Below are 112,635 nucleotides of genomic sequence, written 5' to 3'. Positions count from 1 at the left end.
TCATCTTGGCCAGTACTGGCCAGAACAGCATGAACGTCAGGATGGGACCCACGAAGATACTGGCAAACGACCATCCCGAGGTCGCCGCTTCGCCCACGGCGCCATAGAAGGTCCACGAGGTGCAATAGATGGCCAGGGCCAGGCTGTAAATGACGGGGCGGCGCTGCGTGGCGCCATGGATACGCGCATGGCGGTCGCCGCGCCAGGCGATCCCGAACAGTACGGCGATGTAGACAAGTGAAACGGCGATCAGTAGCCAGCCTGGAAACATGCGTCTTTCTCCCTCGAGTCTGCGGCCATTCTAGGGCAAGCCGACCGTGAACACAGCCGGGCACCCGAGAGGAGTGGCTCTTGTCGAGCCGCTTGACTCAGTCGGCGGGGCAGACCGCCTGCACGAGGGGGGCCGACGGCTCGAGGCGACGCAATTGATCGACCTGCGGGCGGCGCGATTCGCCTGCCAGAGGCAAGAGTTCTCGTGCATTGCAGTTCAGCAGGTAGGCCTGGTGGTCGACGACATCGACGTACTCTTTCCTGAAGCGATAGAGCAGAAACTCGACCAGCGTCTCGTCGTCGGATTCGCGAACGAGGGTATTGTCACTGTCGATCACGCTGAAGCCGACGGTCATCGGGTACAGGTAGGTCCAGGGACGCCACAGCATGCTATCTCTCTCGGTGGAAACTACCTGGGCGGATTCGGGGAGTTGTTCCTGCTTGTAGCGGAACCAGGAGTACTCGTGATGGATCTGGTAGACGAGCATGCCCAATCCGCCGCATACCGGTATCACCCAGCGGGGCAGGCGATTTCCACTCAGGCTTCTCAACAAGAGCCCAATGCCCGCTGCGCCCAGGCCGGCGAACAACGCCGCAATCAGATGCCAAATCATGGTTTGCCCTTCTCAAAGAGATCGGGCTTCCCATGAGGGAAGCCCGATTCGGTTCGATCCCGCGGCCCGGGGTCCCGGGCCGGGGAGCATTATGGCTTAGTGGTCGACGGCCCCGCCAGCACCTTTGGGATAGCGAACGCTGTCCACCAGGTCCTGGATTTCCTGCGGGGGAGCTGCGGTGACGCTGGAGACACCGTAGGCCACGATGAAGTTGATGATGGCCCCGACTGCGCCAAAGGAGAGCGGGGAGATGCCGAAGATCCAGTTGTCCACGGTATTGGGCAGGGTATTGGTGCCCGGGATGAACAACCAGCCGAGGTAGGTGAAGATGTACAGCAGCGTACAGATCAAACCTGCCAGCATGCCGGCCACGGCCCCCACGTTATTGATGCGCTTGGAGAAGATACCCATCATCAGTGCCGGGAACAGCGAGGCGCCGGCGATACCGAAGGCCAGGGCAACGGTCTGTGCCGCGAAGCCCGGAGGATTCAGGCCCAGGTAGGTCGCGATCAGGATCGCCCCTGCCATGGAGATACGTGCTGCCAGCATCTCGCCCTTTTCGGTGATCCGCGGATTGATGGTGTTCTTGATCAGGTCATGACTGATGGCCGAGGAGATGGCCAGCAGCAGACCGGCTGCCGTGGAGAGGGCTGCGGCAATACCGCCCGCTGCGATCAGGCCGATGACCCAACTCGGTAGGTTGGCGATCTCGGGGTTGGCAAGTACCAGGATGTCATTGTTGACGGTCAGTTCGTTGCCTTCCCAGCCACGCTCGGAGAAGTCTTCGGCATCGTTGTAGAACTGGATGTTGCCATCGTTGTTCAGGTCTTCATAGGTGATCAGCCCGGTCTCTTCCCAGGTACGCACCCACTCAGGACGCTCTTCATAGGCGATCGGGTTGGTAGCGGCTTCTTCGTAGTTCTCGACCTGGCCCGCCATGTCCGGATAGATGGTGGTCATCAGGTTCAGGCGCGCCATGGAGCCGACGGCCGGGGCAGTCAGGTAGAGCAGGGCGATGAATACCAGAGCCCAGCCGGCCGACCAACGCGCATCCGCAACCTTGGGTACGGTGAAGAAGCGGATGATGACGTGCGGCAAGCCCGCGGTACCGACCATCAACGACAGGGTGAACAGGACCATGTTCAGCTTGTTGTCGACGTCAGCGGTGTAGTCACGGAAACCCAGCGCATTGACGACATCATCCAGCTTGGCCAGCAGCGGCACGCCGGATTCGGTGTGAGTGCTGAACATGCCGAACATCGGGATGGGGTTGTTGGTGAGCTGCAGCGAGATGAATACGGCAGGGATCGTGTAGGCGATGATCAGTACGATGTACTGGGCCACCTGGGTATAGGTGATGCCTTTCATGCCGCCGAATACGGCGTACAGGAACACGATGGCCGCGGCGATCCAGATACCGGCGGTGCTGGAGACTTCGAGGAAGCGCGAGAATGCCACACCTGCCCCGGTCATCTGTCCGATAACGTAGGTGACGGACGCCACGACCAGACACACGACTGCAACCAGGCGAGCGGTGCTGCTGTAGAAACGATCACCGATGAAGTCGGGAACCGTGAACTTGCCGAACTTGCGCAGGTACGGTGCCAGCAGCATGGCCAGGATGACGTAGCCGCCGGTCCAGCCCATCAGGAAGGTGGAGTTGGCATAACCGCCCGAAGCCAGCAGGCCGGCCATGGAAATGAAGGAGGCCGCGGACATCCAGTCGGCCGCTGTCGCCATGCCGTTGGTCACGGGGTGTACGCCACCGCCGGCCACATAGAAGTCTTTCGTCGACCCGGCGCGCGCCCAGATCGCGATCCCGATGTAGAGCGCAAACGACGCGCCTACGAATATCAGGTTAATGGCAAATTGACTCATGCTGGTTACTCCCCGAGTCCAAACTTCTTATCGAGCTGGTTCATTTTCCATGCATAAAAGAAAATGATGCCGATAAAGGTCAGAATTGAACCCTGCTGGGCGAACCAGAAGCCAAGGTCCGTACCGCCGACAGGAATCCCTGATAGCAAGGGGCGAAACAGGATGGCGCAGCCATAGGACACAAACGCCCATAGGATAAGGCAGCCGGTTATCAGGCGAACGTTAGCCTTCCAGTAAGCAGCGGCATTGGATTTATCTTCTGCCATGGTTTGCTCTCCGCTTGTTTTGAAGGGGAAATGTTAATGAAGGTAGTGGCTGTCTTCAGGGCAATCGCTCGTAAACAACCACCCTCGTTTTCATGTATCCAATCGTAAGCGATCAAGGTCAAGCTGACTGGAAACCCAGTAAGACTAAGGTCGTCCTTCGCCCGCCCTGGCCTTTTGAGGCCCATTATCGACGTGCGATTGCCCTGCATGACTCCTGGCCAATAGTGGTCAACAACCGCAAAAAATAAAATCCCATACTTTGGTATCATAAGGAAAAAGCGATTGAAGTTACAATGATATATTTCTTTTAATATCAACAGCTTAGGTTAATTTAATCAGGTCTTTTGAATACGAGGTAACGACGACATAGGACGATGGTCTAGCCAGTGAAACCCACAATAATTCGTGCAATGCCAAGCGGGCTAGAACGATAGTCTATCTTTTGTGGCGAAAGCAGGAGTTGCTATTCTAGCTTTACCGATGTCACACGCTTGAGTTGATGCCAGCTTCATCTCATTAGTCGGCTCTGATAATGCGTAAAAGGCCTGTCCCAGGAAGTAGGATCGCCTGGGAAACGACATAGAACTTTCGGCTAATTGCCTCCCTTATGCCTGTCTTGGTCGATGACGCCCTCGGGTAGCGACCATGATTGGATGGACCAAGGACGCCAGCGCATTCATTCAGGGAGCCGGTGCCTGCCACAGGGCATGGCCGGAGCGCTTTCCCAGCAACCGAGGGCAGTAGATGGTCGATGTCGATCTCACACAGCCTCCCTTTACGCTCCTTGATGAAGCCGGACGTGATCGGGTGCGCACCGGTATCGACCTGGCCTACTTCGATGAGGAAGAAATCATCCTCGATGCCGGTCAGCCTGGGGAGTACGTTTTCATCATTCACAAGGGCGAGGTCGCCGAACTGGATACCTCGGTCCCTACCGCCCAGGCGCGCATCGGTCATTACACTGCGGGCGACCTGTTCGGTGCCATCAGCATCCTCAACGGGAAGAGCCGCTACCGCTTCAAGGCCGAGCAGGAAAGCCTCTGCTATCTGATGCCCAAGGCGCTATTCAATCGCCTGTGCCAGGATTATCCCGCGTTCGCCGAGTTCTTTCGCCAAAGCCTGGCCCATAAGGCCCGGCTCCTGACGGAGCGGCGAGCGGAAGGCGGTGTGACGATGGCCGGCTTCATGCTGGCGCGTATCAGCGAATGCATGCGTGCGCCGCTGATCGTCGATGAGTCCACCAGCATCGCCTCGGCGGTGAGTACCCTCAACGACAGCCATTCGGATAGCTTGCTGGTAGGGCGGGACGGACGGTTCGGTATGGTGACCAAGACCGACCTGCTCAATGCCCTGGTCATGGAGGGGCTCGAGTCGTCGAGCCAGGTGATCGGCATTGCCCATTTCGACCTGGTCACTGCCACGCCGGATCAATACCTGTTCGAGGCCCTGGTTCGCATGACCCGGCACAAGGTCGCCAGGGTCGTGGTCATCGAACAGGGCGCGCCGGTGGGGGTCGTCGAGCTGACCGACGTGCTCAGCTATTTCTCGAGTCGCAGCTACGTGGTCAGTCTCCAGGTCGAACAAGCCGAGAGCCTCGACGAACTGGTGCGCGCCAGTGCTCGGACCCCCGAGCTGGTGCGCGCCCTGATGGCCCAAGGCGTCCGGCTGCGCTTTGCCATGGAGCTGCTGGCGGCACTCAATGGTCGCATCATTTCCAAGGCAGTCGGCTTTCTCGTCGATCCGGCGCGACTCGAACAGAGCTGCCTGATGGTGATGGGGAGTGAGGGGCGAGGAGAGCAGATCCTCAAGACCGATCAGGATAATGCCCTGATCCTGGCCGACGGTACCGATTGGCCCGACTGCCAGGCGCAGATGGCCCAGATCACCGACACCCTGATTCGGCTCGGGTATCCGCGTTGCCCGGGCAACATCATGGTCTCGAACCCGGCCTGGGTCGGCAGCGAGGCGGCATGGCGGGCGCGAGTGGCCCGCTGGGCTGCGAGTCGGGACGGCGACAGTCTGATGAATCTGGCGATCCTTCTCGATGCCCACGCCGTCGCCGGCAATCCCCGGCTACTCGACACGCTGCGGGATGAAATGTTCGAGCGCTGCTCACGGGACGAATTGCTGTTGTCGTACTTTGCCCGCTCGACGCTGCGTTTCTCGACGCCATTGACCTTGTTCGGCTCGTTGAAGCGTCCTCAACACGGCATCGATATCAAGAAAGGCGGCATCTTTCCCATCGTTCATGGGGTTCGCACGCTGGCACTCGAGCGCCGCATTCGGCCGACCTCGACCCTGGAACGGCTCGATGCGCTGGCAGCGGAGGGGCGGCTCGAAGACCGCTTTGCCGAGGACCTGGGGGAAGCCTTGTCGCTGTTCACCGAATTGCGGCTCAAGCAACAACTGGCACGTCTTGACGATCCCGATACCGGGCGCGACGCCAATCGCGTGGTGGTGCAGCACCTCTCCTCGCTGGAGCGTGATCTGATGCGCGAAGCGCTGCATATCGTCAAGGATTTCAAGCAGCGGTTATCACACCGCTTCCACCTCGAGTACTGAGCGACACGGAGTGTCGGATGACAGGCGAGACAGGAGCAGGATCATGTTGAGAACACTGCGGCGTGTTGCTGATCGTCGTCGCCAGGCCAGCGGCCAGTATGGATGGCTATTCAATCCCTATACTGGGAATGAAATGGTCGCCCTGGATTGCGAGACGACCGGGCTCGATCCGAAGACCGCCGAGCTGGTGTCGATCGCAGCGGTCAAGGTGCGCGGTGATCGCGTGATGACCAGCGATTCCCTGGACCTGCGTCTCCAGCGTCCCTCCAGCCTGACGGGAGACTCGATCTGTATCCATGGGCTACGAGGCGTCGATCTGGATGGCGGCGACTCGCTGCGCGAAGCGCTGGTGAAACTGCTGGACTTTGTAGGCAATCGCCCCTTGATCGGCTGGAGAATCGGCTTCGACCTGCTGGTGATCAACCGGCATCTGCGTCCGCTGCTGGGCTTCGACCTGCCCAATAGCCTCATTGACGTGGAGCAGCGCTTCGCTCGCAACCTGCGGCGTAGCCATCCCATGGTGGAGCCCGTGCTCAATTTCGAGAGTGTCGCCGACGCCTTGAATGTACCGGTCATGGGCCGTCATACCGCGCTGGGCGATGCCGTGACCACCGCCCTGATGTACGTCAGGCTGAGCAAGACGCAGCTGCCCCGGCTGGCGCATGACAGCATCGACAATGCCCGCGAAGGGTAGGTGCGCGCAGCGAGGAATATCGTCAGTTGGCAGGGCGAAGTGGTAAGATAGCGGCCCATTTGCCGTCCGTTTGCGTGTGATCATGTCCGACGTTTTCTCGTCCCCCGATGCCCTAGCGCCCTGGCTGACCGCCGGGAGCGCATCCAGCGACGCGCCTCTCTCCGAGAACGCACCTCTCCCGAAGGACGCGTCTTTCGCCAAGGAAAAGCGGGAATTCAACAAGCTGCATAAGCGACTGCGGCGCCAGGTCGGCAATGCGATCATCGACTACGGCATGATTCAGGAAGGCGACAAGGTGATGGTGTGTCTGTCCGGTGGCAAGGACTCCTACACCATGCTCGAAATCCTGCGTAATCTGCAGCGCAATGCGCCGGTGGATTTTTCGCTGGTCGCCGTCAATCTCGATCAGAAGCAACCCGGATTTCCCGAACATATCCTGCCTGAGTATCTCGAGTCGATCGGTGTCGATTACCACATCCTCGAGCGTGACACCTATTCGGTGGTCAAGGAGAAGACACCGGAAGGCAAGACCACCTGTGCGCTATGCTCACGGTTGCGGCGTGGTTCCCTGTATGGCTTTGCCGAGGAGATCGGTGCCACCAAGGTGGCGCTAGGCCATCACCGCGAAGACATTCTCGAGACGTTGTTTCTGAACATGTTCTTCGGGGGGAGCCTCAAGGCGATGCCACCGAAGTTACTCTCCGACGATGGCAAGAATATCGTCATTCGGCCCTTGGCTTACTGCAAGGAAGCGGACATCGCCGAGTTTTCCCGCCAGATGGGGTTCCCTATCATTCCCTGCAACCTGTGCGGCTCGCAGCCCAATCTGCAGCGTCAGGTCGTCAAGGAGATGCTCGCCGAGTGGGAAGCCAAGCACCCCGGGCGGCTGGAAACCATGTTCAAGGCGGTGACCAATGTCTCCCCCTCCCAGCTTGCCGACCGCGACCTGTTCGATTTTCAGGGGCTCGAGGCCAAGCAGGCGCATCTGAAAGAGACGCGTATCGATGCGCTCAACCTGGGGAGTGAGCCGCTCAGTCGTTGATCCCTTCGCCTTCCGCCAATCGCTCCAGGGATGCCAGGTCGAGAATGTTGACCTCACGGCCTGAAACGGTGACCAACCCCTGGTTCTGGAAGCGGCTGAGGATGCGGCTGACGGTTTCCACCGCCAGGCCCAGATAGTTGCCGATGTCGCCTCGCGACATGGATAGCCGGAAACTGTAGGCCGAATAGCCGCGTCGGCGGAAGCGGGCCGAGAGGCTGGTGAAGAAGCTCGCCAGACGCTCGTCGGCCGTCTTGCGAGACAACAGGCGCAGCATGCGCCGGTCTTCATGCATCTCCTTGCTCATGCTGCGATAGATCTGGCTACGCAGTTCGGGCAGTTTTTCCGAGAGCGCATCGAGGCGATCGAAGGGAATCTCACAGACGGTGGTGGTTTCCAGGGCGATCACCGAGCCGGGATAACGGCGCGCATCGATCCCGTCCAGGCCCACCATCTCGCTGGGCAGGTAGAAGTTGGTGAGTTGATCTTCCCCCCGTCCTTCACTGGTGACCTGCTTGAGGCTGCCCGAACGAACTGCGAAGACGCTGGTGAACACTGCGTCCTGACGGACCAGGGGTTCGCCTTTCTTGAGCGGTGCACGACGTCGAATAATCGCGTCGAACTGGTCCATGTCCTCGAGATCCAGTGCCAAAGGCAGGCAAAGCGATGCCAGGCTGCATGTCTGGCAGCGCGTCTCGTGCAGCCGTGCACGATGCTGGGCGAGTGCAGCGTCAGGCATGGTCCTTTCCTCGAAGTAGATACGTCCCGCTGATTATGGAGGATCGAGCCGGCATGGCAAAGGGGGCGCGTCACCTTGTCGTGAACTATCGAGACGCGACGCGGCGGAAACAGGCAGGCTGATCGGAATCAAGGCTGCGCCACGTCACGCCCAGCAACGGCGACAAGGCCTTGGATGGTAGCCAGCCTGTCGCTGTCGATGGCCATTACATAATCGGGGAGCAGGGTGGCATTTTGTGCATACAGACCGTCGACCTGGCTGATGGCCGATACCCCGAAACCCACATGGTCAGTGGGTGCCTGGCCCGAATACCCCAGCACCCCGTGCCGCAGCGTGCCCTGGTGCAGCGCAATGGCCAAGCTGTCGTCGGGCAGGGCGAAGTGCAGCCTCCCCAGGTGAACATAGCCCGCCATTACGAGCTGCTCGCGTGCTGCGTCGGCCATGGTACCCGACGCGTGGGCGTCGGGAAGCAGGGCCACATCGATGCTGCGCTGCGCGGCGTAGCGTTCCGGCCAATGCATATAGGGAGTCAGCGACACGCGGTCCGGCGCCAGGGCAATGACCTGTTCGAGTGTCTCGCTGAGGCTATCCTGCGTCTGCTGGGGAAGGCCGTAGACCAGTTCGAGCGAGAGCGTCTGGAAGCCTAGCCGCCTGGCTTCGTCGACTAGGTTTTCGGTCAGTACCCGCGGCTGGATCCGATTGATGGCCTGCTGAACCCTCAGGTCGAGATCCGCCACGCCCAGGCTCAGGCGATTGAAGCCCAGGGTTTGCAGATGGCGCAATGTGAAGACATTCGCCTCGCGTGGATCGATTTCGATGGCATAGTCGCGGTTGCGGTCGCCCGACAGGGTGAAATGGGCGTCGAGCATATCGATCAGGCGGCTCATCTGGCCGAGGGTCAGGAAGGTGGGTGTGCCGCCCCCCCAGACGAGCTGCGTGATCTTCCTGGCGCGGTCGAGGTGACTGGCGACGAGGACCATCTCGCGCTCCAGGCGTTGCAGGTAGGGATCGGCCTGTTGTGCCTCGCGCGCCGCGATCTTGTCACGCACGCAGTGATGACAGTGCTGGCGGCAGAACGGCAAGTGCACATACAAGGACAAGGGGTTGCCCGTCGCGTTGCTGGCAGACAGAGCCGCCGCGAATGCCGCCGCATCGATATCGGGGTGAAACGGAGCCGGAGAAAGGGGATCCGGCGTCTCATCCACAGCCTGGTGGGGCCGATATTGAGGTAGTGAAGGCATCCTTTGCACTCCGTTCGAGACGATGTGCCCATGCTATCCGGTTCGCGAAATCTCTGGCTTGAGCTGGGTCAAGCCACGCGGAGTTGCGAAATACCGGATGGATCAATGATGGCTGTGCCCAGCGGCGTCCTGGCCAAGCCCGCTAACGGCGGGCCAAACCTGCCATAGCTGCCACAGGGCGAAGCCGATGATCAGGCTGGCCGCGATACTGCGTGTGGCAGGGTGGCGAATCAGGTTTCCCAGACTACGCGCCGCCAGCCCCGTAGCCAGCAGGGCCGGAAGCGTTCCCAAGCCGAAGGCGCCCATGATGAGGGCGCCACGCAGCGGATCGGCTACTGCCAGGCTCCATGCCAGCATCGAATAGACCAGTCCGCAGGGGAGCCAGCCCCAGATCGCACCCAGTGCAACGGCCTGGGGGAGCTTGACCACCGGCATCAGGCGACGCCCGAAGGGCTCGATGTAGTGCCAGAGCCGGCGGCCCACGGCTTCGACCCTGAGCAGCCCTTTCCACCAGTTGGCGATGTACAGCGCCATCATGATCAGCATGACGGCCGCCACGATCTGCAGGGCCAGGCGAATCTCGCCGGCGAGCCCGCCAAGCAGCGTGCCGAGTCCTGCAGTCAGGGCACCGGCCAGCATGTAACTCGACAGGCGACCCAGGTTGTAGCCGAGCAGCAGGCCCGTCATGCGAGCGGGATGGCGCATACTGGGAGGCACCGCAAACGTCAGAGCGCTCATGATGCCGCCGCACATGCCGATGCAGTGTGCGCCGCCCAGCAGCCCGAAGACGAAGGCTGCCGCCAGCGGTGGCAGGTCGAGGCCGGTCGGATCCATCAGCGGCGTGGCTCGCGCTCGTCCGAGGCGGCCTCGTCTCGCTCAGTGACGGATTGCCGTGGCTGGCGTGCCCGGGCACGGCGCTGGCGTTCCTCGGGTGTCAGGTCGTTCTCGTCCTCGTCGAAGAGAATGCGATGGGCGGGCCCTTCGAGGTCATCGAACTGGTCGTTTTTCACGGCCCAGAAGAACGCCCAGACCGCCAGCGAGAGCAGGATCAGCGTCAGGGGAATCAGCAGGTAGAGAATGCTCATGCAGGCTCCACGTGAACGGGGCTCGGTGGGGCTTGGCGTGGGGAGGTGCGTAACCGACCCAGGCGCAGGGCGTTGCCCACGACCACCAGCGAACTGGCCGACATGCCCAGCGCCGCAACCCAGGGCGGCACGATGCCTAGCGCAGCCAACGGCAAGGCGGTGAAGTTGTAGCACAACGACCACGTCAGGTTCTGGCGAATGATGCGGCGTGTGGCGCGCGATATCTCGATCGCCTCGACGATACGTAAAAGCCGCGGGCTCAACAAGACGGCGTCGGCGCTGGTGCGCGCCAGGTCGGTGGCACCGTTCATGGCCACGGCGACGTCGGCGCCGCCGAGTACCGGGACGTCGTTGATGCCATCGCCGACCATGATCACCGTTTCGCCCGCCTCCTGCAGCGCCTTGAGTCTCGCCAGCTTGTCTTCGGGACTCGCACCGGCTTGCCAGGTCTCGATGCCCAGACGCTCGGCCAAGGCCTCGACTGCCGTCGAGGTATCCCCCGAGAGAAGCTCGACCGTGAGCCCCGACGCCTTGAGGGCCTGGACCGTGGCGTCAGCATCCTCGCGCACATGGTCACTGAGCGCGAACCAGGCCAGCGGCTGCGCATCGAGGGAGAGCAATAGCCATTGCCCTTCGCCGGGGGCGGCAGGGGTGTCGGTCGGCGCCGCGAAGGCGGGTGTCCCCAGCCGATAGGACCGCCCCTCGATGCACCCCTCAAGGCCGGCACCGGGACGGTTGATCACGTCACTGGCGCGCAGCGTGGCATCGCGGAAGGGGCGGAAGGCCCGCGCGATGGGGTGTTCGGAATGGGCTTCCAGGGCTGCCGCCAGGGCACGTACCTCATGTTCACTACGCTCACCCAGGCAACGGGTACCGGTCAAGTGCATGCGACCCGTGGTCAGCGTCCCTGTCTTGTCGAAGATCACCCGGGTCGCCTGGGACAGGGTTTCCAGGGCATTGGCACGGGTAATCAGCACGCCGCGCCGGCGTAGTTGACCATGCCCGGCGGTCAGCGCTGTGGGGGTGGCCAGCGCCAAGGCACAGGGGCAGGTGACGACAAGCACGGAGAGCGTGACCCAGAGTACGCGTGACGGATCGATGAACCACCAGGCGGCAGCCACGCCCACGGTCACGAACAGCAGGCGCAACACGAACAGGTGCGCCATACGCGAGGCCATCTGGGCGATCTTGGGGCGGCTGGCAAAGGCGCGATCGGTGAGATCGACGATACGGGTCACGCGGGCCTCGTTACCGGCATGAGTCACCCGAACCACCAATGGGCTCTCGACGTTCTGGCTGCCGCCGGTCACCCGGTCGCCGATGCGTCGCGTGACGGGGAGATATTCACCGGTGAGCATCGATTCGTCGAGACTCGATTCGCCATCCTCGATCACGCCGTCTGCGGGTACGCTGTGACCGGGCTTGACCAGTACCCGGTCGCCGGGCACGAGCTGGTTGGCGGGCAGGATGCGCTCCTCGTCGGTGTCGTTGAGGCGCACTGCCGACATGGGTAGCGCACCGGACATGGCATTGCCGGTATGGCCGCTACGGCGACGCGCGCGCATCTCGACGTAACGGCCGAATAGCAGAAAGAAGGTGAACATGGCCACCGAGTCGAAGTAGACCTCACCGGTATTGAAGATGACGGCATAACCGCTGGCCAGGTAGGCCCCACCGATGGCCAGCGAAACCGGGACGTCCATGCCCAATACGCCGGTGCGTACGTCACGTATGGCATTGCGGAAGAAGGGCAGGGCCGAGAAGAACACCACCGGGGTGGACAGGGCGAACGAAAGCCAATGGAAAAGGGCATGAAAATCGGCACTGATTTCGCCCGGGCCAGCGACATAGATCGGGATCGAGAACATCATCACCTGCATCATCCCCACGGCGGCGACGATGAGACGACGCACACTCATGCGCTCTTCGCGTTGCAGGCGTTGCTGGGCCTGGTCGGGCTCGTAGGGCTGGGCCGTGTAGCCGATGGCACTCATCTCGGCGAGGATGCGCGACAGGGCGATTCGCTCCGGGTCCCAGGCGACCCTGACTCGGTGATGGGTCAGGTTGACGGCGCTCGAGACGACACCGTCCAGGGCGTTGAGGTGGTGCTCGATCAGCCAGGCGCAGGCGGCACAGGTGATGCCGTCCACAGCCAACGTGGCGTGGACGTGGCCATCGTCGCCTTCGGCATGCACGAAGGCCCGCTGCAGCCCCGGATCGTCGAAGACCGCCCAGGTCTCGGCCTGGGCGGTAGGACGTTCGTTGGGGCGCTCGGGCATTTCGGTACGAAAGCGATAATAGCTCGCCAGGCCACCATCTACGATAGCGTGTGCCACGGCCTGACAGCCGGGGCAGCATAACGGATGGATCGTGTCGTCCAGCGTGATCTGCCACGGGGCGCCGGATGGCACCGGGTTACCGCAGTGATAGCAGCTCATCAGCCTTGGGTCGTGCCTCCCGGCGTCAGGGTTACGGCCGCGTCGAGCGGGAAGTGAGCTTCCCCCATCAGGCGCCATTCAGGATCCTGCTGGGTGGGTTGCACCTGTACATACCAGCGGTAGTGCTGACGCTCGGGAAGTTGACCAACATAGTGACCGTCGCGCATGTGCTCCAGCACATACTCCTGGTCGCGATCGTCCTGGGTGGGAAAGATCAGGTTCAGATAGAGTCGCTCGGGACGCGCCTCGCCAAGGAGATGCAAGCTGATGTCGCCAGTCAACTCATCGACGTTCAGCGTCGCCTCCAGCCCCATGGCCATCGCCAGCTTCTGCTTGGCGAACTCTTGGTTGATGGCGCGGCCCTGCTCATAGTAATCCTCCTGCACCATGCCGTCGAAGCTCTTGATCGACAGCACCAGGAAGGTGGTGCTGACAGCCACCGAGGAGAGCAGCAGGCCCAGCAAGAACCACGGCCAGAATTGCTTGTACCAGGGGGGAATGGTCTGGGGGTCTAGCGTATTCATCGCTTGATATCTCCAATAAAGCGCGCTTCGCGTTCCTCGCGAATGTCGGCATCGTCAACGGACTGCAGGCTGACCTGGATGGGCAGGCTGGGGCGATCCAGCGCATCGGCATCAAGATGCAGCTCGATGGCTTTGATGCGCGTGCTGCCGGCACCCACGGTTATCCGCCCGTCGCCCACCAGGTTCAGGCCCGGTAACCCGGACGCCTGGACTTCATAGGTATGCTCGCGGTCGTCCAGGTTGCGTACGTTGAGCGTGAAAATATTGCTGATACGGCCATCCTGGGTCATCTGATAAAGCTGGTTGCGGTCGCGCTCGATCTCGAATTCGAGCGGGGTACGCTCTCCCAGCGCCCAAACGAAAAGCCCCAGCATCACCAGCAGGCCGGCCAGATAACCGAGCAGTCGTGGGCGCAGAACCTGCGTCTTGCGCCCCTCCAGGGCATGCTCGGTGGTGTAGCGAACCAGGCCGCGCGGGTAGCCCATCTTGTCCATGACGCTGTCGCAGGCATCGATACAGGCCGCACAGGAGATGCACTCATACTGCAGGCCATCACGGATATCGATACCGGTGGGACAGACCTGCACGCACAGATCGCAATCGATGCAATCGCCGAGTCCCAGCGCCTTGGGGTCGGCCCCTCGCTTGCGCGCACCCCGCGGCTCGCCGCGTGCTTCGTCATAGGAGACGATGAGCGTGTCCTTGTCGAACATGACCGCCTGGAAGCGGGCATAGGGACACATGTACATGCACACCTGTTCGCGCAGCCAGCCGGCATTGAGATAGGTGAAGACGGTAAAGAACCCGACCCAGAACAGCGCCCAGCCCCCCACGTCGAGCGTGACGAAATCCATTACCAGCTCGCGAATGGGCGTGAAGTAGCCAACGAAGGTGGCGCCGGTCGCGAAGGCGATGAGCAGCCATACTGCGTGCTTGGCGCTTTTGCGCCATAGCTTGTCGAAGGTCATCGACTGCTTGTCGAGTTTGATGCGTCTGTTTCGCGGCCCCTCGATGCGATGCTCGGTCCAAATGAACAGGAAGGTCCAGACACTTTGGGGGCAGGTGTAGCCACACCACACCCGCCCTGCGAAGACCGTGACCAGGAACAGACCGAAGGCGCCGATGATCAGCAGCCAGCCCAGCAGATAAAACTCCTGGGGATAGAACGTGCCGCCAAGGATATGGAATTCCCGGTCGGGAAGGTTGAACCAGATTGCCGGTCGATCGCCCCACTGCAGCCAGGGCAGACCGAAGAACAGCGCCATCAAGGCCCAATTCGACGTGCGCCGAACCCGCTGGAACAGGCCCTTGATCTCGCGAACATACAAATGCTCGCGCTTGGCATACATCGTCTGGGTGACGGTCTGTTGAGGATCGTGACTTCCGACGGCAGGGTCGACGGTCACATCCTGAACGGGGATCTTGTCGGTCATGGCATTACCGGAGAGGCGCGGAGCGCGTGGAAGAGGGGCTATTCTAGCGCTTGCTCGACCCATAAAAGAGCGGGTGCGACCCCCGGCCGCACCCGCTCTGGTAACGCCTGGCGCTCGATCAGTCCCGGCGGCTCAACCCGTATACATAGGCTGCAACCAGGTGCACGCGATCCTCGCCGATATAGGCGGCCTGGGCAGGCATATGGCCGTTGCGGCCATTGCGCAGCGTTTGCCGAACGGAATCGGCGACGCTCTGTCCGGGGGCTTGATAGAGCCAGTAATCATCGGTCAGGTTGGGTGCGCCGAGGGCCTGGTTACCGGTGGCATCCGGGCCGTGGCAGGCTACGCAGGATGCCGAGAATATCGCCTGACCCTGGCTGGCCGCATCGGCATCGTGCTCGAGACCGGACAGCGACAGCACATGCTGGGTCAGGTTCTCGATATTGGTAGCGCCGAGTTGCTGCCAGGAAGGCATCAGGCCGTTACGTCCGTTGGTGATGGTGGTCACGATGTTCTCGGGCTCACCGCCATACATCCAGGCCTCATCGGTCAGGTTGGGGAAGCCGTAGCCGCCCTGGGCATTGGCCCCATGACACACCGCGCAGTTGTTCTGGAAGATACGCTCGGCCACGCGCATGGCTTCACTGTCCTGCGAAAGCTCGGGGATCGGTACTTCCTGGAACTGCGCAAAGATCGAGGCGTAGCGCTGTTCGGCCTGAGCGACCTCTTCCTCCCACTGGCCTTCCTGGGACCACCCCAGGATACCGCGGAAGTTGCCTAGGCCCGGGTACAGGGCCAGGTAGCCCAGCGAGAACACGATGGTGGCCACGAACAACATGAACCACCAGCGCGGCAGCGGGTTGTCGTACTCCTCGATGCCATCGGCCGCATGGCCAGTGGTGTCGACGTTGCCCTCGGCATCGGGCACCTTGTCGGTCTTGCGGTTGGCGAACAGGATCCAGCCACTGAAGGCGATCGTGCCCAGTGTGATGACGATGATCCAGGCGCTCCAGAAACTGGAGAGGGAGTCACCCCATAGATTGTTCATGTGTTCTTGTCTCCCTTGTCTTTGCGGGACGCATCATGGCGGGGCGCCTCTTTGTTGCTGGAAGGGCGCGCACCACGGTTCTGCAGTTCATCATCGTCATCGGCGAAGGGCAGGTTGGCCGCCTCTTCGAAGTCCGTCTTGCGGCGTTTGGAGTAGGCCCACCAGGCAATCCCTAGAAAGCCGATCAGCAGCAGCAGCGTCAGAATGCCGCGAAAGGTCCCCATGTCCATGCTCAGCGCCTACCCTCGATCACGGTGCCCAATTGCTGCAGGTAAGCGATCAACGCAGTGATCTCCTGCTGGCCGCGTACCTCGCGGGTGGCCCCGGCGATGTCTTCATCGGTGTAGGGCACGCCCAGCGTGCGCAGGGTCTGCATTTTTGTAGTGATATCGTCGCCGTCGAGCGTGTTCTCGAACAACCACGGGTAGGCCGGCATGATCGATTCCGGAACCACGTCGCGCGGGTTGTACATATGGGCGCGGTGCCAGTCGTCGCTGTAACGACCACCTACGCGCGCCAGGTCGGGACCGGTACGCTTTGAGCCCCACAGGAAGTTGTGCTCGTAGACCGATTCACCAGCCACGTTGTAGTGGCCGTAGCGCTCGGTTTCGGCCCGGAACGGGCGAATCATCTGCGAGTGGCAGCCCACGCAGCCTTCGCGGATATAGATATCGCGCCCTTCAAGCTGCAGGGCGGAGAGCGGCTTGAGGCCTTCTACGGGCTCGGTCGTGTCCTTCTGAAAGAACAGCGGCACGATCTCGGCCAGGCCGCCGAAACTGATCACCACCAGAATCAGCACGGCCATCAGCCCGACATTCTTTTCGACAATTTCGTGTTTCATCGCTATCAGGTTCCCTGGTGACTTCAGGCGGTCTGGGGAAGCGCTTGGCTGGCCGCTTCATGACGCTTGACCGTGCGGTAGGTGTTGTAGGCCATGAGCAGCATGCCGGTTACCCAGAACAGACCGCCGATCCAGCGCACGACATAGCCCGGACCACTGGCTTCCACCGACTCGATGAAGGTGTACATCAGGGTTCCGTCGGCATTCACGGCGCGCCACATAAGGCCCTGCATGATGCCGTTGACCCACATCGCGGCGATGTACAGCACGGTACCGATGGTGGCCAGCCAGAAGTGCACGGCGATCAGCTTGATGGAGTACATCTCTGTCTGCCCGTAAAGGCGTGGCAGCAGGTGATAGATCGAGCCGATGGTGATCATGGCGACCCAGCCGAGTGCCCCGGCATGTACGTGGCCGATGGTCCAGTCGGTGTAGTGGGACAGTGCATTGACGGTTTTCACCGCCATCATCGGGCCTTCGAAGGTCGACATGCCGTAGAACGACAGTGCCACGACCAGGAAACGCAGGGTCGGGTCGGTACGCAGCTTATGCCAGGCACCAGAGAGGGTCATCATGCCGTTGATCATGCCGCCCCAGGAGGGTGCGAGCAGGATGATGGACATGATCATGCCCAGCGACTGGGCCCAGTTGGGCAGTGCGGTATAGTGCAGGTGGTGCGGGCCGGCCCACATGTAGATGATGATCAGGGCCCAGAAGTGCACGATCGACAGGCGATAGGAGTAGATCGGACGCTCGGCCTGCTTGGGCACGAAATAGTACATCATGCCGAGGAAGCCCGCGGTCAGGAAGAAACCTACCGCATTATGGCCATACCACCACTGCACCATGGCATCCACGGCACCGGCATAGATGGAGTAGGATTTCATGGCGCTGACGGGGATGGCGGCGTTATTGACGACGTGCAGCACCGCCACGGTCAGGATGAAGGCCGCGAAGAACCAGTTGGCAACATAGATATGCGAGGTGTTGCGCTTCTTGATCGTGCCCAGGAACACGGCCGCATAGCTTACCCAGACCACGGTGATCAGGATATTGATCGGCCACTCCAGCTCTGCGTACTCCTTGGAGGTGGTGTAGCCGAGCGGCAGGGAGATGACCGCCGAGAGGATGACAGCCTGCCAGCCCCAGAAGGTGAACGCGGCCAGACGATCCGAAAACAGTCGGGTCTGGCAGGTGCGCTGCACCACGTAGTAGGAGGTGGCAAAGAGCGCCGACCCACCGAAAGCGAAGATAACGGCATTGGTATGCAGCGGCCGCAGGCGACCGAAGCTTGTCCAGGGGAGGCCGAGGTTCAGCTCGGGCCAGACCATTTGGGCAGCCAGGATGACACCGAGGCTCATGCCCACAATGCCCCATACCACCGTCATGATCGCGAACTGCCGAACTACCTTGTAATTGTAGGTCGGGTGCTCTAGTGCTGTGCTCATGTTATGTTCCCATCAAACGCGATGTGGGGGTGACTCCCGGGCGCTAGTGTGCCTGGGCGAGGCCTCCCGCATGATGACGTAGGTCAAGGTTTTACCGGGCGCCGATTCTAGCGCAGCCCGCCGGTAATCAAAACTGCGATTCGGAACGTTTGGGGGGCGCAAATTGTCGCATGGCGCGGTCATGAAAGAGGGTTCGTTGACGGCCGATGAGCTGGTGACTTGCCTGGACTCGGGCCTGTCGGGGCACGTTCGGGTCGCTGACGTTGGCCCCCTCGAGGTCTGCGGTGAGCCGCGTATCGGACGATGGCTGATGGCGCATGGCGCCGGTGCCGGTAGTGACTCCGCCTTTCTCGTGGCCCTGCGTGAACGCTTGGCGGAAGAAGGCGTGCAGACCCTGGCCATCGAATTCGAATACATGCAACGCATGCGCCGCGAGAACCGGCGGCGCCCCCCGCCTCGTGTCGACATGCTGGTCGACGAGCTGAGTCGTTGGTGTGACATCGTGTCGCGCACAGGAGCGCCGCCCGTATGGCTGGGGGGAAAGTCGATGGGCGGGCGGGTCGCCAGCCTGCTGGCAGCCCGCGATGGGGCGCCGGGGCTGATCCTGTGCGGCTATCCCTTCCATCCGCCGGGCAAGCCCGAGCGGACCCGGCTCGATCACTGGCCTGACCTGCGTTGCCCCACGCTGGTGTTGCAGGGCACCCGCGATCCGTTCGGCCGGCGTGACGAGGTCGAGCGCTATGCCTTGCCGACGGTAGCTCACATGCACTACCTGGAAGATGGTGAACATGATTGGAAGCCGCGCAAGGCCAGCGGACGCAGCCAGTCAGACCTGATCGACGAGGCGGCAGGGCGGATTGCGGCCTTCATGTCTGCAAGTCGATGAATGCCCGAAAGAAAAGCCTGACACCGAAATAACGACTCGTCAGGAAAAAGCGTTGACATTGCTCCTCGCCTCTGTAGAATGCAGCGCCACGTGACCACGGGTGGTTAGCTCAGTTGGAAGAGCACCAGCCTTACAAGCTGGGGGTCACTGGTTCGAGCCCAGTACCACCCACCATCGCCTAGCGATGCAGGTGTTCACGTGAAGGAAATCAGCGGACCGGTAGTTCAGTTGGTTAGAATGCCGGCCTGTCACGCCGGAGGTCGCGGGTTCGAGTCCCGTCCGGTCCGCCAATTTTCCTTGGCAATCGAGTGTTGCCCTACGGCAATTCACGCATTGTCAGATTCAGTGCCAGTACGTGCCGTCGACGAACGTGTCGCAGGCTCAATGGGGACCGGTAGTTCAGTCGGTTAGAATGCCGGCCTGTCACGCCGGAGGTCGCGGGTTCGAGTCCCGTCCGGTCCGCCAATTTTCCTTGGCAATCGAGTGTTGCCCTACGGCAATTCACGCATTGTCAGATTCAGTGCCAGTACGTGCCGTCGACGAACGTGTCGCAGGCTCGATGGGGACCGGTAGTTCAGTCGGTTAGAATGCCGGCCTGTCACGCCGGAGGTCGCGGGTTCGAGTCCCGTCCGGTCCGCCATCCTGTCCTGATTTCGGGTAGACCTACCCAGCATCCCTATCGATGGGTGATTAGCTCAGTTGGTTAGAGCACCAGCTTCACATGCTGGGGGTCACTGGTTCGAGTCCAGTATCACCCACCATGCGGACCGGTAGTTCAGTCGGTTAGAATGCCGGCCTGTCACGCCGGAGGTCGCGGGTTCGAGTCCCGTCCGGTCCGCCACATCGATACGAATCTTGACCCCGAGCCCATGGCTCGGGGTTTTTCGTTTGACCTATCGCGACGGGTTTTTCCTTCGCCAGGGCGAATGCTGTCTTGCAGCTGTGGCCAGACTGTCATACGGTTGTTTGAAACAACGCTTACGTTTTTCTACCGTGCAGCAGCGAGGCTCGCCGTGACCCCCTATCCCCATCTGTTCCGTCCCCTGGAACTGGGCAATATCACCCTACCCAACCGCATCCTGATGGGCTCCATGCATACCAACCTCGAAGAAGCGCCCGAGGGCTTCTCGCGCTTGGCGAGGTTTTATGCCGAGCGCGCCCGGGCGGGGGTGGGGTTGATCGTGACGGGGGGCATCGCCCCCAATCCCGAAGGCGCGGTATTCCAGGGAGCGGCTTCGTTGACGTCGGTTGAAGAGGCAGAGCGACATCGTCCGGTCGTCGACGCCGTGCATTCCGAAGGGGGGCGTATCTGCCTGCAGATCCTGCATGCCGGTCGCTACGCCTATTCCCCCGACCTGGTGGCGCCATCGCCATTGCAGGCACCGATCAACCCGTTCGTGCCCCGCGAACTCGCCACCGGCGAAGTGGAAGATCTGATAGACGACTTCGTGCGCTGTGCCGGGCTGGCACGCGATGCCGGGTACGATGGGGTCGAGGTGATGGGCTCGGAAGGCTACCTGATCAACCAGTTCCTGTGCGCACGTACCAACCAGCGTCAGGACGAATGGGGGGGGGACTTCGCGAGTCGCATGCGCTTCCCGGTAGCGATCGTGCGCCGCATTCGCGAAGCGCTGGGTGACGATTTCCTGATCATCTTCCGATTGTCTATGATCGACCTGGTCGAAGGCGGGAGTACCTGGCAGGAGGTGGTCGAGCTGGGCCGGGCCATCGAAGGGGCCGGCGCCGATCTGATCAATACCGGCATCGGCTGGCACGAAGCACGCGTCCCGACCATCGTCACCAGCGTGCCGCGGGCCGCCTTCAGCGAGGTGAGCCGGCGCATGAAGCAGGCCCTGACCATCCCCTTGATCACGACCAACCGCATCAATATGCCTGATGTCGCCGAGCGCGTACTGGCCGAGGGGCATGCCGACATGGTATCGATGGCGCGACCGTTTCTGGCCGACCCCGAGTGGGTGCGCAAGGCCCGCGATGGACGTGTCGATGAGATCAACACCTGTATCGCCTGCAACCAGGCGTGCCTCGATCATACCTTCCAGGGCAAGCTCACCTCCTGTCTGGTCAATCCGCGCGCCTGTCATGAAACCGAGCTTGAAATCGCTTCGGTCGAGACGCCGCGTGAGATCGCCGTGGTGGGTGGTGGGCCGGCCGGGCTCGCTGCCGCCGTAACTGCTGCCCAGCGTGGGCACCGCGTGGTGCTGTTCGAGAAATCCGATACCTTGGGTGGGCAGTTCAACTATGCCCGGCGCATTCCCGGCAAGGAGGAATTCGACGAAACCCTGCGCTACTTCAAGGTCATGCTCGACCAACACGGCGTCACGGTCCGGCTCAATACCGACGCGGATATTGAGAGCTTGCGCAGCTTCGATGCGGTCATCCTTGCCAGCGGCGTGCGGCCTCGCGAACTCGCGCTGCCGGGTATCGACCATCCGATGGTCATGCATTACCCCACGGCGATCCTGCATCCCGAGCGGGTGGGGCGCCGGGTTGCGGTCATCGGGGCGGGTGGGATTGGCTTCGATGTCGCCGAGCTGCTGACGCATGTCGGCCACCCGTCCCTGGACGTCGCGGCGTGGTGCGACGAGTGGGGTGTCGATCTGGCCGTCAACGAACGGGGTGGGCTCAAGCCGCAGCTGCGACCCGAGACGCCGCGTGAGGTCTATCTCCTTCAGCGCAAGACATCCAAGCCTGGCAAGGGCCTGGGCAAGACCACCGGCTGGGTGCATCGGGCCTCGCTCAAGCATCGTGGCGTCGAGACCTTGGCGGGCTGCGAGTATCTGGGGATCGACGACGAAGGGCTTCACCTGAGCGTCAATGGCGAATCACGCCGGCTCGAGGTGGATAGCGTGGTGATCTGTGCCGGCCAGGAGTCGGTGCGCGACCTGCTCGAGCCATTGCACGAGGCGAACGTTGAAGTGCATGTCATCGGTGGGGCCGATGAGGCGGCGGAACTCGACGCCAAGCGAGCTATCGAACAGGGCACACGCATTGCCGCTGCGTTGTGACGGGGGATCCGGGCATCGCCAACGGTTGGGAGAATGGTAGACTCAAGGTGACACGCGACCCGTGTCGCCAGTTGGCGTGCGATGGCACCTGTCGCGCGCCATTAACAATAATGCGTAAGGATACCCCTCCATGCTTCCCGACTGTACGCCGCGCTTCGTGGCCAGTGACAATACTTCCGGGATTTGCCCCGAAGCGCTGGAATACCTGCTCGAGGCCAATCGCTGCGATGACCTGGCCTATGGCAACGATATCTGGACCGACAAGGCCGCCGAGCGTTTCCGTGAAATGTTCGATTTCGATTGTGAGGTCTTCTTCGTCTTCAACGGCACCGCGGCCAATTCGCTGGCACTGGCCGCGATGGGGCGCAGCTACCATAGCGTAATCTGTCATGAACTAGCTCACATCGAGACCGATGAGTGCGGGGGGCCCGAGTTCTTTTCCAACGGTGCCAAGTTGCTTACCTCGAGCGGTGCGGAAGGCAAGCTCACTCCCGAGGGGATCGAGGCATTGGTGACGCGGCGCAGCGATATCCACTATCCCAAGCCGCGGGTGGTATCACTGACCCAGGCGACCGAGGTCGGTACGCTATATTCGCGCGAAGAATTGCTGGCGATCCGCACCATGGCCGACAAGCATGATCTGCGACTGCACATGGACGGCGCACGTTTCGCCAATGCATGCGTCGCCCTGGGAGCCACGCCTGCGGAGCTCACCTGGCAGGTCGGCGTCGATGCGCTGTGCTTTTCGGGTACCAAGAACGGTCTGGCCATGGGCGAGGCGATCCTGTTCTTCAACCGCGACCTGGCCGAAGACTTCGCCTGGCGCTGCAAGCAGGCTGGCCAGTTGGCCTCCAAAATGCGTTTCATCGCTGCGCCCTGGCTGGGCCTGCTCGAGAGCGGCGCCTGGCGAACCAATGCCGAGCACGCCAATGCCATGGCCCGCTATCTCGCCGATGGCCTGGCCGACATGCCCGGGGTTGAATCGATGTTCCCGACCCAGGCCAACAGCGTATTCGTCAGGTTGCCTCCGCATGCCATCGACCGTTTGCGTGGTCTGGGGTGGACGTTCTACACCTTTATCGGTGCCGGTGGTGCGCGTTTCGTGTGTGCCTGGAACACGACCACCGAACTCCTCGACACCCTGATGGCCGATATCCGCGAATCGCTGGTGGCCTGACGGGAACGACCGTGCCGGATCGCTCCATGCCGGGCTTTCTTGGGGTTTTATCCGATCTTTCCGGCACGCTATGTCGTTTTCCCGCTTGCGTTCAATCCTTGTACTGACAATCAACGCACCTTTGCGCCCCTAATGACTCTCAAGGTCAGGATGGGTGTTTGTGCGTTGCGTTGAATCCCTACATCAACCTGCACTCATCAAACCTGTCTACGCTGAAAGATACGCCACCTCGGCAGCCTTGATATCCGTGTTCCGGCCGGGGAGTTGCGCTTAAGGAGGCTTTTGATGAGCATCTTCGATCATGTGCAGAATCGCTACGAGCGGGTCCAGCAGGACGAAATGAGCCTGAAGGAGTACCTGGAGCTGTGTCGCAGCGAGCCGAAGGTATATGCGTCCGCCGCCGAACGCATGCTGGAGGCAATCGGTGAGCCTGAGGTGATCGATACTGCCAGGGACCCACGGCTGTCGAGGATATTTTCCAACAAGGTCATCCGCCGCTACCCCGCCTTTGCCGAGTTCTATGGCATGGAAGAGGCTATCGAGCAGATCGTTGCCTATTTTCGCCATGCGGCGCAGGGGCTCGAGGAGCGCAAGCAGATCCTCTATCTGCTGGGCCCGGTGGGGGGCGGCAAGTCGTCGCTGGCCGAGCGGCTCAAGCTGTTGATGGAACGCGTGCCGTTCTATGCCATCAAGGGCTCGCCGGTCTACGAATCGCCGCTGGGGTTGTTCTCGCCCGAAGAGGACGGTGAACTGCTCGAGAAGGAATACAACATTCCTCAACGCTACCTGAAAAGCGTGATGTCGCCCTGGGCAGCGAAGCGTTTGCAGGAGTATGGCGGCGATATCTCGCAGTTTCGTGTGGTGCGGCTCTATCCCTCGCGGCTCAACCAGATCGCCGTGGCCAAGACCGAGCCGGGGGATGAGAACAACCAGGACATCTCATCACTGGTCGGCAAGGTGGATATCCGACAACTCGAGCTGTATTCACAGGACGATCCGGACGCGTACAGCTTTTCCGGCGGGTTGTGCAAGGCCAACCAGGGCCTGCTCGAATTCATCGAGATGTTCAAGGCACCGATCAAGGTGCTGCACCCCCTGCTGACGGCCACCCAGGAAGGTAACTACAACCCCACCGAGGGCATGGGTGCGATTCCCTTCGATGGCGTGGTGCTTGCCCACTCCAACGAGAGCGAATGGCAGGCGTTCCGCAACAACCGCAACAACGAGGCCTTCCTCGACCGGGTCTATATCGTCAAGGTGCCGTACTGCCTGCGGGTGACCGAAGAGATCAATATCTACAAGAAGCTGCTCGAACACTCGTCGCTGTCCGACGCACCCTGCGCCCCGGATACGCTGCGCATGCTGGCGCAGTTCTCGGTGCTGTCTCGCCTCAAGGAGCCTGAGAACTCGAGCATCTATTCCAAGATGCGCGTATATGATGGCGAGAATCTCAAGGATACCGATCCCAAGGCCAAGTCGATCCAGGAGTACCGCGATGCGGCGGGGGTGGACGAAGGCATGGATGGGCTGTCCACACGCTTCGCCTTCAAGATCCTCTCCAAGGTCTTCAACTTCGACAATCACGAGATCGCCGCCAACCCGGTGCACTTGCTCTACGTACTGGAGCAACGACTGGAGCAGGAGCAACTGCCCAAGGAGACCTTCGAGCGTTACCTGCGCTTCATCAAGGAGTACCTGGCGCCGCGCTACGTCGACTTCATCGGCAAGGAGATCCAGACCGCCTATCTCGAATCCTACTCCGAGTACGGCCAGAACATCTTCGACCGCTATGTGACTTACGCCGACTTCTGGATACAGGACCAGGAATATCGCGATCCCGAGACGGGCGAGCTGTTCGATCGTCAGTCACTGAACGAGGAGTTGGAGAAGATCGAGAAGCCTGCAGGCATCTCCAATCCCAAGGATTTCCGTCACGAGGTGGTCAACTTCGTGCTGCGGGCCCGGGCGCAGAACAACGGCATGAACCCGAGCTGGCAATCCTACGAGAAGCTGCGCGGCGTGATCGAGCACAAGATGTTCGCCAATACCGAGGAGCTTCTGCCGGTGATCTCCTTCAATGCCAAGGCCTCGTCGTCGGATCAGAAGAAGCATGAGGACTTCGTGGCCAGGATGGTCGACCGCGGTTATACCGAAAAGCAGGTGCGTCTGCTTTCCGAATGGTACCTGCGCGTACGCAAGTCGCAGTGACGTCCCGGGTCATGGGCGCATGGCCTCTGGCCATGCGCCACGGAGGCAAGCATGAGCTATTTCATCGACCGACGCCCCAATGCCAAGCACAAGAGTGCGGTCAATCGACAGCGGTTCCTGGACCGCTATCGCACCCACATCAAGCGCTCCGTGGAAGAGGCGGTCAATCGTCGCTCCATCACCGATATGGAGCGCGGTGAAAAGGTTTCGATCCCGGCGCGGGACATTTCCGAACCGGTATTCCAGCATGGCCAGGGCGGCAAGCGCAGCATCGTCAGCCCCGGCAACAAGGAGTTCACCGAAGGCGATCGCTTGCGACGGCCTGGCGGGGGCGGCGGAGGAGGCGGCGGCAACGGTGAGGGTGCCTCGAACCAGGGTGAGGGTATGGATGAGTTCGCCTTCAGCCTGACTCGCGAGGAGTTCCTCGATTTCGTCTTCGATGGCCTGGAGCTGCCCCACCTGGAGCGCAAGCAGTTGAAGGACCTCGAGGAGGTGAGGCCAGTCCGGGCGGGGATTTCCCGCGATGGGGTGCCGTCGCGTATCAATATCGTGCGTTCCATGCGCGAGGCCCATGCCCGTCGGATCGCCATGCGCGCCCCGATCCGCCGTGCCCTGCGCGAGGCGCAGGAGGCGCTGGAAGCCGAAGAGCGCAAGGATCCGGTACTGCGTAATCCGTCCCGGATCGCCGAACTCAAGGCCGAGGTCGAGCGTCTCGAGAAGCGTCTCGAGGCGGTGCCGTTCATCGATACCTACGACTTGCGCTACAACAACCTCAGCAACCAGCCGCTGCCGTCGAACAAGGCGGTGATGTTCTGCATCATGGACGTCTCGGGGTCGATGACCCAGTCGCACAAGGATATCGCCAAGCGTTTCTTCCTGCTGCTGTACCTGTTTCTCGAGCGCAATTACGAGAAGGTCGAACTGGTCTTCGTCAGACACCATACGGCGGCCAAGGAGGTCGACGAAGAAGAGTTCTTCTACTCACGGGAGACCGGCGGCACCATCGTCTCCAGCGCCCTGACCCTGGTCGACGAGATCATTACCGATCGCTACCCGCCGGGGCAATGGAACCTGTATGTCGCCCAGGCCTCCGATGGCGATAACTGGGACGACGATTCGACGACCTGCCGCCAGCTTTTGATCGATTCGTTGATGCCGCGCCTGCAGTACTACACCTATGTCGAGATCACCCCGCATGCGCACCAGGCGCTATGGGAAGAATACGAGACGGTGGCGGATCGCTTCCCGTCGCGCTTTGCCATGCGCCAGATCGTCGAGGGGGGCGATATCTACCCGGTCTTTCGCGAGTTGTTTCGTCGTCGCGCCGAGGCCTGAGGGCTGTCGCCCGAGGAGGATGTATGACCCGACGCAAGCCAATTGCTACCGGTTCCGACTGGAATTTCGAGGTCCTGGCCGAGTACGAGCGAGAAATAGCCCGCCTGGCCGACGAGTATCGCCTCGATACCTACCCCAACCAGATCGAGCTGATCACTTCGGAACAGATGATGGATGCCTACGCCAGCGTGGGCATGCCGGTGGGCTATCATCACTGGTCGTTCGGCAAGCAGTTCCTGGCCGTCGAGCAGGCCTATCGGCGGGGACAGATGGGGCTGGCCTATGAACTGGTGATCAATTCCGACCCCTGCATTGCCTACCTGATGGAAGAGAACACCCTGATGATGCAGGTGCTGGTCATGGCGCATGCCTGTTATGGCCACAACTCGTTCTTCAAGGGTAACTATCTGTTCCAGGCCTGGACCGACGCGAGCTCGATTATCGATTATCTGGTGTTCGCCCGGAAATACATCGCCGAGTGTGAGGAGCGTCACGGTGTGACGGCAGTGGAGCAACTGCTTGATGCCTGTCATGCACTACAGAACTATGGGGTCGATCGCTACAAGCGTCCCTCGCCGATATCCGCCGAGGAGGAGGCGCAGCGGCAGTCTGAAAGGGAAGCCTACCTGCAGGCCCAGGTGAACACGCTGTGGAGTACGATCCCGCAGTTGAAGGAAGGGGAGCGGACCGCAGAAATCCTTGATGAGGACGATCCCCTGGGCCTGCATCGCTCGGGCCGTTATCCCCCCGAGCCCCAGGAGAACCTGCTCTACTTCATCGAGAAGAATGCGCCGCTATTGGCCCCCTGGCAACGGGAGGTGGTGCGTATCGTGCGCAAGCTGGCGCAGTACTTCTATCCCCAGCGGCAAACCCAGGTCATGAACGAGGGCTGGGCGACCTTCTGGCACTATACGCTCATGCATCGCCTCTATGACGAAGGCCTGGTCGATGAAGGCCTGATGCTCGAATTTCTTCAATCGCACACGGCGGTGGTCAACCAGCCGGGCTTCGATAGCCCCTACTTCAATGGCATCAACCCCTACGCGTTGGGGTTTGCCATGTTTACCGACATCAAGCGTATCTGTGAGGCGCCCACCGAGGAGGATCGCGCCTGGTTTCCCGAGATCGCAGGAAGCGACTGGCTCGATACGCTTCACTTTGCGATGCACAACTTCAAGGACGAATCGTTCATCCAGCAGTTCCTGTCCCCCAAGGTGATCCGCGACCTCAAGCTGTTCACCATTGTCGATGACGATCAGGACGAGATGCTGACGGTGAGCGCCATTCATGACGATCGGGGCTACCACCGCATACGTGAAGCGCTTTCCACGCAGTATGCCTTGTCCGTGCGTGAGCCCAATATCCAGGTGTATTCGGCCAATATTCGTGGCGACCGCTCACTCACGCTGCATCACGTTCAGGATCGCCGGCGGCCCTTGGCCAAGAGCGTCTACCCGGTGATCCGGCATTTGCATCAATTATGGGGCTTTCCTGTCAAAATGGAATCGATCGACAGCGGGGAGGTGGTCCGGCGTTACCAATGGCCCTTGCCCGACGATCAACGGCAAGGCACCTAGAAAGCACGCATGCGCCGCCGGGGTGCAGCGCATGCGTGTGCATCAGCTGCGAGCCGTCCAGGACTGGCACCAGCCTGCGGGCTCGACGCTCTTGCCCGGGAACAACTGGCATCCTTCATTCTCGGGTTGGAAGAACATGCAGTTATCGCAGCGTTCGCCTTCCTCAAATGCGGGGTGATCGCTGGCCTGGCTGGCATCCTCGACATAATTGAGCGCCTGGGCTTCGGGCGCCTGCGGGTCCAGTCTCGGCAGTTCCTGGGCGAACGCACGTGTCGACAAGATGCCGGCACCCAACGGCAGGGCGGCCAGGCCCATCAGGCTATGCCGAACAAAGTCACGACGACTCGAGTTGGCCATGGTTTCTCCTTAACGCTATGCAGAGTGGGTCGTATCGGCGCTACCCTGCCAAAGGTAGCGATACCCGGTCACGGTAATGTCATTTTCTTTTCTGTAAGCGCACGTGGATCAGTGGCGCGCCCAGTCTGCCTATCCTAGACGAAACGGTACATGAACCGCGATCTCGCGTGTTTGAATTGCGGCAATCGGTCGCGTAGTGCGTCCACTTAAGCATTTCCCCACCTGGCGGCTTCGGTCCGTATTGGCTAGGGTAGGGGCATCGCTCGGCTGCAAGGATGCTGTCATGCCATGGCTCAAACTGTTGCACATCGTCGCCTTGCTCTTCTGGTGTGCCACGCTGGTGTACATGCCCGCCCTGTTGCTGCAGGAGTGTGGTCGCCAGCGTAATGCTCCGTCGTTACAGGAGCGTGCGCCCCCGGCGCCGCGCATGCTGTTCACCTATCTGGCGACCCCATCGGCCTTGCTGGCCATCGTCTCGGGCACCTTGCTGTTTCTGGTCTATGCCCTGTTTGGAGGGTGGCTGGTCGTTAAGCTCATGGCCGTGATGGGGATGGTATTCGCCCATCTGGCCTGCGGTTGGTTGATCCTGCGCCTCGAGCAGGGCTACATGGCCTGGATGAATACCGTTGCGGCCGGGTTGGCCGTGTTCGCACCGCTGTGCATGTTGACGGTGCTCACCATGGTGCTGGCCAAGCCATTCGACTGAAGGAGCCGCTTCATGGAAGAACGGCATTACCGGCAAGCGGGGTCACTTATCCTCGACCTCGACCCCCACCGCATGCTCATAGACGAGTTGCCCGCCCAGGATGCCCGCCAGGGCAATCATGCCGGCCGTCACGACCGACAGGGTAAAGCCCCAGGGCAACAGGTCGGTGGGCGAGCCAAGCCGAAAGAACCAGTTGAGGGTGGCCATCGACAGCAACATGACGGCGACGATGGAATGGCACCATGCCGTGATCAGGTTGCGAATGCTGCGTACGCTCACCAGATCGAGCACCCCCGCCACACTGGCGAACCAGCCCCCCAGGGCACCGACACCGGCAAGCCACAAACTGGCGCGTGCCCAGAATTCATCGCCGCTGTAGAGATAGCCGGCATCGCTGGCCACCAGCCCCATCAGGGCCGCGACGGGAAAATGGATGAGCGTGGGATGCAGCGGATGCCCGCCGATCGCGATTCGACTATGGATATTGCGCTGCTTGCTTCGGGTCATGGTTCCTTCCTGGCGCTGGGTTCCTTGTCTGGCATTCAACGTCGCCTGCGGCGGTGGGTCAACCTCGGACGCTCCGTCATTGTTCCCGCTGCCGGACTGGGGATCGTCTCCCTGGGGCTGGCTGGTTGTGCCGGAGATCATTCCACGCTAGACCCGGCGGGGCCCGCGGCCAGGGAAGTCGCCTGGCTATGGTGGGCCATGTTCGGTGTGTCGACCGTGGTGCTTTTCGGGGTGGTGGCCTTGTGGCTGTTCACGTTCTGGCGCTCCGAGCCTGCCAAGCACGATGCCGCCCAGGAGCATCGAATTGCCCGGCGCTGGATCATCGGTGGCGGATTGCTGTTGCCATTGGTCAGCGTCGTTGCGTTGCTGATCTTTGGCGTGCCGGTGAGCAAGCGCATGCTGCCGATTCCCTTGCCGGGCGGAGAGCAGGCCATGGTCATCGAGGTGGAAGGGCATCAATGGTGGTGGGAAGTACGTTATCCCGGGGCCGAAGAGGGGATTGTGGTCACCGCCAATCAATTGATGCTTCCGGTGGGTGAGCCGATCGATTTTCACGTCACCAGCGACGATGTGATCCACAGCTTCTGGGTACCACGCTTGGGCGGCAAGATCGATATGGTGCCTGGGCGCACCAACCGCATTCGGCTCGAGGCCGATCGCACCGGTACGTTCGGTGCGCAATGCGCCGAGTTCTGCGGCCCTCAGCACGCCCACATGCGCCTGCATGTCGAGGCGCTGGAACGTGACGAATTCGATGCCTGGCTAGCGGCCCGGCAAGCGCCGCCCGAGCAGCGCGACGAGTACGAGGCGGCACGAGGGGCATTCCTAGAGCATTGTGCCGACTGCCACCGTGTCGCCGGGGTCTCCGAGGGTCAGGTCGGGCCCGACCTCACGGATCTTGGCTCGCGCGCGGCCCTGGGGGCGGGAACGATCCCCATGTATGACGGGGCGATAGCCGACTGGCTGAAGAACCATCAGCAACTCAAGCCTGGCAACCGCATGCCTGCACATGTCCATCTCGAGGCTGAAACGCTCGACTCGATCGCCGCCTGGCTGGAGACCCTGTCGCCATGAGTGAGACCGCTTCCTCCCAAACACACGATCCCCAGGCCCTGCATGAAGGCATGACCAAGGTGTGGGGCAACCCACGCGGTATCCGTGCGCTATCGGTCGTCAACCATTCCACCCTGGGCCTGCGCTTCATGGCCACCGGGCTGGCCTTCTTCCTGTTCGGCGGCCTGCTGGCGATGCTGATACGCGCCCAGTTGGCGCTTCCCGGGGAAGGGTTCATGGCCCCGGAAATCTATAACCAGGTCGTCACCATGCACGGCACGGTGATGATGTTCCTGTTCGCGATCCCGATACTGGAGGGGCTCGCGATCTACTTGCTGCCCAAGATGCTGGGCGCCCGCGACCTGGTCTGCCCGCGCCTGACCGCGCTCGGCTATTGGTGCTACCTGTTCGGTGGCCTGATCCTGGCCTCGAGCCTGGTGCTTGAGATGGCGCCGGCCAATGGCTGGTTCATGTATACCCCCCTGAGCAGCAGCCAATACTCCCCCGGGCTGGGTTCGGATTTCTGGCTGCTGGGCATTACCTTCGTGGAGATTTCCGCGCTCTCGGCGGGGGTCGAGCTGACAGTCTCTATACTGCGTACCCGAACGCGTGGCATGGCCTTGCACAAGATGCCGCTGTTCGCCTGGTATATCCTGGCGATGGCGATGATGATCGTAATCGGTTTTCCGCCCCTGATTCTCGGCAGCATCCTGCTTGAGCTCGAGCGTGCCGTGGGCATGCCCTTCTTCATCGTCGAGAGCGGTGGCGATCCGATCCTCTGGCAGCACCTGTTCTGGCTGTTCGGCCATCCCGAGGTCTACATCATCTTCCTGCCCGGGGCGGGGATCGTTTCCACGCTTTTGCCGGTCTTTGCAGGACGGCCCATCATCGGGTACGGCTGGGTAGTGGCGGCCGTTCTCACCACCGCCTTCATCAGCTTCGGGTTGTGGGTGCACCACATGTTCACGGTCGGCATCCCGCAACTCGCCGAGTTCTTCTTCTCGGCGGCCAGCATGGTGGTGGCTATTCCCACCGGGATCCAGTTCTTCGTCTGGTTGGCCACCCTATGGCTGGGCCGGCCGGTGCTCAAGCTGCCCATGCTGTGGATACTTGGCTTCCTGGTGATCTTCGTATGCGGTGGCCTGACCGGCGTTATGCTGGCGCTGGTGCCGTTCGACTGGCAGGTCCACGATACCCATTTCGTAGTTGCGCACATGCACTATGTACTGGTCGGCGGCATGTTCTTCCCGTTGGTGGCAGGAGCATACTACTGGCTGCCTCTGGTGTCGGGACGCATGTCCTCCGAGCGCCTGGGGCGCTGGGGATTCTGGTTGACCTTCATCGGCTTCAATCTGACCTTCCTGATCATGCATTGGACGGGGCTGGTCGGGATGCCTCGCCGGGTCTATGCCTACGACGGTGCCATGTGGGGGTTCTATAACGTCATCTCGTCGCTGGGTGGCTTCGTGCTGTCAGCAGGCATCGCCATGGTGCTGCTCGATCTGGTGCTGCATTTCCGCTTCGGCAAGCCGGCGCCTCATAATCCCTGGCAGGCCGATACGCTGGAATGGGCCGTGTCGATGCCGCCCAACCCCTATAACTTTGCCAGCCAGCCTCCTGTCGAGACCCGCCATCCGCTGTGGAACACGCCGGAGCTGCCACGAACCATTGCCGAGGGGCAGCATGACCTGGCGATGTACAGCCATGGACGCCGCGAAACGTTGGGGACCGATCCGCTGACCGGCAAGGCACGTGAGACCATCCACCTGCCGGGCAATTCGTTTCTGCCGTTATTCGCTGCCCTGGCCCTGGCGGTGGTCTGCCTGAGTCTGTTGGTCAAGTGGTATCCCCTGGCCGCTCTTGGCGCGGTGGTCGCGATCGGATTCCTGCTGCGTTGGTCATGGATAAACGGCGCTCACCCCAAGGCGGCGCCGGATGCCCGCGTACAGGCCGGGGCCCCCCCGTTGCATTCACGGACGATGGATGGCCCGGGCCTGTGGTGCATGGGGATCGCCATGCTGGCCAATGGGGCGTTGTTCCTGTCGTTGCTATTCGGCTGGTTCTATCTGTGGACGGTCTCGCCCGCCTGGCGGATGCCCGACACGTCACCGCTGCCCTGGGTGTGGCTACTGGTGGGCGGAGCTGCGTTGACCGTAGGCATGCTGTGGTTAGAGCGCATGGTGTCGCGCCTACGCAACGAAAAGGACGCGGGTCTGGCTTCGGGGCTGTTCATTATTTCGCTATTGGGCGCGGTTCAGGTGGCCGTGCTGATCGCGACCCTATGGCTGGCGCCGCTGTCACCGACCGAGACCGCGCATGATGCGGTACTCGTGGTGGCACTGCTGTATGTGTTGATTCATGGCAGCCTGGCGCCCGTATTGTCCCTCCTGCAGGGATTGCGGGTGCGTTATGGCTACGTGGGTGCCCACGCGCCCTACGAGCCGGCTATCGTGGCATGGTTCTGGCGCTATACCGTGGGTACTTACTGGCTGGTCTTCATTGCCGTGGTGCTCATGCCCGGACTGATGGGAGGTTCATCATGAGCGCATCCCGCTACGCCTTCATTCATCCCTATCACCCCCTCCATCTGGTCATCGGTTTGATCATATGGAGCAAATGGTTCGTGATCATGTACGGTGGACTCTCGGTCGCTTGTTCGGTGGCACCGCCCAGGCCCGACCAAGGAGCGCTGACACTGATCAACCTGGGGCTCGGTGTACTGACACTGATCTTTGCCGCCTTGCTCGCCTGGCTGGCCTGGGCGTGCGCTCAGTCCGCCAGGCAAGCCGAGGGCAGGCCGCGATTCTTTGCCCTGGTGGGCTCGGGACTCTACGTAGCTTCCATGGGAGCTACGTTGTTCGTCGGCGTGCCGGTGGTCGGGTTTCCGCCGTGCATCTAGTCCTTCGTTCTGTCCGGGCGAGGACGCTGTTATACTCCCGCCTCGTCCAGTCGAGACCGCGGGTTGTAAGCCATCCAGGAGGAACGACATGCAGAATGCAGTGATTCTGATCAATACCGAGAAAGGGCAGGTGAAGGGCGTTGCCGAGCGTCTGGCCGATGTCGAGGGAATCAGCGAAGTCTATTCCACCTGTGGCCGCTACGATCTGGTAGCCATCGCTCGGACCCAGGATTTCGAGAGCCTCGCCACCCTGGTTACGGAGCGCCTCAATGCCGTCGAGGGTATTCGCGATACCGAGACCCTCAATGCCATGCAGGTGCACTCGCGGCACGATCTGGAAACCATGTTCTCGGTGGGTTGGTAAGTACTCACTGGGGCATGTTCGGATGTGTCTGCCTTGCCTGATCGGGCAGCGCAGTGGTTGGATTCCCGGTAGGTAAGCGCTAACTCCATGAAACGCCGCTTTTCCCTGTGGCGCCGTCAGGCTCGCAACCTCGGCGTCAGTTTATTGTTTGTGACCGTGGCCACCGGCCTGTGGTATTCCCAGGAACGCGAGTATCGCGATAGCCTCAGTTGGATGGGCGTGACGACCTGGGAGACACCCTCGCCGACATCGCTGCATCGGGTGCTGCGCAATGACGGGTTCCTGGTGGGTTGGTCCGACCTGCGCGTCAATCCCTTGTGGGTGAGCTATACCCTGCAGGCGGTCGACGACAATACCCGCATCGGGCCACGTCCCGACTTCCAGAGCGACTGGCGCACGCTGTGGCCGATTGGCACCGACAGCTACTTCGGCAGTGGTTACGATCGGGGCCATATGGCGCCCAACTATGCCATTGCTGCCGTGCACGGCGCCGGGGCACAGCGGCAGACCTTCCAGATGAGCAATATCACGCCACAACGGCCCGATCTCAATCGCCGACTCTGGCAGCGTCTGGAAGAGGTGGTCATCGATCACTTCGCGGGTCGCTTCGGCACCGTGCACGTGATTACGGGGCCGGTCTTTCCCGAGCGTTTTTTCGAGAACGTATTCAACCGGGTGGGGCTGGTCGAGATCCCCGAGGCGTTCTACAAGATCGTCGTGGTACCCGCCGAGCAGCCCAGAGCCGTGGCGTTCCTGGTGCCGCAAGACGTCAGCGGCAACGAACCGCTCGACCGCTATCTGGTCAGTATCGATGAGATCGAGTTGCGCACGGGTCTGAATTTCTTTCCCAACCTGACGCCCGACATGGAAGCGCGGCTTGAAAGCGGGGTGCGCACCGAGGGGTGGGGAATCGACGAAATCGCTAGATTGCCGTCCAGGTTCTAGGCGATGAAGACAATAGTCTCTTTGAATGCCAGCGACGAGTGGCAGAACGAGAAAGTGGCAGAACAAGAAAGTGACAGCACGAGAAGTAGCGAAGGCAGAACGAGAAGAAGGTAAAACGAGAGGGATAGACTGGAGCATGACACGGAGGGCAATGGTGCCCAGGAGAGGACTTGAACCTCCACATCCGTAAGGATACTAGCACCTGAAGCTAGCGCGTCTACCAATTCCGCCACCTGGGCGTGTCATGCTTATCGTGTTCGCTTGGCCGGGCCAATGGTGCCCAGGAGAGGACTTGAACCTCCACGTCCGTAAGGACACTAGCACCTGAAGCTAGCGCGTCTACCAATTCCGCCACCTGGGCGAACACGTATTGCGAGGGGCTTGCACTCGACACCCTGTTGCGGGATATCGATGGTGCCCAGAAGAGGACTTGAACCTCCACGTCCGTAAGGACACTAGCACCTGAAGCTAGCGCGTCTACCAATTCCGCCATCTGGGCAAGTGGCGCGTATAATACCGATTCCAGCGTACAATGCAATACCCCGTGCCGCCTCCGTTCGGGCCTTTCTAAAGGCGTTTTAGGCGTGTCCATCAATCCGAGAACGGCTGACGGTTGGGTGATGCTCGTCACGGCGCTATACTGCGGCGATGATCATTAATCCATACAAAAGAAGCAGTCGCCCGCGTTGCCTCGCTTATACACATTCAAGGACGTCGATAGCATGAATCACTGGACATTAGGCGATGACCCGCACGCGGAGCGCGAAGCCCGCAAATACGACAAGCCCGTACCCAGTCGCGAGTTTCTGCTCGCTCGGCTGGAGGAATACGGCAAGCCCATCACCCACGAGAACATGAGCCGCATGCTGGGCCTCGATGACGAGGACCAGATGGAGGCCGTGCGCCGACGACTGGCCGCCATGGAGCGCGATGGACAGGTCCTGCGAGATCGGCGTAGTGCCTATGCGTTGATCGATAAGCTCGACCTGATCAAGGGGCGAGTGCTCGGCCATCGCGACGGCTTCGGTTTCCTGGTGCGTGATGACGGCAAGAAGCCCGACCTGGTGCTTCCGCCGCGCCAGATGCGACGTGTCTTCCATGGCGACCAGGTGCTGGTTCGCATCAGTGGTCGCGACCGGCGTGGGCGCGACGAGGCGACCATTTCGGAAGTCCTGGTGCGCAATACCCAGACCATTGTCGGGGTCTATCGGCAGAACAATGACGAGTTTGCCGTCCTGATTCCCGAGAATACGCGTATCACTCAGGAAGTCATCATTCCGCATAGCGCTACCGGCGGGGCCCAGGACGGCCAAGTGGTCTCGGCGCGCATCGTGCAGCAGCCCGATACCCGGGTGCAGCCGGTGGGCGAGGTGGTTGAAGTACTCGGCGAGCGCATGGACCCGGGGATGGAAATCGATATTGCCATCCGCAGCCATGACATTCCCGCGGAATTCCCCCCGGAGGTCGACGACCAGATCGCCGGCATGTCCGCTGAAGTGGCCGAGGCCGACAAGGCGCATCGAATCAACCTGCGCGACGTGCCGTTCGTCACCATCGATGGCGAGGATGCCAAGGACTTCGACGACGCCGTCTGTGCCTGGAAGACCAAGTCGGGCAGTTGGAAGCTGTTGGTGGCCATCGCCGACGTGTCGCACTACGTCCGCCCCGGCACACCGCTTGACGAAGAGGCGCATGTCCGCGGCAACTCGGTTTATTTCCCGGGGCAGGTCGTGCCGATGCTTCCCGAGCTGTTATCCAACGGACTGTGCTCGCTGAATCCGGCTGTCGATCGCCTGGCATTGGTCTGCGAGATGAATATTTCGCAAACGGGCGCAATCAGCCGCTATCGTTTCTATGAAGCGGTTTTCCAGTCGCATGCGCGCCTGACCTATACCAAGGTGGGCACGATGCTTCAGGAGCCCGATTCCGCCGAGGGGCGTGCGCTTCGCGAGGAATATGCCGAGCTGGTGCCCTCGCTCGAGAACCTGCATGCCCTGTACAAGCTGCTGCGCGGTGCGCGTAGCGAGCGCGGCGCCATCGATTTCGAGACCACCGAAACGGCCATCATCTTCAACGATGAGCGCAAGATCGAGACCATCGTGCCGCGTAGCCGCAACGATGCCCATAAGATCGTCGAGGAATGCATGCTTGCCGCCAACGTGGCCACGGCGCGCTTTCTCGACAAGCATGACCTGCCAGCGCTTTACCGTATCCACGAGCCGCCGCCCCCGGAGCGTCTCGATAAGCTGCGCCTGTTCCTCAATGAGCTGGGCCTGACGCTGGGAGGCGGCGATTCACCTACGCCGCAGGATTACCAGGCGCTGCGTGAGGTCATCAAGGATCGCCCCGATGCCGACATCATCCAGACGGTGATGCTGCGCTCGATGAACCAGGCGGTCTATTCACCGCATAACGAAGGGCACTTCGGTCTGGCTTACCAGGCCTATGCGCACTTTACGTCGCCGATCCGCCGTTATCCCGACCTGCTGGTGCACCGTGCCATTCGCTCGGTGATTCGCGGGCCGCGCCAGACCAATACCGTGCTGCGCGCCGAGGGTGCGCCGGTCGATCCGCCCAGCAAATGGTGTCCGTATACGTTCGAGCAAATGCTCGAGCTTGGCGAGCACTGTTCGATGACCGAGCGGCGTGCCGACGACGCCACACGCGATGTCGAGGATTGGCTCAAGTGCGAGTTCATGTCCGATAAGGTGGGCGAGGTCTTCGAAGGGACCATCGCCTCGGTGACCCAGTTCGGCATTTTTGTACGCCTGGATGAGGTATATGTCGAAGGGCTGGTTCACGTAACCTCGCTGCCCTCCGACTATTACCACTACGAGCCTGAGAAGCACCGCCTCAAGGGCGAGCGATCCGGCATGAGCTACCGGCTCGGCGATGGCGTCACCGTTCTGGTGGCACGTGTCGACCTGGATGAGCGCAAGATCGACTTCGATCTACGGGATGACAAGCCGCGTCCGCGCCGCAATCCCAAGCGTCGCAAGCCCGGTGTAGACGACAAGGCCGAGGCCAAGCAATCCGACGCCGGCAAGGAAGGTGGCAAGGGGCCGCGTCGTGGCCCCCGCAAGCGCAGCGGTAAGCGCTGATGGCGCCTCGCAAGCACAATGCCGGCCGCAAGGCGCCCGGTGCCGCCAAGGCACGCGGCCCCGCCGGGTTGGATAGTGTCTACGGCGTGCATGCGGTGCGTGCCTTGATCGAGCGTGGCGAGGCACCGCGTGAGTTGTGGGTTCAGGAAGGCGGGGCCATGTCGCGCCTGACTGACCTGACCGAACACGCCCGACGCATGGGTGCCCGGGTCGTGTCTCAGCCGCGCGAGACGCTCGATGAGCTTGCTCAGGGCGCTTCCCACCAGGGAGTAATTGCCTTTTGTGCACCGCTGGTGGCGGAGGGTGAGGAGTCGCTGTGGTTGAGGTTGGGTGCCTGGACGAAGCCCGAGCCGCCGCTCCTGCTCATTCTCGATGGCGTCACCGATGTGCACAATTTCGGCGCGTGCCTGCGCAGTGCCGACGCTGCCGGGGTGCATGGGGTCATCGTCCCCAAGGACAAGGCAGCGCCACTCAATGCCACGGTGCGCAAGGTGGCCTGCGGTGCTGCGGAAACGGTGCCGGTCTATCAAGTGACCAACCTGGCCCGGGCCATGGCACGCCTCAAGGAAAGCGGGGTGTGGATCATCGGGACCGCGGGTGAGGCCGAGACCAGCCTATTCAAGGGCGACTATACGGGGCCCACGGCCCTGGTGATGGGTGCCGAAGGCAAGGGCATGCGTCGCCTGACGCGCGAGGCGTGCGACAGCCTGGTCAAACTGCCGATGGCCGGCCAGGTCTCGAGTCTCAATGTCTCGGTCGCCACGGGGATCTGCCTTTTCGAGGCGGTGCGGCAACGTCAGCTTGCAACCGCCTGAGTCGATCACTACAATTACGCGGCCCATCCGAGTGCTCGGAAGGGCATTCTTTTCCGAAAAATCACTCCTTGCTTCCCTGGCGTCGCACTCGCGGCCCCGCCGGAAGCTGCCAAACCGTAAGGAGAACTCATGCGTCATTACGAGATCGTGTTCATGGTCCACCCGGACCAGAGCGAACAGGTTCCGGCGATGGTCGAGCGTTACACCAGCCTCGTCACCGAGAGTGGTGGTACCGTGCATCGTCTGGAAGATTGGGGCCGCCGTCATCTGGCCTACCCGATCAACAAGATCCACAAGGCTCACTACGTGCTGATGAACGTCGAATGTAGCGGCGAGACTCTCGACGAGATCGAGAACATCTTCCGTTTCAACGACGCGATCATTCGCAGCCTGGTCGTGCGTTGCAAGGAAGCCATCACCGAAGCCTCTCCGATGATGAAGCAGTCAGAAGAGAAGCGTCCGCGTCGCGAAGAGCGTCCGCGCGAGCGCTCCACTGAAACCGCTGAAGCCGAATAACGCACGTTCACAGGAGATTCGTTCATGGCACGCTTTTTCCGTCGCCGTAAGTTCTGCCGTTTCACCGCTGAAGGCGTGAAGCATATCGATTACAAGGATATCGATACGCTCAAGGCCTACATCACCGAAACCGGCAAAATCGTTCCGAGCCGGATCACCGGCACCCGGGCCCGTTATCAGCGTCAGCTGTCTTCCGCCATCAAGCGGGCACGTTACCTGGCGCTGTTGCCGTACACCGATAGCCACCAGTAAGCCTTACGCGTGATGCTTGCAATCGCCCGCTGGTTGATGCGCGGGACCCTCCAGGCAATGGGGGTAGCGGCACTGACTGCCGTAGTGCCCTGGTTGTTCTGGTTCAGTGCCGCAGTGGCCGCATTGGTGACCCTGCGGCGGGGGCTTGCCCCCGCCATGCCGGTCATTCTGGCTTCCGCCCTGCCTTCGGGCTGGTGGTGGGTCCAGGGGGACGCAATTCCCTTGTCCACGGTGTTGCTGGTGACCCTGATGGCGGTGGTATTGCGCTCCCGAATGCGCTGGAGCGAAGCATTGATCGTCGGTTCGCTGGTTGCCGCGGGAATGGTGCAACTCGGCATTTTCCTGCCTCCCGGCGGTGCCGGTCCCTTGCTGGAGCAGGTGCGCCAGGGATCGCCGGAAGTGGACAACATGCTGCGGGAGCTCTCTGAACAGGGGGTGGCGACCGAGCAATTGGCGGGGCTGCTGATCAGCGGTGTCACCGGGCTGATCGTAATGCTGGCTTCGGTGGCCTGCTTGGCACTGGCCCGCAGCTGGCAGGCCGGACTTTACAATCCGGGCGGCTTTCGTGAGGAGTTCCATGCCCTGCGTCTGACGCCTCGCGAGTTGGCGGTCCTGGTCGTGTTGGGTGTAGTAGGCATGGTGCTGGGGCTTCCTGCGCTTGCCATGCTCGCCTGGGTGCCGCTGCTGGTAGCAGGTGTCGCGCTGGTTCACGGGTTTATTGGTCTAAAGGGGATGAACGGGCTCTGGCTGGTGGCCTTCTATATATTGCTGGTAACCACCTGGCCCATGATTCTGATTGTGCTGCTGTTGGCCTTCATCGATTCGCTCGCCAATTTCCGCGGGCGGCTGGCCCACAGCGACTGACAAGAGGTTAACGAGATGGAAGTCATTCTGCTCGACAACATTGGTAAGCTGGGTGGCCTGGGTGACAAGGTCACCGTCAAGCCCGGTTATGGTCGTAACTACCTGATGCCGTACGGGCTTGCCGTTCCGGCCAGCAAGGAAAACGTTGAGGCCTTCAATGCCCAGCGCGCCGAGCTCGAAGCCCAGGCTACCGAGCGCAAGCAGGAAGCCGAGGCGCGTGCCGCCCAGCTCAACGAGATCGAGCTGTCACTGGTCGCCAAGGCCGGTGAAGAAGGCAAGTTGTTCGGCTCCATCGGGCCGCGCGATCTGGCCGAAGCCATCGCCTCTGCCGGGATCGACGTCGCCAAGAGCGAAGTACGCATGCCGGAAGGTCCGATTCGCGCGACAGGTGAATACGACATCGAGCTGCAGCTGCATGCCGAAGTCGGTGCCACCGTACGCGTGGTGGTCGTGGCCGAGTAAATTCGGACACACCGCAATGAGGGCGCAAGCAGGCGACTGCTTGCGCTTTTTTATTGCAACACTAAAATGTCAGACATTTGGAATTGAATAGCAGACAATAAGCTCACGAACCAGGAATGCCAGGAGGCTGCACGATGTCGCTCAGTCCGTTGCCGTCCTTGCCTGCCCGCGCCGATGCGCACGAACTCGCTACACAACTCGCGCGCGCCATCCTGTCAGGGCATTGGGCGACGGGGGCACCCTTCCCTCGGGAGCTCGATTTATGCGAGCACTTCGGTGCCAGTCGTAACCTGGTACGCAACGCCCTGGCCCGCTTGACCACCGCGGGATTGATCGAGCGTAGCGCCGGGCGTGGCTCCTGGGTATGTGACATCGGCGAATGGCACCTGCTTGATCCCCAGATGAGCGAATGGTTGACGGGGCTGGACACACCGCATCCTCAGCTTATCCGGGAAATCCATGCCTTCCGCCTGTCTGCCGAGCCGCATGTCGCGGCACTGGCCGCCCAGTCAGCGGATGCCGAGGATCTGTCACGGCTCGAGCGGGCCTACCGCGGTATGTGTGACACAGCCGCCGATAGTGCGCGTTACCGCGAGCACGGCGAGCATGATGCCATCTTTCATGCCGCTATCTACCGCGCCAGCCATAACCTGGTGTGGCGACAGATGGGCCATCTGCTGCGGCCGTCGATCCTGGCGCTGATCGCGCAGTCCCATCAGCAAGCGACTACGCTGGATGACAGTCTTGAGCGCCATTGGCGGGTCATGGAAGCGATTCGATTGCGTCAGCCAGACGAGGCGCGACGGGCCGCGGCATATATCTTGGAGCGCACTGCTGCCGACCTGGGCTTGTCGATGCGGCACATCACCGAGCACCCACTCACTTCACCGAAAGGAACCGGAGCATGAAGATTACTCGTCTCAAGACCTGGCAGGTGCCACCGCGCTGGCTCTTCCTCAAGATCGAGACCGATGCAGGCGTCTATGGCTGGGGTGAGCCGGTCATCGAAGGACGTGCCGCAACCGTCGAAGCCGCTGTTCATGAACTCGCCGACTACCTGATCGGCCAGGATCCCCACCGCATCGAGCATCTTTGGAATACCCTTTATCGCGCCGGCTTCTATCGGGGCGGTCCGATCTTGATGAGCGCCATCGCCGGGATCGACCAAGCGCTGTGGGACCTGAAGGGGCGGGATCTGGGCGTTCCGGTACATCAGATGTTGGGTGGCGCGGTGCGCGATCGGATGCGCATGTATGCCTGGACCGGTGGCGATCGCCCCAGCGATGTCGGCAGTGGCGCACGAGCGCTGGTCGAACAGGGCTTCACTGCCTTCAAGATGAACGGTACGGCCGAGATGCAGATCGTCGATTCCCACGCCAAGGTCGACGAAGCAGTGGCGCGGGTCGCCGAAGCACGCGAGGCGGTGGGCCCCGAAGTGGGCATCGGCATCGATTTCCATGGCCGTGTCCATCGCCCGATGGCCAAGGCGCTACTGCGTGAGCTGGAGCCCTTCCACCCGATGTTCGTCGAAGAGCCGGTCGCCCCCGAGCATCTTCCTGCGCTCAAGCACATCGCCGGCGGCCTAGGCTATCCCCTCGCCACCGGCGAACGGTTGCATACCCGTTTCGAATTTCGCGACCTGTTGGCCGATGGCATGGTCGACATCATCCAGCCTGACCTGTCGCACTGTGGTGGCATCAGCGAGGGCATGAAGATCGCCGCCCTGGCCTCGGCCTATGATGTCGCACTGGCACCCCATTGCCCGCTGGGCCCGCTTACGCTGGCGACGTCTCTGCATCTGGATGCCGTATGCCACAACGCATTCATCCAGGAGCAGAGCATGGGCATCCATTACAACCAGGGCAACGACGTGCTCGACTATCTGGTCGACAAGAGCGCCCTGCAGATCGAGGACGGGTTCTGTGCGATTCCCCAAAAGCCGGGTCTGGGGGTCGAGATCGACGAGGCGTTCGTCGAAGAGCGTGCCAAGGTCGGACATCGTTGGCGCAACCCGGTATGGACCCATGATGATGGCTCAATCGCCGAATGGTAAGGAGAAACCAATGAACGCTACCATTCGCGAGGGATTGGAATGGATCGCCGTCGACTGGGGGTCCAGCAACTTGCGTGCCTGGGCTCTGGATCGCCACGGCGAAGTCCTGGCACGCGGCAGCTCCCAGCGCGGCATGCTGGGGCTGACGGCCGAACGCTATGAAGCGGCATTGCTCGAGGTGGTCGCGGATTGGCTGTCGGACGACGACGCGCCCGTCGATGTCATGGTCTGTGGGATGGCAGGGGCCCGCCAGGGCTGGCAGGAAGCCCCTTACCGTCAGGTGCCGTGCCGGCTGGAATCGCTGGTCGATGGCGCCGTGTCGCCCCCGACGTTGCGCGAATCACGCCTGCATGTCTCCCTGTTGCCGGGGCTTTGCCAGCCCCGTGGCCGGGAGGATGTCGACTTCGATGTGATGCGGGGCGAGGAGACGCAACTGGCCGGTCTGGCAGCGCTTGAGCCCGCTCTCTCGGGATGGGCCTGCTTACCGGGCACCCACTCGAAGTGGGCGCGTCTCGAATCGGGCACGCTCGATTCGTTTCGCACCTACCTGACCGGTGAGCTGTATCGCTTGCTTGCCGAGCGTTCCGTCCTCGCCCACTCGGTAGGCGAGGACAGCCTGGACGATCCGGACTGTCGCGGTACGTTTCTGGCAGCGATTGACGATGCCGTGGAGAGGCCGGCCCGCGTGACTCAATGGCTGTTCGGTATCCGCGCCATCGACCTGCTCGATTACGGTCTTCCCAGCGACGAGTCTCGTGGGCGCCTGCTCGCAGCACGTCTTTCGGGATTGATCATCGGCTTGGAGCTCGGTGCGGTTCGCCAGGATCTGGCGGATGGCGAGGCGGTCAGCCTGATCGGCGCTGAGAGCTTGTGCCGTCGCTACGCCGTGGCTCTCGAGGCCTTGGGATACCCAAGCCGCACCCTGGATAGCGAGCGTGTGGTGCTGGCCGGTCTACGCCAGGCCAGGCACGCACTGCATTCATGAATTTGGAGGTCATATGTCTCTACCCCTGGTAGCCATACTGCGCGGCGTCACCCCACGCGATGCGGTCGAGGTCGGTGAGGCCGTACTCGATGCTGGGATCCAGCGCATCGAAGTCCCGCTCAATTCGCCCGATCCCATCGAGAGCATTCGCCGCCTGGCCGAGGCGTTTGGCACACGAGCCATGATCGGCGCCGGTACGGTATTGAGTACCGCCGAGGTGCGCGAAGTGCATGCAGCGGGAGGGCGTCTGATCGTATCACCCAATTGCCGTCCCTCGGTGATCGCCGAGACGCGGCATCTCGGGATGACGTCACTCCCGGGTATCGTTACCCCGTCCGAGGCCTTCGATGCCCTGGAGGCCGGTGCCAGTGCGCTCAAGCTCTTCCCCGCCGTGCAGGTGGGTATCGCTGGAATGCAGGCCATGCGTGCCGTGCTGCCTAAAGGCACTGAGCTGTATGCCGTGGGCGGTATCGATGCGGATAATTTCGCCGAGTGGCGCGCTGCGGGCATCGATGGGGCAGGGCTCGGTAGCGCGCTGTACAAGCCGGGCTTGAGCGCTGTAGAGGTGAGCGAGAGGGCGCAAGCCCTGGTGCATGCCTGGCAATCGGCGGGAGACGGCAAATGACGAGCAGAGAGGCTCAACGTGTCGTTGCATGTGGCTGCGAGCTGGGTGAAGGGCCGGTGTGGGATGCCGTCAATGAACGTCTCTACTGGTGCGACATCCTCGAAGGCCAGCTGCACTGGTTATCGCCCGGGGACGCAGAGACCGGCCAGGTCGACTTCGGTTGCTGCATTTCGCTGGCGGTACCGCTTTTCGACGGTGGCCTGTTGGTGGTGGGCGAGCATACCCTGGAGCGTTTCGATCCTCGTTCAGGCAGCCGTGAATCGATCATGGGGTTTGAAGCCGATAACCCGATCACGCGCTCCAACGATGGCCGGCTCGACCGCCATGGCAGCTTATGGCTCTCCAGCATGGGAAAGGCTGCCGAACCCGCCGCCGGGAGTCTCTACCGACTGCACCGGGGTGAGCTGGTCAAGCTTCACTCGGGCATAACCATCCCCAACGCCATCTGTTTCTCGCCTCAGGGAGAGCGTGCCTATTTCGCCGATACGGCGCGTGGGATCGTTTTCGAATGGGCACTGGATAGCGAAGGGTGGCCGGATGGCGAGCCGGAACCCTGGCTCGACTATTCCGCGCACACCGGCAACCCCGATGGTGCCGTCATCGACCGGGAAGGCGCCATGTGGCTCTCCCTGTGGGGCGCTGGAAAAGTCATTCGCCTTGCCCCTGATGCCAGCCAGATCGACGAGGTACGCCTGCCGACAGCCCAGCCTTCCTGTCCGGCCTTTGGCGGCCGCGACCTGGATCGTCTGTATATCACGACGGCCCGAGAGGGCATGTCGGCCCGCCAGCGGGAGGAGGAGCCCATGGCGGGCGACCTGTTCATGGCCGAGCTCGCGGTGCCGGGGCTGGCCGATACGCCGCTTCGCTTGAGATAGCCTCCTTTTGGGGCGCTGAACGACGGTAGGGTGGGGCACCGGGTTGGGGTAGAATGGCCCCGCTTCCCGTTTTGCGAGGTTCCGCCCCATCATGAACGATACCGTCGACCTCGATCAGGAAACCGCTGCACTCAAGGTTCCGCCGCATTCCCTTGAGGCGGAACAATCTGTGCTGGGCGGCCTGATGCTCGACAACAGTGCCTGGGATACCGTCTCCGAACGTCTCGTGGGCGGCGATTTCTACCGCTACGAACATCGCCTGATCTTCAATGCCATGACTGGTCTGGCCGAGGGCGGCCATCCGCTGGACGTGGTGACCCTGTCCGAAGCGCTCGAGAACCGCGATCAGCTCGATACGGTGGGCGGGCTTGCGTATCTGGCGGAATTGGCGCGAAACACGCCGTCGGCGAGCAATATACGCGCCTATACCGATATCGTTCGCGAGCGGGCCACGCTGCGAAAGTTGATCCAGGCAGCCAACCAGATCGCCGAAGGGGCTTTCGCACCTCAAGGACGCCCATCGGACGAGCTGGTCAACGAGGCCGAACGACTGGTCTTCCAGATCAGCGAGGACCGTCCCAAGCTGGGCGGCCCCATCGGCATGAGCGAGCTGCTGGCCAAGGCCGTCGATCGTATCGATGAGCTGTTCAACATGCAGGGTCAGATGACCGGGCTCTCGACGGGGTTTCGCGATCTCGACGACATGACCTCGGGTCTGCAGCCCGCGGACCTTGTGATCATCGCCGGCCGCCCCTCGATGGGAAAGACTACATTCGCCATGAACGTCGTGGAACATGCCGTCATCTCCAGCGACAAGCCGGTGATGGTGTTTTCCATGGAGATGCCCGCCGACGCCCTGATGTTGCGTATGCTTTCCTCGCTGGGCCGCATTGACCAGACGCGCGTGCGCACCGGTCAGCTCGAAGATGAAGACTGGCCCCGCCTGACCTCGGCAGTGAATCTGCTCAAGGACAAGCAGCTGTTCATCGACGATACCGCGGCGTTGTCGCCCAACGAGATGCGTTCTCGGATCCGCCGCCTGGTGCGCGAGCACGGCAACATGGGCATGATCATGATCGACTATCTGCAGCTGATGCAGATCCCGGGCTTTTCCGAGAACCGGACCGGTGAGATTTCGGAAATCTCCCGCTCGCTCAAGGGCCTGGCCAAGGAATTCGGCTGCCCGGTCATTGCCCTGTCGCAGCTCAACCGCTCGCTGGAGCAGCGCCCCAACAAGCGCCCGGTAATGTCGGACCTGCGCGAATCGGGCGCCATCGAGCAGGATGCGGACGTGATCGCCTTCGTCTACCGTGATGAGGTCTACAATCCAGATAACCCGGACAATCAGGGGCTGGCCGAGTTGATCATCGGTAAGCAGCGTAATGGGCCGATCGGCACCGTGCATATGGCCTTCATCGGCAAGTACACGCGCTTCGAGGATCTTGCACCCGATAGCTACGGCCAGCATTTCGGTGAATGAGAGGGGACAGCACCGCTTGAGCCGTGGCGCGTGGCGCTTATAATGCCGCCCCTCATACCGGCACGACAGGAGAGCATATGGCAGGTGGATTCCGGCGCGGCAAGCGCACCCCCAAGCTTGAGGCGCGCGGGGAGCTTCAGGAGATCGAGCGCGAAGGGCCTTTCAAGGAATGGCTGGGTATGCCGGACCTTTACCGCTATCGCATCGTCGTGGATGGCGAGACCTACAGCTACCAGACCGAAGATGCCGAAGTCCCGGTTCAGGTCGGTGATCGGGTCGTGTTTCGCTACAAGGAAACCAAGGCCGGAAAGTGGGTCGATCGCAATTCGCTGGGCAAGGCCATCGATCCCTCGGCTTACCAGTAAGCGCCAATCGACTCGGCGCGTATTGCGCTAATGCCTGGCACTGTCCGCTGTGTGAACTTCCCGGCAGAGTGACGGTCATAAAAACAACATCTACGTGACGCCGTATCGTCATGGGGCACAGCCAGGCTGTGCCCCAGTCGTATCTGGACGATGCAGGCCTTGGACTGGAACTGTCCGGCCTGGCCGGTTACGTTGTATTCGACTCGATTTGACAGGATGTCACAGGAGCCACTTATGGAATTGGAAGCACTAAAGGCGTACGCCTCTCACCCCCTGGATCATGAAGTCCGGGTTATCGCCATTGCAGGAAGCCGCTGCTATCAGATCCAGTTGCTGGATGAGGAAGGCGAGGCGCATGTCATCTCGCGGCGGGGCAAACCCATGCTGTTTCGCACCCTCGACGATATCTATCTTGAACTCAAGCGCCATGGCATTCAGCGTGCCTACCTGGTTCACCAGGATGCGCATGACGAGGTCATCGGTCGCGCTACTCACTACCAGGCGCCACTGACCTCGCGCATGCCGCTGGTCTTCTAGATAGCGCGCTCGTGGCTCTGGCGCGAGGCCAGGGCCAACATTAAATGCAATTCATTGCCTTGCCGAGTAGGCGCCAAGCAAGCCATATCTTGGCAAATGCTATACAAATAGCGCCGATAGTATAACTCGATTCTCTCCCCTTCCTTGAGGCTGGTAGACTTGGCACAGCCGAGCCCACCACAAGGACCGCTTGCATGTCTTCTACCGTCGTTGTCAGCGATCAGCCCGGCGAGGGCCGCCTGGCTCATGCGCCCTCCGACCACCCCCCGGTGCCCCGTGCCCGTGTCGGTGTCCTGCTGGCCAATCTTGGCACACCGGACGCCACCGACTACTGGTCGATGCGTCGCTATCTCAGTGAGTTTCTCTCTGATCAGCGGGTCGTCGACTATGCCCGTTGGAAGTGGCAGCCGTTATTGCAAGGCATCATCCTGACCAAGCGCCCGTTCAGCTCCGGAAAGGCGTATCGCAGCATCTGGAATCATGAACTCGACGAGAGTCCGCTCCTGACCATCACGCGCGAGCAGACCCACAAGATTGCCGCCCGCTTGAAAGAAGCCTACGGCGACGAGGTCATCGTCGACTTTTGCATGCGCTACGGCAATCCGTCCACGGACAGTGTATTGCGAGGTCTGCAAGCCCAGGGATGTGAGCGGATCCTGTTCTTCCCGCTCTACCCGCAATACGCGTCACCGACCACTGCCACGGCCAACGATCATGCGTTTCGCACTCTGATGCAGCTCAAGTGGCAACCGGCGATTCGTACCGTACCGGCGTATTACGCGCATCCTGACTATATCGAGGCTCTGGCTGCGTCGGTGACGGAAGCCTATGCCGCCGCCGAGCAACGTCCCAAGGTGCTGGTGGTTTCCTATCACGGGGTCCCCAAGCGCTACCTGCTCGAGGGTGATCCCTACTATTGCCAATGCCGCAAGACCACGCGCCTCCTCCAGGCCCGTCTGGGATGGGACGATACACAAATCGTCACGGCCTTTCAGTCGCAGTTCGGTCCCGAGGAATGGGTAGGCCCAGCCACGGTCGAGCACGTGGCGTCCCTGGCGCGTGAGGGCAAGAAGCGCATTGCGGTGATCTCTCCAGCCTTTGCCGCCGACTGCGTAGAAACGCTCGAAGAGATCAACCAGGAGATTCGTGACAGCTTCATGGAGGCGGGTGGCGAAGCGTTTACCTACGTGCCGTGCCTCAATGATCGTGACGACCATATCGATGCGCTGATGGCCGTCATGCGCAATGAACTGGGTGGATGGGTGTAGCCAGCCCTAGCCGTGTCCCTTGTCGGGGTGCGGTACGGGCTTCTCGCCCACTTCCTCCTTGCGTAGTTCAACCGGCATGCCGAGGGTCTTGTCGGCATGCCGCAATTGCAAGTGCAGGCCGGTCTTGGCCAATAGGTGAGCCGAGACCGGTGCGGTAATGAACAGGAACAGCGTGATCAACATTTCCTGAATATCGGGCTTGCCGTCCACGACCCAGAAATACAGCATCGAGGCGATGAGCATGCTGCCGATGCCCAGTGTGGTTGCCTTGGTGGGGCCATGCAGGCGCATGTAAAAGTCGCGCAGGTGAGCCATGCCCAACGACCCGATGAAGGTGAAGGCCCCCCCCGCCACCAGGAAGAAGGCGATGACACCCTCGAGAATCACGTATTGCGTCATGCTGTCGACTCCCTGGTCATTCGATGATATCGCCGCGCAAGATGTATTTGCAGACGGCCACGGTGCTGATGAAGCCGAGCATGGCAATCAAGAGTGCCGCCTCGAAATAGTCCTTGGTATTCAGCCACAGCCCGAGTAGCACGATCAGGGCGATGGAATTGACGTACATCGTATCGAGTGCCAGCAGGCGATCCGGCATGTCGGGGCCGACCACCATGCGATACACGTTGAGAGCCAGAGCAGCCACTACCAGGGTCAGGCTGATCCACAACGCAGTGTCTAGCATTCGTAAATCTCCTTGATGGGACGCTCGTAGCGCTCGCGGATCTGTGCGATCAGCGCCTCTTCATCCTCGACATCCAGCGCATGGATAAGAATCGACTTGCCATCCATGCGCAGGTTGGCCGACACCGTTCCCGGCGTCAGGCTGATGGTATTGGCGAGCAGGGTAATGGTGAAGCGGGACTCGAGCATCAACGGATATTCGATGAATGCCGGGCGCATGCGACGCCAGGGGTTGAGGATCAACCACGAGACTTCCATGTTGGCGGTGATGATATCTCCGAGTACCCGCAGCCCGAAGCGCAACAACAGCCACGGCCGCTTGACGTTGGGCTGGACGTCCCAGAAGCGCCGGGTGACCAGGGGGATCGCGATGGCCAGGGCACTTCCCAGCACGATATGCCCCGGATGCAGGCTGCGAACCAGCAGTAGCCAGACGATCAGCAGCAATACGCTGAGCAGCGGTGTGGGTAACCAGGTGCGTGATGCGATCATGACTCGCCTCCGGTCTCATCGGGTTCCAGCAGGCTGCGGACGAGCCGTTCAGGGTGGGCCAATTGTTCCGCCGTAGCACGGGTATAGTCGGTGATTGGCCCGGCCAGGATCACCATCAATGGCGAGGCGGCCATCAGCCAGCCCACCCCGAACCAGTGCCGCTTCGTGAGCGGCGCATGGGTCGGCTCGCCTTCATGGCTGCGCCAGAACAACGTCGAGCCGGCGCGTGACAGCGCTATTAGCGAGGTCAGGCCGCTAGCCAGCAGCAGGGGCCATAGCCACGGCTGCTGGGCATGGGGCGTGGCCTGCATCAACAGTACCTTGCCGATGGCCCCGGATAACGGAGGCAAGCCGGCCACGGTGACGGCGCCCAGGAAAAACAGGATTCCCAGCCAGCCACCGTTCTGTAGCGGCCGGCCCTTGACCAGGCGTGTGCCGGCCTTGCCCCGCTGCACACCGATCATTTCACAGAGCAGGAACAGGCCGCCGGTGACCAGAGTGGTATGCAGCAGGTAGTAGAGTAGGGCGCTGGTTGCCGCTGTGTTGCGCAACCCCACGCCCGCCAGCAGGGTGCCAATCGACACCAGCAGCAGGTAGGCGACGAGCAAGCGCAGGTCACGTGCCGCCAGTACGCCAATCGATGCAACCGCCAGGGTGACGAGTGCCATCCACCAGACCCAGGGTTGGTCGAGCGCCGCCAACGGCCCCGCATGGTCGCCGAAAATCAGCGGGTAGACGCGCAGGATGGCGTAGACACCGACCTTGGTCATGATCGCGAACAGCGCCGCCACCGGCGCCGGCGCGGCGGCATAGGCGCGCGGCAACCAGAAGTACAGGGGCAGGATGGCGGCTTTCAGCCCGAAGACCACCAGCAGAAGCAGAGCCCCCGCTCTGACCAGCCCGGCACGTTCGGGGTCGAGTTCGGCCACACGCACGGCCATGTCGGCCATGTTGAGCGTTCCCGTGGCCCCGTAGAGCACCCCCACGGCGATCAGGAACAATGCCGAGCCCGCCAGATTCAGTACCACGTAATGTAGGCCCGCGAGGATGCGTGCCTTGCCGCCGCCATGCATCAGCAGGGCATAGGAAGCCAGCAGCAGCACCTCGAAGAACACGAACAGGTTGAACAGGTCGCCCGTAAGGAAGGCGCCGTTGATACCCATCAACTGCCATTGGATCAGGCCATGGAAATTGCTGCCCTGCTCGTCATCGCCGGCGCTGGCGAACACCACGCTTCCCACCGCGAGTATCGATGTCAGCAGGATCATCAGTGCAGAGAGACGATCCAGGACCAGCACGATACCGAAGGGAGGTTGCCAGTCGCCCAATGCGTAGTAGGTGATCTCGCCACTCGCGGCTTCGATCACTAGCGCAATGGCAATGGCCAACAGACCGACTGTCGCGGCCACGCTGATGATGCGCTTGGTTCGGGTTACGCCGCTTCGTTTATGCAGCAGGACCAGGCCGGCCAGCAGCGGGAGCAGGATGGGCAGGACGATTAGATGCTGGCTCACCCGCGCTCCTCCCGCGGCTCGTCGAGTTTGCGGCCATCGACATGATCGTTGCCCAGGTCGCCCCGAGCACGCATCGCCAGGATGACCACGAAGGCGGTCATGGCGAAGCCGATGACGATGGCGGTCAGGACCAGGGCTTGGGGCAGCGGGTCGGCATAGTGGCCTTCACCGTTGAGAATCACGGCCCCGTTGGTCGTAAGTCCGCCCATCGAGAACAGGAACAGATTCACGGCGTAGGAGAGCAGCGTCAGGCCGACCACCACCGGGAAGGTGCGACCGCGTAGGGTCAGGTACAGGCCACTGGCACTGAGGATGCCGGTGGTGATGGCATACAGGCTTTCCATCAGCTTTTCTTCTCCTTGCCGGGAGTGGTCGTGGCCGGCTCCTTGGAGGGCCGGTGCGGTGTCGTCAATTTACCCAGATTGGCCAGTATCATCAGCGTCGCCCCGACCACGGCCAGGAACACCCCGAGATCGAAGAGCATGGCGGTGGCGAGCTCGAAGTCTCCTAATATCGGCAGATGGAAGTGGCCGAACGCCGAGGTCAGGAAAGGCCGACCGAACGCCCAACTGCCCAGGCCGGTCAATGTAGCGACTGCCACCCCGGCAATGGCCACCGGCTGATATTGGAAATCGAGCCGCGACTGGGCCCACTCGACGCCCCGCGCCATGTACACCAGGATCAGCGCCACGGCAGCGATCAGGCCGGCGATGAAACCGCCCCCTGGCTGATTATGTCCCCGCAGGAAGATGAAGGCAGACACCAGCAGCGCCAGGGGCAGCAGGGCCTGGGAGACACTGGTCAGGATCATCGGATAGCGGTCGGGCGACCATAGACGCCCCTCGCCATCGCTGTGCGGCATGAACAGGCGCAAACGATTGAGCAATTTGAAGATGGCCAGCCCGGCCAGCGCCAGGACCGTGATTTCGCCTAGCGTATCGAAGCCGCGGAAGTCGACCAGGATAACGTTGACCACATTGTGGCCGCCGCCGCCGGGGATGCTGTTCTCCATGAAGAAATGCGCGATGCTGCTCATGTCCCGGGTCAGCACGGCGTAATTGAGGCTGGCCACGACCATTCCCAGCGAGCCTGCCAGCAGCAGGTCGCGGATGTTGCGCTTGGCCGTCGACTCCCGGGGCGTTTTCTGCGGCAGGAAGAACAGTGCCAGCATCAGCAGGATCATGGTGACGACTTCGACCGAGAGCTGGGTCAACGCCAGGTCGGGTGCCGAGAAGCGGGCAAACGTCAAGGAGACCAGCAGACCTACCACGGAGAGCATCAACAGCGATATCAAACGATAGCGATGGGTCACGGCGGTGCCCACGGCGCCGAAGATCAACAGGGCGGCGCCGAGTATCAGCACTCCGTCCAGCGGCTGGCTCGGCTTGTCCCCGGCAAGCGTGGGCAGGTCGAGCAGCCCCAGGGTGGCCAGCAGCAACGAAGCGCCAAGCAACAGGCTCATGTAGCGCTGCAGCGAACCGTTCTCGAGGCGCAGGGTAATCGCCTGGGTGGCCGCCACCAGTGTCTGGGTACCCTGCTCGAAGCTGCGCCGTGCGTCTACCGGGGCGAACTGACGGGCAAGGCGTCGAATATGTGAATGCATGGCATACACCAATATCCCGATAGCCAGGGCAAGCACACTCATCAATAACGGCACATTGAAGCCGTGCCAGATTGCCAGATGAAACTCCAAGGCCTCGCCCAGCACGGCGCGGGTTGCCAGGTCGAGCAAGCCCGTCGCCAGTACGGCGGGGATGATGCCCACCAGCACACAAACCGTGACCAGCAGTTCCACCGGAAGCCGCATCAAGTGGGGCGGTTCATGGGGCGATTTGGGGGGGGATTCCTTGGCCGGCTTGAAGAACACCGCATGTACCAGGCGCAGCGAATAGGCCACGGAAAGAATACCGCCCAGCGTCGCCAGGGTCGGCAGCAACCAACCGAGACCGCCGAGTAGCGGGGTATCCAGCAGTTCGGTGAAGAACATTTCCTTGGACAGGAACCCATTGAGCAGCGGCACGCCGGCCATGGCCGCGGCTGCCAGGCTTACCAGCACCGCCGTGACGGGCATGGCCTTGCGAAGCCCGCCCAGCTTACTGAGCTCCCGGGTGCCGGTTTCATGGTCGATGATGCCGGCGCTCATGAACAACGAGCCCTTGAAGGTCGCATGATTGATGATATGGAACAGCGCGGCGAGGATGGCCATCGGACTGCCGACCCCGAGCAGGACCGTGATCAGTCCCAGATGACTGACTGTAGAGAAGGCCAGGATGGCCTTGAGGTCGGTCTTGATCAGTGCGAACCATGCCCCATACAAGAAGGTCGCCATGCCGGTCAGGGTGACGATCCAACCCCACAGCGCCGTGTCGCCGATCGCAGGGTGCAGTCGCGCCATCAGGAAGATCCCGGCCTTGACCATGGTCGCGGAGTGCAGGTAGGCCGATACCGGAGTCGGGGCGGACATGGCATGCGGCAGCCAGAACTGGAATGGGAACTGGGCCGACTTGGTGAATGCCCCGAGCAAGACCAGCACGAGCATCAACGGATAACGAGAATCGGCGCGAATGGCGTCGCCACTTTCCAGTACCACGCCGAGATCGAAACTTCCGACCATGTCGCCGAGCAGCAGTAGACCCGCCAGTAAGGCCAATCCGCCGGCCCCGGTGACGGTCATGGCCATCCTTGCCCCCTTGCGGGCTTCGGAACTATGCGACCAGAAACCGATCAACAGGAACGACGACAAGCTGGTGAGCTCCCAGAACAACCATAACAGCAGCAGGTTGTCAGCCATCACGATGCCGACCATGGCGGTCATGAACAGCATCAGATAGGCAAAGAAGCGACCGCTGGCCTCCTCGGCAGAAAGATAAAACGCGGCATAGAGGATAATGAGCAGGCCGATTCCCAGGATCAGCAAGGCGAACAGCAGCGACAGGCCATCGAGGCGAAATGCCAGATCGAGGCCGAGCTCAGGTAGCCAAGCCAGGGATACGCGGGGGATGTCGCCTTCGAGCAATGTTGGAATCTGCAGCAGGGTCAAGGCGAGGGCCACCGCCGGCAACGTTGCGGTGGCAAGGCTGAGCACCCCGCGGCCATAGCGCTCGGTGAACACCGGGACCAGTACGCCCAGCAGGGTCAACAAGGGTATCCAAAGCAATGTCATCGATCGGTCGTCCTGCTCGGGTCCGAAAATCCAGGAGGGTTGATACCCCTTGTAGCGCACAAGTGCAAGGTTTCCCCGCTTGCAGGGGTCGCCCAATGCCCCCTCAGTGTGGCTGTCCCTACGCAACAGTAAAGCGCAAACCTTCGCCGAACCGGACATGAGCCTTGCGTTTCATGAGCTTGAATCTATAGAGTCTAAAAGATCCATGGCGCTGTCAGCGGTCATCTCGTGATCGACGCGCCTGTCTTGCGCGGAGCGAGTGCCCGCCCGAGGCCACCACGACAAGGAGACCGTGTGTCATGCAACTTGCCGTTCTGGGAGGGTTTGTACTCGCCACCTTCGCGCCACTCCTGCATCGCTGGTTCGGTGATCGTGCCGGCCAGGTAATGGCGCTATTGCCGGGAGGCCTGGCGCTGTGGCTGTTGTTCCAGATGCCCGCCATCCTGGGAGGCGAGGTCATGGTATTCGAGCAGGCCTGGGTGCCGGGTCTCGACATTACCCTGACCTTCCTCCTTGACGGGCTGTCCCTGCTGTTTGCGCTACTGATCAGCGTCATCGGGGTCTTCGTGCTGGTCTACGCCAGCGGTTATCTCGAAGGGCATCCCGACATGGCACGCTTCCACGTCGTGCTCGTCGCCTTCATGATGTCGATGCTCGGCCTGGTACTGGCCGATAACATGGTCGCGTTCTTCGTGTTCTGGGAGCTGACCAGCGTCACGTCCTACCTGTTGATCGGCTTCAACCATACCGACCCCGATGCGCGCAAATCCGCCCTGCAGGGGCTGTTCGTCACAGCCGGCGGTGGCCTTGCGTTGATGGCGGCATTGGTCATGCTCGGCATCATGGGGGATACCTGGTCGTTCCAGGAATTGCTCGGGCAGGGCGATGCACTACGTGGGCATGATCTCTACTTTCCGATGCTGCTATGTCTTCTGGGCGGCGCCTTTACCAAGTCGGCTCAGTTCCCGTTCCATTTCTGGCTACCCAATGCCATGGCCGCACCTACTCCCGTGTCGGCCTACCTGCACTCCGCGACCATGGTCAAGGCCGGGATTTATGTGCTGGCACGCCTGCATCCTTCCCTTGGGGGCACCGAGTCGTGGGTGACGCTGCTGTCGCTGTTCGGGGCGGTGACGATGTTTATCGGGGCGTTCCTGGCCCTGCGGCATACCGGGATCAAGTCGCTGCTTGCCTACTCCACGGTCATGGCATTGGGGACGCTCACCATGCTGCTGGGGATCGGCACCGACGAGGCGTTGACGGCGTTCGTGGCCTTCCTGCTGGCGCACTCGCTCTACAAGGGGGCGCTGTTCATGGTGGCGGGTATCCTCGACCATGAAACCGGGACCAAGGATATCTCGGCGATGGGGGGGCTGGGCCGACTAATGCCGGTGACGGCGGTCTGTGCCGGTGTGGCGGCCCTTTCCCTGGGTGGCGTGCTGCCCTTGTTCGGGTTCGTCGCCAAGGAGCTGATGTTCGAGTCGGTGCTGCATGCCGAGCGGCTCTCGCTGTTCGTTCAACTGTTGAGCCTGGCGGCAGCGATTATGACGCTGGCGGCGGCGGCCATCGTGGCGCTGCGGCCGTTCTTCGGCAAGCAACGCGATTTACCCAAGACGCCGCATGAAGGCCCACCTTCGATGCTGGTCGGCCCGGTGGTGCTGGCGGGGCTATCGCTGCTGTTCGGCCTGGCCCCGGGGCTGGTAAATGGCCTGGTCGGGGCAGCCGTGACCAGCGTGCGGGGCGAAGCGCTTCCGGTCTCGCTTTCGCTATGGCATGGCGTCAACCTGGCCTTGGTGCTGTCGCTGGTCAGCCTGGCGGTGGGGCTATTGATCTTCAGGCATTGGGAGCGCTGGCGGGGCTGGCTGGGCAAGCTTGATCCGCTCTTTGCCCGTGGACCCGAAGCGGGATATTTCTGGAGCATGGACATGATCGTCAAGGTGTCCAGCTGGCAGACACGCATGCTTCAGAATGGCTACATGCGTAACTATCTGGTCATGACCCTGCTGGTTCTGGTGGGGTTGACCGGCTATACACTTTGGTCGCGGCACGTGCTGTCCTTGAGCTTTGCATTGGACGTGCGCTTTCATGAAGCGGTCGTCGCGGGGCTGATGATGTCAGGGGCCGTCGTGGCCTGCGTCATGCGACCGCGCCTTGCCGCCGTTGCCGCCGTGGGCACCATGGGCTTCGGCATCGCGCTGACCTTCGTCATGTTCAGCGCACCCGACCTGGGTATCACCCAGCTCCTGGTCGAGACGCTGACGGTCATTCTGATGATTCTGGTGCTGTTTCGGCTGCCGCGCTTTGCCAACCTTTCGACGCATCTGGAGCGTGTCCGCGACCTGGTGATCGCTACGGCCACCGGCGTGCTGGTCACCTTGCTGGTGCTGGAAGTGGTCGATCATCGATTTTTCCCCAGCATCTCTGATTACATGATCGCCAATAGCCAGCCGGAAGGGCACGGCCACAACATCGTCAATGTCATCCTCGTCGATTTCCGTGCGCTGGATACCCTGGGTGAGATGTTCGTGCTGGCACTGGCGGCGATCGGTGTCTTCGCCATGCTGCGCTTCCATGCCGACGAGTATGAGGCCCGCCAGCCCGAACGTGAGGAGCCCAGTGATGGTTAGATCAGGCACGCTGATACTCAGCGTGGCGGCACGCCTATTGATGCCGCTGCAATTGTTGTTTTCGATCTTTCTGCTGCTGCGGGGCCACGATGAACCGGGTGGCGGCTTCATCGCCGGATTGGTCGCCGCGGGGGCGTTCGCGCTTTACATGTTCGCCTACGGGACCCAGGCCACGCGCGACATGCTGCGCGTCTCCCCGAGAGACCTGATCGGGCTGGGCCTGTTTCTAGGGGTGATCTCGGCCTTCCCGGCGTGGTGGCACGACCAGCCATTTCTGACGGCCCAGTGGTGGACCGTACCGCTGATCAACTTCAAGTTCTCGACGCCGCTGATCTTCGATATCGGCGTCTACCTGGTGGTGCTGGGGTCGGTACTCACCGCCGTGATCGCTTTGATGGATACCGGGCATGCCAATGAGTGAGTCGGTCGTGCCCGGCAAGGGAGGAGAGCCATGGAACCGTTGATGGCGGTAGTGATTGGCGTGATCTATTCCGCAGCCATTTACATGATGCTGCGCCGCTCGATCGTCAAGTTGGTGATCGGCCTGATGTTGCTGTCGAATGGCGCCAACCTGCTGATCTTTACCTCGGCGGGTCTCACCCGTGGGGCGCCGCCGCTGATACCCGAGGGGCTATCCGCACCGCTTGGCGACGTGGCCGATCCCTTGCCACAAGCACTGGTTTTGACCGCCATCGTGATTGCCTTCGGCGTGCTCTCCTTTGCTGTGGTGCTCATCCGGCGCGCCTATGAGATCGTGCGCGCCGACGACCTGGACAAGATGAAGGATACCGACACGTGAGACCTGAAGTCGCGTTGCCCATCCTGATCCCGCTGCTGTCCGGGGCGATATCGTTGATGTTCTGGCGTTCTCATTTCATGCAGCGCCTGGTGGCGGTGGCCGGTAGCGGTGCACTGTTGCTGACCAGCCTGTGGCTGATGGCGTCCGTGAATGCCGACGGCATCCTGGTGATGCATATGGGCGACTGGGAGGCCCCGTTCGGCATCACGCTGGTAGCCGACCTGCTCGGTGCGATCATGGTCGTGCTGACCGGGATCATCGGGTTCGCCGTGGCGCTCTACTCGCTGGCAAGTGTCGGGCGCGGACACGAGGCCTTCGGTTACTTCCCTTTGATGCATCTGTTGCTCGCCGGGGTGGCCGGAGCCTTTCTTACCGGCGATATCTTCAATCTCTACGTATGGTTCGAGGTCATGCTGGTGGCCTCGTTCGCGCTGCTGATCCTGGGCAGCGAGAAGCCCCAGATGGAAGGGGCCATCAAGTACGTCACTCTCAATCTGCTGTCGTCGGTCATTTTCTTGACAGCGGTGGGGCTGCTCTATGGCCTGGTAGGCACGCTCAACATGGCCGACATCGCGCAGCGTCTGAGTCAGGTCGAGGACAATGGCATGATCGACGTGCTGGCGGTCATGTTCATGGTGGCCTTCGGCATCAAGGCGGCCGCGTTCCCGTTGTTCTTCTGGCTACCCGCGTCCTATCACACGCCACCGGTAGCGGTCTCGGCACTGTTTGCGGGCCTGCTGACCAAGGTCGGAGTGTATGCGCTGTTCCGTGTCTTCACGCTGATCTTCAACCAGAGTCCGGATTACACCCATGAAATCATGGTCTGGGGCGCCGGCCTGACCATGCTTTCCGGGGTGTTGGGCGCTGCGGCGCAGTTCGAGTTTCGCCGCATCCTCTCGTTCCATATCGTCAGTCAGATCGGCTACATGATCCTGGGACTGGCCCTGTTCACGCCGCTGGCCATCATCGGTGGGGTGTTCTACATCATGCATCACATCATCGTGAAGACGAACCTGTTCCTGGTCAGCGGTATCGTCAAACGTCTGCGGGGTACCTATGAGTTGAAACGCCTGGGTGGGCTTTACAAGAGCCATCCCTGGCTGGCGATCCTGTTCCTGATCCCTGCACTCTCGCTGGCAGGCATGCCTCCACTTTCAGGGTTCTTCGCCAAGTTCATCGTGATTCGCGCGGGGATCGAGGCCGAGGCCTACGGTGTCACCTTCATCGCCCTGCTGGTGGGACTGCTGACGCTCTATTCGATGACCAAAATATGGGCCGAAGTATTCTGGAAGGCCCCGCCCGAGCCTCGCGACGATGACAAGGAAATCCCCGCCATCAGCCATCGCGAGCTATGGCAGCTATACGTACCGGTGGTCGGGCTGGCGTTGTGCACGCTGTTCATCGGCCTCAACGGTCAGCCGATCTATGCGTTGGCCGAAGCGTCTGCCGAACAATTGCTCGACCCCGCTCGCTATATCGAGGCCGTGTTGGGGCAGGGTGGGGAGGTGACGCCATGATCGGTGCCACATGGAATCTACTACTCGCTCTGGCGTGGGTGGTTCTGACGGGCGACTTCAGTGGCCTCAACCTGCTGGCGGGACTCATTTTCGGCTACGTCACGCTGGCCCTGATCCAGTTTCAGGTCGATGCCCTGCACGGCTACGCCCAGCGATTGCCACGCATGCTGTTCTTCCTGGGCTTCTTTCTCAAGGAGCTGGTAGTCGCCAACTTGCGGGTCGCCTTCGACATCATCACACCGCCGTGGCACATGCGCCCCGGTGTGATCGCCATGCCGCTGCGGGCCACGACGGAGATCGAGATCACCTTCGTCGCCAACCTGATTTCATTGACCCCGGGAACCTTGAGTCTGGATGTCTCCGACGACCGTCGGGTGTTGTACATTCATGCCATGTTTCTGGATGACGAAAAGGAATTGCGGCGCAGTCTCGAGGAGCTCGAACGACGTGCCCTCGATCTGTTCCGTTAGTCATCGCGCCTGAGAGGGATACAAGTGGATATCGTGATCGTGATAACCCTGGCCGTGATGTCGGTCTCGTTGTGCCTAGCCTTCATAAGGCTCGTCCTGGGCCCCTCGCTGCCAGACCGGGTGGTGGCGCTCGAGCTTTTCTCGACCCTCATCGTGGGCATTATCGGTGTGGTGGCCATCATGACCGATGTAGCCAGTTTCATCGACGTGACCATCGTCATGGCGCTGATGGCCTTCCTGGCGGCGATCGGGTTCGCTCGGTTCCTCGAGCGGGGAGGGCCGCGAGATGATTGATGTCGTCAAGTCACTGTTCCTGCTCTCGGGGGCCGGCTTCATGCTGATGGCTGCGGTTGGCGTGCTGCGCATGCCGGATCTTCTCACCCGCATGCATGCCACGACCAAGGCGGCAACGCTCGGGGTGGCGCTGATCATGGTGGCAGTGTCGCTGCACTTTGCCGAGGTTGCCGTGGTGGCCCGTGCCTTCGGGGTCATCGTTTTTCTGCTGATGACGGCGCCGGTAGCCGCGCACGTCATCGGCCGGGCTGGCTACTTCGTCGGCTCCAAGCTGTGGAGTGGCACGGTCAAGGATGAACTGCGCCCCAACTACGATCCGCTGACCCACGAGCTCAAGAGCGGTTTGGAGACCGAGGCCAATGCGACTCGGGAGACCAGGGATACCGACACGCCCTAGGCCGCGTTATGATGCGCCGAAATCGGTGCTCTGCGCCGCTACATTCCGCCTTCGTTCAAGGAAGACCATGCGCAAGACCTTGCTTCCCACATTGGTTCTGGCCGTCCTCACCGGCTGCCAGGCCGGCCCCGGTGTCAGCCAGCCAGTGGCAGACACGCAGACGCCAGCGCCCGCGACAGCCTCCGTCGATGGAGAGACCACCGAGGCGGCCCAGGAAGTAATCACGCCACCGAGTTTTGAGGCCTGGATCGCCTCGTTTCGGGAACAGGCCCGCGCCGAGGGCATCGCTGCCGAGACGCTTGATGACGCCTTGGGCCCGGTTCGCTACCAGCCCCGGGTGATCGAACTCGACCGGTCCCAGCCGGAGTTCGTACGCCCGATCTGGGCGTATCTGGACTCGGCCGTCTCGACGACCCGTGTCGAGCAGGGCCGGCAGAAACTACGCGAACACGAGAACACGGCCCGTCGTGTCGAGCAGCGCTACGGCGTGCCCCGTGAGATCATTACCGCCATCTGGGGCATCGAGAGCAACTACGGGAGTAACTTCGGCAACTTTTCGACCATCGATGCCTTGGCCACACTGGCCTATGACGGACGTCGGCGTGATTTTGCCCGCGGCGAGCTATTGGCTGCTCTGCGTATCCTCGAGGCTGGTGACATCCGCCGCGAGCGCATGCAGGGCTCATGGGCAGGTGCCATGGGCCACACCCAATTCATTCCTTCGAGCTTCGAACGCTACGCGGTCGATGGCGATAACGACGGTCGGCGCGATATCTGGGGCAGTATCCCTGACGTAATGGCCTCCACGGCGCATTACCTGGCCGAGGCCGGTTGGCAGACCGGACAACCTTGGGGCGTGGAAGTGCGCTTGTCCGAGGGGTTCGATTATTCACAGGCCGAGCTGGATACCCGCCGCACCCGCCAGGCGTGGGCTGACCAGGGCGTACGCACCTTGACCGGCGAGCCGCTCCCCGCATTCGACAGTGCGTCGGTGATCGTGCCTGCCGGCGCGCAGGGGCCGGCATTCCTGGTCGGCCCGAATTTCCGCGCCATTCTGCGCTACAACAATGCAACCAGTTACGCCCTGGCCGTGGCGACGCTGTCCGATCGGATTGCAGGACGCGATGGGATCAGCCAATCCTGGCCTCGCCACGAACAGCCGCTGACGCGCAGTCAGGTGCGAGAGCTGCAAACACTGCTCAATGAAAGCGGCTTCGAGACGGGCACACCCGATGGGGTATTGGGCCCCAATACGCGCCAGGGGCTGCGTGCTTTCCAGCGAAGCATTGGCGAGATACCCGACGGGTTTGCGACTGTCAGGCTACTGGAGCGGTTGCAGGCCCGTGCGCAACAAACGTCGCGCTAGACGAGAAGCGCTGCGCTAGAACAGCCTTGCCAGCAGGGCCGTCACCGCCGTTTCCACGCGCAGGATGCGTTCGCCAAGGTGAACGCCCTGGCAGCCTGCCGCCTGCAACGCCTCTATTTCGTAGGGGATGAACCCACCTTCCGGTCCGACGACCAGCAGGGTGGGCTCGTCTATTCCACGCGGGCAGGCATCGGGCATGCCGGGGTGCGCCACCAGGCCGCGACGACCGGCCAGCAACGTTGGCAGCTCGTCCTCCACGAACGGCTTGAAGCGAGTCGCCATGTCGAGCTCGGGCAGTAGCGTATCGCGGGCCTGCTCGAGCCCCAGCACCAGATGCTGATGGATCTTGTCGGGCCTGAGCTCCGGCGATTGCCAATAGCTCTTCTCTACTCGCCGGGTGTGCAACAGGGTGAGTCGTTTCACCCCCAGCGCGGTGACGTGTTCCAGCGTGCGCGCCAGCATCCGCGGGCGTGGCAGGGCCAGCACGAGATGGACAGGCAATGCCGCAGGCGGTGCCTGATCGAGCCCGTCGAGGATGAATTCGGCGCGATTCTCGTCCAGGTGGTGAAGCCGCCCTCGTCCTACGCCGCCCCCGATTAAACCGAGGGTCAGTTCGTCTCCTACACGGGCGCCATGCACTTCGTGCAGGTGACGCAGGCGGCGTGGATCGCGAACGACCGCCAGGCGGTCGTCGAACAGGTCGGCGGGGTCGAGCAGGATCAGGTTCATGAGGTCTCGGTCACACGAATTGGCTTGAAGCTTAGCGCGGTGCACAATACCAGCAAAGACAACGACTAATCAGTCACGACAACAATTCAGGAGCAGCGCCGTGCGCGTAATACGCAAGTATGCCAACCGTCGGCTCTACGATACCGAGCAGAGCCGCTACGTCACCCTCGAGGATCTGCGCCGCCTGATTCTCGACGAAGTGCCGTTCCGGGTCGAGGATGCCAAGAGTGGCGAAGACCTGACCCGCACCATCCTGCTGTCGATCATCATCGAGCAGGAACAGACCGATGGCGATGCCGAGGTGTTCTCGAACGACCTTCTGCAGCAGTTGATTCGCGTCTACGCCATGTCCCAGCCCCTGCCGCTGGCCCGCTATCTCGAGCAGGGCACTCGTCTCATGCTCGAGCAGCAGCAACGCATGCAGGACCAGTGGCAACAGGCGATGCGTCACTCGCCCATGGAGTTCATGCGCGAACTCGCGGAAGAGAACATGCGCTTCTGGCAGCAGACCATCAACCAGCGTCGTCGGGACGACGAAGACAACAGGGGCGGCGAGTAGGGAAGGCCCCGCCGCTTTCTGGCATAATGCGCCGATTTTCCACACTCATCGAGCAAGGTTGACGAGATGAAGGTCCTGATCATCGGCGGCGGTGGCCGCGAACATGCCCTGGCCTGGAAGGTCGCCCAGTCGTCGCGGGTCAGCGAGGTCTACGTGGCGCCGGGCAATGCCGGAACCGATCGCGAGCCGGCGCTGACCAACGTGGCCATCGATGCAGACGATCTCGAGGCCCTCGAGGCCTTCGCGTTGCAGACTGCCATCGACCTGACCATCGTCGGTCCCGAGGCGCCGCTGGTGGCCGGCGTCGTCGATCGCTTCCAGGCGGCCGGTCTGACTATCTTCGGCCCCTCCCAAGCCGCCGCCCAGCTTGAAGGCTCGAAATCCTTCACCAAGGATTTCCTGGCGCGCCACGCCATCCCCTCTGCCGATTATCAGACGTTTACCGCAGTCGAGCCGGCGCTGGATTACCTGACCGAGCGTGGGGCGCCGATCGTCATCAAGGCCGATGGTCTGGCGGCCGGTAAAGGGGTCATCGTGGCCATGACCGAGATCGAGGCCGAAGCGGCGATTCGCGACATGCTCGAGGCCAATGCCTTCGGCGACGCCGGGGCGCGCGTGGTCATCGAGGAGTTTCTCGAGGGTGAGGAGGCGAGTTTCATCGTCATGGTCGACGGCGAAAACGTGTTGCCCATGGCCACCAGCCAGGACCACAAGCGGGCCCTGGATGGCGATGCCGGCCCCAACACCGGGGGCATGGGCGCCTATTCACCGGCCCCCGTGGTCAGTGAGGCCGTCTATCAGCGGATCATGGACGAGGTGATCCTGCCCACGGTGCGTGGCATGGCCGACGAGGGGCATGCCTATACCGGTTTCCTGTATGCCGGGTTGATGATCGATGCGTCGGGAGCGCCCAAGGTCATTGAATATAACTGCCGCTTCGGCGACCCCGAGACCCAGCCGATCCTCCAGCGGTTGCGCTCCGACCTGGCTGAACTATGCCTGGCGGGGGCGAGTGGCGGATTGGCCGGGCTGAGTTGCGACTGGGACGCACGCCCTGCGGTGGGCGTGGTGATGGCCGCCGGCGGGTACCCCGGGAGCTATCGCAAGGGCGACCTCATCGAGGGGCTGGAAGGACTGGATGGCGAAGATATCAAAGTCTTTCATGCCGGTACCGCACGTGACGACCAAGGTCGAGTCGTCACCAGCGGGGGGCGCGTGCTATGTGTGACGGCCCTGGGCGAGAATGTGTCTCTTGCGCGGGATCGAGCCTATGAGGGGGTTGCGGCGATCCATTGGCCGGATGCCCAGTATCGGCAAGATATTGCCTACCGGGCCATCGCCCGGGAATCCTGACAGCAAGGAGCATGAATGGAATGCGTGCAATCGGCACTTCAAACCGAGGCCGTGCGGTATCGCCCTGCGGTAGCGGTTCCCGCCTTCGCGCGCGCCGCCGTAGTGGCCATACGGGGTAATGACTGATGTCACGGGAATATCCCATTATTGCCATCACCGGCTCATCGGGCGCCGGGACGACCACGGTGCGTCGTACCTTCGAGCGCATGTTTGCCCGAGAGGACGTGCACGCTGCCTTCGTCGATGGGGATGCCTTCCACCGCTACAGCCGCAGTGAGTTGGCGCGCCTGTTCCAGGAAGAGCCCGATCGTGCCGGTGAACTTTCGCATTTCGCAGTCGAGGCCAATCTACTCGATCGTCTCGAAGCCCTGTTCGTGGAATACAGCGACAACGGCAACGGTACCTACCGCCACTATATCCATGCCGAAGACAAGCGCATGCTGGAGTGCGGCTACCAGGTCGGGACGTTCACCGAGTGGGAGCCCTTGCCGTGCGGTACTGACCTGTTGTTCTACGAAGGACTCCACGGCGGGCTGGTGACGGCGGATATCGACATCGCTCGCCACGTCGACCTGCTGGTGGGTGTCGCGCCAACCATGAACCTCGAGTGGATTCAGAAGATCGACCGCGACACGCGGATGCGCGGTTATTCCCAGGAGGCGGTGATCGATACCATCCTGGGTCGGATGAACGATTATGTTCGCTATATCCAGCCGCAATTCTCACGCACTCACATCAACTTCCAGCGTGTGCCGACCGTCGACACGTCTAACCCTTTCGAAGTGCAAGACATCCCCACCGACGCCGAATCCTTCGTGGTGATTCGTTTCCGGGACCCTTCGTCGGTGGACTTCCCCTACCTGCTGGCAATGATTCAGGATGCCTTCATGAGCCGACCCCATACCCTGGTGGTTCCCGGCTCCCGCATGTCACTGGCCATGGAGCTTATCCTGGCCCCGCTGGTGCGCCACCTGCTGGCCCAGCGCCGTTTTCGCTAACGCCCGAGCATGAGGAGAGATGCCATGGATTGCCTGTTCTGCAAGATCATCAATCGCGAGATACCGGCCGATATCGTCTACGAGGACGACGAAGTATTGGCATTCAAGGATATCGACCCGCAGGCACCGACCCATATGCTGGTGATACCCAAGCGGCACATCGCTACCCTCAACGACATCGAGGAGCGCGACCTGTCACTGGTGGGCCGCTTGCCGCAAACGGCCGCCAAGCTGGCGAAGGAGCAAGGGTTCGCCGACGAGGGCTACCGGGTCGTGATGAACTGCAATGAAAACGGTGGGCAGACCGTCTACCATATCCACATGCATCTGATGGGTGGTCGTCGCTTCACCTGGCCGGCGGGCTAGCCGCCAGCGATCCCCATACACCGGCCGCGAACGATAGGGAACCCGACATGACGCGTCAGCTTTCACGCACCGACAACCTCGTGCATCAGTTCGATACCGTGCTCCGCACGCTGGTGCCGCATGCCGCCAAGCCTTCCCGGCCCTCGCCTGCCCGGGACATCGTCGACGAGCCGATGACCGATATCGAGCGCGAGCATGCCATCGGCCTGATGCGCATCAACCACACCGGCGAGGTGTGCGCCCAGGCGCTCTACCAGGGGCAGGGCATGACGGCCAAGTTGCCGGATACCCGCGAGCAGATGGAACAGGCCGCGCAGGAGGAGATCGATCACCTGGCATGGTGCGATACCCGGCTTCGGGAGCTCGATGGCCACACCAGCACGTTGAATCCGGTATTCTACGCTGCATCGTTCGGCCTGGGTGCGCTGGCAGGCGCCGTGGGCGACCGCGTCAGCCTCGGCTTCGTTGCGGCCACCGAGGAGCAGGTGGGGCGTCACCTCAATAGCCATCTCGAACGGCTTCCGATTGGCGACCGTCGTTCACGCGCCGTACTCGAACAGATGCGCATCGATGAAGCCCACCACGAACGGTGGGCGCTGGAGGCGGGCGGCGCGCGCTTCCCCTTGCCGGTCAAGTTCGGCATGCGCCTGATGTCCAAGGTGATGACCAAGAGCGTCTATCGGTTCTGAGCGGGCATGTCCGAAGCGATCCATCGTCATTGCGTCGAGGTGGCGGCCGGGCTGAGCCCGGCACTGGCCGAGGCCATCGCGGCAGGGGGGCCGCTGACCCTGATCGCCGACGATAGTCAGCCTTTGGCCGAGCGCTTGTGCCGCTCGGTGGCGGGGCAACAGCTGTCGGTGAAGGTGGCACGCTCGATCTGGCAACGGGTGCTGGTCGCCGCGGACGCGACGCCACTGAGCGAGTACTTCTGCGAAGCCAACACCGAAAGACTACGCCAGTGCGGCCTGTCGGCGGCCAAGACGCGCGCCATCTGTGCCATTGCCAGCGAAGCGCGGGCCGGGGGGCTGGAAGCTGACGCCTTGCGCGCGCTCGATCCCGCTGCGCGAGCCGCCCACCTTACAGCCCTGTGGGGTGTGGGCCAGTGGACGGCTGACATGATCTCGATCTTCTACTTCGGCGAACCCGACATCTGGCCCGACGGCGACGTGGCGGCACGCAAGTCGCTCGTGCGGCTGACCAGCGCGCGTCGCAAGACGCCGCGTACCGCGGCACGCTTCGCCCCTTATCGGTCCTACCTGGCGCTCTATCTGTGGCGATACGTGGACACGCCGGCGCCTGTCTGAGCCGACCGTGTCCGGCCTGGGGTTATTCGTCGACGATATTGTAGGAGTGGCTGACCTCCACCCCGCCGCGCGCCAGCATGATCGAGGCGCTGCAGTACTTCTCGGCGGAGAGCTCGACGGCGCGCTTGACCTGAGCCTCCTTGAGTCCCTTCCCGCTGACCGTGAAGTGCACGTGAATCTTGGTGAAGACGCTGGGTACCTCATCGGCACGTTCGGCCTCGATGCTGGCGACACAGTCGCTGACCGGCGCGCGGGATTTCTCCAGGATCTGCAGCACGTCGAACGCGGTACAGGCACCCATGCCCATCAACAGCATTTCCATTGGCCGCGGCCCGGTGTTGCGGCCGCCGTGGTCAGGGGGGCCATCGATGACGACGCTATGGCCGCTTCCCGATTCGGCGACGAACTGGCGACCATCGGTCCACTTGATACTGGCTTTCATGGCAGGTTCCTTCATTCACTGCAGTGTGACTGGGTATGCGCTCGATCCGTGCAGCATATCACCGAGCGGGGGCGGGCTCAGCGTCTCTCAGGCCCTTGGCTGAGCCAGGCATCCAAGGCGGCCAGGCGCTCGGGCGTACCGACATCGACCCAGTGCCCGGTATGGCGGTGGCCCCCGACGCGGACCTGTTGCATGGCTTGGCGTAGCAAGGGTGCCAGCCCAAAGGCGCCCGGCGGATGACTCGCCACCAGGGACGGAGCGATCAGGCTGATGCCGGCAAAGGTGAGGCGGGGCTCGCCGATATCGTGGACGTGTCCTTGCGCGTCGAGATGAAAGTCGCCCTGTGGGTGGTGATCGGGGTTGTCGACGAGCCACAAGTGCGCCAGGTCGTCGCCCAGCGCAGGGGGCGCCGTCAGATCGGCATCGCACCATACGTCGCCGTTGATGAGCAGGAAGGGCGCCTCGCCGAGCATGGGTAGCGCCTTGAGAATGCCCCCACCTGTTTCCAGGGGCGTTTCCTCACGGCTCCAGGCGATCTCGAGACCGTAGCGATGGCCGTCGCCCAAGGCGTCGATGATCTGCTCGCCGCGGTAGCTTACATTGATCACTACCTCGTCGATTCCCGCGGCACGCAGGCGCTCAAGGTGATGGACGATGAGCGGCTTGCCGCCGACCGGCAGCAGGGGCTTGGGGCAGTGGTCGGTGAGGGGGCGCATGCGTGTGCCCAGCCCGGCCGCCAGGATCATGGCTTTCATGGACGCGCCTCGCTGTCGATACCGTGCCGCGACAGCGCCTGCTGGAGCGCCGGGGTGAACTCGGCGTCCAGCCAGTCATGAAAGGGCGCGAATTCCGGCCAGGGGGAGAGGCTGTCGCGAAGATGATCGAGGAAACAGGGCATGCGAGCCAGGTAACCGTCCTTGTGATCGCGGAAGGTCAGTCGACAGAAGATACCGAGTACTTTCAGCGAACGCTGGGCCGCCATGCTATCGGCCCGGTAGCGGAACGTCTCGGGGTCGACATCGGCGCCAGGCAGGCCGGCCTGCACTGCCTGCTGACGATAGGTTTCGATCCATTCACGGTAATGGCTCGCGTCGAAACGCCAGTAGCGGCCACGCAGCAGCGAGATCAGGTCGTACACCGGCGGCCCGGCAACAGCATCCTGGAAGTCGATCAGGTATAGGGTGCCATCGCCCACCATCAGGTTCATGGCATCGAAATCGCGATGCACGGCGACCCGCGGCTGATCGAGGGCATCATCGATCAGGCGTTGGCGAAGCGTCGGCCAGCTTGGGGGCGGCGCCATGTTCAGAAAGCCGTCGAGACACCAGTTGGGAAACAGGTCGAGCTCACGGCCAAGCAGCGGCGCGTCATAGACGGGGAGCGTGGTGCTGGGGGCGAGGCGTTGCAGGTTCAGCAGCAGGTCGAGCGCGCGCCGGTAGCCGTCCAGGCGAGTCGTCTCGTCCTGTCCTTCGAGACGCTGCTGCAGGGGGCTGTTGCCCAGATCCTCGAGCTCGACGAATCCCGTCTCGAGGTCTGCCCGGTACATGGCGGGTACGGGAAGGCCGGCGTCGCGCCATTCCCGGGCGATGGCCACGAAGCGGCGCGTATTGTCGCCTTCCTGCTCGGGGGGCGCGTCCATCAGCATGCGGGTCTCGCCATCGGGTAACATGAGGCGGAAATAGCGTCGGAAACTGGCGTCACCGGCCGCCAGGGTCAGCGAAAGCGACTCGGCCGGCAGGCCATGTTGGCGGGCACTCCACTGGCGAAGTGGTTCGAGACGCTCGGTGGCGGTGGCCTGTGTCATTGGCGTTCCTTCTCTCGTCGCATGAAGCGGTCGCGTTACATGAGCGTTTAGCGTGTCGCCGGGGTCGGTTGACGGACCGCTGGCATCGCCGCATGCTGGGCGCTGTTCGCCGGCCCGGGTCCGTGTGCTTGCGGGAAGACGGGCGACGCGCGGCCTGTATAATACCGATTCCACTCGCCAAGGACACCGAGCAAGATGGGCAAGCGACGCTACAGGATCGTACTGGCCGGGATGACCAGCAGTTTGATGCTGGGGATCAGCCCGGGCCAGGCTGCTCCGCCCGACTCTCTGCCCGCCGACAGGCTCGACTGGCAGGCGTGGGGCGATGATGCGCCCGCCGGCACCGTATGTCGCGGACGCTATGTCTTTCCGGGCTACGACATCGAGGCTGGGGATCGCCCCGAGCAGGTGCGCTCGCTCTCCGATAGCGCAGAGTATGGTGCCGAGGGCGAGACGATCCTGGGTGGCGAAGTCATCCTGCGGCGTGATGCGAGTCAGCTCGAGGCGCCCCGAGTGCGGGTCAACGCCGCACGCGACCGGGTCTTCGCCGACGGTCCGCTGACGCTTCGCGACCAGGGGTTGCTGGTGCGTGGCGAAGACGCCGAGTTGGCACTCGACAGCGATGCCGCCCAGGTCGATACGGCTCACTACGTGATCCATGAGCAGCGGCTGCGCGGCGATGCCCAGCGACTACAGCGCCTCGAGGACGGGCGTTATCGGCTGAACGAGGCAAGCTTTACCACCTGTGAACCCGGCAGCGACCTGTGGCGCCTGGTCAGCAACGATATCCTGCTCGATCGCGAAAGCGGCTTCGGTACCGCGCGCCATGCCCGGCTCGAGGCCGGTAACGTACCGGTCTTCTATTGGCCCTGGGTACGCTTTCCCATCGACGACCGTCGTCAGTCCGGTTTCCTGTGGCCCACCCTGGGGCTATCCGGCGACTCCTTCGATTACGCCCAGCCGTATTACCTCAATCTGGCGCCCAATTACGATGCCACGATCACGCCGCGTTGGCTGAGCGATCGCGGCCTGCTGCTGGGCGGCGAGTTCCGCTATCTCTACCCGAGCGACATGGGCCAGGTTGAAGGGGCCTTCCTGTCGAGCGATCAGGGCGAGGAGAGCAACAACCCCAACGATGGGCGGCGATTTGAGGGCGAGGATCGCTGGTACATCGATTACCTGCATACCGGACGCTTCACGCCGCGCTGGCGCTATAACCTGCGCTACGGGGCCGCCAGCGATGGACGCTATTTCGACGATTTCGGGCGCACCTTCGGCGAGCGCGAGACCAGCAATCTGGCACGCCTCGCCCAGATCGGCTATTCCGGCACCACCTGGCAGCTCGATGCCCGCGCCCAGGGCTACCAGAGGCTCGACTATCCGCTGAACGACCGTGACAAGCCGTTCTACCGTCTGCCCAGCCTGACCGCCAATGCAGGGTGGGCGCAGGGCGGTTTCTATCAGCAGTGGCGTTCCAACGTCACCCATTTCTGGCGTGATATCAATGAGGCAGATTTGCCGAGTGATGGGCGCTATGATCGCGAGGCAGCTACTGGCATGCGGCTGCACCTGGCCCCTGCGCTGGGATGGCGCACCGATCCGAGCTGGGGATTTTTCGAGCCGCAAGTGGAACTGCTGCAGACCGCCTACGAGCTGGACTATGGCGAGCGCGAGACCGAGCGCGATACGTCGCTGACCCGGTCGGTGCCCGTGACCTCCGTGGATGGCGGCCTGATCTTCGAGCGTGAGCTGGATGTGGGGGGCGGCTATCGTCAGACGCTGGAACCGCGGCTCAACTATGCCTACGTACCTGCTCGCGACCAGAGCGAATTCCCCGATTTCGACACCGACGAGCGCGCCTTTTCCTGGAATCAGCTGTGGTCGCCGCATCGCTTCTCGGGCGCCGACCGGGTTGGCGACCTCAACCGGCTCTCGTACGGACTCAGCACCCGCTTCCTCGAAGATGACTCGGGGCGGCAGCGTTTCTCGCTGGGGGTGGGGCAGGCGGTCTATTTCGAGGATCGCACCATCGACATGGACGGCGACCCCGATACCCTGCCGTCCGAGACCGCCGACGGAGGAGAGCGCTACTACAATGCCACCCGCGAGCGTTCCCCGGTGGTCACGCGTCTCGACTGGCAGGTCACCGATCGCTGGCGCACCCGCTACGAGTGGCTCTACGACGACCATCGGCGCCGCACCGAGCGGACGTCGCTCGGGGTGGGCTATCGCGATCCGCGTGGCCATGTATTGAACCTTGGCTATCGTTGGCAACTCCAAGGCTTCGATCCATCCGGCGATGAAGAGGATCGGCTCACTTATAATCGTGAGGAGTATGATATCTCCTTCGCCTACCGTGTCGATCCCCGTGTCGACCTGATCGGTCGCTATCTGTATGACGCCACCAACGACCGCTCGCTGGAACAGCTGGCTGGGGTGCAGTGGAACGATTGCTGCTATGGACTGCAGCTCGTATGGCGGGAGTGGGAAGAGGATAATGATACTGGCTTCCCCGATGACGATTACACCGAACGGGGCGTCTTCCTTCGCTTCGTCTTCAAGGGGCTGGGCGGTGTTGGCCAGGAAGCCGATAGCTATTTCGAGGATGCCATCCCCGGTTATCGTGCCACGGCATTCTAAGGCCGCCTGTGCGGCAGGGCTTTCAACCATCGAACATGTACGAGGAATCTATGCGCAGTCGTTTACTTGCCCCGCTGGGCCTGGCGCTTGCCCTGGCCGTGACGCCCCTGGCGTCGCTGGCGCAGACCCTACAGCCCCTTGACCGCATCGTGGCGGTGGTCAACCAGGGGGCCATCATGGCCAGCGAGCTCGAGCAGCGCGTCGAGCAGGCCGGCAGTCAACTGGCGGGACGGGGCATCGAACGGCCCCAGGACCAGGCCCTGCGCAGCCAGGTGCTGGATCGCATGATCATCGAGGAGATCCAGCTCCAGAAAGCCGAGCAGGCGAACCTGAGCGTCGACGATACCGAGCTCAACCGCACCGTTCGCGGCATTGCCGAGAGCAATGACATGACACTGGAGCAGTTTGCCGATGCCCTGGAAGCCCAGGGGTTATCGCTGGCGGGCGTCCGCGAGGAAGTGCGCCGTGAGCTGCTGATCCGTGAGTTGCAGCAGCGCCGCGTTGCCAGTCGGGTCAATGTCACCGACCGCGAAGTCGACCGTTACCTGGAGCAGCAGGGGGGTAACGGCAACGCACGCTACCGCCTGGGCCATATTCTGATCTCGTTGCCCCAGTCCCCGAGCAGTGCCGAGGTGAACGAGGCCCAGGCCCAGGCCCAGGCATTGGCCCAGCAGTTGCAGGCCGGGGCGGATTTCGCCGAACTGGCGGCAAGCGAGTCCGATGGCGGCCAGGCGCTGGAGGGCGGTGATCTCGGCTGGCGCAGCCAGGGCGAGCTGCCCAGCATCTTTGCCGATGTGGTGCCACGGCTCGAGGTCGGCGAGGTCAGCGAGCCCCTGCGCAGCACCAGTGGTTTCCATCTGGTCAAGCTGGTTGAGCGTGAGGGCGGTGCCCAGCAGGCGACGATCCGCGAGCATCAGGCGCGTCATATCCTGATCGAGACCAACCCCAATCGCGACGATCAGCGTGCCGAGGCCCTGGCCGAGCAGGTGCGCCAGCGCTTGGTCAATGGCGAGAACTTCGCGGCGCTGGCACAAGAGTTCAGCGACGACCGGGGCAGTGCCTTGAACGGCGGCGAACTGGGTTGGGTTCGCCCGGGACAGACGGTGCCTGCCTTCGAAGAGGCGATGACTTCGCTGGCGCCGGGTGAGATCTCACAGCCGGTACGCTCCCGTTTCGGTTACCACATCATCGTGGTCGATGAGCGCCGCGAGCAGGACGTCACACGCGAGGCCCAGCGCAGCCAGGTTCGCGATACGCTGTTCCAGCGCAAGGTCAATGACGAGCTCGAGATCTGGCTGCAGGAGATCCGTGCAGAAGCCTTCGTGGAAAAGCGGCTCTAGACGATGCCTGGGCAGACGACAGCGTCCCTGCCGCGCGTCGCTATCACCACCGGCGAGCCGGCGGGCATCGGGCCTGAGTTGACCCTGATGCTGGCCATGCAGGCCGCGACCTTGCCGGCCCAGGTCGTCGCCATTGGCGATCCCGATCTGCTGAGCTCGCGAGCGCGCTCACTGGCGCTCGACATCGATATCGTCCCCTGTCGGCCAGGGGACGACCTTCCCGCGCCACAAGCGGGGCGCTTGTCGGTATGGCCGGTATCCTTGCGGGCGCCTTCATTGGCGGGGACGCTCGATCCGGCCAATGGCGCCTATGTCCTGGACACCCTGGATCTAGCCATCGCGGCGTGCCGCCATGGCCAGGCATCGGCCATGGTGACCGCGCCGCTGCACAAGGGCGCGATCATCGATGGTGGCCACCCCGGGTTTACCGGCCATACCGAATACTTGCGCGATGCCTGCGGTGTCGACGAAGTGGTGATGATGCTGGCGACCGACCAGGCCTTGCATGGCGTGGCGCACGGGGACACGTCATGTCCGCTGCGCGTAGCCCTGGCCACCACGCACCTGCCGTTACGCGACGTGGCCGATGCATTGACCGCGGAGCGGCTGGAGCGGATCCTGCGCGTGCTGGACGGCGACCTCAAACGGCACTTCGGTATCGTGTCGCCACGCATCCTGGTCTGCGGTCTCAACCCGCATGCCGGGGAGGGCGGCCACCTGGGGCGCGAGGAGATCGAGGTCATCGAGCCAACCCTGAACCGGTTGCGTACCGAGGGGCTCGACCTCACGGGCCCTCTGCCGGCCGATACGCTGTTTACCCCACGCCACCTGGCCACTGCCGATGCGGTACTGGCCATGTACCATGATCAGGGCCTGCCCGTCCTCAAGTACGCCGGTTTCGGGCGTGGCGCCAACATCACGCTCGGCTTGCCGCTCGTGCGCACCTCGGTCGATCATGGCACGGCACTGGATCTGGCCGGCAAAGGCACGGCCGACCCGGGCAGCTTGCGGGTCGCGGTATCGCTTGCCGCCGACATGGCTCGGCACGGACAATGAGCATGGGCCCTTCGCGGGGCCACCCCGCTGACATCAATAGAAGGATCGCTCCCTGAATGGCTTCCCAACCCCCGATGCATCGCGCCCGCAAGCGCTTCGGTCAGAACTTCCTGCGCGACCCGGGCATCATTTCGCGTATCGTGCGTGCCATCGGGCCACGTAGCGGCGATCGGGTGGTGGAAATCGGCCCCGGCCAGGGCGCATTGACCGAGCCGCTTCTGGAGGCAACGGGAGAACTGGAAGTCATCGAGCTCGACCGCGACCTGATTCCCGGGCTACGCGTGCAGTTCTTCAACTATCCCGGCTTCGTTATTCACGAGGGCGACGCGCTCAAGGTCGACTTTCGTGAACTCAGGGGTGAAGGCCCGGCGCTGAGGGTGGTCGGTAACCTGCCCTACAACATTTCCACGCCGCTGATTGCTCACCTGCTCGAGGCGGGCGATGCCATCGCCGACATGCATTTCATGCTGCAGAAGGAAGTAGTCGAGCGCCTGGCCGCCGCTCCGGGTGGACCCGACTGGGGGCGTCTATCGGTCATGGCCCAGTATCGCTGTCGTGTCGATTCGCTGTTCGTGGTGCCGCCCGAAGCGTTCGTGCCGCGGCCCAAGGTCGATTCGGCGATCGTTCGCCTGGTGCCGCATGCCGAGCCGCCGCATCCTGCGACGGATGAGCGATTATTGTTCGAGCTCGTTCGCCAGGCCTTCGGTCAGCGGCGCAAGACGCTGCGCAACAACCTCAAAGGGCAGGTCGAGGCCGATGAACTCGAGGCACTGGGTATCGACCCAGGTCGCCGTCCGCAGACGCTCTCTGTCGCGGAATTCGTGAAGATCGCCAACCACATGGCGGAACGTGCCGATGCGTGAGTCATCCCGGGATCCGGTGTCCGTCGTCGAGGTCGACGTGAAGCCCTGCTACCGCGAGGAGGAATCGGCGCCCGACGAGCAGCGCTTCGTTTTCAGCTATACCATTACCATCCACAACCCGACAGCGCACAGTATTCAACTGCTGGCGCGTTACTGGAAGATCACCCAAGGCACTGGCAAGGTACAGGAAGTGCGTGGCAAGGGTGTGGTCGGCAAGCAGCCGTTGATTGGCCCCGGCCAATCGTTCCGCTATACCAGCCGGGCCGTGCTCGAAAGTCCGGTAGGGGTCATGGAAGGGGCGTATACCTGCATCGATACGTCATCGCAGCGCGCCTTTGACGTACCCATTGCGCCGTTTCGACTGGCGGGGCCCAACCAGGTGCACTGAACGCAAGAACCCACGATCAAGGGAGTGATATGGCCCGTTACGCCATCGGAGACCTACAAGGCTGCCACGCGGAGTTCGTGGCGTTACTCGACAAGTTGTCGTTCGATCCGGGCCGGGATTGCCTCTGGCTGGTCGGCGATCTGGTCAACCGCGGCCCCGGCTCGCTGGAATGCCTGCGCGAGACGTGGGCGCTGGGTGACGCCGCCCGGGTCGTACTCGGCAATCACGATCTTCACCTGCTGGCCGTGGCGCGGGGCGGGGCACGCCTCAAGCGCAACGATACGCTGCAGTCGATCCTCGATGCACCCGACCGCGAGCCCCTGCTCGATTGGCTGCAATCCCAGCCGCTGATGGTCACCCAGGACGAATGGGTCATGACCCATGCCGGCTTGCTGCCGCAGTGGACGGTACCTCAGGCCACGCTCCTGGCACGCGAGATCGAGCAGCACCTCACCGGGGAACAGGGCGGGGACTTTCTCGAGCGCATGTACGGTAACGATCCCGATCTGTGGCGCGACGACCTCGCCGGTGTCGGAAGGCTGCGCTTCATCGTCAATGCCTTCACGCGCATGCGCTTCATCGATGCCCAGGGGCGCCTCGAGTTTTCCGCCAAGGAGAGTCTCGACTCCTCACCTTCCGGTTTTGCCCCCTGGTTCACCTTCGAACGGGTGGACGATCCGCATATCCTGTTCGGCCACTGGGCAGCGCTCGAAGGTCATACGCCCGGCAGCCGCGTGCGTGTCGAGGCCCTCGATACCGGCTGCGTCTGGGGCAATACGCTGACAGCGCTCAATCTCGAGACCGGCGAACGCATTCACGAGCCGCGACACGCCACACAGGCTTGAGTCACACTGCAGCGCACTTCCTGTATCGGCGACCCCAAGGAGCGTGACATGACAACCCAAGGATTCGATCCCCTCGACGCCACGACCCTGGCCACCTGGCTGGATGGTCACGACAGCGTGGCGCTGTTCGACATTCGCGATCCACTGAGCTTTGCACAGGCCCATATCCCGGGAAGCCGGCACCTGGACAATGCCAGCGTCGGCGCTCTGCTCGATGAGACGCCGCACGACCGCCCGCTGGTGGTGGTCTGCTATCACGGCCACTCCAGCCAACAGGCTGCGGCCTGGTTGGCCGGGCAGGGATATCGCCAGGTCTACAGTCTCGACGGCGGATTCACCGACTGGCAGTTGAAACATCCCTCCCGGGTCGCGTCATCGACCGGCCATGACTGAGCGCGATCCTCGCCTGGCCGGGCTTGAGGTCTATCGCGTCGGCGGCGCCGTGCGCGACGCTCGCCTTGGTTGGCCGGTCTACGACAACGACTGGGTGGTCGTGGGCGCCACGCCGGAAACGATGCGTGCGCGCGGCTTTAAGCCCGTGGGGCGAGACTTCCCGGTCTTCCTGCACCCCGAGACACACGAGGAATACGCGCTGGCGCGTACCGAGCGCAAGCAGGGTCACGGCTATACCGGCTTCGAGGTACATGCCAGCCCTGACGTGACGCTGGAAGAGGATCTCGAACGACGTGACCTGACCATCAATGCCATGGCCGAGGATCGTGACGGCAATCTTGTCGATCCCTACGGGGGTGAACGGGATCTCGAACGACGGTTGCTTCGGCATGTCTCGCCGGCGTTCGTCGAGGATCCGCTGCGGGTATTGCGCACGGCCCGGTTTCTGGCCCGCTATCAAGGGCTGGGCTTTGCGATTGCCGAGGAAACGCATGCGCTGATGTGTCGGCTGGTGGAGAGCGGCGAGATGGCCCATCTGGTAGCCGAGCGCATTTGGGTCGAGACCGAGAAGGCCTTGGGCGAACCCTACCCGCAAGCTTATTTTCGGGCCCTCAGCGAATGCGGCGCCCTGGCGGTCATCATGCCCGAACTGGCTGGGGATAGCTGCGCGCTAGAGGCGGCGTTGGCTCGCCTGGATCGTCTCCCCGAAGAGAATGAGCATTGGCGCCATTGGCGTTGGGCCCGACTCTGCGAAGCGTTGGATGCCCAGAAACGCGACCATCTCGGTGAGCGCTTGCGCGTTCCGCGTGCCTACGCCGATCGCGTTCGTCAGGCGGCGTTGACGCGCGCATTATGGAAGCAAGCTGAGGTGGAGCCGATCGGGGGGGAGCGCATACTGGCGTGGTTGAACGCGATCGATGCCTGGCGGCGACCTGAGCGAGTATCGCCGCTTTTGTCGCTGCTCAGCCTGGAGCGGCCTGCACTGGCCGAGGATGTCTGTTTGGCGTGGCGGCTGGCGTCACAGATCCTGCCGCGCAATCTGGTCGACGAGGGGTTTCAGGGCAAGGCGCTGGGCGATGAAATGCAGCGGCGCCGACGGGAAGCCATCGATGCTGCACTGGCACCGGGCTCGCCCAATAGGTGATTCAGTCGGCCCGGGAGATGAGTCGCCCTTGCCACACGAAATCCACCGGCCACAGGAGTTGCTGGGCATCAGGGGGAAATTCCGCCCATAGCGTGGCATACGAGATATTCAGCGCGGGGTGGCGGTTGTCGGGGAGTAGTTCTGCCAAGGGCTGCAGCACGAAGGCGTGGTGGGTAATCTCGTCGCGCGGCAGGGCGACGCCATCGATGGTGCCGCAGGCATCGCCCACCGTCAGCAGGTCGATGTCCAGGGTGCGCGGACTGAACTTGGGGCTGTTGTCGCGCCGCCCATTGGCACGTTCGAGCCGCTTGCACCACGCCTGGAGTTCGCCGACCGACCAGTCGCTATCGAACACCGCAACGAGATTGAGGAAGTTGCGGCCATCCTCGAATCCGACGGGCTCGCTTTCGAAGACCCGCGACAGACGCAACTCCCCGAAGTCGGCGTGCAGGGCATCCAGGCAAACCCGGACGTGGTGCTCACGCTGGATATTGCTGCCGATACTGACGGCCACTTGTGTCATCAACGCTCTCCCCGCTCGATGCGAACACCCACCGTGGATGCGGCGGCAACGGCGCCGGGCTTGCGCACCGTCAGGCGCAGCCAGGCGATGGCGTACTCGTCACGCAGGGTCTCGGCAAGACGCTCGGCGAACGTTTCCACCAGCTGGTAGTGACTGTCTGCGGCGAAGCCGGCAATACGCTCGCTGATCGCAGCATAGTCGAGCGCCAGCGTCAAATCGTCGTCACGAGCGGCGGCACGGATGTCGGTACCCAGTTCGAGATCCAGAAGCAAGCGCTGCTGGATCTGCCGTTCCCAGTCGTAGACGCCGATGACCGTATCCACGGCCAATGATTCGATCAGCACGCGATCCATGTCGACTTCCCTAATGGCTAGCCTCTGCAGGAGCGGCTAGTGTCCTGAATGAAAGGGCGATTGTACGGTACCCGGTGCCAGGACGATAGGAACAGGACCGCCTCCTTGGCTATCCCCGTGTCGCTTGGGCTGGCAGAATCCTTGAATCAGCGGAGTCTCTGCGAGCGCGCCATGCCTTCCCTTTCCTTATGGTTTACGGCCGTTACCCTGCTGCTGCTGGGGTATCTCAGTGGCTCATGGCTGGGTGCGTTGACGGTCTGTCGGCTGGCCGGGGTGCGCGATCCCCGTTTCGCCGGCTCGCATAACCCGGGGTTCTCCAACGTGCTGCGCGTCTATGGTCCCCGCCTGGCGCTGCCCACGTTGTTCATCGATGCCGCCAAGGGCATGCCGGCGATGTGGCTGGCCAAGACGCTTGCGCTGCCGACGTGGTTGCAGGGGCTGGTGGGGCTGGGCGTCCTGTTGGGGCATAGCTATCCGGTGTGGCATCGCCTGCGTGGCGGCAAGGCCGTCGCCAGTGCCTTCGGCGTGCTGTTGATCATGACTCCCGGTGTTGCGCTGGCATGTGCCGCCTGGTGGGGGCTAGTGGCTGCCTGGCGTCGCTCGGCGGCTATCGCCTCCCTGACCAGCGCCACCCTGGCGCCCCTTGTCAGTCACTGGCTGGCCCCCGATTTCGTGTGGGTGATCGTGGCCTTTGCCCTGCTGGTGCTGACGCGACATGTATGGAACATTCGCCGCTTGGGGCGGAACAGAAAGGAGCGGGGCCGGCGGCAACGTCGCAAAACGTCTTGACGCGTCAGGAGGCGTCGGGGGGCGCAAGATCGGCCAGCGGCCAGCGGGGAACGGCATGCATGGTTCCCGTGTCGCGTTCGCCTGCGGCGAGCCGCTGCGCGCCGACATAGGCGATCATGGCACCATTGTCGGTGCAGAAGCGGCCGCGCGGATAGAACGTCTGGCCTCCCCGTCGGGCGATCTCGGTGTCCAGACGCTCACGCAGCCGCACATTGGCGCTGACCCCGCCGGCAACCACCAACCGCGTCAGGCCCGTCTGTTCCAGCGCTCGGCGACATTTGATCACCAGGGTATCGACCACGGCATCCTCGAAGGCGCGGGCAATGTCGGCGCGCCCCGTATCGTCGAGTTCCCCGGCTTCGCGCAAGGCGTTGGCCGTAGTCAGGGTATGCGTCTTGAGTCCCGAAAAACTGAAATCGAGCCCCGGGCGATCGGTCATGGGCCGGGGGAAACGAAAGCGTGCGGTGTCGCCCTGCTCGGCAAGGCGTGCCACGGCCGGGCCGCCGGGGTAGGAAAGCCCGAGCATCTTGGCGGTCTTGTCGAAGGCTTCGCCGGCAGCATCGTCCACCGATTCGCCGAGCAGGCGATAGTGCCCCAGCCCTTTCACCTCGACCAGCTGAGTGTGGCCCCCCGACACCAGCAGCGCCACGAACGGGAAGGCCGGCGCTGTCTCCTCGAGCATGGGAGCCAGCAGATGGCCTTCCATGTGGTGCACGCCGAGCACCGGGATACCCAGTGCATGGGCCATGCCATGGGCCGTTGCGGCACCGACCATCAGGGCGCCGACCAGGCCGGGCCCGGCAGTGTAGGCAATGCCGTCGAGATCGTTGCGCCCCAGGCCGGCATCGTCCAGCGTGGTCTGGATCAACGGCAGTAGTTTGCGGGTATGGTCCCGCGAGGCCAGCTCGGGCACGACGCCGCCATAGGCCGCGTGCATGTCGACCTGACTGTAGAGGGTGTCGGCCAGCAGGCCGGCTTGCGTGTCATAGACGGCGACGCCGGTCTCGTCGCAGGACGTCTCGATACCCAGTACGCGCATGGTATGTCATCCGATAGGCTTGCCGTTGGCCGGCCATTCTAGCCTCTTTGGGTCGACCTTGGCAGGCCGGGGTTTGCAAAGGGAGGCATCCAGGACTAAAATGCTCTGCGCTGTAATACTGGGTCGTGCATCCAGGGTCCTCTCGTATTCCGCTTTTTCGCTTCGTGATGGTCATGCCAAGCGTCATGGCGCGTCGCTGTCGGACCCGCAAGGGTGTACGTTCAACCGAACTCAAGAATTTAAGGTAGGTGAGTGCTTAATGCCTTCTGTCAAAGTACGTGATAACGAGCCGTTTGACGTCGCGCTGCGTCGCTTCAAGCGTTCCTGTGAAAAAGCCGGTGTTCTCTCCGAAGTGCGTCGTCGCGAGCACTACGAGAAGCCGACTGCAGAGCGCAAGCGCAAGGCAGCCGCGGCCGTGAAGCGTCACGCCAAGAAGTTGCAGCGTGAGCGTAAGCGTTTCGAACGGTTGTATTGATCCGTACGAGAGGTGACCGGGCGTAGCCCAGTCGTCTCTAGAGGGATGCCAAGCGGCCGCCTCACGGTGGCCGCTTGTGTTTTCGTCTCCAGCTCCTTTGTCTTTCTCGTTTCCGTCAGGACGCTTCGCCGCCTATGGCCGGTCAGATCCCGCAACGCTTCATTGATGATCTGCTCGCCCGGGTCGACGTGGTCGAGGTCGTTGGAGAGCGCGTAACGCTCAAGAAAAGCGGACGCAACTATTCAGGCCTGTGCCCCTTCCACCAGGAAAAGTCGCCCTCGTTCACCGTCAGTCAGGATAAGCAGTTCTATCATTGCTTCGGCTGCGGTGCCCACGGTAATGCGCTGCGCTTTCTCATGGAGTACGACAACCTGCGCTTTCCCGAAGCCGTCGAGCAGTTGGCGTCGCGACAGGGAATGGAGGTGCCGCGTGAAGGCGCGGACGACCCTCAGGCCCAGGCCAGGGAGCGCAAGCGTCAGGAAGGCGTCAATCTTCTCGAGCTGGCGGCCAGCTTCTTTCGTGAGCGTCTGAGGATGGGCGGGGCCGATGCGGCGCGCGACTACCTCAAGAAGCGCGGCTTGTCTGCCGATATCATCAATGACTTCGGTATCGGGTTTGCCCCGAACGATTGGGAGGCCTTGAAACGGCATCTCAGTGAGCGAGGCGTTGCCGAAGCCGTGCAGGTCGAGTACGGGCTACTGGTTCAGCGTGAAGACAGCGGGCGCACCTATGATCGGTTTCGCGATCGGGTGATGTTTCCGATTCGCGACTTCAAGGGCCGAACCATTGCCTTTGGTGGCCGGGTGCTGGGCGATGCCAAGCCCAAGTACCTGAATTCACCGGAGTCGCCGGTCTTCCATAAGGGGCGCGAGTTATACGGGCTCTTTGAGGCTCGCCAGGCCAACCGGCAGCTTGAGCGCGTACTCATCGTCGAAGGGTATATGGACGTCGTGGCGCTGGCCCAGTTCGGTATACGTAATGCGGTCGCCACCTTGGGTACGTCGACCAGCGAAGAGCACCTGACGCGGCTGTTTCGCCTGGTCGGTGAGGTGGTGTTCTGCTTCGATGGCGATCGCGCCGGGCGTCAGGCAGCGAGCCGGGCGCTGGAAACCGTACTACCCTTGATGATCGATGGTCGTCAGGCACGTTTCTTGTTTCTGCCTGAAGGCGAGGATCCGGACACGTTGGTGCGGCGCGAGGGTACGGAGGCTTTTCAGGACCGCGTCACCTGTGCAAGCCCCTTGTCCGAGTTTCTTTTCGAGCAGGCGGCCCTCGGTCGCGACCTGGCCAGGATCGAGGATCGGGAGCGCTTCGCCAGCCATATACTCGGCGCGCTGCAACGCATGCCTGATGGCGTGCTCAAATCGATGTTGTTGTCGGAGCTGGCCAGACGAAGCGGGGTCGACCAGGCTCGCTTCGAGGCCCTGCTGGCCCCCGCGGAGCCTCGCCCAGTGCCGGGTTCTCAGCAGGGAGCACAGGGCGCGCGCGGAGCCGAGGAGAGGCCGTCGATTGCCTCGACACCCGGGCCAAGTGAACGACCGGGGATGCGTCAGGGTTCGTCGCTGAGCCTGGCGGGGCGCACCTTGCAGTTACTGGTACACGAGCCGCGTCTGGTCGAGCAGTTGCCCGAGACGCTGGAATGGTGCCCGGCCGATGACGGCGACGGTGTGCTCTGCGCCGAGGTGGTTCGCCTGCTGCGTGCCGGTGGCTACCGTAGTCCGCAGGTTCTGCTGGCGCATTTCCATGGCCGGCCGGAAGGGCAGCGCCTGGCAGAGCTGGCCCGGCGGGAGTTGTTGATTCCAAGAGAGGCGCGTGCCACCGAGCTTGAAGGGTTGGTCAGCCGTTTGCAGGCACCGCTTCGTCGCCAGGGATCGGAAAGTGAAATTGCCACGTTGCTGGCCCGGCAATCGGCGGGCGAGCGGCTATCGAAGGAAGAGCGTCAGCGGCTGATGGAGTTGCTCGCACAGCGCAGCCGGTAATTGGGCGAAGGACTCGCCTAAACGACATCGCCTCGGGTTGAAATGCTGCTTTTCAGCACCATCTTACGAGCATACGTTCAACTACCCGGACGCGAGACTAACCGAACAAGCTAACACACCTGAGCGTCGGCGCAAGTGGGCGCGCTGGCGGATGAGTGCAGTAAGCCGCTATACTTATTGGCTTAGTGATTTTTTCCGCCTACAACGCTTGGGTGCTTCATTCTTCTTCGTCGAGATAGGGTTTCTATGGCTGGAAATGCGCAGCAGCAGTCGCGTCTGAAGGAGTTGATCGCGCGCGGCAAGGAACAGGGTTACCTGACCTATGCCGAGGTCAACGATCATCTTCCTGAGGATATCGCCGATCCGGATCAGGTGGAAGACATCATCGGCATGATCAACGACATGGGCATCAGTGTCGTTGAAGTGGCGCCCGATGAAGATACGTTGATGATGTCCGATCACTCCACCGATGAGCATGCCGCGGAAGAAGCCGTGGCTGCCTTGGCAGCCGTGGAGAGCGATGTCGGCCGCACCACGGACCCGGTACGCATGTACATGCGCGAGATGGGGACGGTGGAGCTGTTGACCCGTGAGGGCGAGATCGAGATCGCCAAGCGCATCGAGGAAGGCACCCGTGAGGTCATGTCCTCGCTGGCCTACCTGCCAGGCGCGGTCGACTCGATTCTGGACGCTTACGATGCCACCCAGGACGAGGAGGCACCAGGCCGGCTGTCCGATCTGTTCTCCGGTTTCATCGATCCTGACGAGGGTATTCCCGGCGTGGCCGAGGCCGAAGAGCCCGAGCCTCAGCCCGAGGCCGAGTTGGGTGACGATACCGACGGCAGCGATGAGGATGACGACAGCGACGAAGACGACACCTCCTCGAATGAAGGCGGCCCAGACCCCGAAGAGGCCCGCGCACGTTTCGAGCAGATTCGTGAGCAGAACGAGCTGACCAAGGCCGCCATTGCCAAGCACGGTCGCAGTGCGCCGGCGTCCCAGGAGCAGCAGGCGCGCCTTGCCGAGTTGTTCTCGCCGATCAAGCTGGTGCCGAAGCACTTCGAGCGTCTGGTGGGTCAGGTGCGCATCAGTGTCGAGCAGGTGCGTGAGCAGGAAAAGGTCATCATGCAGGTCTTCGTCAAGCGGGGGAAAGTACCGCGCAAGACCTTCATCAAGTCGTTCCCGGGGAACGAGTCCCGGGCCGACTGGATGGAAGAATTCCTGGAGAAGAACGCGCGTTATCGCGACCGTCTCGAGCCGTTCCGTAGTGATATCGCCCGTGCCCAGCGCAAGATCGCCTTCGAAGAGGAGATGGTGCAGCTTGACGTGACGGAGCTCAAGGAAGTCAACCGTCGCCTCTCGATCGGTGAAGCCAAGGCGCGTCGGGCCAAGAAGGAGATGGTCGAGGCCAACCTGCGCCTGGTTATCTCGATTGCCAAGAAGTACACCAATCGCGGGCTGCAGTTCCTGGACCTGATTCAGGAAGGCAATATCGGCCTGATGAAGGCGGTCGACAAGTTCGAATACCGTCGCGGTTATAAATTCTCGACCTATGCCACGTGGTGGATTCGTCAGGCGATCACCCGGTCGATTGCCGACCAGGCGCGTACCATCCGTATTCCGGTCCACATGATCGAGACCATCAACAAGCTCAACCGCGTGTCGCGGCAGATGCTTCAGGAGATGGGTCGCGAGCCGACGCCTGAAGAGTTGGGCGAGCGTCTCGAGATGCCTGAGGACAAGGTGCGCAAGGTGCTCAAAATCGCCAAGGAGCCGATCTCCATGGAGACGCCCATTGGTGACGATGATGATTCGCACCTGGGTGATTTCATCGAGGATGGCAGCATACTGCTACCGATCGATTCGGCGACCGGTGAAGGTCTGATCGAAGCGACGCGCAACGTGCTGGGCGGCCTGACGGCGCGTGAAGCGAAGGTGCTGCGCATGCGCTTCGGCATCGACATGAATACCGACCATACCCTGGAAGAGGTCGGTAAACAGTTCGACGTAACGCGTGAGCGGATCCGTCAGATCGAAGCCAAGGCGCTACGCAAGCTGCGTCACCCTTCGCGGTCCGAGCCTCTGCGCTCGTTCCTCGACGAATAATAGTCCCAGAGCCCCACTCACGCAGACGCCCGCAGCCATGGCTGCGGGCGTCTTGCGTTTGACGGCAGATAGCGGGCCGTCACCGGCCCCTAAGAATAAGTCACTGGCATTCAGGGGATGGCGCGGGCCTGTTGCCAGCGCCTCGCGAGCAGGACGAGCTCGATGACGGCGACCAGAATCAGGCTGTAGCCGAGTAGCTCGGTGATCTCCTCGGCGGCATCCTTGAAGGTGCGCTGATAATGCTCCCCGAGGATGGCCATCCACATCTCGCTGCGTCCATACAGGCGCGAGAATACGTAGGTGACAAGGAAGCCCGAGGCGAAGAGGCCGAAGGAGAAGGTGTTGGCGTAGGCGATAAACTCCTCGAGGAATTGGCGCCGATGCCTGATCACCCAATAGAGGGTGGGCAGGATGACCAGCGCCACCAGCACTTTCCAGGTATGCCTGGCGACATAGGTATCCAGAAAAGAATCCTGTTCGCGGATCAACGAGCTAAACACGAAGGCGAACATCAACAGCGTCAAGGCTGGCGCGGCTTTAAGAACTTGACGGGTATAGATTAGCAGCAGCGAAACGATCGCTAGCAGGGCGGTCTGGGCCAGTTCGGTAAAGCCAAGTTCGGAAAAGCGCGTTTCGTCCAGGTACAGCGCTTCCAAATAGGCGCCTTGCATCAGCGCGGCCACGAGCAGAATGTAGAGCGTGGCGCGTGCGCAGGTAGCGGCAAAACCGATGGGGTACGTCGTAGGCGTGGGAGGCATTAGCAATCCAAGATAAATACATTCATGAATGAATGGTTGTCATTTTATCGTCATATCTAAAAGCTTGCCACTTCATTCCCATCACTCCTGTAAGCCTCTTCCAGGAGCCAGTCATGCACAGCCCGTACACGCCGATCATCGAGCGAGCCCGGTGCATGCACGATGCCGTAGCGCTTGCCGGTCTCCACGCGCTGGGCGAAAGGGGCGATCAGGGCACCGGTTCTGAGCTCATCGGTAATCAGGGTCTGTCGTGCAATAGCCACGCCCATGCCCGCAATGGCGGCTTCCATCGTCAACTGGTTGCGGTTGAAGGTGTAGCCACGTCGAACATTGATGTGGGGCGCCTCGATGGCCCTCAGGTAATGCTCCCATTCGGCGTGATCCTGACTTCCTCGCCAAGCCGTCACATCGTGTAGTAAAGGATAGTAGGCTAGGTCACTGGGTTGGGCGAGGCGAGGCCTGCCGCGCATCAGGCGCGGGGCGCAGACAGGAAAGATGACTTCCTTCATGAGCGGAGTGATCGCAAAGCCAGGGTAATGGCCGTCATTGAGGTCCAGGGCCAGATCGAATTCCCCGTCACGCAGGGAAATATTGCTGTCTTCGGCGATGACCTGCAGTTCGATGTCAGGAAAGCGCGCCTGCAGGCGAGGGAGCCGTGGCATCAGCCATTTAGCGAGAAACGACGGAACCGAACGCAGGCGTAGCACCCCGGTCATGACCCCCGAGCGCAGCCGCTTCACTTCCATGTCCACGGCCTGGTAGGCGGTGCCTACCACGGCAGATAGACGTCGACCTTCTTCGGTCAATTCGAGCTGGCGCGGCAGTCGACGAAATAGCTTGAACCCGAGACGCTCTTCGAGCTGCTTGATCTGCTGGCTCACTGCGCCGGTGGTGACATGCAATTCCTCGGCGGCCCGCGTGAACGAAAGGTGGCGGGCACTGGCCGAGAACACCTTGAGCCAGGCATGGGTCTGGGCATTCAAGCTCTGTTTCATGGTTTAGATTTACTATATCCGGGCTTAAGAATCGTCGATTGTAGGGCGTCGGGAGTCGATCCAATATACCAATACACGGAGCAATCATGTAGTGCGAAGCGATACGCTTTAGCCAGATTGATCCATAAGCCCAGGTCATTAATACAAATCACGTTCGTCGGGAGTGCTCATGAGCATCAGCGTATTCGATCTGTTCAAGGTCGGCATCGGGCCGTCCAGTTCGCATACGGTAGGACCGATGCGGGCTGCCAATACCTTTCTCGAGTCGCTACGCAGCGGATCGCTGCTGGAGCGAGTCGCAAGGGTCGAAATTACCCTCTATGGCTCGTTGTCGGCCACCGGCGTAGGGCATGGCACCGATCGCGCCGTGATCATGGGCCTGATGGGGGAAACACCGGAGCATATCGATCCCGAGACGATTTCGCCTTGTATCGAGGAGGTCATCGAATCCCAGACGCTGCTGCTCGATAACCGCCTTGCCATCGCATTCCTTTGGGGTCGCGACATGCAACTGGTCGACGAGGCATTGCCACACCATCCCAATGCCCTGCGTCTCACCGCAGAGGGTTGGGATGGCGAGGTGTTATCAACCAATACCTATTACTCGGTAGGTGGTGGCTTCGTGATCGACGAGGCGGCGGCAAGAGAAGGCGAGTTCGGTTCATCGGGCCCTGAGCAGGCCTATCCCTTCGATAACGCCGAGGCGCTACTAAAGCGCTGTGAGCAACACGGTCTGCGTATCAGCGAGCTCATGCTCGAGAATGAGAAGGCTTGGCGCAGCGAGGCCGAGATCCGGGATGAGCTCTGGGCGATTTGGGAGGCGATGCAGGCCTGCGTCGAGCGTGGGTTGCACACCACCGGTATCTTGCCGGGGGGCCTCAACGTCAAGCGGCGGGCGGCGGACTTGCATCGGCGGTTATTGCAGGTTGAGGAACGCCCGAGCCTGATCGCGTCGACCTTCTCCGCCATGGATTGGGTCAATGTCTTTGCGTTAGCGGTCAACGAGGAGAATGCCGCGGGCGGCCGCATGGTCACCGCGCCCACCAATGGGGCTGCCGGCATCATTCCTGCCGTCCTGCATTACTACATGAAGTTTCAGCCTGGGGCCTCAAAACGCGATGTCGTCGACTTCCTGCTCGCGGCAGGCGCGGTAGGCATTCTGTGCAAGAAGAACGCCTCGATTTCCGGCGCCGAAGTGGGCTGCCAAGGCGAGGTCGGATCGGCGTGCGCCATGGCAGCCGCTGGGCTCGCCGAAGTCATGGGCGGTAGTGTGATGCAAGTGGAAAACGCGGCTGAGATCGCCCTGGAGCATAATCTGGGGCTGACGTGCGATCCGGTGGGCGGGTTGGTTCAGGTGCCCTGCATCGAGCGCAACGCTATCGCATCGGTCAAGGCGATCAACGCGGCCCAGATGGCCCTGCGCGGTGACGGGGTGCACTTCATCTCGCTGGATAAAGTGATTCGCACCATGCGCGATACCGGACGCGACATGCAGGACAAGTACAAGGAAACCTCGCGCGGTGGGTTGGCGGTCAATGCCATCGAATGCTGATTTCGCAAGCGTGATTGAAAGCGCCCACGGGCGCTTTTTTTGTGCTCTGATATAAAAAGAAAAAGGCTGACGGAACGCGTCGGGCCAGGCGTGGTCGGGAATAGGGTGGCCTGGGCCACGCCAGGTCGGCGTAAATGACCAACAGGCACCGGTGCTCTGCCTGGGGCTATCCTTGCGAGGAGACGATAACGGTGAACGACACCCACAGTTGTATCATTCGACACTTCAATCATTACGCCAACTTGGCGGAGGATGACAAACAACTGCTTTGCGATCTGGAGCGTAGTCCAGTGGACACGCGGGCCGGCCAATTGCTGTGGCAGGAAAGCGAGCCTGCCGAGGAATTCTGCACCTTGCGCAGTGGCTGGGCATTTTCCTTTCGCCATCTCGAGGACGGCAGCCGCCAGATACTCGAACTGTACCTGCCTGGCGATATCATCGGCCTTCGCGAGTTCGCGTTTTCCCAGCGCCTTGCCGGGGTGATGATGATCGACGATGGCGTGATCTGTCGCTTTCCGCATCAGCACCTGCTCGACCTGTTTCAGCGTTCCGCCACGCTGACGACGATCCTATTCGCCGTTTCCAGTTGTCACCAGGCCTTGTTGACGGAGCGTCTGGTCAACCTGGCACGGCGCAGTGCCTTCCAGAAAATCTGTCATCTTCTCTTCGAGACCTACACACGGCTGGAGCGAACCGGTGAGGGTGGCGATGGGCGCTTCCGGTTGCCGCTCTCCCAGGAGCAGTTGGCAGACGCCCTGGGACTCAGTGCCGTTCATGTGAGTCGTACCTTCACCTTGCTCAACGAGCGCGGCCTGGTCTTTCGGAATCGGCATTGGGTCGAAATTCCAGATCTGCAGGCCTTGAGCGAGGCTTGCGATTTCAATGGTTGCTACCTCAACGATAATCTCAGGAAACTGGGCGCCGCCTCACTGGCGAAAATCCCTGCCCCATCCTCCTCGGCTGGGTAGTAGCCCATCATTCGCCCACGGCTCGCGGCCCTCGCGTAGCCGTGGGAGTCGCCTGGCAGTAGGCATTATCTGGTGATGATACTGACCCGCTTTGCTAGCTGTGCCTGGGTTTTTAACCTACGTTATTCTCTTGAATGCTTTGGCTGCTACACAATGGCTTCGTCCGCTGAAAGAAGCTAACTAGCTGTAACGCTTCTCTTTATTCTGGTATCTATTGGAGAGCGCCTAAGCGTGGGCCAAATTACGAGCTGGATTACCCACCATTTTAGCCATTACGGCCCCTTATCGGACGAAGAAAAAGCCCTGCTTGGCGAGCTCGAGCAGGATCCGATGACGGTCACGGCCGGCGATATTATATGGCAGGAAAATGACAGGACGGGCCAGTTCTGTACCCTTCTCCAGGGCTGGGCGTACGCGTTTCGCAATCTCGATGACGGTAACCGCCAGATCCTCAAGGTCTACTTGCCCGGAGATATCATCGGGTTACGCGAGTTTGCCTTCGCGAGTCGCCAGGCGGGCGTCACCATGATCGAGGACGGCGTGCTGTGTCGATTCACTCACCAGCAGTTGCTGAGAATTTTCCGCCATTCGACGACCCTGACGGCCATTCTTTACGCGATATCCTGCCGCCAGCAGGCCATGTTGAGCGAGCGTCTGGTGTATATGGCACATCGCACTGCACAGCAGCGTCTGGCGCATTTTCTCTACGAGATCTACCTGCGTCTGGAACGTAACGGCGCGGTTGACGAGGGTCATTTTCGCCTGCCCTTATCGCAGGAAGAACTCGCCGATGCTCTGGGCCTGAGCAACGTTCATGTCAGCCGCACCTTTTCGACATTACGCGATGAAGGATTGGTCTATCGCGAACGACATCGAGTCCACCTACCGGACCCGGAGCGTCTCGCTGAATTTGCTGAATTCGACGATTACTACCTCAGCGACAGCCTCCCGCCCATCTACTTGGAAAGTGCCTCGAATTGGGCGTTATCCGGCGATGTTCTCGGCCAACCGAAAGAGGCCACCTGAAACGCTCTGTGGGCTGATGGGTTCATTCTCGGCTTTCGTGACCCAGGTGCTCTGCAAGAAAGTCGATGAACAGGCGTACCTTGGGCGATAGATGCCGGTGGCTTGGATAGACGGCCCATACCGCGGTACCGGTATCCTGAAAGGTATCGAGTACCGACACCAGTTCGCCGCTTCTCAAGTAGGGGTCGACGTAGTAATCCGGCAATTGTGCGATCCCCAGCCCTTTGAGCGTTGCATCCAGCAGGGCCGGCCCCGAATTCGCCTGCCACCGGCCCTGTACGCGGACCTCCCGGCGGCCTCCGTCCAATGCGAATAGCCAACTGTTGCGAGAGCCTAGCAGACAATGGTGCTGGGCCAGTTCGGCCAGTGTGTGCGGCCGTGGCATCTGTTCGAAGTAATCCCTTGAACCCACCACATATTCCCGCCTCGGGCATAACCGCCGCGCGATGAGCGTCGAGTCCTTGAGCACGCCCATGCGAATGGCAATATCGAACCCTTCGTCGATCAGTTCCACCTGACGATTGGTGAAGTGCATATAGACCTCGAGCTGGGGATAGCGGCGCTGGAAGTCGTTGACCAGAGGTGCGATGAACCGCTCGCCGAAGGTGGTGGCTGAGGTCAGGCTGAGCAGGCCGCGGGGCGCGCGCTGAAGCTCTCCCAGCGACGCCTCAGCTTCGCGAAATCCCTCTAGCAGAAGGCGACAGTGGTCGTAGTAGCGCGCCCCGGCATCGGTCAAGCGAATCTGGCGCGTGGTGCGATAGAGCAACGGGGTATCGAGCTGACTTTCCAACTGGCTGACCAGTCGACTGACGTGTGAGGTCGATACCTTGAGCTGGAGGGCCGCCGACGAGAAGGTGCCTAGCCGCACCACCTCGGTAAACGCCTCGATTCGATCCCAGCGATGCATGTCTGCGACTCCTGTCGATTGTTGCCACACAGCAATAATCTTGTGAGTCTACCGCGGTTTTTCCCGCACCGCGCCCTCGCCTAGACTGACAACTAATTGGGCGACATCGCGCGTCGATGTCGTTCGACGTAAGGTTGCCACATCCTCAGGAGAGACGAATGAAATCACGCGCTGCCGTAGCCCTTGAAGCGGGCAAGCCGCTGGAGCTGACCGAGATCGAGGTCGATGGTCCCAAGGCGGGCGAAGTGCTGGTACAGATCAAGGCCACCAGTGTCTGCCATACCGACGCCTTCACCTTGTCCGGGGCCGATCCTGAAGGCCTGTTCCCCTCCGTGCTCGGTCATGAAGGGGCAGGTATCGTCCAGGAGGTAGGCGAGGGCGTCACCAGCCTCAAACCCGGCGACCACGTGATCCCGCTATACACGGCTGAATGTGGCAAATGCAAGTTCTGTCTTTCCGGCAAGACCAACCTGTGCAGCGCCGTTCGCGCGACCCAGGGCCGTGGTGTCATGCCCGACGGCACGTCGCGTTTCTCGCTCAACGGGCAGACGCTGCATCATTACATGGGGTGCTCCACGTTCAGCGAATACACGGTGCTGCCCGAGGTCTCGTTGGCCAAGGTCTCTCCCGAGGCGCCGCTCGACAAGATTTGCCTGCTCGGTTGCGGTGTCACGACCGGCATCGGTGCGGTCATGAATACCGCCAAGGTCGAGCCCGGTTCGACCGTTGCCGTGTTCGGCCTGGGGGCGATCGGCCTGGCGGTGATCCAGGGCGCGCAGATGGTCGGTGCCTCGCGCATCATCGCCATCGATATCAATGCCGACAAGTTCGAGTTGGCGCGTCAGTTCGGTGCCACCGATTTCGTCAATCCCAAGGACCATGCCGATCCGATCCAACAGGTGATCGTCGACATGACCGACGGCGGGGTCGATTACTCCTTCGAGTGCATCGGCAACGTCAACGTCATGCGCCAGGCCCTGGAGTGTTGCCACAAGGGTTGGGGCGAATCGGTGATCATCGGTGTCGCCGGAGCCGGCGAGGAGATCTCGACACGCCCCTTCCAGCTGGTTACCGGTCGGGTGTGGCGCGGTTCGGCGTTCGGGGGTGTCAAAGGACGCACCGAGCTGCCAGGCTACGTGGAGCGTTACATGAAGGGCGAAATCAAGATCGACGAATTCGTTACCCACGACATGCCCTTCGAACAGATCAACGAGGCGTTCGAGCTGCTCCATGCCGGCAAGAGCATTCGTAGCGTCCTGCATTTCTGAGGCGAACCGGGTCATCATGTTGAGCAAGACGCCGTCACACCGTGAGACCGTGAGTCGCAAGACAAGGAGAAGCCCATGACAATGTCCGAAACGCTGGAGCTTGAGTCGGCGACCAAGTCCTTCGGTGGCTGGATCAAGCGCTATCGCCATCATTCCCGCGCGTTGGATTGCGAGATGGTTTTTGCCATCTATCTCCCGCCCCAGGCGGAAGAGACACGGGTACCGCTGATGTGGTGGCTGTCGGGCTTGACCTGTACCGACGAGAACTTCATGCAGAAGTCCGGCGCGCAGCGCGTGGCCGCCGAGCTGGGAATCGCCATCGTGTGTCCCGATACCAGTCCGCGCGGGCTGGATCTACCCGGAGAGCACGACAGCTACGATTTCGGGTCCGGCGCCGGGTTCTATCTCAACGCCAAGCAAGAGCCTTGGGCGAGGCATTACCGCATGTACGACTATGTCAACGAGGAGTTGCCTTCGGTCGTACGCCAGCATTTCCCGGTCAATGGGCGCGAGTCGATTAGCGGCCATTCGATGGGGGGGTTGGGCGCCCTGGTCCTCGCCTTGCGTCAGCCGGGTCGGTTTGCCGCCGTGTCGGCCTTCGCGCCCATCGTCAATCCGATGGACGCCCCATGGGGACAGAAGGCGTTCAAGAACTATCTCGGCGAGGAGCGCGGTGAGTGGCGCCAGTACGATGCCTGTGAGCTGGTTGCCAAGGGGGTTTCGCGCCAACCCTTGTTCATCGACCAGGGCGAGGCGGATAACTTCCTGGACGAGCAGCTCAAGCCCGAGCGTCTCGAGACGGTCTGCAAGACCCACGACCATCCCTTGACCCTGCGTCGCCAGCCGGGCTACGACCACAGCTACTTCTTCATCGCGACCTTCATCGAGGACCATCTGCGTTACCACGCCGAGTACCTCTTCAAGCACTAGTGAACCGTCAGCACGAGAGCACTGACAAGGCGCCGAGCGATCGGCGCTTTTTTTATGCCCTCGGTAAGCCCTCGCGCCTTGTTATACTGCGCGAATGCCCTGAACGGGGTCGAGGCAACTGAAGGGATATTCATGACGCAGGATTGGAAGCGCAAGGCGCTGCGCGGGGTGCTATTGGGCCTGGTGGGCTTCGTGGCACTGTCGATCGGGCTGGTCATGCTGTTCCGGGTCGTGCCGGTATTCGGTTCCATGGTCATGGTCGAGCGCAAGCTCGAATCCTGGACAGCCGGTGAGCCGCTCGATATTCAGCATCAGTGGCGACCCTGGGCGGAACTGTCCGGTCACGCCAAGTTGGCGGTGGTCGCTGCGGAAGACCAACGATTCCCACGGCATTTCGGCTTCGATCTCACCGAGATGCGTCGGGCCTGGGAAGCGAGCCGTGACGGAGGCCGTCTACGCGGAGCCAGTACCATCAGCCAACAGACGGCCAAGAACCTGTTCCTATGGTCGGGGCGCAGTTGGCTGCGCAAGGGGCTCGAAGCCTGGTTCACGATGCTGATCGAGCTGATCTGGCCCAAGCAGCGGATCCTCGAGGTCTACCTCAATATCGTCGAGTGGGATAGCGGGGTGTTCGGTCTCGAGACGGCGGCGCAGCACTATTTCGGTGTCGGCGCACACCAGCTCACCGAGGTCCAGGCCAGCCGGCTGGCGGCGATCCTGCCCAACCCGCGGGAATGGAGTGCTTCCCGCCCAGGGCCGCGCACCGAGCAGCGCAGCGTCTGGATTCGCCAGCAGATGCGCAACCTTGGCGGTCAGGCCTACCTCGAGCAGCTCTGAATCGATCTTTTGTTAGACGTAGGTCGAGACCCAGCAGACGCGATCGGTAACGAGGTTCGCTACGCGACGTGTCGCGATAACCAAAGAGATATCGTGCCTGGCTTAAAGACGTATTCGTGACATCGAGACGCTCCGACTACCTTGAACGCGGGCAAAGGGCCCAACGCGACGGTCGAACGAAAGCCAGGAGTCACAATGACGCATACTCACAAGAATACCCTGCGACTCACCTCGGGCATCGGCATGGTCATGCTGTCACTCGGGGTTCAGCCTAGCCTAGCGGAGGAGAACGACAAGACCATGGAGCGGGACGCCGAACGCATCGAGACGACATCCTTTGGCCAGCTTCCCGATGGGCGGGAAGTCACGGCCTATCGCCTCGTGAATGCCAATGGGATCGAGATGCAGGTCATCGATTATGGCGGCATCATCGTGTCGCTGAAGACACCCGATACTGCCGGTGAATTCGATGACATCGTACTGGGCTTCGAGTCACTGGATGCCTACCTTTCAGATACCTATCGGGACGCCAATCCCTATTTCGGCGCCTTGATCGGCCGCTATGGCAACCGCATCGACAAGGCGCAATTCGAACTCGATGGCCAGACCTATGAGTTGGCCAGCAACGATGGCGACAATCACCTGCATGGCGGTGAGCGGGGCTTCGACAAGGTGTTGTGGGATGCCGAACCCTTCGAGAATGCCGACGGGGCGGGACTCATCCTCTCCTACACCAGTGAAGATGGTGAGGAAGGCTATCCGGGGACGCTGGAGACCCGCGTCACCTACATCCTGACCGATGACGACGAACTCGTCATCGACTATCACGCCACCACCGACAAGGCCACACCGGTCAACCTGACTCAGCACAGCTATTTCAATCTCGATGGCGAGGGCAGTGGCACGATTCTCGATCATTATCTGATGATCGATGCCGAAGCATTCACCCCGGTGGACGAAACCCTGATTCCCACCGGAGAAATCCGTGCTGTGGAGGGCACGCCCTTCGACTTCACCGAGCCGACGCAGATCGGTGAGCGAATCGAACAGGACAATACGCAACTTAGCCGGGGCAAGGGGTACGATCACAATTTCGTGCTGTCGCGGGACGGTGAGCGTGACTCGCCCAGGCTGGCGGCGCGTGTCTGGTCCCCCGACAGTGGCCGGGTACTCGAGGTCGCGACGACCGAGCCGGGGCTGCAATTCTACTCAGGCAACTTCCTGGCGGGCGATCTGGCCGGAAAGCGGGGCGAAGCCTACGAAAAGCGCTCGGGATTCGCCCTCGAGACCCAGCACTTCCCGGACTCACCCAACCAGAGCGAATTCCCCTCGACGATCCTGGAGCCGGGCGAAACCTACCGCTCTCAGACAATCTACTCGTTCTCCGCGCAGTCCTCCCTGGACGGGAACGACTAGTCAGTCATTGACCCACCGAAAGCGCCGAGGCATCGCCTCGGCGCTTGGCCTTCATCCTGCGGAACTCAAGCGCGTCAGGGCAGGGGTGCATGCACTTCATGACGTAGTGCATCCAGCGTCTGTTGCAGGCCCGAGGCCAGTGCGGCCACCGCTGGGCGGGCGTAGAAAAACCCCTGCTGACGGCAGATACCCTGATTTGCCAACCAGACGGCTTCCTCACGGGTTTCCACTCCTTCGGCAACCAGTTGGGTCCCCAGCTCTTCGGCCAGCACGGCGACAGCACGCACGATGGCCTGACGTCGGGGGTCATGGTCGCAGCCCATGATCAGCTCACGGTCCAGCTTGAGACTGTCGGGGCGCAAGTCGGTCAGTAAGTCGAGATTGGCGTAGCCATTGCCGAAATCGTCCAGCGCAGTAGTAAACCCGATCTCGCGGTAGGTCTCGATGATCCGGCGCAAGTGGGATCGGTCCTGGACACGTTCGGTTTCGGTGATTTCGAAGTTGATTCGTTCCCTGGGCCAGCCCATGCGCTTCGAAGCTTCCAGGGTGGCCTGGATACAGGCCTGGGGCGCGTAGACGGCCTTGGGCAGGAAGTTGATCGAAAGGATCTCCTGCATATCGAGTTGATGAGCCAGCTCGATGGCCTTGATTCGGCAGGCCTGGTCGAAACGATAGAGTAGATCGTCGGTGACCTGGGAAAGCACCTGATAGGCGGATTCGCCGTTCACTCCCCGCACCAGGGCCTCATAGGCGTAGATGCGGGCTTCCTTGAGATCGACGATGGGCTGGAACGCCATGGTGAAATCGAAGGGAAGAGGGCGGTCGCAGCGCCCGCAGTGATCGTCATGTCGTGCGCACTGTCCCATGTGTCGGTTCCCTGTGGCTGATGGTTCACGTGCTTATCGGCAGGACGCCCGTTTACTGAAATTGATCAGTCACTTAGCGCTGGGCAGGGGCGGGCTGTTTGCCGCGTGCCACCATGACCACACCGGTCAGGGCGATCGCCATGCCCAGCAGGGCAATGGGCGGCAGTGCCTCGTCGAATAACCACCACGCTTCCAGTGCCGTTACCGGTGGCACCAGGTAGAAGAGGCTTGCCACGCGAGAGGCCTCGCCGCGCTTGATCAGCGCCATTAGCAACAGGATAGCGGCGATCGACAGCACCAGAACCAGCCAGCCCAGGGTCAGCATGAAGGTCGGCGTCCACGCGACGCTGCGCTCTTCGAACAGCAGGGCGCCCAGGCCGAGCAGGGCCCCCGCGCTAAGGTACTGGACCACGGTCCCCGACATCAGCGGCATGCCCGTGCAGTAGCGCTTCTGGTAGAGCGTGCCGCAGGAGATACCTATCAGGGCCAGCATGACACTCGCCAGGGCACCCAGGCCGAAGCCCTGGAAAAGCTCACCGCTACCGGGGTCGAGCTTGCTGCCCAACACCATCACGATGCCGACCAGGCCCAGCCCCAGCCCCATCCACTGCACCGATGCCAGCCGCTCGTTCAGGAGTGGCCTGGCCAGGGCCGCGGTGAGCAGGGGTTGCAGGCCGACCAATAGCGATGCCAAGCCAGCCGGCATGCCCAACCGGATACCGTAGAACACGCCGCCAAGATAAGCGCCATGGACAAGCATTCCCGACACCCCGATATGAGCCCACAGCCGTCCTCCTTGCGGCCAGCTGCCGCGAAGCACGACAACCAGCGGAATCAACAGTGCCAACGTTAGGGCAAACCGGATGAACAGGAAGGTAAAGGGCTCGGCATAAGGCAGGCCGAACTTGGCCCCGATGAAGCCAGTGCTCCAAAGCAGAACGAAAAGCGCCGGCATGATGGTGAGCCAGGCGTGTTGCATACGAGGCGAGGTCATTGAATTACCAGTCAGTACATGTATTGAGCGGAGATCATCCCGTCATGCGACGCAAAAGCCAAGCCGCTTGGCTGTGCTTTGGTCATAAGTGTGGAGGGCAACGGAAAATGGGTCTTACCGGTCATTCTGTTCCCCGCATTGGTTACCTGGTTGCCCAGCCTGGCCTATGGGTAACGAATCTGTGTATGGCCTAAAAACACTGCCCCGTGCGGGGCAGTTTCATCTCGTTACAAAAAAAGCTGAACCCAAGCCAGCGATAAGCATCAGAAGGGGTGCCATTTACGAAATACCTTGGAGGTCTCCATGCAACGGATGACGGCACTTTTTTCGGCGGCCCTGCTTGCCGGCGGTATGATGACGGCCCAGGCAACCATGGCCCAGCAGTCGACTCAAGACCCGGCCGCTGCACCCCAGCAGCAGTCTCAGGCGACTGCTCAGGATTTCAGCGATGATCAACTTCAGCAGTTTGCAGATGCTTCCATGGAGATCGCGGTAATCTCTCAGGAATATACCCAGCGCCTGCAGTCTGCGGAAGAAGAGTCGCAGCAGCAGGAGATCCGCATGGAAGCCAACGACAAGATGGTCGAAGTCGTTGAGGACAGCGGCCTTGAAGTCGAAACTTTCAATGCCATCGGTCATGCTATCCAGCAGGATCCGGAACTGATGCAGCGCGTTCAGGAAATGGCCGAACAGTCGTGAAGTGAGCGCAGCGGCAGAACGCCAGCCGCGAGGTACGATGGGCCGCCCTAGGGTGGCCCATCGTCGTTTCCGCCAAGCGCTTTACAGGGCCAAGCGGAGCCACCCACACTATGCGAACCGTACAGCAGGCAGGCATACCGTTTACTCGGCAGGGAGCGCGCCATGGAAGTGGAAATTCTCGAAATACGCGATCACATGGGGCGACATCCGCCCTTCGAGGCGCTGTCGGATGACCTGCTCGACGAGGTGGCTAGCCAGGTCGAAGTGAGTTACTTCCGCGCGGGAACCGACATTCTGGCGTTCGGTGACCCCTTGGAGGAACTGCTCTATATTCGCAGCGGCGCCGTGGAAATATTTCGCCGTAGCGGGGAGCTGTATAACCGTCTCGTCGAGGGAGATATCTTCGGCCAATTCAGCCTGCTGCGGGATCGTCGCGTGCGCTTTCCCGCCCGGGCGCTCGAGGATACGCTGATCTATTTCCTGCCGGCCGCGGTCTTCGAGAAGCTCTGCGAGCAGGATGAGGCGTTTGCCGACTTCGTCGAGCTCGAAAAGCCCCGTCTCAAGGCGGCTGTCGAGGCGCAGGACAAGAGCAACGAGCTAATGCTCACCCGTGTGCGCAAGCTGCTGACTCGGGCCCCAGTCATGGCCGAGTATAGCGACACGGTGCAGCAGGTGGCCAAGCGCATGCAGGACGCGAGCGCGACCGCAGCCCTGATCGTGCGCCAGTCAGACGATGAAAGCCAACGCACTTACACTGACCGTAATGGAATGCGATGGTACCTGGTGGGCATCCTGACCGATCAGGACCTGCGTAACCGGGTCCTGGCCGAGGGGCTGTCATCGTCCGTTGCCGTCTCCGAGGTGGTGACCGAGAACATCATCTGTATCCAGTCGGACGAATCGGTGCACGAGGCGATGCTCGCCATGCTGAGGAGCAACGTGCACCACCTGCCGGTCCTGCATCGGCGAACGCCGGTGGGAATACTGCACTTGTCCGACATCATTCGCTACGAAACCCATAACAGCCTCTATCTGGTCAACAACATCTTCAACCAGCCGAGTGTCGAGGGGCTTGCGCGACTCAAGCCCGACGTACGCAGCGCCTTCATTCATATGGTGAACGAGGGGGCCAACTCGCAAATGGTAGGCAGGGCGATGACCACCATTGGCCGCAGCTTTACGCGGCGCCTGCTGGAATTGGCCGAAGAGGACCTGGGGCCGCCCCCCGTGCCCTATTGCTTCATGGCGCTGGGTTCCATGGCTCGCAATGAGCAGAGCCTGGTCACCGACCAGGATAACGCCCTCGTGCTCGACGATCGCTTCGACCCCGCACAGCACGATGCGTATTTTGCCGAACTGGCCAAACGGATCAGCGACGGCCTGGCAGCCTGCGGGTACTCCTACTGCAAGGGGGACGTCATGGCCACCAACTCGCGCTGGCGTCAGCCATTAAGGGTCTGGAAGGATTACTTCAAGGAGTGGATCGTCCACCCCAACCCAGAGCATCTTTTACACAGCTCGATCTTTTTCGACCTGGACGGTGTGTATGGGGACGAGGCCTTGGTCGAGCAATTGCAGGCCCTGGTCGCAGAACAGGCGCCCAAGAGCCCGTTCTTTCTGGCGGCCCTGGCACGCAATGCACTCAATCGAACGCCGCCACTCGGTTTCTTTCGAACCTTCGTCATGGAAAAGGACGGTCGCCACAAGGATGTCATCAATCTCAAACGGCGGGGAACGGCCCCTTTCGTCGACCTGATACGCGTGCATACGCTGGCCTGTGGCTCCCAGGCACAGAATTCCTTCGAACGACTCGACGAAATCGCTCAGACGCAGCTATTGCCCGAGGGCACCGGTGAACGGATACGTGATGCACTCGAGTTCATCTCGATGGTTCGTCTGAGGCATCAAGTGCTGTCGCTGGAAGAAGAGCGCGAGCCCGACAATACCGTCGAACCGGCCAATGTGTCGGATACCGAGCGACACCATCTCAAGGATGCCTTCCAGGTCCTGAGTTATGCCCAGAAATTTCTGAAATTTCGTTATCCCGTGCCCTCCAGGAGTTGAACCCGCCGCCCATGCTTTCGTTTCGCCTTGCCACACCGCAACAGCCGAGCTGGGACGACTATTTTGCTCACCGCGCCGAGACGACCCGGGATGGGCGCCTGGCGCGTTTTTATGGCGAAGGGAGTCTTCATCCCGACACGCCGATTGGCGAGGCGCCACTGGTCGCTCTCGATCTGGAAACGACCGGATTGGATGCGCGGCGTCATGACATCGTCAGTGTGGGCATCGTGCCATTTACGCTGGACAGGATCGCCTTGCCAAAACGCCGTTATTGGGTCGTAAGGCCGCGACGCCCCCTGGAAGCGGCCTCCGTCGCCTTCCATCGTATTACCCACGATGAAATTGCCGATGCCCCACGTTTCGAGGCGATACTCGAGACGTTGCTCGAGCAGCTGGCGGGTCGCCTGGTCGTGGTGCACTTCCGGCACATCGAACGACCCTTCCTCAATGCTGCGGTCCACGAGGCGGTCGGGGAAGAGTTCAAGTTCCCGATGATCGACACCATGTCCATCGAAGCGCAGCGTTACCGACAGACCGCCTGGGCACGGCTGCGCCGCTGGCTGGGTCGCCCATCCGTGTCGATTCGATTGCATAACAGCCGGGCGCGCTACGGCCTTCCTGGCTATCAGGGACACCATGCCCTGGTCGATGCCCTGGCGACAGCGGAGCTCTTCCAAGCCCAGGTTGCGCGACATTACTCACCACAAGCGCCGGTATCGACCTTCTGGCGCTAGCCCGCTGCTAATAAAGAAGGCGGCCCGTAGGCCGCCTTGGATACTCAGGAAGGTTGATCCTTCATCAACTGCGCGGTTCGCTGCGCAACCCCTGAACGATGGCATAGCAGCTAGCAAGCAGGACCAGGGTAAACGGCAAGCCAGTGGAGACGGCCATGGCCTGAAGCGCGGTCAGCCCGCCACCCAGCAACAGCGCAATCGCGATGACGCCTTCGATCACCGCCCAGAACACACGTTGCGGCTTGGGGGCATCGACCTTGCCGCCGGCAGTGATGGTATCGATGACCAGCGAGCCCGAATCCGATGAGGTGATGAAGAACACGATGACCAGCACGATCCCCATGAACGAGGTAATGGCAGTCAACGGCAGCTGGCCGAGCATGGCGAACAGTTGCAGTTCCAGTGCGGCGTCTGCCACGCCCTGGAAATCTTCACTGATGATCTGATCGATGGCTGTACCACCGAATGCTGTCATCCACAGCACCGAGACCAATGAAGGCACCAGCAGTACGGCGATCAGGAACTCGCGTACGCTACGGCCACGGCTGACCCGAGCGATGAACATGCCCACGAACGGCGACCAGCTGATCCACCAGGCCCAGTAGAACGCGGTCCACCCCTGGGTGAAGTTGGCATCCTCACGGCCGAAGGGGTTGGCCAGCGCAGGCAGGTACGAGAGATAGGCGCCCAGGTTCTGGAAAAAGCCCGTGGCGATGAGCAGCGTAGGGCCGACCACGATCACGAACAGTAGCAGGAGGAAGGCCAGGATCATGTTGATCTGTGAGAGGCGTTGAACGCCTTTGTCGACGCCGGCGAGAATCGACAATATCGCCACGCCCGTAATCGCAGTGATCAACAGAACCATGGTCACGTTGGAGTCGGGAATACCGAATAGATAACCCAGGCCTGCCGAGGCTTGCGATGCCCCCAGCCCTAGCGAGGTGGCGAGCCCGAACAGGGTGGCGAAGACCGCCAGGATATCGATGACATGGCCCGGCCAGCCCCAGATGCGCTCACCCAGGATGGGATAGAAGACCGAGCGCATGGTCAGCGGCAAGCCCTTGTTATATGAGAACAGGGCTAGCGCCAACGCCACGATGGCATAGATACCCCAAGGGTGCAGACCCCAATGGTAGATGGTCGCCGCCATACCCAGGCGCATGGCGCCGGTTGCGTCACCTTCGGCACCCCCCAGCGGTGCCCAGTCGGTTCTCGCTCCCCCTTCGGTGCTGATTCCTCCCAACGAGGTGGTGAAGTGGGAAATGGGCTCGGACACGCCGTAGAACATCAGCCCGATGCCCATGCCGGCCGCGAACAACATCGCGAACCACCCGGAATACGAGTAATCCGGGGTAGCGTCCATGCCGCCTATTCTCACCTTGCCCAGTGGCGTGAAGATCAGGACCAGGCTGAGGAGCACGAAAATATTGGCGGACAGCAGGAAGAACCAATCCAGGTTGGCGGTTAGCCAATCCCTCATTCCGCTGAATAGTGGTTCGACATCGTCCTGCAAGGCAAGCGTGATGAAGACGAAGAACACCACGACCAACGCAGAAATCGAGAAGACCTTGCCGTGCAGGTCAAGGTTCACACCGAATTTGCGGGTGGTGAGATTGTCCTGACCGATCACGTAATCCGTGTCGATCAGGTTAGCCGGTCCTTCCGGGGCAGGGACTCCCTCGGAGTCTGCAGAAGGCGTCCGGGAACGGTCGGGATTAGGCCCTGTTTCCACGAAGTTCTCCCTATTTTAGTGTTTGAATGATCTCTATTATGCGCACCCAATCGAGGGTACGGGTTGTTCACCTAACGGCTGCATGCCTTGTTAGTGTGACGATTTACACAGGGATTACCAGAAACCGTCGTATTAACGCAAAGGACCCACCGCAGGGGTGGGTCCAGAAGTGGCGTAGCGAGGCCAGTTAGTTACTGCCGTTCTCGATACTGTCGCTGATGCTGTCGGCGACGTTGGCAGCGCCTTCGCGGGTCGACTGCCAGGCGCTTTGTGCACCTTCACGCGTCGCCTCCCAGGCCTCACGCGCCTGCTGGCGTGCCTGGTTCCACCAGTTCTCGTTATATTCGGGCATGTCGCCCAGCTCTTCTGCAGACGAGTTGACCAGGACACGGTGTTCGGTATCGCCGTCACTCTCTTGTGAGGTCTCAAGGCGATAGCTGTCGTTGTCCAGAACGATTTCGCGGCCGCCAAGGCCAAGCGTTGCGCCACTTTCGATCACCAGGGCCTGAACCCGCATATTGTCATCGAGCAGGATGTCTTCGACTTCACCGACCTCTTCGTCGGGGTTGTCGGCCATATAGACGTCAGCATCGATGATGTCTTCCGCGGAATAGAGCCCTTGTGGTTCGCTCTCCTTGGATTGCTGCTGCGCCATGGCCTGCCCGCCCGCAAGTCCTGCGGAAATGAGGGTGATGCTGAGAGCCAGAGGTGTCTTACGCATGAGATGACTCCTTTTTGACCTGATTTGGCATCCTTTCCCAGTTAACCCTAATTGAGAATTCGAGGTTTGCCAAAGTCATCGAGTCCGTTTCGTTGCCTTTGGCAAGCCATCTCCGCGCGTTTCGATACGCTGACATACTCCACCATAATGTGGGCGCGCCTTTCGGCATTGCCGCTTGAGTTCGCAAGCGTTCAGTTTTGTATTTTTTTGTGTAAGTCGTTGTTTCAAATAAATACTGGATATTTTTTGGGGTTTGGAAAAGGGTCTGCTACGTTTTGGAGGAAAGCGAACTGGCAAGGAGGCATTCGCCCATGAAAGTACGACGCACGTTGCATCAACGGCTGCTGACTTTGGCATCGGTCACTGCATTGGGCCTTGGCACGATCGCCTTGGCGGGTTGTGGTGACGATGAAGAAGAGATGCCTGCCCAGGGTGAGCAGTCTGCCGTGGAAGAGACCACGCAAGACAATGCGGCCATGCAGGAAGATCCAGTCATTCAGGAAGGTGCCACCAGTGAAGAAGGCGCACCTATCAATGACGAACAGAATCAGGCGTCGCAGTCTGCCAATACCGGTATGAGCGGTGAGGCGACAACCGATTCGAGCGACATTCAGCAGAATGGCTCGGCCTCTCAGGGCAGCAATACTCAGAGCAGCGCAAGCTCACAAAATGAGATGTCCGCTCAGACACAAGAGACGGCTCAAGCTGAGAGCAGCCCGTCGGACGAAGAAGAGCAGGAAAACGAGCAGAACACGCAGTAACCGAGCAAGACGACTTTGACGATGCGGCTCATAGCTGCCATGGTCAAAGTGAACGCAGTAACGAGGAGGAAGGACAAACTCCTCGTAACATTCAGACCATAGTGTCGGAAGCGTACCTAGGAGGTGCAAGCATGATGTCCAAGGAATTTCTCAAAACAGTAGGTATTATCGGCGTTTCATTTGGCCTGGTGGCCAGCCCGCTGACCTTTGCTACTGAAGGAGAAGGGGCAAAAGGGCCGGTCGAGCAGAAGACCGATGAAGCGATCCCCCAGACCGATCCTGTCAATGATCCGACTGCACCAAACAATGCACCGGAATTTGGCCCGAACACCGAAGAGATGGAATCCAATTCCTCTACATCAGGTACCCAGAACAGCACGTCTCCGGGCACCCAGATGAATGAAGGAACCACGAGCGGTACTACTGGCGGTGCAGCTGGCACCACCGGGACTGGCAACACTACCCAAGGTAATGTGCCTGACCCCGACAATGCCGTACCTGAAACCGATCCGGTCAACGATCCGATGAAGGATGACGAAGCCGAGGAAGGTTTCGGTGAAGATAGCCAGTCCATGCCGTCCAACTAAGCGACTGCTATCGATCCGCAAGGATCACGATCTACTCACTGTAATGTGAGTCATTCGCCCCCGATACTATCGGGGGCGATGTTTTTGTATACGCACTTCATTCAGCCCGCTCAAGACGATACAGCCCGCCTTTCGCCTCATCATTGAGGAGATAGATAGTGCCATCGGGCCCTTGTCTCACGTCGCGGATTCTTCCGATTTCGCCTTCGAGCAGTAGCTCCTCGACTTGCGCGGTATCGCCGTCAATCGCGATGCGAGCCAGTTTTTCGCTGCCCAGTCCACCGGCCAGCAAGTCGCCGCTCCACTCAGGGAAGAGGTCACTGCTGACGACGGCCAGCCCCGATGGTGCGTATCGACCTTCGAACACCAGCACCGGATCGCGCATGCCGGGGCGGGATTTCTCGCCAAATGGCTCGTTGGTGGCGTAGTCGTTGCCGAGGGTGACCACGGGCCAACCATAATTCACGCCGGCTTCGATGCGATTGAGCTCGTCCCCGGTGCGAGGGCCATGTTCGCTGGCCCAGACGCTGTCATCCTGAGTCACCGTCATGCCTTGGATGTTGCGATTGCCGATCGAATAAATCTCGTCGAGCCCTGCCGGGTCATCGATAAAGGGGTTGTCCGAGTGTGCTTCGCCAGTCTCGGTGAGACGCAGCACGCTACCGGCATGGTCCTGCTTGTCTTGAGCGCGGGGCGGTTCGGCCCCGCGGTCGCCGATGCTCATCATCAAGCTGCCATCGGCGTGCCAGGCAAGGCGCGAGCCATAATGCCGGCCGGGCTGCGAGAAACGATCCTGAACGAAGAGTTCCTCTAGATCGGTCAGGCTATTGCCTTCCAACCGCGCCCGAGCCAGGGCGCTGGCCGTGTCATCGCCCTCGCCCGGTTTCGAGAACGTGAAGTAGATCCAATCATTGGCGCCATCACCGAATTGAGGGTGGAGCACTACATCGAGCATGCCGCCCTGGCCATGATTGGAGAATTCCGGCAGGCCATCGAGCCGACGGATTTCACCGTTCTCGACAAGGGCCATGCCATTGTCGCGTTCGGTCACCAGGAAGCGTTCATCGGGTAATGCGGCCACCGCCCACGGATGGGCCAGGCCATCGGCGAGACGCACGAGGCGTAGTGCATGGTGTTGGGTCTCGATACGCTCCTGCACGACGTCGCTGGCTACGGCGGCCTCGCCAAGCAGCACGGTGCCCATGGCCAGGGCGATGAGGGGGCTAGGGGAAAGCAAGGCGCTGCGAACGGTCATGAGAATCTCCATGGAGCTAAGGTCTTACAAAGCTAGCAGAGGGTGATGGCGAGCGGGCTCGCTATACGATGGTCTGCCGCAGCAGCCGGGCATCGAGATGATCGGCCATACGCATGGCCAACTGCACGATGGTCAGGGTCGGGTTGGCATGGCCGCAGCCGGGAAAGACACTGGAACCGCCGATATACAGGTTATCCTGATCGAAAACACGACAGTCGAGGTCAACGATACCCTGGCTTGCACTCGCGGCCATGCGCGTGCCGCCCATGTGGTGGCGTCCTACCAACTCGCCGGTGTCTGGCGGAAGGATCGGCTCCTGGGTCAGCCAATCGGCAAGCTTCAAGCGGCCGATATCCGTCTGGCGGAGGTAATCACCCAGCATCAACACGCTCTCGCGCAGGGTGCGCACATCCAGTGAAGAGTACCCCCAACTCAGCCGACACCGGGGCATGCCGAGGCTGTCCAAACGGGTGTCGTCGAGCTCGATGCGGTTCTCGCGACGCGGCTCCTGTTCCCAGGCCGCGCGCAGGATGATTCCCTTGGGTGCCACACCGCTGGCCTGCATCGTCTGGATCCGCTGCTTGAGACTAGGCGACAGGCTTGTCAAGTCCTCAGTCAGCGCCAGATTCTGCTCGGGCCCCATGGTATGGAGCCGCAGGCCGCAGTTGAGTATGTTCCTGGCGATCATGGCGTGTGGCGTGGGCGCAAAGAACGCGTCATAGGCCCTATCCAGGCCCAGCGGGGCAGGGTCGAAGAGCAGGGCCTGGCCGATCGATGCATGGGGATGATCCATCCAGTAACGCCCCAACGTATCGGCGTTGCGAATCAGGCGGCCGCCGCTTTGCCGGTTGGACCATAACAACAATCGGGAGTTTTCTATCCCCCCGCAGGCCAAGACGTAGAAACGTGCATGTACGTCACGTACGCCCCCTTCGTAGTTCGTGAAGCGAGCCGAGGTAATCCGGCCGTCCCGGGTCTCAAGACCCATTAGGTTGGCGGCCGAGCAGAAAGCGAGCCGCGGGGAATCCCTAATCGTCGAGGCGTAACGTGTTCGGGTGTGAACCGACTCGCCAATGGAGAAATGAATGCGCCTCAAGCCGGAGCCGGGCAATTCGCTATCCGGGCCAATGGGCAGCACATCGAGAATCTGTGCCGCCTCGCCGTAGTATGGAACCAGCTCGCTATGCTCGATGGGCCAGCGCGTCTCGGCGGTGGCGGGTTTCGCAGCGAAGTCGTAAGGGTCGAGAGGGCGACACACGCCGCCCCAATGGTTCGTCGAGCCTCCCAGGTAACGCAGCCTGGCGGTATCCAGCGGCACATAGGCACCGCCCACGACCGTGCCACGGTAAAGCGACTGGGAGCGCTCGCTGAATTCAATATCGCCGCCTTCGCAGAGCACGACACGATGGCCGCGCTCGGCCAAACGGGCAGCGATCGGTAGTCCCGCCGCCCCCGTGCCGATCACACAGACATCGACGCTATCGCCGGGTTTGCCAAGCGAGGCGAAGGGAATCTCCATCAGCGGTCTTGGGTATTTAAAAGCCAACCGCTCACGACCAGTCTCTCATCGTTCGAATCGCGCTTTGAGGTGTCACGTGTCGAGTGCCCTTCGGGCAAGCGCATGGCCAGGGTACCCGTCAGCAGGGTTCCCAGGCCCGCCAGGCCGATCAGGCGAAGCAGTGCACGGCGTGTCAGCGTGTGTCGCATGGCGATGCGCATTTCCTCGATCGTCGGCTCATCCAATGAGCATAGCGCAAGGATTACATGAAGTACGCCAGCAGTATCGGAAGGTAGAGAAACGACAGCAGGGTCGAGCAGAACACCAGGCTGGCGACATAGGCCGGCTCGCGCTTGGCACGTTGGGCGAACAGGTAGTTGAACACCGCGATCGGCATGCTCATCTGCAGTACCAGGATGCTATGTGCCAGCGGAGGCAGCTCGAGCAGGTAGCCGATGGCCGACGCCAGCAGCGCCGCCGCCAGGGTACGGATCAGGCTGAAGCTGACCCCGGAGCGTAAGTTGCGTACCTGGATACTGCCCAGCGATACTCCCAGCGTGATCAGCATCAGCGGCACGGTAAAGCCGGACATGAGATCCAGGGTATTGTTCAGCCATAACGGCAGGGTGGTATCGGTGAGCAGGATCGTCAGGGCGATGAGGATCGCGTAGATATTCGGTGTGCGCACCAAGGCCCGCAGCGGCCGGCCGCTGCGGCTGGACATCATGGTGCCGAACGTGAACTGCATCAGCGAGACCGTGACCATGACCGCGATGGCGAAGGCGAACCCGGCGCTGCCGAAGGCATAGAGCACCACGGGAAGCCCCATGTTACCGGTATTGGGGTACATCATCGGTGAGAGCAGGACGCGCCAATCCTTGCGCAGCAACGGGGCGACGAGGAAGGTCAGCGCGGCCATGCCCACCAATACCAGCAAGGTGCCCAGCATGGTGCGACTGAAGCTGCCGGCGTCGACCTCGGCGCCGGATAGCGAGGCCAGGATCAGCGAGGGGGTGCCGATGTTGAAGACCAGCTTGGTGACGAACTCCACCGGATAATCATGGCCTGTGCGAATCCACAGGAAACCGAGGCTGGCCCCGACGAAGACAGGCGCCATTACGGCAAAGAGTTCGGCAAGCATGGGCGGTCCTGAAGATGGCAAGGGTAGGCTATTGTCTACACTCGAGCGCCACATGTGAAATGCATCGAGGTTCCCATACGGTTTCGTTCGGATACACTACGAGCCGACCGAACCGGAAGCCGCCGCATGATTCAGACAGAAACCCAACGCGAAGCCCCCGTGCTTCTCTTCGACGTGTTCAAGACCCTGGTGAGCTTCGATGGGGATCACGTCGACGAGGGGACCTTCATCCATCTTGCGCAGTGGCTGAAATATCGCCTGGTCCAGGTGACGCCGCAGGCACTCGAACGTTGCTACCGGGACGTCAATGCGCACCAGATGGCTGGGGCAGCGGGGGAGCCACCCGATGTGGACGTGCGAACGGTCTGGGATGCCGTGCTGGCAGGGTTCGGTGTCGAGGCTTCACGCCGGGAGACGCTGGTGCCCGAGTTGGCCCTGGTCTATCGCCAGGTGACCACACGCCACATCGATGTCTGGCCCGGGACGTTCGAGATGCTCGACGCCTGCCGGGGGTTTCGCCTGGCCGTTGCGTCCAACACACAGCGTGCCTACACCGAGCCGGAACTGAAGATGCTTGGGCTCTGGGATCGCTTCGAGCACGTCGTGTTCAGTTCCGACGTGTTGGCTTGCAAGCCCCACCCGGCCCTGTTCCGGGCGGCGTTGGCCGCGCTCGAAGTGGCGCCGGCTGATGTTGTCTATGTGGGGGACAACCCCTACGACGACGTTCTGGGTGCCGGCCGGCTGGGCATCCCCGCGATACTGCTCGATCGTGGCACCCCGGTGCCCGAAGGCGTGGCGCTACCCACACCGCTGGCCACCCTGAGCGACGGCGATCCGGCCGCTGTCGCCCGGGTGGCGCGTCAGCATTTCGGCTTGCAGGGATGAGCGCCTTCGTCGGAGCAAGGGCGGTGCTGACCCAAGAGGCGGTCCAGGCTCGCGTCGACGCCAGGGCACCGGGCGATTGCGTCGACCTGTCCGGTTGCGACATTCTCGACGTTGCGTTTGGGCATGGGCAGAACGCGACGCCCATCGAAGGGTTCGATTTCCGCCGGGCCCGGTTGATCCGTTGCAGCTTCATTCATACCTGTTGGCGGGACGTTAAATGCCAGGAGGCCCGCTTCGAGGACTGCGACATGCGCTATACCGATATCGAGCGGACCTCCTTCAAGCGCGCCTCGCTCAATGGCTGCGATCTCTACCGTGCCCGACTGGGGCCCGGCACCGTCTTCGAGTCCGCCGACCTGAACGACTCGTCACTGAACCTGCCCCAGTTCGATGGCGTCGCGCTGCCACGGCGTGTCATCGCGGCGGGGGATTGTCCGGGACTGGTGCAGGAGCGTGCCGCGACCTTTGCGCGATATCATGCCGGGCTGGCACGCATGGGCCGGGGGGACGATCCGGCCAGGATCCCGCTGCACCTGGCAAGACGCCACCTCGAGGCGGCGGCGATATATCGGTCGCTCTCGGCGCACTGGGCCTCGACAGGCGCGACCCGGGATGCCGGTTGGGCCTATTGCCGGGCGCGTCGACTCGAAACCCAGGCCGTCCGGCCCGACAATGTGTGGCGCCGGCGTCGTGAAGAGCGGCACCAGGGGAATCAGGAAGGTCGTGGGCAGGCTGAAGTGACGCCGCCCGGGCTGTTCCTGGGAACGCTGCGGTGGCTCGCTGGCAGCCTGGCCCAATGGGTCGCCGACTACGGCGAGAGCCCGTTGCGAGTGCTGGCCACCTCGGTCGTGGTCATGCTGGGCTTTGCGCTGCTCTATTACATGACTGGCGTCACAGGGCAGCCTGGCGATTCGCTCTGGCTGCGTTTCAGCGATGCGTTGCTTTTCAGCGCGCAGGCCATGACCGCCTCGCTGAATGCCGAGGTGCCTTGGCGCTGGCTGCAATGGGCCACCACGCTGGAGGTCACCGCGGGCATCACCTTGCTGGGTCTGCTGGGGTTCTGTCTGGGCAACCGACTGCGAAATGCGTGAAGCAGAAGGACAGGGCACGGCGGAAAGCGCGAACGTAAATAGGAATTCTTGTCGATAAAGGGCGTGTGCGTCACACTAACCGCCCTTTTCCCGGCCAGGATTTCACATGGAACTGCTGCGCGTCGTCTTTCGTCACTATCGCTGGCCATTCATCGCCGTCATGGCGTTGAGCCTGGCGAGTGCGGTGCTGGGGGTCGGCGTGATCGCCTTCATCAACCAGCGACTGATCGAAACCGGCAGTCCCCTATCGACCTTGCCGCAGTTCATCGGACTGCTCGCGCTGCTGCTTCTCGTGACGCTGGGCGCACAACTGGCATTGACCCTGCTGGGGCATCACTTCGTCTATGGCTTACGGGCCCGGTTGGTCAAGCGCATCCTCGATACCGACATCGAACGCCTCGAACAGCTGGGCAGTGCCACGCTGCTGGCCAGCCTCTCGAGCGACGTCCGCAATATCACCATCGCCTTCGTGCGCCTGCCGGAGCTGGTCCAGGGGGTGGTACTGACCCTGGCGGCCGTGGCTTACCTCGCCTGGCTGTCGCCATCCCTGCTTGCCGTCACCGCGGTCTGGATCGCCTTTACCATGGGCGTGGGTTGGCTACTGGTTTCCCGCGTCTATAGCCATTTCCATCAGGTCCGCGAGAGTGAAGATCGGTTATATCAGGATTTCCAATCGGTGATCGAGGGCCGCAAGGAACTGGCGCTCAATCGCGATCGGGCCCGTCATCTTTTCGATGAGGTCTACGACACCGATGCGCGTGACTATCGCTATCACATCATC

General features: G+C 61.8%; 112 protein-coding genes and 9 tRNA genes (2 of these 121 running past the window's edge). 77 read left to right on the top strand and 44 right to left on the bottom strand.

Annotated elements, in window-relative coordinates; genetic code table 11:
• The 4 genes from JH15_RS06420 to JH15_RS06405 form a co-directional block, all read right to left on the bottom strand.
• Nucleotides 1-271, bottom strand: partial view of a hybrid sensor histidine kinase/response regulator gene (locus JH15_RS06420; protein WP_043528106.1) — the start only. Its footprint begins 3,683 nt before the window's first position; only the first 271 of its 3,954 coding nucleotides appear in the window; the start codon lies at nt 269-271; its stop codon lies beyond the left edge, outside the window.
• A 97-nt stretch (nt 272-368) separates the two neighbouring features.
• Complete coding sequence (locus JH15_RS06415; protein ID WP_043528103.1) at nt 369-884, bottom strand: hypothetical protein; 516 nt, start codon at nt 882-884, stop codon at nt 369-371.
• A 96-nt stretch (nt 885-980) separates the two neighbouring features.
• Entirely contained in the window at nt 981-2,762 is a 1,782-nt protein-coding gene (locus JH15_RS06410; protein ID WP_043528102.1) for a sodium:solute symporter family protein, read from the bottom strand.
• Nucleotides 2,763-2,767: 5 nt separating this feature from the next.
• Nucleotides 2,768-3,028, bottom strand: a complete 261-nt coding sequence (locus JH15_RS06405; protein WP_043528100.1) for a DUF4212 domain-containing protein — start codon at nt 3,026-3,028, stop codon at nt 2,768-2,770.
• 744 nt (nt 3,029-3,772) lie between these two features.
• Here JH15_RS06405 and JH15_RS06400 point away from each other — a divergent pair.
• The 3 genes from JH15_RS06400 (at nt 3,773) to ttcA (ending at nt 7,326) form a co-directional block, all read left to right on the top strand.
• On the top strand, nt 3,773-5,590 hold the full coding sequence (locus JH15_RS06400; RefSeq protein WP_043528098.1) for a DUF294 nucleotidyltransferase-like domain-containing protein: 1,818 nt from the start codon (nt 3,773-3,775) through the stop codon (nt 5,588-5,590).
• A gap of 43 nt (nt 5,591-5,633) precedes the next feature.
• Complete coding sequence (locus JH15_RS06395; RefSeq protein ID WP_043528096.1) at nt 5,634-6,284, top strand: 3'-5' exonuclease; 651 nt, start codon at nt 5,634-5,636, stop codon at nt 6,282-6,284.
• An 82-nt stretch (nt 6,285-6,366) separates the two neighbouring features.
• Complete coding sequence (ttcA, locus tag JH15_RS06390) at nt 6,367-7,326, top strand: tRNA 2-thiocytidine(32) synthetase TtcA (RefSeq protein WP_231566375.1); 960 nt, start codon at nt 6,367-6,369, stop codon at nt 7,324-7,326.
• On the opposite strand, the gene fnr is transcribed toward ttcA, so the two are convergent.
• The 11 genes from fnr to ccoN form a co-directional block, all read right to left on the bottom strand.
• Nucleotides 7,316-8,062 carry a fumarate/nitrate reduction transcriptional regulator Fnr gene (gene fnr / locus JH15_RS06385; protein ID WP_043528093.1) on the bottom strand — a complete coding sequence of 249 codons (747 nt, stop codon included), beginning with the start codon at nt 8,060-8,062 and terminating at the stop codon, nt 7,316-7,318. The two genes, ttcA and fnr, sit on opposite strands and share 11 nt — an antisense overlap.
• Before the next feature lie 128 nt (nt 8,063-8,190).
• A complete protein-coding gene (locus JH15_RS06380) occupies nt 8,191-9,303 on the bottom strand; it encodes a radical SAM protein (protein WP_081948916.1) in 1,113 nt (370 codons plus the stop codon).
• Between the two features lie 102 nt (nt 9,304-9,405).
• On the bottom strand, nt 9,406-10,137 hold the full coding sequence (locus JH15_RS06375) for a sulfite exporter TauE/SafE family protein (protein ID WP_043528091.1): 732 nt from the start codon (nt 10,135-10,137) through the stop codon (nt 9,406-9,408).
• Entirely contained in the window at nt 10,137-10,388 is a 252-nt protein-coding gene (gene ccoS, locus JH15_RS06370) for a cbb3-type cytochrome oxidase assembly protein CcoS (protein WP_043528088.1), read from the bottom strand. The genes JH15_RS06375 and ccoS overlap by 1 nt, the downstream gene beginning before the upstream one ends.
• Entirely contained in the window at nt 10,385-12,826 is a 2,442-nt protein-coding gene (locus JH15_RS06365; protein WP_043528085.1) for a heavy metal translocating P-type ATPase, read from the bottom strand. Before JH15_RS06365 ends, ccoS begins: the two co-directional genes overlap by 4 nt.
• The gene (locus JH15_RS06360; protein ID WP_043528082.1) at nt 12,826-13,350 is read right to left on the bottom strand and encodes a FixH family protein; all 525 of its coding nucleotides are present in this window, start codon (nt 13,348-13,350) and stop codon (nt 12,826-12,828) included. Before JH15_RS06360 ends, JH15_RS06365 begins: the two co-directional genes overlap by 1 nt.
• Nucleotides 13,347-14,783, bottom strand: a complete 1,437-nt coding sequence (gene ccoG, locus JH15_RS06355) for a cytochrome c oxidase accessory protein CcoG (protein ID WP_231566374.1) — start codon at nt 14,781-14,783, stop codon at nt 13,347-13,349. Before ccoG ends, JH15_RS06360 begins: the two co-directional genes overlap by 4 nt.
• Nucleotides 14,784-14,901: 118 nt before the next feature.
• Entirely contained in the window at nt 14,902-15,831 is a 930-nt protein-coding gene (gene ccoP / locus JH15_RS06350; protein WP_043528078.1) for a cytochrome-c oxidase, cbb3-type subunit III, read from the bottom strand.
• Nucleotides 15,828-16,061 carry a cbb3-type cytochrome oxidase subunit 3 gene (locus JH15_RS06345; RefSeq protein ID WP_043528076.1) on the bottom strand — a complete coding sequence of 78 codons (234 nt, stop codon included), beginning with the start codon at nt 16,059-16,061 and terminating at the stop codon, nt 15,828-15,830. The genes ccoP and JH15_RS06345 overlap by 4 nt, the downstream gene beginning before the upstream one ends.
• A 2-nt stretch (nt 16,062-16,063) precedes the next feature.
• A complete protein-coding gene (ccoO, locus tag JH15_RS06340; protein ID WP_043528073.1) occupies nt 16,064-16,672 on the bottom strand; it encodes a cytochrome-c oxidase, cbb3-type subunit II in 609 nt (202 codons plus the stop codon).
• 23 nt (nt 16,673-16,695) lie between these two features.
• On the bottom strand, nt 16,696-18,120 hold the full coding sequence (gene ccoN, locus JH15_RS06335) for a cytochrome-c oxidase, cbb3-type subunit I (RefSeq protein WP_043528070.1): 1,425 nt from the start codon (nt 18,118-18,120) through the stop codon (nt 16,696-16,698).
• 181 nt (nt 18,121-18,301) lie between these two features.
• Here ccoN and JH15_RS06330 point away from each other — a divergent pair, with 181 nt between their 5' ends.
• The 12 genes from JH15_RS06330 (at nt 18,302) to JH15_RS06275 (ending at nt 28,329) form a co-directional block, all read left to right on the top strand.
• Nucleotides 18,302-19,006 carry an alpha/beta family hydrolase gene (locus JH15_RS06330; RefSeq protein WP_052383921.1) on the top strand — a complete coding sequence of 235 codons (705 nt, stop codon included), beginning with the start codon at nt 18,302-18,304 and terminating at the stop codon, nt 19,004-19,006.
• Between the two features lie 98 nt (nt 19,007-19,104).
• Nucleotides 19,105-19,180: transfer RNA gene (locus JH15_RS06325), tRNA-Val, on the top strand.
• A gap of 39 nt (nt 19,181-19,219) precedes the next feature.
• A tRNA-Asp gene (locus JH15_RS06320) sits at nt 19,220-19,296 on the top strand.
• 98 nt (nt 19,297-19,394) lie between these two features.
• Nucleotides 19,395-19,471, top strand: a tRNA-Asp gene (locus JH15_RS06315).
• Between the two features lie 98 nt (nt 19,472-19,569).
• Nucleotides 19,570-19,646 (top strand) — tRNA-Asp (locus tag JH15_RS06310).
• 44 nt (nt 19,647-19,690) lie between these two features.
• A tRNA-Val gene (locus JH15_RS06305) sits at nt 19,691-19,767 on the top strand.
• A 3-nt stretch (nt 19,768-19,770) separates the two neighbouring features.
• Nucleotides 19,771-19,847: transfer RNA gene (locus tag JH15_RS06300), tRNA-Asp, on the top strand.
• 172 nt (nt 19,848-20,019) lie between these two features.
• Nucleotides 20,020-22,032 (top strand): NADPH-dependent 2,4-dienoyl-CoA reductase, encoded by a 2,013-nt coding sequence (locus JH15_RS06295; protein ID WP_043528064.1) that lies wholly within the window; start codon nt 20,020-20,022, stop codon nt 22,030-22,032.
• Nucleotides 22,033-22,162: 130 nt separating this feature from the next.
• Entirely contained in the window at nt 22,163-23,209 is a 1,047-nt protein-coding gene (locus JH15_RS06290; protein ID WP_043528061.1) for a threonine aldolase family protein, read from the top strand.
• Between the two features lie 285 nt (nt 23,210-23,494).
• The gene (locus tag JH15_RS06285) at nt 23,495-25,417 is read left to right on the top strand and encodes a PrkA family serine protein kinase (RefSeq protein ID WP_043528058.1); all 1,923 of its coding nucleotides are present in this window, start codon (nt 23,495-23,497) and stop codon (nt 25,415-25,417) included.
• Between the two features lie 51 nt (nt 25,418-25,468).
• On the top strand, nt 25,469-26,752 hold the full coding sequence (locus JH15_RS06280) for a YeaH/YhbH family protein (RefSeq protein ID WP_043528056.1): 1,284 nt from the start codon (nt 25,469-25,471) through the stop codon (nt 26,750-26,752).
• A gap of 23 nt (nt 26,753-26,775) precedes the next feature.
• Nucleotides 26,776-28,329 carry a SpoVR family protein gene (locus tag JH15_RS06275; RefSeq protein ID WP_043528053.1) on the top strand — a complete coding sequence of 518 codons (1,554 nt, stop codon included), beginning with the start codon at nt 26,776-26,778 and terminating at the stop codon, nt 28,327-28,329.
• 42 nt (nt 28,330-28,371) lie between these two features.
• Here the strand turns inward: JH15_RS06275 and JH15_RS06270 are convergent, their stop codons facing one another.
• Complete coding sequence (locus tag JH15_RS06270; protein ID WP_043528050.1) at nt 28,372-28,686, bottom strand: high-potential iron-sulfur protein; 315 nt, start codon at nt 28,684-28,686, stop codon at nt 28,372-28,374.
• Between the two features lie 283 nt (nt 28,687-28,969).
• Here JH15_RS06270 and JH15_RS06265 point away from each other — a divergent pair, with 283 nt between their 5' ends.
• The gene (locus tag JH15_RS06265) at nt 28,970-29,392 is read left to right on the top strand and encodes a CopD family protein (RefSeq protein ID WP_043528048.1); all 423 of its coding nucleotides are present in this window, start codon (nt 28,970-28,972) and stop codon (nt 29,390-29,392) included.
• Between the two features lie 42 nt (nt 29,393-29,434).
• Here the strand turns inward: JH15_RS06265 and JH15_RS06260 are convergent, their stop codons facing one another.
• Entirely contained in the window at nt 29,435-29,899 is a 465-nt protein-coding gene (locus JH15_RS06260; RefSeq protein WP_043528047.1) for a DUF2231 domain-containing protein, read from the bottom strand.
• Between JH15_RS06260 and coxB the strand changes: the two genes are divergently transcribed.
• The 5 genes from coxB (at nt 29,870) to JH15_RS06235 (ending at nt 35,160) form a co-directional block, all read left to right on the top strand.
• Nucleotides 29,870-30,973, top strand: a complete 1,104-nt coding sequence (gene coxB, locus JH15_RS06255) for a cytochrome c oxidase subunit II (RefSeq protein WP_197053278.1) — start codon at nt 29,870-29,872, stop codon at nt 30,971-30,973. The two genes, JH15_RS06260 and coxB, sit on opposite strands and share 30 nt — an antisense overlap.
• Nucleotides 30,970-33,495, top strand: a complete 2,526-nt coding sequence (gene ctaD / locus JH15_RS06250; protein WP_043528046.1) for a cytochrome c oxidase subunit I — start codon at nt 30,970-30,972, stop codon at nt 33,493-33,495. Before coxB ends, ctaD begins: the two co-directional genes overlap by 4 nt.
• Nucleotides 33,492-33,851, top strand: a complete 360-nt coding sequence (locus JH15_RS06245; RefSeq protein ID WP_043528045.1) for a hypothetical protein — start codon at nt 33,492-33,494, stop codon at nt 33,849-33,851. Before ctaD ends, JH15_RS06245 begins: the two co-directional genes overlap by 4 nt.
• 88 nt (nt 33,852-33,939) lie before the next feature.
• Nucleotides 33,940-34,215, top strand: a complete 276-nt coding sequence (locus JH15_RS06240) for an Lrp/AsnC family transcriptional regulator (RefSeq protein WP_043528043.1) — start codon at nt 33,940-33,942, stop codon at nt 34,213-34,215.
• An 87-nt stretch (nt 34,216-34,302) separates the two neighbouring features.
• Nucleotides 34,303-35,160 (top strand): DNA/RNA non-specific endonuclease, encoded by an 858-nt coding sequence (locus JH15_RS06235; RefSeq protein WP_043528040.1) that lies wholly within the window; start codon nt 34,303-34,305, stop codon nt 35,158-35,160.
• 152 nt (nt 35,161-35,312) lie between these two features.
• Here JH15_RS06235 and JH15_RS06230 read toward each other — a convergent pair.
• The 3 genes from JH15_RS06230 to JH15_RS06220 form a co-directional block, all read right to left on the bottom strand.
• Nucleotides 35,313-35,399 (bottom strand) — tRNA-Leu (locus JH15_RS06230).
• Between the two features lie 35 nt (nt 35,400-35,434).
• A tRNA-Leu gene (locus tag JH15_RS06225) sits at nt 35,435-35,521 on the bottom strand.
• A 51-nt stretch (nt 35,522-35,572) separates the two neighbouring features.
• Nucleotides 35,573-35,659: transfer RNA gene (locus tag JH15_RS06220), tRNA-Leu, on the bottom strand.
• Nucleotides 35,660-35,882: 223 nt separating this feature from the next.
• Between JH15_RS06220 and rnr the strand changes: the two genes are divergently transcribed.
• The 15 genes from rnr to hemH all read left to right on the top strand — a co-directional run bounded on the left by rnr (nt 35,883) and on the right by hemH (nt 49,358).
• Nucleotides 35,883-38,261: a ribonuclease R gene (gene rnr, locus JH15_RS06215; RefSeq protein ID WP_043528038.1), complete on the top strand. Its 2,379-nt coding sequence runs from the start codon at nt 35,883-35,885 to the stop codon at nt 38,259-38,261.
• Nucleotides 38,261-39,076: a 23S rRNA (guanosine(2251)-2'-O)-methyltransferase RlmB gene (gene rlmB / locus JH15_RS06210; protein ID WP_052383920.1), complete on the top strand. Its 816-nt coding sequence runs from the start codon at nt 38,261-38,263 to the stop codon at nt 39,074-39,076. Before rnr ends, rlmB begins: the two co-directional genes overlap by 1 nt.
• A gap of 129 nt (nt 39,077-39,205) precedes the next feature.
• The gene (gene rpsF / locus JH15_RS06205; RefSeq protein WP_043528036.1) at nt 39,206-39,592 is read left to right on the top strand and encodes a 30S ribosomal protein S6; all 387 of its coding nucleotides are present in this window, start codon (nt 39,206-39,208) and stop codon (nt 39,590-39,592) included.
• Nucleotides 39,593-39,616: 24 nt separating this feature from the next.
• A complete protein-coding gene (gene rpsR, locus JH15_RS06200) occupies nt 39,617-39,844 on the top strand; it encodes a 30S ribosomal protein S18 (RefSeq protein ID WP_043528033.1) in 228 nt (75 codons plus the stop codon).
• 12 nt (nt 39,845-39,856) lie between these two features.
• On the top strand, nt 39,857-40,708 hold the full coding sequence (locus JH15_RS06195) for a YybS family protein (RefSeq protein WP_043528031.1): 852 nt from the start codon (nt 39,857-39,859) through the stop codon (nt 40,706-40,708).
• A 15-nt stretch (nt 40,709-40,723) separates the two neighbouring features.
• Nucleotides 40,724-41,170: a 50S ribosomal protein L9 gene (gene rplI / locus JH15_RS06190; protein WP_043528028.1), complete on the top strand. Its 447-nt coding sequence runs from the start codon at nt 40,724-40,726 to the stop codon at nt 41,168-41,170.
• Nucleotides 41,171-41,304: 134 nt separating this feature from the next.
• Nucleotides 41,305-42,078: a FadR/GntR family transcriptional regulator gene (locus JH15_RS06185; RefSeq protein ID WP_052383919.1), complete on the top strand. Its 774-nt coding sequence runs from the start codon at nt 41,305-41,307 to the stop codon at nt 42,076-42,078.
• Nucleotides 42,075-43,223 carry a galactonate dehydratase gene (dgoD, locus tag JH15_RS06180; protein ID WP_043528024.1) on the top strand — a complete coding sequence of 383 codons (1,149 nt, stop codon included), beginning with the start codon at nt 42,075-42,077 and terminating at the stop codon, nt 43,221-43,223. The genes JH15_RS06185 and dgoD overlap by 4 nt, the downstream gene beginning before the upstream one ends.
• Before the next feature lie 10 nt (nt 43,224-43,233).
• Complete coding sequence (locus JH15_RS06175) at nt 43,234-44,208, top strand: 2-dehydro-3-deoxygalactonokinase (protein ID WP_043528022.1); 975 nt, start codon at nt 43,234-43,236, stop codon at nt 44,206-44,208.
• 13 nt (nt 44,209-44,221) lie between these two features.
• Entirely contained in the window at nt 44,222-44,833 is a 612-nt protein-coding gene (locus JH15_RS06170) for a 2-dehydro-3-deoxy-6-phosphogalactonate aldolase (RefSeq protein ID WP_043528020.1), read from the top strand.
• Complete coding sequence (locus JH15_RS06165) at nt 44,830-45,708, top strand: SMP-30/gluconolactonase/LRE family protein (protein ID WP_043528017.1); 879 nt, start codon at nt 44,830-44,832, stop codon at nt 45,706-45,708. Before JH15_RS06170 ends, JH15_RS06165 begins: the two co-directional genes overlap by 4 nt.
• A 91-nt stretch (nt 45,709-45,799) precedes the next feature.
• A complete protein-coding gene (gene dnaB, locus JH15_RS06160; protein WP_043528015.1) occupies nt 45,800-47,188 on the top strand; it encodes a replicative DNA helicase in 1,389 nt (462 codons plus the stop codon).
• A gap of 77 nt (nt 47,189-47,265) precedes the next feature.
• The gene (locus tag JH15_RS06155; RefSeq protein WP_043528012.1) at nt 47,266-47,553 is read left to right on the top strand and encodes a hypothetical protein; all 288 of its coding nucleotides are present in this window, start codon (nt 47,266-47,268) and stop codon (nt 47,551-47,553) included.
• A gap of 234 nt (nt 47,554-47,787) precedes the next feature.
• Entirely contained in the window at nt 47,788-48,090 is a 303-nt protein-coding gene (locus tag JH15_RS06150) for a DUF6482 family protein (protein ID WP_043528010.1), read from the top strand.
• 194 nt (nt 48,091-48,284) lie between these two features.
• Nucleotides 48,285-49,358, top strand: coding sequence for a ferrochelatase (gene hemH, locus JH15_RS06145; protein WP_043528008.1), 1,074 nt, complete (start codon nt 48,285-48,287; stop codon nt 49,356-49,358).
• Nucleotides 49,359-49,364: 6 nt separating this feature from the next.
• Here hemH and JH15_RS06140 read toward each other — a convergent pair whose 3' ends face one another.
• Genes JH15_RS06140 through JH15_RS06115 form a run of 6 tightly spaced genes read right to left on the bottom strand, consistent with a single transcriptional unit; the run spans nt 49,365 to nt 55,211 of the window.
• On the bottom strand, nt 49,365-49,757 hold the full coding sequence (locus JH15_RS06140; RefSeq protein WP_043528006.1) for a Na+/H+ antiporter subunit G: 393 nt from the start codon (nt 49,755-49,757) through the stop codon (nt 49,365-49,367).
• Nucleotides 49,758-49,773: 16 nt separating this feature from the next.
• On the bottom strand, nt 49,774-50,043 hold the full coding sequence (locus JH15_RS06135; protein WP_043528003.1) for a K+/H+ antiporter subunit F: 270 nt from the start codon (nt 50,041-50,043) through the stop codon (nt 49,774-49,776).
• Nucleotides 50,037-50,534 carry a Na+/H+ antiporter subunit E gene (locus JH15_RS06130; RefSeq protein ID WP_043528000.1) on the bottom strand — a complete coding sequence of 166 codons (498 nt, stop codon included), beginning with the start codon at nt 50,532-50,534 and terminating at the stop codon, nt 50,037-50,039. The genes JH15_RS06135 and JH15_RS06130 overlap by 7 nt, the downstream gene beginning before the upstream one ends.
• Nucleotides 50,531-52,048, bottom strand: coding sequence for a monovalent cation/H+ antiporter subunit D (locus tag JH15_RS06125; RefSeq protein WP_043527997.1), 1,518 nt, complete (start codon nt 52,046-52,048; stop codon nt 50,531-50,533). Before JH15_RS06125 ends, JH15_RS06130 begins: the two co-directional genes overlap by 4 nt.
• Nucleotides 52,045-52,392: a Na+/H+ antiporter subunit C gene (locus tag JH15_RS06120; RefSeq protein WP_043527995.1), complete on the bottom strand. Its 348-nt coding sequence runs from the start codon at nt 52,390-52,392 to the stop codon at nt 52,045-52,047. The genes JH15_RS06125 and JH15_RS06120 overlap by 4 nt, the downstream gene beginning before the upstream one ends.
• Nucleotides 52,392-55,211 (bottom strand): monovalent cation/H+ antiporter subunit A, encoded by a 2,820-nt coding sequence (locus JH15_RS06115; RefSeq protein ID WP_043527993.1) that lies wholly within the window; start codon nt 55,209-55,211, stop codon nt 52,392-52,394. The genes JH15_RS06120 and JH15_RS06115 overlap by 1 nt, the downstream gene beginning before the upstream one ends.
• 299 nt (nt 55,212-55,510) lie before the next feature.
• Between JH15_RS06115 and JH15_RS06110 the strand changes: the two genes are divergently transcribed.
• The 8 genes from JH15_RS06110 (at nt 55,511) to JH15_RS06075 (ending at nt 62,681) form a co-directional block, all read left to right on the top strand.
• Nucleotides 55,511-57,838 (top strand): putative monovalent cation/H+ antiporter subunit A, encoded by a 2,328-nt coding sequence (locus JH15_RS06110; RefSeq protein ID WP_043527992.1) that lies wholly within the window; start codon nt 55,511-55,513, stop codon nt 57,836-57,838.
• Nucleotides 57,831-58,259: a Na+/H+ antiporter subunit B gene (locus JH15_RS06105; RefSeq protein WP_043527991.1), complete on the top strand. Its 429-nt coding sequence runs from the start codon at nt 57,831-57,833 to the stop codon at nt 58,257-58,259. The genes JH15_RS06110 and JH15_RS06105 overlap by 8 nt, the downstream gene beginning before the upstream one ends.
• A 30-nt stretch (nt 58,260-58,289) precedes the next feature.
• Nucleotides 58,290-58,637, top strand: a complete 348-nt coding sequence (locus JH15_RS06100; RefSeq protein WP_043527989.1) for a Na+/H+ antiporter subunit C — start codon at nt 58,290-58,292, stop codon at nt 58,635-58,637.
• Entirely contained in the window at nt 58,634-60,154 is a 1,521-nt protein-coding gene (locus tag JH15_RS06095) for a Na+/H+ antiporter subunit D (RefSeq protein ID WP_043527976.1), read from the top strand. The genes JH15_RS06100 and JH15_RS06095 overlap by 4 nt, the downstream gene beginning before the upstream one ends.
• The gene (locus JH15_RS06090; RefSeq protein WP_043527975.1) at nt 60,151-60,624 is read left to right on the top strand and encodes a Na+/H+ antiporter subunit E; all 474 of its coding nucleotides are present in this window, start codon (nt 60,151-60,153) and stop codon (nt 60,622-60,624) included. Before JH15_RS06095 ends, JH15_RS06090 begins: the two co-directional genes overlap by 4 nt.
• A 24-nt stretch (nt 60,625-60,648) precedes the next feature.
• Entirely contained in the window at nt 60,649-60,918 is a 270-nt protein-coding gene (locus tag JH15_RS06085; RefSeq protein WP_043527974.1) for an MrpF/PhaF family protein, read from the top strand.
• Nucleotides 60,911-61,315 carry a monovalent cation/H(+) antiporter subunit G gene (mnhG, locus tag JH15_RS06080; protein ID WP_043527973.1) on the top strand — a complete coding sequence of 135 codons (405 nt, stop codon included), beginning with the start codon at nt 60,911-60,913 and terminating at the stop codon, nt 61,313-61,315. The genes JH15_RS06085 and mnhG overlap by 8 nt, the downstream gene beginning before the upstream one ends.
• Before the next feature lie 67 nt (nt 61,316-61,382).
• Entirely contained in the window at nt 61,383-62,681 is a 1,299-nt protein-coding gene (locus JH15_RS06075) for a lytic murein transglycosylase (protein WP_043527971.1), read from the top strand.
• A 15-nt stretch (nt 62,682-62,696) separates the two neighbouring features.
• On the opposite strand, the gene JH15_RS06070 is transcribed toward JH15_RS06075, so the two are convergent.
• On the bottom strand, nt 62,697-63,410 hold the full coding sequence (locus tag JH15_RS06070) for a 16S rRNA (uracil(1498)-N(3))-methyltransferase (RefSeq protein WP_043527969.1): 714 nt from the start codon (nt 63,408-63,410) through the stop codon (nt 62,697-62,699).
• Nucleotides 63,411-63,510: 100 nt separating this feature from the next.
• Here JH15_RS06070 and phaR point away from each other — a divergent pair, with 100 nt between their 5' ends.
• From phaR to JH15_RS06040, 6 genes are all read left to right on the top strand, one after another.
• The gene (gene phaR, locus JH15_RS06065; RefSeq protein WP_043527966.1) at nt 63,511-63,969 is read left to right on the top strand and encodes a polyhydroxyalkanoate synthesis repressor PhaR; all 459 of its coding nucleotides are present in this window, start codon (nt 63,511-63,513) and stop codon (nt 63,967-63,969) included.
• Between the two features lie 66 nt (nt 63,970-64,035).
• Nucleotides 64,036-65,322 carry a phosphoribosylamine--glycine ligase gene (gene purD, locus JH15_RS06060; protein WP_043527965.1) on the top strand — a complete coding sequence of 429 codons (1,287 nt, stop codon included), beginning with the start codon at nt 64,036-64,038 and terminating at the stop codon, nt 65,320-65,322.
• Nucleotides 65,323-65,447: 125 nt separating this feature from the next.
• Nucleotides 65,448-66,320 (top strand): phosphoribulokinase, encoded by an 873-nt coding sequence (locus JH15_RS06055; protein WP_043527964.1) that lies wholly within the window; start codon nt 65,448-65,450, stop codon nt 66,318-66,320.
• Nucleotides 66,321-66,344: 24 nt separating this feature from the next.
• Complete coding sequence (locus JH15_RS06050; protein ID WP_043527962.1) at nt 66,345-66,686, top strand: histidine triad nucleotide-binding protein; 342 nt, start codon at nt 66,345-66,347, stop codon at nt 66,684-66,686.
• A gap of 47 nt (nt 66,687-66,733) precedes the next feature.
• Complete coding sequence (coq7, locus tag JH15_RS06045; RefSeq protein ID WP_043527960.1) at nt 66,734-67,375, top strand: 2-polyprenyl-3-methyl-6-methoxy-1,4-benzoquinone monooxygenase; 642 nt, start codon at nt 66,734-66,736, stop codon at nt 67,373-67,375.
• A 6-nt stretch (nt 67,376-67,381) separates the two neighbouring features.
• Complete coding sequence (locus tag JH15_RS06040) at nt 67,382-67,990, top strand: DNA-3-methyladenine glycosylase family protein (RefSeq protein ID WP_043527957.1); 609 nt, start codon at nt 67,382-67,384, stop codon at nt 67,988-67,990.
• 22 nt (nt 67,991-68,012) lie between these two features.
• Here JH15_RS06040 and JH15_RS06035 read toward each other — a convergent pair whose 3' ends face one another.
• From JH15_RS06035 to JH15_RS06025, 3 genes are all read right to left on the bottom strand, one after another.
• Entirely contained in the window at nt 68,013-68,432 is a 420-nt protein-coding gene (locus JH15_RS06035) for an OsmC family protein (RefSeq protein WP_043527955.1), read from the bottom strand.
• Between the two features lie 77 nt (nt 68,433-68,509).
• On the bottom strand, nt 68,510-69,187 hold the full coding sequence (murU, locus tag JH15_RS06030) for an N-acetylmuramate alpha-1-phosphate uridylyltransferase MurU (protein WP_043527953.1): 678 nt from the start codon (nt 69,185-69,187) through the stop codon (nt 68,510-68,512).
• Nucleotides 69,184-70,236: an aminoglycoside phosphotransferase family protein gene (locus JH15_RS06025; RefSeq protein WP_043527951.1), complete on the bottom strand. Its 1,053-nt coding sequence runs from the start codon at nt 70,234-70,236 to the stop codon at nt 69,184-69,186. The genes murU and JH15_RS06025 overlap by 4 nt, the downstream gene beginning before the upstream one ends.
• A 195-nt stretch (nt 70,237-70,431) precedes the next feature.
• On the opposite strand from JH15_RS06025, the gene JH15_RS06020 reads away from it, so the two are divergent.
• From JH15_RS06020 to JH15_RS05985, 8 genes are read left to right on the top strand one after another with little or no spacing between them, the layout of a single operon-like run.
• On the top strand, nt 70,432-72,876 hold the full coding sequence (locus JH15_RS06020) for an LPS-assembly protein LptD (protein WP_043527949.1): 2,445 nt from the start codon (nt 70,432-70,434) through the stop codon (nt 72,874-72,876).
• Between the two features lie 50 nt (nt 72,877-72,926).
• Nucleotides 72,927-74,216 (top strand): peptidylprolyl isomerase, encoded by a 1,290-nt coding sequence (locus tag JH15_RS06015; protein ID WP_043527946.1) that lies wholly within the window; start codon nt 72,927-72,929, stop codon nt 74,214-74,216.
• A 3-nt stretch (nt 74,217-74,219) separates the two neighbouring features.
• Entirely contained in the window at nt 74,220-75,272 is a 1,053-nt protein-coding gene (pdxA, locus tag JH15_RS06010; protein WP_043527944.1) for a 4-hydroxythreonine-4-phosphate dehydrogenase PdxA, read from the top strand.
• Nucleotides 75,273-75,328: 56 nt separating this feature from the next.
• Nucleotides 75,329-76,135 carry a 16S rRNA (adenine(1518)-N(6)/adenine(1519)-N(6))-dimethyltransferase RsmA gene (gene rsmA, locus JH15_RS06005; protein ID WP_043527943.1) on the top strand — a complete coding sequence of 269 codons (807 nt, stop codon included), beginning with the start codon at nt 75,329-75,331 and terminating at the stop codon, nt 76,133-76,135.
• Nucleotides 76,128-76,523: a Co2+/Mg2+ efflux protein ApaG gene (apaG, locus tag JH15_RS06000; protein WP_156105254.1), complete on the top strand. Its 396-nt coding sequence runs from the start codon at nt 76,128-76,130 to the stop codon at nt 76,521-76,523. Before rsmA ends, apaG begins: the two co-directional genes overlap by 8 nt.
• A 29-nt stretch (nt 76,524-76,552) precedes the next feature.
• Nucleotides 76,553-77,368 (top strand): symmetrical bis(5'-nucleosyl)-tetraphosphatase, encoded by an 816-nt coding sequence (locus tag JH15_RS05995; RefSeq protein ID WP_043527942.1) that lies wholly within the window; start codon nt 76,553-76,555, stop codon nt 77,366-77,368.
• Between the two features lie 48 nt (nt 77,369-77,416).
• Entirely contained in the window at nt 77,417-77,761 is a 345-nt protein-coding gene (gene glpE, locus JH15_RS05990) for a thiosulfate sulfurtransferase GlpE (protein WP_043527941.1), read from the top strand.
• Nucleotides 77,754-78,905, top strand: coding sequence for a tRNA nucleotidyltransferase/poly(A) polymerase-related protein (locus tag JH15_RS05985; RefSeq protein ID WP_043527940.1), 1,152 nt, complete (start codon nt 77,754-77,756; stop codon nt 78,903-78,905). The genes glpE and JH15_RS05985 overlap by 8 nt, the downstream gene beginning before the upstream one ends.
• A 1-nt stretch (nt 78,906) precedes the next feature.
• On the opposite strand, the gene folK is transcribed toward JH15_RS05985, so the two are convergent.
• Entirely contained in the window at nt 78,907-79,428 is a 522-nt protein-coding gene (folK, locus tag JH15_RS05980; protein WP_043527931.1) for a 2-amino-4-hydroxy-6-hydroxymethyldihydropteridine diphosphokinase, read from the bottom strand.
• Entirely contained in the window at nt 79,428-79,781 is a 354-nt protein-coding gene (gene folB / locus JH15_RS05975; RefSeq protein ID WP_043527926.1) for a dihydroneopterin aldolase, read from the bottom strand. Before folB ends, folK begins: the two co-directional genes overlap by 1 nt.
• A gap of 171 nt (nt 79,782-79,952) precedes the next feature.
• On the opposite strand from folB, the gene plsY reads away from it, so the two are divergent.
• Nucleotides 79,953-80,570 (top strand): glycerol-3-phosphate 1-O-acyltransferase PlsY, encoded by a 618-nt coding sequence (gene plsY, locus JH15_RS05970; protein ID WP_052383918.1) that lies wholly within the window; start codon nt 79,953-79,955, stop codon nt 80,568-80,570.
• Between the two features lie 4 nt (nt 80,571-80,574).
• On the opposite strand, the gene tsaD is transcribed toward plsY, so the two are convergent.
• Nucleotides 80,575-81,609, bottom strand: a complete 1,035-nt coding sequence (gene tsaD / locus JH15_RS05965; protein ID WP_043527924.1) for a tRNA (adenosine(37)-N6)-threonylcarbamoyltransferase complex transferase subunit TsaD — start codon at nt 81,607-81,609, stop codon at nt 80,575-80,577.
• Nucleotides 81,610-81,868: 259 nt separating this feature from the next.
• Between tsaD and rpsU the strand changes: the two genes are divergently transcribed.
• The 3 genes from rpsU (at nt 81,869) to rpoD (ending at nt 86,169) form a co-directional block, all read left to right on the top strand.
• The gene (gene rpsU / locus JH15_RS05960) at nt 81,869-82,084 is read left to right on the top strand and encodes a 30S ribosomal protein S21 (protein WP_016416934.1); all 216 of its coding nucleotides are present in this window, start codon (nt 81,869-81,871) and stop codon (nt 82,082-82,084) included.
• A 134-nt stretch (nt 82,085-82,218) separates the two neighbouring features.
• A complete protein-coding gene (gene dnaG / locus JH15_RS05955; RefSeq protein ID WP_043527920.1) occupies nt 82,219-84,063 on the top strand; it encodes a DNA primase in 1,845 nt (614 codons plus the stop codon).
• Between the two features lie 246 nt (nt 84,064-84,309).
• Complete coding sequence (rpoD, locus tag JH15_RS05950; protein ID WP_043527918.1) at nt 84,310-86,169, top strand: RNA polymerase sigma factor RpoD; 1,860 nt, start codon at nt 84,310-84,312, stop codon at nt 86,167-86,169.
• Nucleotides 86,170-86,279: 110 nt separating this feature from the next.
• On the opposite strand, the gene JH15_RS05945 is transcribed toward rpoD, so the two are convergent.
• Nucleotides 86,280-86,927, bottom strand: a complete 648-nt coding sequence (locus JH15_RS05945) for a hypothetical protein (RefSeq protein ID WP_043527915.1) — start codon at nt 86,925-86,927, stop codon at nt 86,280-86,282.
• A gap of 56 nt (nt 86,928-86,983) precedes the next feature.
• Entirely contained in the window at nt 86,984-87,922 is a 939-nt protein-coding gene (locus JH15_RS05940) for a LysR substrate-binding domain-containing protein (RefSeq protein ID WP_043527907.1), read from the bottom strand.
• A gap of 169 nt (nt 87,923-88,091) precedes the next feature.
• On the opposite strand from JH15_RS05940, the gene JH15_RS05935 reads away from it, so the two are divergent.
• From JH15_RS05935 to JH15_RS05925, 3 genes are all read left to right on the top strand, one after another.
• A complete protein-coding gene (locus JH15_RS05935) occupies nt 88,092-89,474 on the top strand; it encodes an L-serine ammonia-lyase (protein WP_043527901.1) in 1,383 nt (460 codons plus the stop codon).
• Nucleotides 89,475-89,665: 191 nt separating this feature from the next.
• Entirely contained in the window at nt 89,666-90,442 is a 777-nt protein-coding gene (locus JH15_RS05930; RefSeq protein ID WP_052383917.1) for a Crp/Fnr family transcriptional regulator, read from the top strand.
• A gap of 231 nt (nt 90,443-90,673) precedes the next feature.
• Nucleotides 90,674-91,468, top strand: coding sequence for a Crp/Fnr family transcriptional regulator (locus JH15_RS05925; RefSeq protein ID WP_052383916.1), 795 nt, complete (start codon nt 90,674-90,676; stop codon nt 91,466-91,468).
• 22 nt (nt 91,469-91,490) lie between these two features.
• Here the strand turns inward: JH15_RS05925 and JH15_RS05920 are convergent, their stop codons facing one another.
• Nucleotides 91,491-92,375: a LysR family transcriptional regulator gene (locus JH15_RS05920; RefSeq protein WP_043527899.1), complete on the bottom strand. Its 885-nt coding sequence runs from the start codon at nt 92,373-92,375 to the stop codon at nt 91,491-91,493.
• A 158-nt stretch (nt 92,376-92,533) separates the two neighbouring features.
• Here JH15_RS05920 and JH15_RS05915 point away from each other — a divergent pair, with 158 nt between their 5' ends.
• The 4 genes from JH15_RS05915 (at nt 92,534) to JH15_RS05900 (ending at nt 96,826) form a co-directional block, all read left to right on the top strand.
• Complete coding sequence (locus JH15_RS05915) at nt 92,534-93,643, top strand: S-(hydroxymethyl)glutathione dehydrogenase/class III alcohol dehydrogenase (protein WP_043527898.1); 1,110 nt, start codon at nt 92,534-92,536, stop codon at nt 93,641-93,643.
• A 75-nt stretch (nt 93,644-93,718) separates the two neighbouring features.
• Nucleotides 93,719-94,573 (top strand): S-formylglutathione hydrolase, encoded by an 855-nt coding sequence (gene fghA / locus JH15_RS05910; RefSeq protein ID WP_043527897.1) that lies wholly within the window; start codon nt 93,719-93,721, stop codon nt 94,571-94,573.
• A 132-nt stretch (nt 94,574-94,705) separates the two neighbouring features.
• A complete protein-coding gene (gene mtgA, locus JH15_RS05905; protein WP_043527896.1) occupies nt 94,706-95,410 on the top strand; it encodes a monofunctional biosynthetic peptidoglycan transglycosylase in 705 nt (234 codons plus the stop codon).
• Nucleotides 95,411-95,605: 195 nt separating this feature from the next.
• Complete coding sequence (locus JH15_RS05900) at nt 95,606-96,826, top strand: aldose epimerase family protein (protein WP_043527895.1); 1,221 nt, start codon at nt 95,606-95,608, stop codon at nt 96,824-96,826.
• A gap of 74 nt (nt 96,827-96,900) precedes the next feature.
• Here JH15_RS05900 and JH15_RS05895 read toward each other — a convergent pair whose 3' ends face one another.
• Nucleotides 96,901-97,692 carry an EAL domain-containing protein gene (locus tag JH15_RS05895; RefSeq protein WP_043527893.1) on the bottom strand — a complete coding sequence of 264 codons (792 nt, stop codon included), beginning with the start codon at nt 97,690-97,692 and terminating at the stop codon, nt 96,901-96,903.
• 73 nt (nt 97,693-97,765) lie between these two features.
• Nucleotides 97,766-98,686, bottom strand: a complete 921-nt coding sequence (locus JH15_RS05890; protein ID WP_043527892.1) for a DMT family transporter — start codon at nt 98,684-98,686, stop codon at nt 97,766-97,768.
• Between the two features lie 303 nt (nt 98,687-98,989).
• Between JH15_RS05890 and JH15_RS05885 the strand changes: the two genes are divergently transcribed.
• From JH15_RS05885 to JH15_RS05875, 3 genes are all read left to right on the top strand, one after another.
• Nucleotides 98,990-99,385, top strand: coding sequence for a DUF4168 domain-containing protein (locus tag JH15_RS05885; RefSeq protein WP_043527890.1), 396 nt, complete (start codon nt 98,990-98,992; stop codon nt 99,383-99,385).
• Between the two features lie 162 nt (nt 99,386-99,547).
• On the top strand, nt 99,548-101,449 hold the full coding sequence (locus JH15_RS05880) for a DUF294 nucleotidyltransferase-like domain-containing protein (protein ID WP_043527888.1): 1,902 nt from the start codon (nt 99,548-99,550) through the stop codon (nt 101,447-101,449).
• An 11-nt stretch (nt 101,450-101,460) separates the two neighbouring features.
• On the top strand, nt 101,461-102,183 hold the full coding sequence (locus tag JH15_RS05875) for a 3'-5' exonuclease (RefSeq protein ID WP_043527887.1): 723 nt from the start codon (nt 101,461-101,463) through the stop codon (nt 102,181-102,183).
• A 64-nt stretch (nt 102,184-102,247) separates the two neighbouring features.
• Here the strand turns inward: JH15_RS05875 and JH15_RS05870 are convergent, their stop codons facing one another.
• Nucleotides 102,248-103,915: a BCCT family transporter gene (locus tag JH15_RS05870; RefSeq protein ID WP_043527886.1), complete on the bottom strand. Its 1,668-nt coding sequence runs from the start codon at nt 103,913-103,915 to the stop codon at nt 102,248-102,250.
• A gap of 187 nt (nt 103,916-104,102) precedes the next feature.
• Entirely contained in the window at nt 104,103-104,636 is a 534-nt protein-coding gene (locus JH15_RS05865; RefSeq protein ID WP_043527884.1) for a PRC-barrel domain-containing protein, read from the bottom strand.
• 311 nt (nt 104,637-104,947) lie between these two features.
• Here JH15_RS05865 and JH15_RS05860 point away from each other — a divergent pair, with 311 nt between their 5' ends.
• The gene (locus tag JH15_RS05860; protein WP_043527883.1) at nt 104,948-105,397 is read left to right on the top strand and encodes a hypothetical protein; all 450 of its coding nucleotides are present in this window, start codon (nt 104,948-104,950) and stop codon (nt 105,395-105,397) included.
• Nucleotides 105,398-105,528: 131 nt separating this feature from the next.
• A complete protein-coding gene (locus tag JH15_RS05855) occupies nt 105,529-105,984 on the top strand; it encodes a hypothetical protein (RefSeq protein WP_043527882.1) in 456 nt (151 codons plus the stop codon).
• A 97-nt stretch (nt 105,985-106,081) separates the two neighbouring features.
• On the opposite strand, the gene JH15_RS05850 is transcribed toward JH15_RS05855, so the two are convergent.
• The 4 genes from JH15_RS05850 to JH15_RS05835 form a co-directional block, all read right to left on the bottom strand.
• Nucleotides 106,082-107,239 carry a PQQ-dependent sugar dehydrogenase gene (locus JH15_RS05850; RefSeq protein ID WP_043527881.1) on the bottom strand — a complete coding sequence of 386 codons (1,158 nt, stop codon included), beginning with the start codon at nt 107,237-107,239 and terminating at the stop codon, nt 106,082-106,084.
• 61 nt (nt 107,240-107,300) lie between these two features.
• Nucleotides 107,301-108,758, bottom strand: a complete 1,458-nt coding sequence (locus tag JH15_RS05845; protein WP_043527879.1) for an FAD-dependent oxidoreductase — start codon at nt 108,756-108,758, stop codon at nt 107,301-107,303.
• Nucleotides 108,758-108,946, bottom strand: coding sequence for a hypothetical protein (locus tag JH15_RS05840; protein ID WP_156105253.1), 189 nt, complete (start codon nt 108,944-108,946; stop codon nt 108,758-108,760). Before JH15_RS05840 ends, JH15_RS05845 begins: the two co-directional genes overlap by 1 nt.
• A gap of 53 nt (nt 108,947-108,999) precedes the next feature.
• Nucleotides 109,000-109,878 (bottom strand): AEC family transporter, encoded by an 879-nt coding sequence (locus JH15_RS05835; protein WP_043527875.1) that lies wholly within the window; start codon nt 109,876-109,878, stop codon nt 109,000-109,002.
• Nucleotides 109,879-110,004: 126 nt separating this feature from the next.
• Between JH15_RS05835 and JH15_RS05830 the strand changes: the two genes are divergently transcribed.
• The 3 genes from JH15_RS05830 to JH15_RS05820 form a co-directional block, all read left to right on the top strand.
• Nucleotides 110,005-110,763, top strand: coding sequence for an HAD family hydrolase (locus JH15_RS05830; RefSeq protein ID WP_043527873.1), 759 nt, complete (start codon nt 110,005-110,007; stop codon nt 110,761-110,763).
• A gap of 23 nt (nt 110,764-110,786) precedes the next feature.
• Complete coding sequence (locus JH15_RS05825) at nt 110,787-111,854, top strand: pentapeptide repeat-containing protein (protein WP_043527871.1); 1,068 nt, start codon at nt 110,787-110,789, stop codon at nt 111,852-111,854.
• Between the two features lie 106 nt (nt 111,855-111,960).
• A protein-coding gene (locus tag JH15_RS05820; RefSeq protein ID WP_043527869.1) for a multidrug ABC transporter permease/ATP-binding protein crosses the window boundary here: on the top strand, nt 111,961-112,635 show its 5' end (the start). The gene runs 984 nt beyond the window's last position; only the first 675 of its 1,659 coding nucleotides appear in the window; it begins with the start codon at nt 111,961-111,963; the stop codon falls past the right edge of the window.

This window comes from Litchfieldella xinjiangensis, assembly GCF_000759345.1.
Lineage (GTDB): Bacteria > Pseudomonadota > Gammaproteobacteria > Pseudomonadales > Halomonadaceae > Litchfieldella_A > Litchfieldella_A xinjiangensis.
The sequence above is the reverse complement of the archived record's forward strand: the minus strand, read 5'-3'. Positions and strand labels throughout refer to the sequence as shown.

Coding starts and splice junctions, on each gene's coding strand:
- coxB (WP_197053278.1), top strand. CDS start 29,870: ATGGATATTGCGCTGCTTGCTTCGGGTCATGGTTCCTTCCTGGCGCTG.
- JH15_RS06110 (WP_043527992.1), top strand. CDS start 55,511: ATGCAACTTGCCGTTCTGGGAGGGTTTGTACTCGCCACCTTCGCGCCA.
- JH15_RS05860 (WP_043527883.1), top strand. CDS start 104,948: ATGAAAGTACGACGCACGTTGCATCAACGGCTGCTGACTTTGGCATCG.
- JH15_RS06280 (WP_043528056.1), top strand. CDS start 25,469: ATGAGCTATTTCATCGACCGACGCCCCAATGCCAAGCACAAGAGTGCG.
- JH15_RS06055 (WP_043527964.1), top strand. CDS start 65,448: ATGTCACGGGAATATCCCATTATTGCCATCACCGGCTCATCGGGCGCC.
- ccoG (WP_231566374.1), bottom strand. CDS start 14,783: ATGACCGACAAGATCCCCGTTCAGGATGTGACCGTCGACCCTGCCGTC.
- JH15_RS06120 (WP_043527995.1), bottom strand. CDS start 52,392: ATGGAAAGCCTGTATGCCATCACCACCGGCATCCTCAGTGCCAGTGGC.
- JH15_RS05880 (WP_043527888.1), top strand. CDS start 99,548: ATGGAAGTGGAAATTCTCGAAATACGCGATCACATGGGGCGACATCCG.
- JH15_RS06375 (WP_043528091.1), bottom strand. CDS start 10,137: ATGGATCCGACCGGCCTCGACCTGCCACCGCTGGCGGCAGCCTTCGTC.
- JH15_RS06075 (WP_043527971.1), top strand. CDS start 61,383: ATGCGCAAGACCTTGCTTCCCACATTGGTTCTGGCCGTCCTCACCGGC.
- ccoP (WP_043528078.1), bottom strand. CDS start 15,831: ATGAACAATCTATGGGGTGACTCCCTCTCCAGTTTCTGGAGCGCCTGG.
- JH15_RS05885 (WP_043527890.1), top strand. CDS start 98,990: ATGCAACGGATGACGGCACTTTTTTCGGCGGCCCTGCTTGCCGGCGGT.
- JH15_RS06235 (WP_043528040.1), top strand. CDS start 34,303: ATGAAACGCCGCTTTTCCCTGTGGCGCCGTCAGGCTCGCAACCTCGGC.
- JH15_RS05855 (WP_043527882.1), top strand. CDS start 105,529: ATGATGTCCAAGGAATTTCTCAAAACAGTAGGTATTATCGGCGTTTCA.
- dnaG (WP_043527920.1), top strand. CDS start 82,219: ATGGCCGGTCAGATCCCGCAACGCTTCATTGATGATCTGCTCGCCCGG.
- JH15_RS06100 (WP_043527989.1), top strand. CDS start 58,290: ATGGAACCGTTGATGGCGGTAGTGATTGGCGTGATCTATTCCGCAGCC.
- JH15_RS06395 (WP_043528096.1), top strand. CDS start 5,634: ATGTTGAGAACACTGCGGCGTGTTGCTGATCGTCGTCGCCAGGCCAGC.
- JH15_RS06185 (WP_052383919.1), top strand. CDS start 41,305: ATGTCGCTCAGTCCGTTGCCGTCCTTGCCTGCCCGCGCCGATGCGCAC.
- mnhG (WP_043527973.1), top strand. CDS start 60,911: ATGATTGATGTCGTCAAGTCACTGTTCCTGCTCTCGGGGGCCGGCTTC.
- glpE (WP_043527941.1), top strand. CDS start 77,417: ATGACAACCCAAGGATTCGATCCCCTCGACGCCACGACCCTGGCCACC.
- JH15_RS06020 (WP_043527949.1), top strand. CDS start 70,432: ATGGGCAAGCGACGCTACAGGATCGTACTGGCCGGGATGACCAGCAGT.
- rnr (WP_043528038.1), top strand. CDS start 35,883: ATGAATCACTGGACATTAGGCGATGACCCGCACGCGGAGCGCGAAGCC.
- fghA (WP_043527897.1), top strand. CDS start 93,719: ATGACAATGTCCGAAACGCTGGAGCTTGAGTCGGCGACCAAGTCCTTC.
- JH15_RS06365 (WP_043528085.1), bottom strand. CDS start 12,826: ATGAGCTGCTATCACTGCGGTAACCCGGTGCCATCCGGCGCCCCGTGG.
- JH15_RS06405 (WP_043528100.1), bottom strand. CDS start 3,028: ATGGCAGAAGATAAATCCAATGCCGCTGCTTACTGGAAGGCTAACGTT.
- rsmA (WP_043527943.1), top strand. CDS start 75,329: ATGGCTTCCCAACCCCCGATGCATCGCGCCCGCAAGCGCTTCGGTCAG.
- rplI (WP_043528028.1), top strand. CDS start 40,724: ATGGAAGTCATTCTGCTCGACAACATTGGTAAGCTGGGTGGCCTGGGT.
- JH15_RS06360 (WP_043528082.1), bottom strand. CDS start 13,350: ATGAATACGCTAGACCCCCAGACCATTCCCCCCTGGTACAAGCAATTC.
- rpsR (WP_043528033.1), top strand. CDS start 39,617: ATGGCACGCTTTTTCCGTCGCCGTAAGTTCTGCCGTTTCACCGCTGAA.
- coq7 (WP_043527960.1), top strand. CDS start 66,734: ATGACGCGTCAGCTTTCACGCACCGACAACCTCGTGCATCAGTTCGAT.
- JH15_RS06285 (WP_043528058.1), top strand. CDS start 23,495: ATGAGCATCTTCGATCATGTGCAGAATCGCTACGAGCGGGTCCAGCAG.
- JH15_RS05835 (WP_043527875.1), bottom strand. CDS start 109,878: ATGCTTGCCGAACTCTTTGCCGTAATGGCGCCTGTCTTCGTCGGGGCC.
- JH15_RS06195 (WP_043528031.1), top strand. CDS start 39,857: ATGCTTGCAATCGCCCGCTGGTTGATGCGCGGGACCCTCCAGGCAATG.
- JH15_RS05845 (WP_043527879.1), bottom strand. CDS start 108,758: ATGGAGATTCCCTTCGCCTCGCTTGGCAAACCCGGCGATAGCGTCGAT.
- purD (WP_043527965.1), top strand. CDS start 64,036: ATGAAGGTCCTGATCATCGGCGGCGGTGGCCGCGAACATGCCCTGGCC.
- JH15_RS05940 (WP_043527907.1), bottom strand. CDS start 87,922: ATGAAACAGAGCTTGAATGCCCAGACCCATGCCTGGCTCAAGGTGTTC.
- JH15_RS06260 (WP_043528047.1), bottom strand. CDS start 29,899: ATGACCCGAAGCAAGCAGCGCAATATCCATAGTCGAATCGCGATCGGC.
- JH15_RS06040 (WP_043527957.1), top strand. CDS start 67,382: ATGTCCGAAGCGATCCATCGTCATTGCGTCGAGGTGGCGGCCGGGCTG.
- JH15_RS06070 (WP_043527969.1), bottom strand. CDS start 63,410: ATGAACCTGATCCTGCTCGACCCCGCCGACCTGTTCGACGACCGCCTG.
- JH15_RS06290 (WP_043528061.1), top strand. CDS start 22,163: ATGCTTCCCGACTGTACGCCGCGCTTCGTGGCCAGTGACAATACTTCC.
- folB (WP_043527926.1), bottom strand. CDS start 79,781: ATGGATCGCGTGCTGATCGAATCATTGGCCGTGGATACGGTCATCGGC.
- JH15_RS05920 (WP_043527899.1), bottom strand. CDS start 92,375: ATGCATCGCTGGGATCGAATCGAGGCGTTTACCGAGGTGGTGCGGCTA.
- rpsF (WP_043528036.1), top strand. CDS start 39,206: ATGCGTCATTACGAGATCGTGTTCATGGTCCACCCGGACCAGAGCGAA.
- JH15_RS06035 (WP_043527955.1), bottom strand. CDS start 68,432: ATGAAAGCCAGTATCAAGTGGACCGATGGTCGCCAGTTCGTCGCCGAA.
- JH15_RS06015 (WP_043527946.1), top strand. CDS start 72,927: ATGCGCAGTCGTTTACTTGCCCCGCTGGGCCTGGCGCTTGCCCTGGCC.
- fnr (WP_043528093.1), bottom strand. CDS start 8,062: ATGCCTGACGCTGCACTCGCCCAGCATCGTGCACGGCTGCACGAGACG.
- JH15_RS05915 (WP_043527898.1), top strand. CDS start 92,534: ATGAAATCACGCGCTGCCGTAGCCCTTGAAGCGGGCAAGCCGCTGGAG.
- JH15_RS06410 (WP_043528102.1), bottom strand. CDS start 2,762: ATGAGTCAATTTGCCATTAACCTGATATTCGTAGGCGCGTCGTTTGCG.
- JH15_RS06175 (WP_043528022.1), top strand. CDS start 43,234: ATGAACGCTACCATTCGCGAGGGATTGGAATGGATCGCCGTCGACTGG.
- apaG (WP_156105254.1), top strand. CDS start 76,128: ATGCGTGAGTCATCCCGGGATCCGGTGTCCGTCGTCGAGGTCGACGTG.
- JH15_RS06115 (WP_043527993.1), bottom strand. CDS start 55,211: ATGACATTGCTTTGGATACCCTTGTTGACCCTGCTGGGCGTACTGGTC.
- JH15_RS06050 (WP_043527962.1), top strand. CDS start 66,345: ATGGATTGCCTGTTCTGCAAGATCATCAATCGCGAGATACCGGCCGAT.
- JH15_RS05840 (WP_156105253.1), bottom strand. CDS start 108,946: ATGCGACACACGCTGACACGCCGTGCACTGCTTCGCCTGATCGGCCTG.
- mtgA (WP_043527896.1), top strand. CDS start 94,706: ATGACGCAGGATTGGAAGCGCAAGGCGCTGCGCGGGGTGCTATTGGGC.
- JH15_RS05900 (WP_043527895.1), top strand. CDS start 95,606: ATGACGCATACTCACAAGAATACCCTGCGACTCACCTCGGGCATCGGC.
- JH15_RS06105 (WP_043527991.1), top strand. CDS start 57,831: ATGGTTAGATCAGGCACGCTGATACTCAGCGTGGCGGCACGCCTATTG.
- ctaD (WP_043528046.1), top strand. CDS start 30,970: ATGAGTGAGACCGCTTCCTCCCAAACACACGATCCCCAGGCCCTGCAT.
- rlmB (WP_052383920.1), top strand. CDS start 38,261: ATGGCGCCTCGCAAGCACAATGCCGGCCGCAAGGCGCCCGGTGCCGCC.
- JH15_RS05985 (WP_043527940.1), top strand. CDS start 77,754: ATGACTGAGCGCGATCCTCGCCTGGCCGGGCTTGAGGTCTATCGCGTC.
- JH15_RS05995 (WP_043527942.1), top strand. CDS start 76,553: ATGGCCCGTTACGCCATCGGAGACCTACAAGGCTGCCACGCGGAGTTC.
- JH15_RS06165 (WP_043528017.1), top strand. CDS start 44,830: ATGACGAGCAGAGAGGCTCAACGTGTCGTTGCATGTGGCTGCGAGCTG.
- rpoD (WP_043527918.1), top strand. CDS start 84,310: ATGGCTGGAAATGCGCAGCAGCAGTCGCGTCTGAAGGAGTTGATCGCG.
- ccoS (WP_043528088.1), bottom strand. CDS start 10,388: ATGAGCATTCTCTACCTGCTGATTCCCCTGACGCTGATCCTGCTCTCG.
- JH15_RS06415 (WP_043528103.1), bottom strand. CDS start 884: ATGATTTGGCATCTGATTGCGGCGTTGTTCGCCGGCCTGGGCGCAGCG.
- JH15_RS06170 (WP_043528020.1), top strand. CDS start 44,222: ATGTCTCTACCCCTGGTAGCCATACTGCGCGGCGTCACCCCACGCGAT.
- JH15_RS06380 (WP_081948916.1), bottom strand. CDS start 9,303: ATGCCTTCACTACCTCAATATCGGCCCCACCAGGCTGTGGATGAGACG.
- JH15_RS06240 (WP_043528043.1), top strand. CDS start 33,940: ATGCAGAATGCAGTGATTCTGATCAATACCGAGAAAGGGCAGGTGAAG.
- JH15_RS06155 (WP_043528012.1), top strand. CDS start 47,266: ATGGCAGGTGGATTCCGGCGCGGCAAGCGCACCCCCAAGCTTGAGGCG.
- dnaB (WP_043528015.1), top strand. CDS start 45,800: ATGAACGATACCGTCGACCTCGATCAGGAAACCGCTGCACTCAAGGTT.
- JH15_RS06275 (WP_043528053.1), top strand. CDS start 26,776: ATGACCCGACGCAAGCCAATTGCTACCGGTTCCGACTGGAATTTCGAG.
- murU (WP_043527953.1), bottom strand. CDS start 69,187: ATGAAAGCCATGATCCTGGCGGCCGGGCTGGGCACACGCATGCGCCCC.
- JH15_RS06025 (WP_043527951.1), bottom strand. CDS start 70,236: ATGACACAGGCCACCGCCACCGAGCGTCTCGAACCACTTCGCCAGTGG.
- dgoD (WP_043528024.1), top strand. CDS start 42,075: ATGAAGATTACTCGTCTCAAGACCTGGCAGGTGCCACCGCGCTGGCTC.
- JH15_RS05895 (WP_043527893.1), bottom strand. CDS start 97,692: ATGGGACAGTGCGCACGACATGACGATCACTGCGGGCGCTGCGACCGC.
- JH15_RS06130 (WP_043528000.1), bottom strand. CDS start 50,534: ATGATCGCATCACGCACCTGGTTACCCACACCGCTGCTCAGCGTATTG.
- ccoN (WP_043528070.1), bottom strand. CDS start 18,120: ATGAGCACAGCACTAGAGCACCCGACCTACAATTACAAGGTAGTTCGG.
- plsY (WP_052383918.1), top strand. CDS start 79,953: ATGCCTTCCCTTTCCTTATGGTTTACGGCCGTTACCCTGCTGCTGCTG.
- tsaD (WP_043527924.1), bottom strand. CDS start 81,609: ATGCGCGTACTGGGTATCGAGACGTCCTGCGACGAGACCGGCGTCGCC.
- JH15_RS05875 (WP_043527887.1), top strand. CDS start 101,461: ATGCTTTCGTTTCGCCTTGCCACACCGCAACAGCCGAGCTGGGACGAC.
- ttcA (WP_231566375.1), top strand. CDS start 6,367: ATGTCCGACGTTTTCTCGTCCCCCGATGCCCTAGCGCCCTGGCTGACC.
- JH15_RS05890 (WP_043527892.1), bottom strand. CDS start 98,686: ATGACCTCGCCTCGTATGCAACACGCCTGGCTCACCATCATGCCGGCG.
- JH15_RS05850 (WP_043527881.1), bottom strand. CDS start 107,239: ATGACCGTTCGCAGCGCCTTGCTTTCCCCTAGCCCCCTCATCGCCCTG.
- hemH (WP_043528008.1), top strand. CDS start 48,285: ATGTCTTCTACCGTCGTTGTCAGCGATCAGCCCGGCGAGGGCCGCCTG.
- pdxA (WP_043527944.1), top strand. CDS start 74,220: ATGCCTGGGCAGACGACAGCGTCCCTGCCGCGCGTCGCTATCACCACC.
- JH15_RS06150 (WP_043528010.1), top strand. CDS start 47,788: ATGGAATTGGAAGCACTAAAGGCGTACGCCTCTCACCCCCTGGATCAT.
- JH15_RS06090 (WP_043527975.1), top strand. CDS start 60,151: ATGATCGGTGCCACATGGAATCTACTACTCGCTCTGGCGTGGGTGGTT.
- ccoO (WP_043528073.1), bottom strand. CDS start 16,672: ATGAAACACGAAATTGTCGAAAAGAATGTCGGGCTGATGGCCGTGCTG.
- JH15_RS06245 (WP_043528045.1), top strand. CDS start 33,492: ATGAGCGCATCCCGCTACGCCTTCATTCATCCCTATCACCCCCTCCAT.
- JH15_RS06265 (WP_043528048.1), top strand. CDS start 28,970: ATGCCATGGCTCAAACTGTTGCACATCGTCGCCTTGCTCTTCTGGTGT.
- rpsU (WP_016416934.1), top strand. CDS start 81,869: ATGCCTTCTGTCAAAGTACGTGATAACGAGCCGTTTGACGTCGCGCTG.
- JH15_RS06270 (WP_043528050.1), bottom strand. CDS start 28,686: ATGGCCAACTCGAGTCGTCGTGACTTTGTTCGGCATAGCCTGATGGGC.
- JH15_RS06345 (WP_043528076.1), bottom strand. CDS start 16,061: ATGGACATGGGGACCTTTCGCGGCATTCTGACGCTGCTGCTGCTGATC.
- JH15_RS06330 (WP_052383921.1), top strand. CDS start 18,302: ATGAAAGAGGGTTCGTTGACGGCCGATGAGCTGGTGACTTGCCTGGAC.
- JH15_RS06400 (WP_043528098.1), top strand. CDS start 3,773: ATGGTCGATGTCGATCTCACACAGCCTCCCTTTACGCTCCTTGATGAA.
- JH15_RS05945 (WP_043527915.1), bottom strand. CDS start 86,927: ATGCCTCCCACGCCTACGACGTACCCCATCGGTTTTGCCGCTACCTGC.
- JH15_RS05830 (WP_043527873.1), top strand. CDS start 110,005: ATGATTCAGACAGAAACCCAACGCGAAGCCCCCGTGCTTCTCTTCGAC.
- JH15_RS06135 (WP_043528003.1), bottom strand. CDS start 50,043: ATGCTAGACACTGCGTTGTGGATCAGCCTGACCCTGGTAGTGGCTGCT.
- folK (WP_043527931.1), bottom strand. CDS start 79,428: ATGACACAAGTGGCCGTCAGTATCGGCAGCAATATCCAGCGTGAGCAC.
- JH15_RS06140 (WP_043528006.1), bottom strand. CDS start 49,757: ATGACGCAATACGTGATTCTCGAGGGTGTCATCGCCTTCTTCCTGGTG.
- JH15_RS05935 (WP_043527901.1), top strand. CDS start 88,092: ATGAGCATCAGCGTATTCGATCTGTTCAAGGTCGGCATCGGGCCGTCC.
- JH15_RS05865 (WP_043527884.1), bottom strand. CDS start 104,636: ATGCGTAAGACACCTCTGGCTCTCAGCATCACCCTCATTTCCGCAGGA.